This is a genomic window from Pseudomonas sp. P8_241 (genome assembly GCF_034008315.1).
In the GTDB taxonomy this organism is placed as follows: Bacteria; Pseudomonadota; Gammaproteobacteria; order Pseudomonadales; family Pseudomonadaceae; genus Aquipseudomonas.
This window is the reverse complement of sequence record NZ_CP125377.1, coordinates 4,381,180-4,496,048: the sequence shown is the minus strand read 5'-3', so window position 1 is coordinate 4,496,048 and position 114,869 is coordinate 4,381,180. Positions and strand designations below refer to the sequence as shown.

At 59.5% G+C, this 114,869-nt stretch carries 104 protein-coding genes and 1 pseudogene (2 of these 105 only partly in view); 42 read left to right on the top strand and 63 right to left on the bottom strand.

Annotation, left to right across the window (positions count from 1 at the left end):
- On the top strand, positions 1–159 hold the end of the coding sequence (locus QMK58_RS20230) for a 1-aminocyclopropane-1-carboxylate deaminase/D-cysteine desulfhydrase (protein WP_053159727.1). 768 nt of this gene lie to the left of the window's left edge; only the last 159 of its 927 coding nucleotides appear in the window; its start codon lies beyond the left edge, outside the window; its stop codon occupies positions 157–159.
- Between the two features lie 123 nt (positions 160–282).
- On the opposite strand, the gene QMK58_RS20225 is transcribed toward QMK58_RS20230, so the two are convergent.
- The 3 genes from QMK58_RS20225 to QMK58_RS20215 form a co-directional block, all read right to left on the bottom strand.
- Positions 283–843, bottom strand: coding sequence for a cytochrome b (locus tag QMK58_RS20225; protein ID WP_320395317.1), 561 nt, complete (start codon positions 841–843; stop codon positions 283–285).
- 268 nt (positions 844–1,111) lie between these two features.
- On the bottom strand, positions 1,112–1,939 hold the full coding sequence (gene phnX / locus QMK58_RS20220; RefSeq protein WP_053161502.1) for a phosphonoacetaldehyde hydrolase: 828 nt from the start codon (positions 1,937–1,939) through the stop codon (positions 1,112–1,114).
- Between the two features lie 151 nt (positions 1,940–2,090).
- Positions 2,091–3,200 (bottom strand): 2-aminoethylphosphonate--pyruvate transaminase, encoded by a 1,110-nt coding sequence (locus QMK58_RS20215; RefSeq protein ID WP_320395316.1) that lies wholly within the window; start codon positions 3,198–3,200, stop codon positions 2,091–2,093.
- Positions 3,201–3,309: 109 nt separating this feature from the next.
- On the opposite strand from QMK58_RS20215, the gene QMK58_RS20210 reads away from it, so the two are divergent.
- Positions 3,310–4,173 (top strand): LysR substrate-binding domain-containing protein, encoded by an 864-nt coding sequence (locus tag QMK58_RS20210; protein ID WP_053161500.1) that lies wholly within the window; start codon positions 3,310–3,312, stop codon positions 4,171–4,173.
- A 121-nt stretch (positions 4,174–4,294) separates the two neighbouring features.
- Here the strand turns inward: QMK58_RS20210 and QMK58_RS20205 are convergent, their stop codons facing one another.
- Positions 4,295–5,167, bottom strand: coding sequence for a LysR family transcriptional regulator (locus tag QMK58_RS20205; RefSeq protein WP_053161499.1), 873 nt, complete (start codon positions 5,165–5,167; stop codon positions 4,295–4,297).
- 268 nt (positions 5,168–5,435) lie between these two features.
- On the opposite strand from QMK58_RS20205, the gene QMK58_RS20200 reads away from it, so the two are divergent.
- A complete protein-coding gene (locus tag QMK58_RS20200; RefSeq protein WP_320395315.1) occupies positions 5,436–6,761 on the top strand; it encodes an MFS transporter in 1,326 nt (441 codons plus the stop codon).
- Between the two features lie 69 nt (positions 6,762–6,830).
- Complete coding sequence (locus tag QMK58_RS20195; protein ID WP_053161497.1) at positions 6,831–8,222, top strand: FAD-dependent oxidoreductase; 1,392 nt, start codon at positions 6,831–6,833, stop codon at positions 8,220–8,222.
- 2 nt (positions 8,223–8,224) lie between these two features.
- Here QMK58_RS20195 and QMK58_RS20190 read toward each other — a convergent pair whose 3' ends face one another.
- On the bottom strand, positions 8,225–9,586 hold the full coding sequence (locus tag QMK58_RS20190) for a type VI secretion system Vgr family protein (RefSeq protein WP_053161496.1): 1,362 nt from the start codon (positions 9,584–9,586) through the stop codon (positions 8,225–8,227).
- Positions 9,587–9,802: 216 nt separating this feature from the next.
- On the opposite strand from QMK58_RS20190, the gene QMK58_RS20185 reads away from it, so the two are divergent.
- A complete protein-coding gene (locus QMK58_RS20185; RefSeq protein WP_053161495.1) occupies positions 9,803–10,507 on the top strand; it encodes a YebC/PmpR family DNA-binding transcriptional regulator in 705 nt (234 codons plus the stop codon).
- Positions 10,508–10,649: 142 nt separating this feature from the next.
- Here QMK58_RS20185 and QMK58_RS20180 read toward each other — a convergent pair whose 3' ends face one another.
- The 4 genes from QMK58_RS20180 to QMK58_RS20165 form a co-directional block, all read right to left on the bottom strand.
- Positions 10,650–11,963 carry a leucine-rich repeat-containing protein kinase family protein gene (locus tag QMK58_RS20180; RefSeq protein WP_320395314.1) on the bottom strand — a complete coding sequence of 438 codons (1,314 nt, stop codon included), beginning with the start codon at positions 11,961–11,963 and terminating at the stop codon, positions 10,650–10,652.
- A gap of 80 nt (positions 11,964–12,043) precedes the next feature.
- Positions 12,044–13,168 carry a cell division protein ZapE gene (gene zapE / locus QMK58_RS20175; RefSeq protein WP_053161493.1) on the bottom strand — a complete coding sequence of 375 codons (1,125 nt, stop codon included), beginning with the start codon at positions 13,166–13,168 and terminating at the stop codon, positions 12,044–12,046.
- Between the two features lie 89 nt (positions 13,169–13,257).
- Positions 13,258–14,010 (bottom strand): anti-sigma factor, encoded by a 753-nt coding sequence (locus QMK58_RS20170; protein ID WP_320395313.1) that lies wholly within the window; start codon positions 14,008–14,010, stop codon positions 13,258–13,260.
- On the bottom strand, positions 14,007–14,513 hold the full coding sequence (locus QMK58_RS20165; RefSeq protein ID WP_053161491.1) for a sigma-70 family RNA polymerase sigma factor: 507 nt from the start codon (positions 14,511–14,513) through the stop codon (positions 14,007–14,009). Before QMK58_RS20165 ends, QMK58_RS20170 begins: the two co-directional genes overlap by 4 nt.
- A 158-nt stretch (positions 14,514–14,671) precedes the next feature.
- Here QMK58_RS20165 and QMK58_RS20160 point away from each other — a divergent pair, with 158 nt between their 5' ends.
- Complete coding sequence (locus QMK58_RS20160) at positions 14,672–15,766, top strand: catalase family peroxidase (protein ID WP_053161490.1); 1,095 nt, start codon at positions 14,672–14,674, stop codon at positions 15,764–15,766.
- Positions 15,763–16,308 carry a cytochrome b gene (locus tag QMK58_RS20155; protein WP_053161489.1) on the top strand — a complete coding sequence of 182 codons (546 nt, stop codon included), beginning with the start codon at positions 15,763–15,765 and terminating at the stop codon, positions 16,306–16,308. Before QMK58_RS20160 ends, QMK58_RS20155 begins: the two co-directional genes overlap by 4 nt.
- 100 nt (positions 16,309–16,408) lie before the next feature.
- Here the strand turns inward: QMK58_RS20155 and QMK58_RS20150 are convergent, their stop codons facing one another.
- Both QMK58_RS20150 and QMK58_RS20145 read right to left on the bottom strand, forming a co-directional pair.
- Positions 16,409–17,560, bottom strand: a complete 1,152-nt coding sequence (locus tag QMK58_RS20150) for a M14-type cytosolic carboxypeptidase (protein WP_053161488.1) — start codon at positions 17,558–17,560, stop codon at positions 16,409–16,411.
- A gap of 479 nt (positions 17,561–18,039) precedes the next feature.
- Entirely contained in the window at positions 18,040–18,381 is a 342-nt protein-coding gene (locus tag QMK58_RS20145) for a DUF6124 family protein (protein WP_053161487.1), read from the bottom strand.
- 130 nt (positions 18,382–18,511) lie between these two features.
- Between QMK58_RS20145 and QMK58_RS20140 the strand changes: the two genes are divergently transcribed.
- Positions 18,512–19,159 (top strand): LexA family protein, encoded by a 648-nt coding sequence (locus QMK58_RS20140; RefSeq protein WP_053161486.1) that lies wholly within the window; start codon positions 18,512–18,514, stop codon positions 19,157–19,159.
- 39 nt (positions 19,160–19,198) lie between these two features.
- Here the strand turns inward: QMK58_RS20140 and QMK58_RS20135 are convergent, their stop codons facing one another.
- From QMK58_RS20135 to QMK58_RS20120, 4 genes are all read right to left on the bottom strand, one after another.
- Positions 19,199–21,154, bottom strand: coding sequence for an acetyl/propionyl/methylcrotonyl-CoA carboxylase subunit alpha (locus QMK58_RS20135; RefSeq protein ID WP_053161485.1), 1,956 nt, complete (start codon positions 21,152–21,154; stop codon positions 19,199–19,201).
- Positions 21,154–21,966 carry a gamma-carboxygeranoyl-CoA hydratase gene (locus tag QMK58_RS20130; protein WP_053161484.1) on the bottom strand — a complete coding sequence of 271 codons (813 nt, stop codon included), beginning with the start codon at positions 21,964–21,966 and terminating at the stop codon, positions 21,154–21,156. Before QMK58_RS20130 ends, QMK58_RS20135 begins: the two co-directional genes overlap by 1 nt.
- Before the next feature lie 150 nt (positions 21,967–22,116).
- Positions 22,117–23,724 carry a carboxyl transferase domain-containing protein gene (locus QMK58_RS20125; RefSeq protein ID WP_320395312.1) on the bottom strand — a complete coding sequence of 536 codons (1,608 nt, stop codon included), beginning with the start codon at positions 23,722–23,724 and terminating at the stop codon, positions 22,117–22,119.
- 12 nt (positions 23,725–23,736) lie between these two features.
- Entirely contained in the window at positions 23,737–24,900 is a 1,164-nt protein-coding gene (locus QMK58_RS20120) for an isovaleryl-CoA dehydrogenase (protein ID WP_095059578.1), read from the bottom strand.
- A 207-nt stretch (positions 24,901–25,107) separates the two neighbouring features.
- On the opposite strand from QMK58_RS20120, the gene QMK58_RS20115 reads away from it, so the two are divergent.
- The gene (locus tag QMK58_RS20115) at positions 25,108–26,802 is read left to right on the top strand and encodes an AMP-binding protein (RefSeq protein WP_320395311.1); all 1,695 of its coding nucleotides are present in this window, start codon (positions 25,108–25,110) and stop codon (positions 26,800–26,802) included.
- A gap of 670 nt (positions 26,803–27,472) precedes the next feature.
- Here QMK58_RS20115 and QMK58_RS20110 read toward each other — a convergent pair.
- From QMK58_RS20110 to QMK58_RS20100, 3 genes are all read right to left on the bottom strand, one after another.
- Positions 27,473–28,372 (bottom strand): hydroxymethylglutaryl-CoA lyase, encoded by a 900-nt coding sequence (locus tag QMK58_RS20110; protein ID WP_320395310.1) that lies wholly within the window; start codon positions 28,370–28,372, stop codon positions 27,473–27,475.
- Between the two features lie 146 nt (positions 28,373–28,518).
- The gene (locus QMK58_RS20105) at positions 28,519–28,920 is read right to left on the bottom strand and encodes a MerR family transcriptional regulator (RefSeq protein WP_053161479.1); all 402 of its coding nucleotides are present in this window, start codon (positions 28,918–28,920) and stop codon (positions 28,519–28,521) included.
- A 149-nt stretch (positions 28,921–29,069) separates the two neighbouring features.
- A complete protein-coding gene (locus tag QMK58_RS20100; protein ID WP_053161478.1) occupies positions 29,070–30,005 on the bottom strand; it encodes a LysR family transcriptional regulator in 936 nt (311 codons plus the stop codon).
- A 164-nt stretch (positions 30,006–30,169) separates the two neighbouring features.
- On the opposite strand from QMK58_RS20100, the gene QMK58_RS20095 reads away from it, so the two are divergent.
- Positions 30,170–31,399, top strand: coding sequence for an acyl-CoA dehydrogenase (locus QMK58_RS20095; RefSeq protein WP_053161477.1), 1,230 nt, complete (start codon positions 30,170–30,172; stop codon positions 31,397–31,399).
- Between the two features lie 82 nt (positions 31,400–31,481).
- Here the strand turns inward: QMK58_RS20095 and QMK58_RS20090 are convergent, their stop codons facing one another.
- Positions 31,482–32,822 (bottom strand): substrate-binding domain-containing protein, encoded by a 1,341-nt coding sequence (locus QMK58_RS20090; protein ID WP_053161476.1) that lies wholly within the window; start codon positions 32,820–32,822, stop codon positions 31,482–31,484.
- A gap of 140 nt (positions 32,823–32,962) precedes the next feature.
- Positions 32,963–33,775, bottom strand: coding sequence for an exodeoxyribonuclease III (xthA, locus tag QMK58_RS20085; RefSeq protein ID WP_320395309.1), 813 nt, complete (start codon positions 33,773–33,775; stop codon positions 32,963–32,965).
- Between the two features lie 233 nt (positions 33,776–34,008).
- Between xthA and QMK58_RS20080 the strand changes: the two genes are divergently transcribed.
- The 7 genes from QMK58_RS20080 (at position 34,009) to QMK58_RS20050 (ending at position 45,220) form a co-directional block, all read left to right on the top strand.
- Positions 34,009–34,659, top strand: coding sequence for a GNAT family N-acetyltransferase (locus tag QMK58_RS20080; RefSeq protein ID WP_053161474.1), 651 nt, complete (start codon positions 34,009–34,011; stop codon positions 34,657–34,659).
- A 77-nt stretch (positions 34,660–34,736) separates the two neighbouring features.
- On the top strand, positions 34,737–36,464 hold the full coding sequence (locus QMK58_RS20075; RefSeq protein WP_053161473.1) for an autotransporter assembly complex protein TamA: 1,728 nt from the start codon (positions 34,737–34,739) through the stop codon (positions 36,462–36,464).
- On the top strand, positions 36,461–40,135 hold the full coding sequence (locus QMK58_RS20070) for a translocation/assembly module TamB domain-containing protein (protein ID WP_320395308.1): 3,675 nt from the start codon (positions 36,461–36,463) through the stop codon (positions 40,133–40,135). The genes QMK58_RS20075 and QMK58_RS20070 overlap by 4 nt, the downstream gene beginning before the upstream one ends.
- A gap of 207 nt (positions 40,136–40,342) precedes the next feature.
- Entirely contained in the window at positions 40,343–40,816 is a 474-nt protein-coding gene (locus QMK58_RS20065) for a MarR family winged helix-turn-helix transcriptional regulator (protein ID WP_053161471.1), read from the top strand.
- Positions 40,813–42,282: an efflux transporter outer membrane subunit gene (locus tag QMK58_RS20060; RefSeq protein ID WP_320395307.1), complete on the top strand. Its 1,470-nt coding sequence runs from the start codon at positions 40,813–40,815 to the stop codon at positions 42,280–42,282. The genes QMK58_RS20065 and QMK58_RS20060 overlap by 4 nt, the downstream gene beginning before the upstream one ends.
- Positions 42,283–42,297: 15 nt before the next feature.
- Positions 42,298–43,500, top strand: coding sequence for an efflux RND transporter periplasmic adaptor subunit (locus QMK58_RS20055; RefSeq protein ID WP_053161469.1), 1,203 nt, complete (start codon positions 42,298–42,300; stop codon positions 43,498–43,500).
- Between the two features lie 187 nt (positions 43,501–43,687).
- A complete protein-coding gene (locus QMK58_RS20050; protein ID WP_053161468.1) occupies positions 43,688–45,220 on the top strand; it encodes a DHA2 family efflux MFS transporter permease subunit in 1,533 nt (510 codons plus the stop codon).
- Between the two features lie 109 nt (positions 45,221–45,329).
- Here QMK58_RS20050 and QMK58_RS20045 read toward each other — a convergent pair whose 3' ends face one another.
- The gene (locus tag QMK58_RS20045; protein ID WP_053161467.1) at positions 45,330–46,082 is read right to left on the bottom strand and encodes a UDP-2,3-diacylglucosamine diphosphatase; all 753 of its coding nucleotides are present in this window, start codon (positions 46,080–46,082) and stop codon (positions 45,330–45,332) included.
- Positions 46,079–46,582 carry a peptidylprolyl isomerase gene (locus QMK58_RS20040; protein WP_053161466.1) on the bottom strand — a complete coding sequence of 168 codons (504 nt, stop codon included), beginning with the start codon at positions 46,580–46,582 and terminating at the stop codon, positions 46,079–46,081. The genes QMK58_RS20045 and QMK58_RS20040 overlap by 4 nt, the downstream gene beginning before the upstream one ends.
- A 267-nt stretch (positions 46,583–46,849) precedes the next feature.
- Between QMK58_RS20040 and QMK58_RS20035 the strand changes: the two genes are divergently transcribed.
- Positions 46,850–48,547 carry a glutamine--tRNA ligase/YqeY domain fusion protein gene (locus tag QMK58_RS20035; RefSeq protein WP_053161465.1) on the top strand — a complete coding sequence of 566 codons (1,698 nt, stop codon included), beginning with the start codon at positions 46,850–46,852 and terminating at the stop codon, positions 48,545–48,547.
- Positions 48,548–48,562: 15 nt separating this feature from the next.
- Positions 48,563–49,945, top strand: coding sequence for a cysteine--tRNA ligase (cysS, locus tag QMK58_RS20030; protein ID WP_320395306.1), 1,383 nt, complete (start codon positions 48,563–48,565; stop codon positions 49,943–49,945).
- Between the two features lie 199 nt (positions 49,946–50,144).
- Here the strand turns inward: cysS and QMK58_RS20025 are convergent, their stop codons facing one another.
- Positions 50,145–51,977: a sigma-54-dependent Fis family transcriptional regulator gene (locus QMK58_RS20025; protein WP_053161463.1), complete on the bottom strand. Its 1,833-nt coding sequence runs from the start codon at positions 51,975–51,977 to the stop codon at positions 50,145–50,147.
- Positions 51,978–52,312: 335 nt separating this feature from the next.
- On the opposite strand from QMK58_RS20025, the gene QMK58_RS20020 reads away from it, so the two are divergent.
- Genes QMK58_RS20020 through QMK58_RS19995 form a run of 6 tightly spaced genes read left to right on the top strand, consistent with a single transcriptional unit; the run spans position 52,313 to position 58,263 of the window.
- Positions 52,313–53,407 (top strand): ABC transporter ATP-binding protein, encoded by a 1,095-nt coding sequence (locus QMK58_RS20020; protein ID WP_053161462.1) that lies wholly within the window; start codon positions 52,313–52,315, stop codon positions 53,405–53,407.
- On the top strand, positions 53,407–54,519 hold the full coding sequence (locus QMK58_RS20015) for an ABC transporter ATP-binding protein (RefSeq protein ID WP_053161461.1): 1,113 nt from the start codon (positions 53,407–53,409) through the stop codon (positions 54,517–54,519). The genes QMK58_RS20020 and QMK58_RS20015 overlap by 1 nt, the downstream gene beginning before the upstream one ends.
- Positions 54,516–55,382 (top strand): sugar ABC transporter permease, encoded by an 867-nt coding sequence (locus tag QMK58_RS20010; protein ID WP_320395305.1) that lies wholly within the window; start codon positions 54,516–54,518, stop codon positions 55,380–55,382. The genes QMK58_RS20015 and QMK58_RS20010 overlap by 4 nt, the downstream gene beginning before the upstream one ends.
- Positions 55,383–55,389: 7 nt before the next feature.
- Positions 55,390–56,190, top strand: coding sequence for a carbohydrate ABC transporter permease (locus tag QMK58_RS20005; RefSeq protein WP_053161459.1), 801 nt, complete (start codon positions 55,390–55,392; stop codon positions 56,188–56,190).
- A 10-nt stretch (positions 56,191–56,200) separates the two neighbouring features.
- Entirely contained in the window at positions 56,201–56,473 is a 273-nt protein-coding gene (locus tag QMK58_RS20000) for a DUF2160 domain-containing protein (protein ID WP_320395304.1), read from the top strand.
- A gap of 47 nt (positions 56,474–56,520) precedes the next feature.
- On the top strand, positions 56,521–58,263 hold the full coding sequence (locus tag QMK58_RS19995; RefSeq protein ID WP_320395303.1) for an ABC transporter substrate-binding protein: 1,743 nt from the start codon (positions 56,521–56,523) through the stop codon (positions 58,261–58,263).
- Between the two features lie 265 nt (positions 58,264–58,528).
- On the opposite strand, the gene nuoN is transcribed toward QMK58_RS19995, so the two are convergent.
- From nuoN to QMK58_RS19875, 24 genes are all read right to left on the bottom strand, one after another.
- Positions 58,529–59,992: an NADH-quinone oxidoreductase subunit NuoN gene (gene nuoN / locus QMK58_RS19990; RefSeq protein ID WP_053161456.1), complete on the bottom strand. Its 1,464-nt coding sequence runs from the start codon at positions 59,990–59,992 to the stop codon at positions 58,529–58,531.
- Between the two features lie 7 nt (positions 59,993–59,999).
- The gene (gene nuoM, locus QMK58_RS19985; protein ID WP_053161455.1) at positions 60,000–61,532 is read right to left on the bottom strand and encodes an NADH-quinone oxidoreductase subunit M; all 1,533 of its coding nucleotides are present in this window, start codon (positions 61,530–61,532) and stop codon (positions 60,000–60,002) included.
- Positions 61,533–61,571: 39 nt separating this feature from the next.
- Positions 61,572–63,425, bottom strand: a complete 1,854-nt coding sequence (gene nuoL, locus QMK58_RS19980) for an NADH-quinone oxidoreductase subunit L (protein WP_053161454.1) — start codon at positions 63,423–63,425, stop codon at positions 61,572–61,574.
- Positions 63,422–63,730 carry an NADH-quinone oxidoreductase subunit NuoK gene (gene nuoK, locus QMK58_RS19975; protein ID WP_007946416.1) on the bottom strand — a complete coding sequence of 103 codons (309 nt, stop codon included), beginning with the start codon at positions 63,728–63,730 and terminating at the stop codon, positions 63,422–63,424. The genes nuoL and nuoK overlap by 4 nt, the downstream gene beginning before the upstream one ends.
- A 2-nt stretch (positions 63,731–63,732) precedes the next feature.
- Entirely contained in the window at positions 63,733–64,236 is a 504-nt protein-coding gene (nuoJ, locus tag QMK58_RS19970; RefSeq protein WP_053161453.1) for an NADH-quinone oxidoreductase subunit J, read from the bottom strand.
- 9 nt (positions 64,237–64,245) lie between these two features.
- Positions 64,246–64,791: an NADH-quinone oxidoreductase subunit NuoI gene (nuoI, locus tag QMK58_RS19965; RefSeq protein ID WP_177330210.1), complete on the bottom strand. Its 546-nt coding sequence runs from the start codon at positions 64,789–64,791 to the stop codon at positions 64,246–64,248.
- Between the two features lie 12 nt (positions 64,792–64,803).
- The gene (nuoH, locus tag QMK58_RS19960; protein WP_053161451.1) at positions 64,804–65,811 is read right to left on the bottom strand and encodes an NADH-quinone oxidoreductase subunit NuoH; all 1,008 of its coding nucleotides are present in this window, start codon (positions 65,809–65,811) and stop codon (positions 64,804–64,806) included.
- A complete protein-coding gene (gene nuoG / locus QMK58_RS19955; RefSeq protein ID WP_053161450.1) occupies positions 65,808–68,522 on the bottom strand; it encodes an NADH-quinone oxidoreductase subunit NuoG in 2,715 nt (904 codons plus the stop codon). Before nuoG ends, nuoH begins: the two co-directional genes overlap by 4 nt.
- A 137-nt stretch (positions 68,523–68,659) precedes the next feature.
- Complete coding sequence (gene nuoF / locus QMK58_RS19950) at positions 68,660–70,015, bottom strand: NADH-quinone oxidoreductase subunit NuoF (protein ID WP_053161449.1); 1,356 nt, start codon at positions 70,013–70,015, stop codon at positions 68,660–68,662.
- A complete protein-coding gene (nuoE, locus tag QMK58_RS19945) occupies positions 70,012–70,509 on the bottom strand; it encodes an NADH-quinone oxidoreductase subunit NuoE (protein WP_008020715.1) in 498 nt (165 codons plus the stop codon). Before nuoE ends, nuoF begins: the two co-directional genes overlap by 4 nt.
- 2 nt (positions 70,510–70,511) lie before the next feature.
- The gene (nuoC, locus tag QMK58_RS19940; protein WP_053161448.1) at positions 70,512–72,296 is read right to left on the bottom strand and encodes an NADH-quinone oxidoreductase subunit C/D; all 1,785 of its coding nucleotides are present in this window, start codon (positions 72,294–72,296) and stop codon (positions 70,512–70,514) included.
- 72 nt (positions 72,297–72,368) lie between these two features.
- Complete coding sequence (locus QMK58_RS19935; RefSeq protein ID WP_007946424.1) at positions 72,369–73,043, bottom strand: NuoB/complex I 20 kDa subunit family protein; 675 nt, start codon at positions 73,041–73,043, stop codon at positions 72,369–72,371.
- A 10-nt stretch (positions 73,044–73,053) separates the two neighbouring features.
- Positions 73,054–73,467 carry an NADH-quinone oxidoreductase subunit A gene (locus QMK58_RS19930; protein WP_003223812.1) on the bottom strand — a complete coding sequence of 138 codons (414 nt, stop codon included), beginning with the start codon at positions 73,465–73,467 and terminating at the stop codon, positions 73,054–73,056.
- 634 nt (positions 73,468–74,101) lie between these two features.
- A complete protein-coding gene (locus QMK58_RS19925; RefSeq protein WP_320395302.1) occupies positions 74,102–74,245 on the bottom strand; it encodes a hypothetical protein in 144 nt (47 codons plus the stop codon).
- A 189-nt stretch (positions 74,246–74,434) separates the two neighbouring features.
- Entirely contained in the window at positions 74,435–75,760 is a 1,326-nt protein-coding gene (aceA, locus tag QMK58_RS19920; protein WP_034146910.1) for an isocitrate lyase, read from the bottom strand.
- 472 nt (positions 75,761–76,232) lie between these two features.
- Positions 76,233–76,994, bottom strand: a complete 762-nt coding sequence (locus tag QMK58_RS19915) for a secretin N-terminal domain-containing protein (protein WP_053161447.1) — start codon at positions 76,992–76,994, stop codon at positions 76,233–76,235.
- 277 nt (positions 76,995–77,271) lie between these two features.
- On the bottom strand, positions 77,272–77,697 hold the full coding sequence (locus QMK58_RS19910) for a GNAT family N-acetyltransferase (protein WP_053161446.1): 426 nt from the start codon (positions 77,695–77,697) through the stop codon (positions 77,272–77,274).
- Positions 77,690–78,859, bottom strand: coding sequence for a cupin domain-containing protein (locus QMK58_RS19905; RefSeq protein ID WP_053161445.1), 1,170 nt, complete (start codon positions 78,857–78,859; stop codon positions 77,690–77,692). The genes QMK58_RS19910 and QMK58_RS19905 overlap by 8 nt, the downstream gene beginning before the upstream one ends.
- Positions 78,860–78,945: 86 nt before the next feature.
- A complete protein-coding gene (gene purB / locus QMK58_RS19900) occupies positions 78,946–80,316 on the bottom strand; it encodes an adenylosuccinate lyase (protein ID WP_007972090.1) in 1,371 nt (456 codons plus the stop codon).
- A 124-nt stretch (positions 80,317–80,440) separates the two neighbouring features.
- On the bottom strand, positions 80,441–81,064 hold the full coding sequence (gene hflD / locus QMK58_RS19895) for a high frequency lysogenization protein HflD (protein ID WP_053161444.1): 624 nt from the start codon (positions 81,062–81,064) through the stop codon (positions 80,441–80,443).
- Positions 81,061–82,194, bottom strand: coding sequence for a tRNA 2-thiouridine(34) synthase MnmA (gene mnmA, locus QMK58_RS19890; RefSeq protein ID WP_053161443.1), 1,134 nt, complete (start codon positions 82,192–82,194; stop codon positions 81,061–81,063). The genes hflD and mnmA overlap by 4 nt, the downstream gene beginning before the upstream one ends.
- Before the next feature lie 59 nt (positions 82,195–82,253).
- On the bottom strand, positions 82,254–82,700 hold the full coding sequence (locus tag QMK58_RS19885; RefSeq protein ID WP_053161442.1) for an NUDIX hydrolase: 447 nt from the start codon (positions 82,698–82,700) through the stop codon (positions 82,254–82,256).
- Between the two features lie 196 nt (positions 82,701–82,896).
- On the bottom strand, positions 82,897–85,122 hold the full coding sequence (locus QMK58_RS19880) for an NADP-dependent isocitrate dehydrogenase (RefSeq protein WP_053161441.1): 2,226 nt from the start codon (positions 85,120–85,122) through the stop codon (positions 82,897–82,899).
- 328 nt (positions 85,123–85,450) lie between these two features.
- Entirely contained in the window at positions 85,451–85,618 is a 168-nt protein-coding gene (locus QMK58_RS19875; protein WP_172681844.1) for a hypothetical protein, read from the bottom strand.
- On the opposite strand from QMK58_RS19875, the gene icd reads away from it, so the two are divergent.
- Entirely contained in the window at positions 85,617–86,873 is a 1,257-nt protein-coding gene (gene icd, locus QMK58_RS19870; RefSeq protein WP_053161440.1) for an NADP-dependent isocitrate dehydrogenase, read from the top strand. The two genes, QMK58_RS19875 and icd, sit on opposite strands and share 2 nt — an antisense overlap.
- An 80-nt stretch (positions 86,874–86,953) precedes the next feature.
- On the opposite strand, the gene cspD is transcribed toward icd, so the two are convergent.
- The gene (gene cspD, locus QMK58_RS19865; RefSeq protein ID WP_053161439.1) at positions 86,954–87,220 is read right to left on the bottom strand and encodes a cold shock domain-containing protein CspD; all 267 of its coding nucleotides are present in this window, start codon (positions 87,218–87,220) and stop codon (positions 86,954–86,956) included.
- A gap of 224 nt (positions 87,221–87,444) precedes the next feature.
- On the opposite strand from cspD, the gene clpS reads away from it, so the two are divergent.
- The gene (gene clpS / locus QMK58_RS19860; protein ID WP_020799529.1) at positions 87,445–87,828 is read left to right on the top strand and encodes an ATP-dependent Clp protease adapter ClpS; all 384 of its coding nucleotides are present in this window, start codon (positions 87,445–87,447) and stop codon (positions 87,826–87,828) included.
- 30 nt (positions 87,829–87,858) lie between these two features.
- A complete protein-coding gene (gene clpA, locus QMK58_RS19855) occupies positions 87,859–90,129 on the top strand; it encodes an ATP-dependent Clp protease ATP-binding subunit ClpA (RefSeq protein ID WP_053161438.1) in 2,271 nt (756 codons plus the stop codon).
- Between the two features lie 227 nt (positions 90,130–90,356).
- Here the strand turns inward: clpA and infA are convergent, their stop codons facing one another.
- From infA to trxB, 4 genes are all read right to left on the bottom strand, one after another.
- Positions 90,357–90,575 (bottom strand): translation initiation factor IF-1, encoded by a 219-nt coding sequence (gene infA / locus QMK58_RS19850; protein WP_002553999.1) that lies wholly within the window; start codon positions 90,573–90,575, stop codon positions 90,357–90,359.
- 111 nt (positions 90,576–90,686) lie between these two features.
- Positions 90,687–91,394, bottom strand: coding sequence for an arginyltransferase (locus tag QMK58_RS19845; RefSeq protein ID WP_053161437.1), 708 nt, complete (start codon positions 91,392–91,394; stop codon positions 90,687–90,689).
- Between the two features lie 57 nt (positions 91,395–91,451).
- Positions 91,452–92,132 carry a leucyl/phenylalanyl-tRNA--protein transferase gene (aat, locus tag QMK58_RS19840; protein ID WP_053161505.1) on the bottom strand — a complete coding sequence of 227 codons (681 nt, stop codon included), beginning with the start codon at positions 92,130–92,132 and terminating at the stop codon, positions 91,452–91,454.
- A gap of 62 nt (positions 92,133–92,194) precedes the next feature.
- Positions 92,195–93,154: a thioredoxin-disulfide reductase gene (gene trxB, locus QMK58_RS19835; protein WP_053161436.1), complete on the bottom strand. Its 960-nt coding sequence runs from the start codon at positions 93,152–93,154 to the stop codon at positions 92,195–92,197.
- Positions 93,155–93,458: 304 nt separating this feature from the next.
- Between trxB and QMK58_RS19830 the strand changes: the two genes are divergently transcribed.
- The 6 genes from QMK58_RS19830 to cysG all read left to right on the top strand — a co-directional run bounded on the left by QMK58_RS19830 (position 93,459) and on the right by cysG (position 101,097).
- On the top strand, positions 93,459–95,870 hold the full coding sequence (locus tag QMK58_RS19830; protein WP_053161435.1) for a DNA translocase FtsK: 2,412 nt from the start codon (positions 93,459–93,461) through the stop codon (positions 95,868–95,870).
- Between the two features lie 66 nt (positions 95,871–95,936).
- The gene (gene lolA / locus QMK58_RS19825; protein WP_053161433.1) at positions 95,937–96,560 is read left to right on the top strand and encodes an outer membrane lipoprotein chaperone LolA; all 624 of its coding nucleotides are present in this window, start codon (positions 95,937–95,939) and stop codon (positions 96,558–96,560) included.
- A 149-nt stretch (positions 96,561–96,709) separates the two neighbouring features.
- Entirely contained in the window at positions 96,710–98,032 is a 1,323-nt protein-coding gene (locus tag QMK58_RS19820; RefSeq protein ID WP_053161431.1) for a replication-associated recombination protein A, read from the top strand.
- The gene (gene crcB / locus QMK58_RS19815) at positions 98,032–98,406 is read left to right on the top strand and encodes a fluoride efflux transporter CrcB (protein WP_053161429.1); all 375 of its coding nucleotides are present in this window, start codon (positions 98,032–98,034) and stop codon (positions 98,404–98,406) included. Before QMK58_RS19820 ends, crcB begins: the two co-directional genes overlap by 1 nt.
- 15 nt (positions 98,407–98,421) lie before the next feature.
- Positions 98,422–99,702, top strand: coding sequence for a serine--tRNA ligase (serS, locus tag QMK58_RS19810; RefSeq protein ID WP_053161427.1), 1,281 nt, complete (start codon positions 98,422–98,424; stop codon positions 99,700–99,702).
- Positions 99,703–101,097: a siroheme synthase CysG gene (gene cysG / locus QMK58_RS19805; RefSeq protein WP_053161425.1), complete on the top strand. Its 1,395-nt coding sequence runs from the start codon at positions 99,703–99,705 to the stop codon at positions 101,095–101,097.
- 103 nt (positions 101,098–101,200) lie between these two features.
- On the opposite strand, the gene QMK58_RS19800 is transcribed toward cysG, so the two are convergent.
- The 9 genes from QMK58_RS19800 to QMK58_RS19760 all read right to left on the bottom strand — a co-directional run bounded on the left by QMK58_RS19800 (position 101,201) and on the right by QMK58_RS19760 (position 106,177).
- A complete protein-coding gene (locus tag QMK58_RS19800; protein ID WP_053161424.1) occupies positions 101,201–102,202 on the bottom strand; it encodes a glutathione S-transferase family protein in 1,002 nt (333 codons plus the stop codon).
- A gap of 91 nt (positions 102,203–102,293) precedes the next feature.
- Complete coding sequence (locus QMK58_RS19795) at positions 102,294–103,295, bottom strand: glycosyl transferase family protein (protein WP_053161422.1); 1,002 nt, start codon at positions 103,293–103,295, stop codon at positions 102,294–102,296.
- On the bottom strand, positions 103,292–103,627 hold the full coding sequence (locus tag QMK58_RS19790) for a TusE/DsrC/DsvC family sulfur relay protein (RefSeq protein ID WP_053161420.1): 336 nt from the start codon (positions 103,625–103,627) through the stop codon (positions 103,292–103,294). Before QMK58_RS19790 ends, QMK58_RS19795 begins: the two co-directional genes overlap by 4 nt.
- A complete protein-coding gene (gene tusB / locus QMK58_RS19785) occupies positions 103,624–103,917 on the bottom strand; it encodes a sulfurtransferase complex subunit TusB (RefSeq protein WP_053161418.1) in 294 nt (97 codons plus the stop codon). Before tusB ends, QMK58_RS19790 begins: the two co-directional genes overlap by 4 nt.
- A complete protein-coding gene (gene tusC, locus QMK58_RS19780) occupies positions 103,917–104,279 on the bottom strand; it encodes a sulfurtransferase complex subunit TusC (RefSeq protein WP_053161416.1) in 363 nt (120 codons plus the stop codon). Before tusC ends, tusB begins: the two co-directional genes overlap by 1 nt.
- A 1-nt stretch (position 104,280) precedes the next feature.
- On the bottom strand, positions 104,281–104,673 hold the full coding sequence (tusD, locus tag QMK58_RS19775) for a sulfurtransferase complex subunit TusD (RefSeq protein ID WP_053161504.1): 393 nt from the start codon (positions 104,671–104,673) through the stop codon (positions 104,281–104,283).
- A gap of 175 nt (positions 104,674–104,848) precedes the next feature.
- Positions 104,849–105,553 carry a YoaK family protein gene (locus QMK58_RS19770; RefSeq protein ID WP_053161414.1) on the bottom strand — a complete coding sequence of 235 codons (705 nt, stop codon included), beginning with the start codon at positions 105,551–105,553 and terminating at the stop codon, positions 104,849–104,851.
- Positions 105,554–105,578: 25 nt separating this feature from the next.
- A complete protein-coding gene (locus QMK58_RS19765) occupies positions 105,579–105,908 on the bottom strand; it encodes a DUF6388 family protein (protein WP_053161412.1) in 330 nt (109 codons plus the stop codon).
- A 20-nt stretch (positions 105,909–105,928) separates the two neighbouring features.
- Entirely contained in the window at positions 105,929–106,177 is a 249-nt protein-coding gene (locus QMK58_RS19760) for a hypothetical protein (protein ID WP_053161409.1), read from the bottom strand.
- Positions 106,178–106,324: 147 nt separating this feature from the next.
- Here QMK58_RS19760 and QMK58_RS19755 point away from each other — a divergent pair, with 147 nt between their 5' ends.
- Complete coding sequence (locus QMK58_RS19755) at positions 106,325–106,675, top strand: hypothetical protein (protein ID WP_053161407.1); 351 nt, start codon at positions 106,325–106,327, stop codon at positions 106,673–106,675.
- Positions 106,676–106,803: 128 nt separating this feature from the next.
- On the opposite strand, the gene QMK58_RS19750 is transcribed toward QMK58_RS19755, so the two are convergent.
- Positions 106,804–107,229 (bottom strand): GNAT family N-acetyltransferase, encoded by a 426-nt coding sequence (locus QMK58_RS19750; RefSeq protein ID WP_053161405.1) that lies wholly within the window; start codon positions 107,227–107,229, stop codon positions 106,804–106,806.
- Between the two features lie 146 nt (positions 107,230–107,375).
- Here QMK58_RS19750 and QMK58_RS19745 point away from each other — a divergent pair, with 146 nt between their 5' ends.
- A complete protein-coding gene (locus QMK58_RS19745) occupies positions 107,376–107,813 on the top strand; it encodes a hemerythrin domain-containing protein (RefSeq protein ID WP_053161403.1) in 438 nt (145 codons plus the stop codon).
- Between the two features lie 40 nt (positions 107,814–107,853).
- Here QMK58_RS19745 and QMK58_RS19740 read toward each other — a convergent pair whose 3' ends face one another.
- Entirely contained in the window at positions 107,854–108,366 is a 513-nt protein-coding gene (locus QMK58_RS19740; RefSeq protein ID WP_053161401.1) for a methylated-DNA--[protein]-cysteine S-methyltransferase, read from the bottom strand.
- A gap of 137 nt (positions 108,367–108,503) precedes the next feature.
- On the opposite strand from QMK58_RS19740, the gene ggt reads away from it, so the two are divergent.
- From ggt to QMK58_RS19710, 6 genes and pseudogenes are all read left to right on the top strand, one after another.
- Positions 108,504–110,231 (top strand): gamma-glutamyltransferase, encoded by a 1,728-nt coding sequence (gene ggt, locus QMK58_RS19735; RefSeq protein ID WP_053161399.1) that lies wholly within the window; start codon positions 108,504–108,506, stop codon positions 110,229–110,231.
- A gap of 68 nt (positions 110,232–110,299) precedes the next feature.
- Complete coding sequence (locus QMK58_RS19730; RefSeq protein ID WP_053161397.1) at positions 110,300–110,833, top strand: cysteine hydrolase family protein; 534 nt, start codon at positions 110,300–110,302, stop codon at positions 110,831–110,833.
- A 418-nt stretch (positions 110,834–111,251) separates the two neighbouring features.
- Positions 111,252–111,770, top strand: a complete 519-nt coding sequence (locus tag QMK58_RS19725; RefSeq protein WP_053161394.1) for an Hcp family type VI secretion system effector — start codon at positions 111,252–111,254, stop codon at positions 111,768–111,770.
- A gap of 86 nt (positions 111,771–111,856) precedes the next feature.
- Positions 111,857–113,139, top strand: a pseudogene (tssI, locus tag QMK58_RS19720) (type VI secretion system tip protein TssI/VgrG); the annotation flags it as partial.
- Between the two features lie 172 nt (positions 113,140–113,311).
- Positions 113,312–114,181 carry a DUF4123 domain-containing protein gene (locus tag QMK58_RS19715; protein WP_320395301.1) on the top strand — a complete coding sequence of 290 codons (870 nt, stop codon included), beginning with the start codon at positions 113,312–113,314 and terminating at the stop codon, positions 114,179–114,181.
- Positions 114,181–114,869 carry the beginning of a T6SS effector BTH_I2691 family protein gene (locus QMK58_RS19710; protein ID WP_320395300.1) on the top strand. It continues 2,818 nt past the right edge of the window, so 689 of the gene's 3,507 nt are visible here — the first part of the coding sequence; it begins with the start codon at positions 114,181–114,183; its stop codon lies off the right edge, out of view. The genes QMK58_RS19715 and QMK58_RS19710 overlap by 1 nt, the downstream gene beginning before the upstream one ends.

The following is a 114,869-nucleotide window of genomic DNA, read 5'->3' as shown; positions in this document are numbered from 1 at the left end:
CAGGCCAGCGGCATTCCACTGGAGCCGTTGTACACCGGCAAGGCATTGATGGCGTTGAAGCAGCGAGTCGAAACGGGAATGTTGGCTAGGGGCATGCGGCTGATTTTCGTCCACACTGGCGGCTTGCAGGGGCGTCGCGGGTTTGATTCACCGATCTGAAGGGCATCGCCAATCAGTGTGGGAGCGAGCCTGCTCGCGATGAGGTCAGGTCATTCAATACATCTGTTGAATGATAGGGCGCCATCGCGAGCAGGCTCGCTCCTACAGTGTTTACAGGTGGTCTCAGGTATCGCGGGTTTCCCGTTTTGGCATCATCCGCAACAACGTGTTATCGCCCACCACATAGTGGTGATAGAGCCCGGCGACAGCATGCAATCCGATCAGCCAGTAGCCGATGGTGCCACCGAGCACATGCCAGCCTTCCAGTTGTTTGGCGAACGCCTTGTCTTCGGCCATCAGCAACGGCAAGTCGAAACCGTAGAACATCACCTGATTGCCTTTGGCACTGGTGATCAGCCATCCGAGAATAGGCATGGCGATCATGAAAATGTACAGCGCCCAGTGCATCAACCTGGCCAACAGCGTTTGCCAGCGCGGTGAAGCGGGAAAGATTTGCGGCGCCGGGCCGAGGCTGCGCGCGAACAATCGCAGCCAGACCAGAACAAACACGGTCAGGCCGAGCATGAAATGTGATTCGACGATCAGCGTGCGGCCGCCGCTGCCCTTGGGGAAGATCCCGCGAAGCTCGATACAGGCGTAAACCAGCGCCAGCAGAACCAGCATCAACCAATGCAGCGCGATCGATACGGTGCTGTAGCGCGAGGCGGAGTTTTTCCACGGCATACGGTGTTCCTCACAGGTCCGGTTTAAAGCCACCGTTCTTGTTCGACGGTGTGCTTTAACTGTAAGCGTTTTTTACCGGATTTGCCTGAGGCTAATGGTCGCTGGCTGCTCTGATTCAGCTGATAGACAGGAAGAACGCACCGCCCCCGTAGGAGCGAGCCTGCTCGCGAAGGTCTCAAGTCCGTCGCGGTTACCCAGCGGGTACGCGTCATCGTTGACGACCATCGCGAGCAGGCTCGCTCCTACGGGGGGCGGTGTTTCGTTGTGATCAGCTCGACTGCGGCATCTCGCCATTGGCCAGGCGCTTGTTGATGTCAGCAATGACTTGCGGCAAATCGGTGATGGTGTCGATCATGTAGTGGGGGCGCGAACCTTCGAACATCGCGTGGATGCGCTTGCGTTCGCTGTCCAGTGTGTCGCTGTCGAGGGCGCGGTACCCTTCGTAATCCAGGCCCAGCGCGTTGCCCGAGCAGATCAGCGCCACGGTCCACATCCCGGCACGGCGCCCTTCAAGAATGCCTGGTACGGTGTCGTCGATCTTCACGCAAGCGGCGACATCGTCAATGCCCAGGGCGATGACGTTGGCCAGGGCCTGGGCTGGCCATGGGCGACCGTTCGGGACTTCGTCGGTGGCAACCACGTGATCGGCGACGTAGCCGTTGGTGGCAGCCAGTTCGACCACTTTGTCCATGACCTGTTTCGGATAGCCGGAGCAGGAGCCGATCTTGATCCCTTGCTGGCGCAGGTTGGCGATGGTCTCCAATGCCCCCGGAATCAGCGCCGAGTGTTCGGCGATTTTTTCGATCTGCAGCGGCATGAAGCGCTGGTAGATGGCGGTAACGTCATCGTCGGTCGGCGTGCGGCCGAACACGTTGCGATAACGCTCGGCAACCTGCGGTTGATCGCACAGGGTGCGGATGTGATCCCACTTGCCCATGCCCATTGGGCCACGCGCTTCTTCGATGGACACCTGAACGTCGAACTCGGCGAAGGCTTCGACGAAAATCTGTGTTGGCGCGAAGGAACCGAAGTCGACGACGGTGCCGGCCCAGTCGAGGATGGCGGCTTGCAGTCTGGTTGGGTTGGTGTAGTTCATGGTGATCTTAATCCTGTAATAACTGGCTATTGGAGAGCAGCTTTACTGTAGGAGCGAGCTCGCTCGCGATGGTCTTTCATTCAACATGTGAGTCGACTGACCGGGCCTCATCGCGAGCAAGCTCGCTCCTACAGGGGGAATGTGGTGTGGGTTAGATCTCTAACACTTCCATCTCGCGCAACACTTCAGCGATCGCGGCCACGGCTTCACGCATTTCGGCCGGTTGAACGTGACCGATGCAGCCAACGCGGAAGGTTTCGACCTGGGTCAGCTTGCCAGGGTAGAGGATGTAACCCTTGGCCTTGACCCGTTCGTAGAACTCCTTGAATGCGTAGCGCGGATCTTTCGGGGCGTGGAAGGTGGCGATGATCGGCGCCTGGATCGCGGCGGGCAGGAAGCTGCGCAGCCCCAGTTTGCCCATCTCTTCCATCAGAGCCTGGCAGTTGGCGGCGTAGCGCTCATGCCGGGCCGGCAAGCCGCCTTCTTCGTTGTATTGCAGCAGGGCTTCGTGTAGTGCGGCGACCACGTGGGTCGGCGGGGTGAAGCGCCATTGGCCGGTCTTGGCCATGTACGAATGTTGGTCGTGAAGGTCCATCGCCAGTGAGTGCGAATTGCCGGCAGCGCTGGCCAGGGATTCTTTGCGGGCGAAGACGAAGCCCATGCCCGGTACGCCTTCCAGGCATTTGCCTGACGCAGCGATCAGCGCATCGAACGGCACCTGCTGCGCGTCCACCGGCAGGGCGCCGAAGGAACTCATGGCGTCGATGATCAGGCGTTTTCCGTGTTGCGCAATGACCTGAGCGATCTCCGGCAGCGGATTGAGGATGCCGGTGCTGGTTTCGCAGTGAATCAGCGCCACGTGAGTGATGTCGGCATCGGCGCGCAGCAGACGGTCGACGTCGGCGGCGGTGGTCGGTTCGTCTTCAGCGGTTTCAAAGGTGCTGAAGGTGCGGCCGAGCACTTCGCAGATTTTTGCCAGGCGTTTGCCGTAGGCGCCGTTGATCAGCACCAACACCTTGCCGTCGCGAGGCACCAGCGTGCCGATTGCCGCTTCGACCGCGAAAGTGCCGCTGCCTTGCAAAGGCACGCAGTGGTGGGTGGCGGCGCCGTTGATGATCGCCAGCAGTTGCTCGCACAGGCTGGCGGTCAGTTGATTGAAGCGGTCATCCCATGAACCCCAGTCAACCATCATTGCCTGACGGGTGCGGGCCGACGTGGTCAACGGGCCGGGGGTGAGCAGGATGGGGGCGGCAATACTCATTCTCGTGTCCTCGCATTCGATGGGATGAAGCTACGGGGCTTAAATTGCAATTTGCCGACTTATCAATCAAATTGTTTGTTGTTATGCCAGCCATCAGTGAGGCTTATTCATGAATCTGTTCCAGCTCCGTGCCTTCGACGCGGTGGCCCGGGAGGGCAGCTTTACCCGGGCGGCCGAGCGGTTGTTTATCAGCCAGCCGGCGGTCACAGGCCACATCAAGGCGCTGGAGGAGCACTACCAGATCACTCTGTTGCGCCGTACCGCCAGGCGCGTGGAATTGACCGAGGAGGGCACCAAGCTTGCGGCGATCACCCGGGCGATGTTTGGTCTGGCCGAAGAAGCACAGGTCATGTTGGAGGCCAATCGGCAACTGTTGACCGGGCGCCTGGAGGTGGCGGCGGACGGTCCGCACATGGTCATGCCGATGCTCGCGAGCCTGCGGGCGCGTTATCCGGGGGTCACCGTCAACCTGCGCCTGGGCAACGCCCAGGAAACCCTGGCGGCGCTGCTGTCCGAACATGCCGACGTGGCAGTGCTGACCGAAGTCGAGCCGCGCAAGGGGCTGCACCTGCAGGCGTTGAGTGAATCGCGGATTTGCGCGCTGGTGCCGCACACGCATCCTTGGGCGCAGAAGACCAAAGGCGTGCAGCTCAAGGATCTGGATCAGGTGATCATGGTGCTGCGCGAACCGAGCTCGATTACCCGGCGCACCTTCGATGAGGCGTGCGCCCAGGCCAAGGTCAATCCACGGGTGTTGCTGGAACTGGACAGCCGCGAGGCGGTGACCGAGGCCGTGGCTGCTGAACTGGGGGTGGGCGTGGTCTCGTCGGTGGAGGTCAGCCATGACCCGCGAGTGGCGGCGGTGCCGATCATTGGCGAGGGGTTGGTGAACCGGCACATGATGGGGTGCATGGAGCGGCGCCGGGATTTGCGCTTGATTCAGGCGTTTTTCGGGTTGGCGCCGGGCGGGTAGACCGAGGCGCCTGAATCGCTAGCAGGCTAGCTCCCACAGGGAATTTGTGCCGACCACAGATTATGCAGGCAACACAGGCCCACTGTGGGAGCTAGCCTGCTAGCGATGGAGCCGGACCTGCCTACACCAGACTCTCGCGCACCATCTCCAGAAAAGTCGCCACCACCCGCCGTGAGCTCTGCTCGCGCAAGCACACCAGGGTTTCCGTCAGCCTGCGTTTGCAATCAACAATCGGCAAGGCACAAACCCGCGAATCCGCACCAAACTCGGCAGCCGAAACAACGCCAACGCCAATCCCCACCACCACGGCCTCACGTGCTGCCTCCCGTCCCTCGACCTGAATGGCCGGACGGATGCGAAAGCCGGCGCCGGCCATTTCCTCTTCCAGCGTCTGCCGGGTCACCGACCCGATCTCCCGCAACACCAGTGGCGTGTCATCAAGGTCGGCCAGGCAGATGGATTCCCGATCGGCCCACGGATGGTTGCGCGACACAAACGCCACCATCGGGTCATTGCGCAGCGGCAATGAAAGCAAGCGTTCATCGCTGACATCTCGACCCAGCAACGCCAGATCAGCCTGGTAGTTGAAAAGTCGAAACAACGACTCATCGGTGTTACCGGTTTCGATTTTCACACTGATGCCGGGGTAACGCTCGCAGAACCGGGCAATCTGCGGCAGCACATGCACCGGCGCGTCGACCGCGAGAATCAGGCTGCCCGTCTGCAAGGCCTGGGAGTCCTGCAGTAACTCCTGGGCCTCGGCTTCGATGACGAACAGTTTTTGCGTGACGCTCAGCAGGCGCTCGCCCAGATCCGTCAGGCGCACCGAGCGTTTGTTGCGGTGAAACAACAACACGCCATAGCGCTCTTCGAGTTTGCGCACCTGATCGGAAATCGCCGGTTGGGTCAGAAACAGTCGCTCGGCGGCCTTGGTGAAGCTTCCATGCACCGCCACGGCGTGGAAAGCTTTGAGCTGGGCGTGGGACACCGACATGGGAAACTCCAGTAACAAGCTGAGCTTATATTTGAAATACGATAAATCGATTTCACTTATTAATCAGTAATTGTTTTTATCCACCTCAGCCCCGCTGACTGGTCAGTCGAACAGCAGCGGGTGCCATGAGCCTGTGCGTGCAACAACAGGACTCATCTGACCGGTATCCGCCGTAGGGACAGGGCGATATCGCAGTGCTCAACAATAAAAAAACAGGCGTTTTCTTCCAATTCTGCCGGCACACTCACACCCTGAGGTCAGAACCACAATGAACAAGCACATCGGCACCATCAAGCGTTGGCGCGTGCAGATCTTCGCGATCACCTGGCTCGCCTACGCCGCTTTCTACTTCACCCGCAAAGCTTTCTCGGTCGCCAAGTTGGGCATTGGCGAAGACCCGATGTTCATGCTCGACAAGATGACCATGGCCAACCTTGATGCCATTTACCTGGCCGCTTACGCTGTGGGCCAGTTCGGTTGGGGCATCCTGGCCGACCGTTTCGGTCCACGGGTCGTGGTGCTGGGCGGCTTTCTGATTTCCGCCGGTGCAGCTCTGGTGATGGGCAGTTTCGCGACATTACCGATCTTCGCCACCTGCATGCTGATACAAGGCCTGGCGCAGTCCACCGGGTGGTCGGGGTTGTGCAAGAACCTTGGCAGTTTCTTCCCCTCGGAGCAGCGCGGGCGGGTGTTGGGGCTGTGGAGCTCCTGCTACGCCTTTGGTGGTCTGGTGGCCTCGCCGTTTGCCGGCTGGTGGGCGTACACGTACATCGGCAGCTGGCATGCGGCGTTCATTTCCAGTGCGGTGGTGGTTGGGCTGGTCGCCGTGCTGTTTTTCATTTTTCAACGCAACAAACCGCAAGACGTTGGCTTGCCGGCAGTGGAGCCGGAACCCGAGCTGACGGCTGAACAAGCCGACGCGCAAAGCAAAATCAGCATGTGGGAGCCATTGAAGGAAATCCTGCGCAATCGCACGGTGCTGGTCCTGGGCCTGGCGTATTTCATGCTGAAACCGGCGCGCTATGCGATTCTGCTGTGGGGGCCGGTGATCGTCTTCGAGCAGATGCCTTCGGTCGGCAAGGTGGGCGCGGCGATCATACCGACCGCGTTTGAACTGGCCGGGTTGCTCGGGCCGATCCTGATTGGACTGGCCTCGGACAAACTGTTCGGCGCCCGGCGCATGCCGGCCTGTGTCATCAGCCTGCTGGCGCTGACCGTGTCCCTGGCGTTCTTTATGGGGGCCCTGCATACCGGCAGCGTGCTACTAGTGGTAGCGCTGTTGTTCGTCATGGGCTTGACCCTCTACGGGCCGGATTCGATGATCAGCGGTGCGGCGGCCATTGACTTCGGTACCGCCAAGGCCGGCGCCACGGCGGCGGGTTTCGTCAACGGCTGCGGTTCGGTCGGGGCGATTCTCGGCGGATTGTTGCCAGGCTATTTCGATACCGTAACCGTCTTCATCGTCTTCGCCGGCTGCGCAATGTTCTCCGCCCTGGTGCTGATCCCCCACTGGAACAGCCGTCCCGGTGGCCAGGGCACCCACTACGCCTACGTGCCCAACCGGGCAATGGCCATCAAACCCCTGCGAACCTGAATCCTGTCCCGCGCGGCCTGCTGCACTGGCGGCGGGTCTGCGTGTGGACGTCTGACTGGAGATTGACCCATGAGACCCTTTTGGCTGGACCAGGCCTTGAAGGCCGATGCATCCCAAACCTGCCCGCCACTGCAAGGCGATAGCCGTGCCGATGTCTGCATTGTCGGGGGCGGATACACCGGGTTGTGGACCGCCATCATGCTCAAGGAGCAGAACCCCGAACTGGACGTGGTGCTGATCGAGGCGGACATCTGCGGCGCTGGCGCCAGTGGTCGCAATGGCGGCTGTGCGCTGTCGTGGTCGGCGAAATACTTCACCCTTGAAAGACTGTTCGGCGTCGAGGAGGCGGTGCGGCTGGTCAAGGAATCCGAGCGCAGCATCCATGCCATTGGAGCATTCTGTGAGCAGTATGCGGTGGATGCCGATTACCGCCTTGATGGCACGCTCTATACCGCCACAAACCGTGCACAAGTGGGTTCGACTGACGCGGTCATCGCGGCGCTGGAACGCCACGGCATCAACTCGTTCACCCAGCGGCCGGTGGCTGACGTGCAGCGCATGGCCGGTTCCAGCAAGCACCTGGAAGGCTGGTTTTCCCCGGCAGCGGCCAGTGTGCAGCCGGGCAAGCTGGTACGCGGGTTGCGCCGGGTCGCCCTGCAACTGGGCGTGAGGATTCACGAAAACACCGCGATGACCGGCCTGGAAGAAGGCAAGCCAGCGGGGATTCAAACGCCGAACGGCACGATTCGCGCCGACCGGGTGGTGCTGGCCATGAATGCCTGGATGGCCCGCGCTTTTGCGCAGTTCGAGCGCAGCGTGGCGATCGTTTCCAGCGACATGCTGATCACCGAACCACGGCCGGATCTGCTCAACGAGATCGGCTTGACCAGCGGCGTCACGGTGCTCGATTCGCGGATTTTCGTGCACTACTACCACAACACTCCGGACGGCCGGATCATGCTCGGCAAGGGCGGCAACACCTTCGCCTATGGCGGGCGCATGCTGCCGGTGTTCGACCAGCCATCTCCTTATGCCGGCCTGTTGCAAAGCAGTCTCGCGGATTTCTTTCCCAGGTTTGCCGACGTGAAGGTCGAGGCCACCTGGAACGGCCCGTCGGATCGCTCGGTGACCGGCTTGCCGTTCTTCGGGCAGATGAGCGCCAGTGGCAACGTGTTCTATGGTTTCGGTTACTCCGGCAGCGGTGTCGGACCCTGTCATATGGGCGGGCAGATTATTGCTTCGATGGTCATGGGCCTGGACAACGCCTGGACCCGTTCGCCGTTGGTGAACGGACCGCTTGGCTTTTTTCCGCCGGAGCCGATTCGCTACCTGGGGTCTTTGATGGTGCGCAATGCCATCCGCCGCAAGGAACGGGCCGAAGACCATGGACACCGCCCTCGTCACCTGGATGTACGCCTGGCGAAGTTCGCGGCGGCGGCAGGCAAGGCCGACAAGGGCTGATGTCAGCGTTCGAAGTCCGAACGATTGACCAGCCAGTCGAGTAGCAGGCGACTATCCCCGGCAGGCCTGGGGGGGCGAGCGGGGGGAGGCGGTTCGGGTGTGACCATGACCGCGCAGACCACTGGGCGATCCGGATCGCTGGCGAGAAAGTTGACCATCACATCGCTGCCGGCCAGTGGCAGCCGGCTCAGGTTGATGGGGTCCTGCGCGCAGTTCATCGCCACCGGCAGCCAAAGCCCTGCAGCGTCATTTGTATCCGTTTCCGGGCTGGGCCAGATGTCTACCCGGATTCGACCTTGTTCATCCCTGTCTGCCGGTTGTCCTGACGGGCCACTCACTCGACCTGGCTGATATCCCGGGATACTTGGCCTGGGTTGCTTGAGTGCCGGTCGGAACGGAGTTGACCAAGGGATGACGGTAAACCGGTTGCGGTAATTCGTGACCTTGTCTGGCGTGCCTTCGGCAAGGCTCGATGTTTGTTGCCCTTGATGCCGTACCTCGGTGACCAGCCATTGATCATTGAAACGGGTCAAGGGGTGGTCTGATACCTGCACGATCCGGGCACAACGCAATGCAATCAGATTACTGTGCCCGTGTATTTGCAGCTGTCGGCAACGCAGGCCCTCCAACTGTCGACGACTGAGTTGATCGCGATACTGTTGCTCGTGGGCAGGATTGCGCAGCGGTGTCGAGGAGGGGGGCAGGGGTGGCCAATCATGGCGCTGGAACAGCTCACTGATTGCCGGCCCCTGGTGCTCACCGTACGTGTTGCTTTGGAACCTTCCCGCAAGTGGTTCCTGGGGGAAGCTCAGGCAATCATCGGCCAGAACCAGAACATGCCCTTGGCGCTGATGCTCGAAGTGATAGTGGATGCCCTCTTCCTCGCAGAGCCGTTGCAGCAGGTCCAGGTCTGTTTCTTCGTATTGAATGCAAAACGGTCGCACCGGGTAATGGCCGGTCGTCAATTCGAAGCGGTAGCTGTCGGCAGGCAATTCATGTTGCTCCAGCACCCGGCGCAGGATCATGGGCGTATTCATGTGCTGGAAAATGCACCGCCGGCGATGCTCGCCCAGTCTTTCAAGGCTTGGCACCAGCACCAGCTTGTAGACGACCCGCAATGCACAACGATATTCGAAACCGGCGCTACGCAGGACGCCATGGATGCCCTGACCCAGGCCTAGCTCGAGGTAGGCCGGCTGGTGCAAAAAGTGTTCGAGCTTGATGGCCGGTGCCAGGCCGATTACATCGATGTCGAAACGGTAAGGTTGGTTGAGCCCTTCATGACCGCTGAACTGCACCACCTGAAAGTGCAAATCATCGTCGAGCAGGGTCAGGGTGAATGGACTTTGCGTGTCGTTGTGCATCGAACTCGCTGCTGTCGTGGAATACGGACGAAGAGGGTACGAAACCGCAGCCCTTTGTTGTCACCGCAAATTGACTTTTCAGAATCGCCCTACAAACGCTGGTGAAGATGTCGATGCAAGGCGGATTTTTTGGTCGATTGCCGACTTTAGGCCGTATAAACTTGCGCAAAGCGTCGGCCAATAGATGTCTCGGCGCCATCGACAAGAGAGTGAGTAATGGGCGCACAGTGGAAGGTTAAACACAAAGAAGCGGCAGCCAATGCCAAGGGCAAGATCTTCGGCAAACTGGTGAAAGAAATCACCATCGCTGCACGCAACGGTGCCGATACCACCACCAACGCACACCTGCGTCTGGTGGTCGAACAGGCCAAGAAAGCTTCAATGCCCAAAGAAACACTGGATCGCGCCATCAAGAAAGGCGCGGGCCTGTTGGGCGAAACCGTGCAATACCATCGTGTGACCTATGAAGGATTCGCGCCGCATCAGGTGCCGTTGATCGTTGAGTGTGTGACCGACAACATCAACCGCACCGTGGCTGAAATTCGCGTGGCGTTCCGCAAGGGTCAGCTGGGTGCTTCCGGCTCGGTGGCGTGGGACTTCAACCACGTTGGCATGATCGAAGCCTCGCCGGACACCCCGGACGCGGATCCTGAAATGGCCGCCATTGAAGCCGGCGCCCAGGATTTCGAACCGGGTGAAGACGGTGCGACCCTGTTCCTGACCGAACCTACGGACCTGGACGCGGTACAGAAAGCCCTGCCGGAGCAAGGTTTCACCGTGCTCTCGGCCAAGCTGGGCTACCAGCCGAAAAACCCGGTCAGCGGCCTGAGCGATGAGCAGATGGCCGAAGTCGAAGCCTTCCTGGAAGGCCTCGATAACCACGATGATGTGCAGGACATGTTTGTCGGGTTGGCGGGTTAAGTCTTTGTGTCAGTGACGGTTCTGTTGTCTGGCAGACCGTCATCGTCGGATCGCCGCCAGAGCAGGCTCGCTCCCACAGGTTTTGTGTCATCCACAAAAATCCCTGTAGGAGCGAGCCTGCTCGCGATTGACCGCGAAGCGGTCAGGTGGCATTCAACGCCTGGATAATTTCATTGAATCCAGGTCGAGTCAGCACTTGCGGCTGACAACAACGCTCTAGCAAGTCTTCCAGAGCCTCTCGCTGCTCATCGCTCAACCCTGAGTCGATCCGCTCCAGCAATTCCCCCAGCAACACCCCGAACGCCCGTACCTCGATCCGCTGCAACGCCCGACTCTCAAGGCTGTCATCCGTGGCATGGAATGACGCTGCGCCAAAGTCTCCCAGCAAACAGTCGCCCTGTTCATTGCACAAAATGTTGTGCCCGTAGAGATCGCCGTGGGTGATGCCATGCCGGTGCAGGTGTTCGGCCACCGAAGCGATGCCGCAGGCGATACGTAGCGCTACTGCCGCGTTGAGGCGCAGGTCGTCGGCATACACATCACGGCTGCAGGACGCCAGGCTTGGCAGTCCGGCGAGGTTGCGGTAATTCGGTGTGATCAGTTGCATGACCAGCCCGGCCGCGTCTTGTGGATGACCGACGATGCGGCCTTCGACGCGGATCAGGTTCGGGTGCAGGCCAGCGGTGATGCAGGCATTCATCTCGTGCAAGGGTGAGCCGTCGCTGGTCATCTCGCCTTTGTAGAGTTTCACCGCAACCGGCACCGCCGGCTGATGGGCCGGTTGCCAAACGGCTTGGTGGATGACCCCGGACGCGCCTTCGCCCAATTGTTGCTCCAGGCGCAACGTCGACCAGTCAATGCGCGCGGTGGCGTCGAGGGCGGCGGTATCGGCCTCGGTTTCCAGCGGATTGCCGGCGTAAGCCAGCCACGTCAGCCTCGGTAGCGTCAGCAGCCATTGTGGCAACTCGGTCAGCTGATTGGCGGCGATGCGGATCAGTTCCAGTTGATGGCAATTGCTTAATGTCGGCGGCAACGCTTGCAAACGGTTTCCGGCGAGCATGAGTTTTTGCAGATGTGGGCGCTCACCCAATTCAACGGGCAGCGTCTCGATGCAATTGTCGGTGAGGATCAGCCAGCGCAGCAGCGGCGGCAACGCAGCGCCGGGGACATGAGCAATGCGGTTGGCCTTGAAGCCGATCATCGTCAGTTCGGCGCATTGGCCGAGGCAGGCCGGCAAATCGGTGAAGCGGTTATCGGAGCAGAACAGTATGCGTAAACGGGTCAGCCGATGCAGGTCTTGCGGCAGTGCGCTCAAGGCATTGCCGCTGAGGTTGAGCACTTCGAGCGAGTCCGCCAGATCGAAGATTTCCCGGGGGAACTCGCTCAGGCCTTCGGCCAGATCCAGCCGCGTAATGCCCGACAGTTGGCCGGCGCGCAATTGTGCAAGGGTGTGCATGAACGGGTTCACTATTGATCAAGGAGCAGGCACTGGGCCCGGAAATGGGGGACATGATAGCGGTTATGGTGTGTTGCCTGTCAGTCCGGTTCCCTGACTTGCGCCAATTGTCCCAATCGACTGCGAGTGCGCGCCAGGTCAATGGCATCACCGCCCAGGCTTTCTCGCAACGAGTGCTGGCCAAGCAAAACCAGGTGCTTGTCCTGGTCGTACAACACGTCAATCAGGTTGATGAAACGCTGTTGCGCGGCCATCGTGCATTCAACCAGTGGCGGCAGGTCATCGATGATCCAGCTGTCGAAGTGACGGCACAGTTCCAGGTAATCCATCACCGCCGTGGGGCGGTCGCACAGGTCGGCAAAGGTGAAGCCGATGCGCCGTCCTTCGCAGAACCGTGCCTGGAACTGCCGGGTGCCGACGGCCAATGACACGGGCGGCGCGTCGCGCTGAGGCAGGTTCAGCGACAACCGTTGCGCGACGCTGGCCGGCCAGACGTAGTGGCCCTGGGTGAACAGCTGTTGCGCGTGGGTGCGGGCCTGGCTACGGTAGTCGTGGGGGCCACCGACTTCCATGACTTGCATGCGGGCGTTGATCAGATCGATCACCGGTTTGAAGCGCGCGTGATACAGCGGGTTGGGCAACAGGCCCTCGGGCGGGTAATTGGAGGTGACCAGCAGCAGGATGCCGCGCTGGAACAGGGCCTTGAACAGCCGCGTGATGAGCATGGCATCGCCGATGTCGTGCACATGGAACTCATCGAAACACAGCACCCGACAATCGCTAAGCAATTCATCAAGGGTGGTCGCCAGTGCGTCAGGCTGCTCGCGATGGGTGAACATGCCGTGGTGCAGCCTGGCGAAAAAATCATGAAAGTGCAGGCGTTGTTTTTTCGTGAGGGGGACGGCCTGGAAAAAACCCTCGAGCAACCAGCTCTTGCCGCGTCCCACGGCGCCATGCAGGTAAAGGCCGGGAAGGGGTTTGGTCGAGGAGCACGGCAACGCTGTGGCGTACCGCGCCATGCAGTCGATCACGCGCTGTTGGCTGTGGCTGAGGGTGTAACCCTGGGAATGTGCCTTGTGGCGAAAGAAGTCGTGGATGGCTTGACCGCTGGCAGCGCAACCTGCCGCCGAAGCCTTGCCGAAAAGACGGCGCAACAAGGACCAGCGTGGTGTGAGTCGCGAACGCTTGGGTGGTCGAACGGCCACGTGATATCACCTTCATTGACTGGCGAGCTCCCCCGAGCTGCAGCGGTGTAGTGTAACCAGAGCGGCTTTGCGCTGCGATATGCTGATCCCTAGAATTGCACGGTCTGCCTGAGCATCTGCGCAGCAGGCGTATCCACCGGGCTGACCATTGCGTAGTTGTAGCCACCTCCAGACCAATACTCGGCCTGCAACCCGTTATCGCGACGACTGCCCCTTGGCAGCAGGAAGTTTTTCGGCCCCGGTGGCCGGACGTAGAAACTGATTTTTTGCCCGCCATGATTCTCATAAATCACCATCGCCGCCGGTCCTTGCTCGGTGCTGAGCAAGCGCCCGCTCGCCGGTTTGAAACCCGCACCCGAAAGGTCAGGCAGGCGATTGGCTTGATTGAAATAACGGTCGAGCCACTCTTGCATGTTGCCACCCTCAGCGGCTTTGTAGTCCGCGGGCAGGATGCCTTGCTGGGCAATCAGGCGGTAGGCCTGAAGGGCATCGGTCATCGGTAGCGGGGCCGCGGCAAGCGTCATCTCGCGTGCCTGCCAGCCGCTGAGTCCGCCGACGCTGACGGCGATCAACAACACCGCCGCGCTGGCCAGGTGACGACGGGACTGGTGTTTCAGGCGTTGGCGAATCGCGACCGGATCCAGGTCCGGGTTGGCCGGTTGTTGCAAGGCACCACCCAACGCTGCGCGCAGTGCCTGGGCATCGTGCTGCCAGGCGCGGACCTGCGCGGCTGCTTGCGGGTTGCTGGCGAGAAAAGTTTCCACCAGGTGTCGGTCGCTGTCGCTGAGCTGATGGTCGACAAAAGCATGAAGGTCACGTTCGTCAGGGGGCATGCTGATCATTTGAGTCTCCGCAGGGAAGGGCGGTTGATTTCGCCATCGCTGAGCTGGCGCAGGGCCTGGCGAGCCCGGGACAGGCGGGACATCACGGTGCCGATGGGGACGTCAAGAATCTCGGCGACCTCTTTGTAGCTCAGGCCTTCGACCGACACCCACAACAGCAACGCACGTTGTTCGGTGGGTAATTGGTCGAAGGCGCTGAGGGTCGATTGGGCAATGACCGTGCGCTCCACCGACGGCTGCGTATCGTCGCGTCCGGTAAAAAATTCGAGCATGCGCGCATACCTTCGAGAGCGTCGGTGCGCGTCGAGAAACTGCCGATAGAGAATTGAAAACAGCCAGGCGCGCAAATCACCATCGACACGTTTATCTCCCCAACTCGACAGCGCACGCTCGAGGCTGGCCTGGACCAGGTCGTCGGCGCTGCTCGGGTTGCGCGTCAACGACACAGCAAATCGCCGCAGTCGGGGAATGATTTCTCGCAGTTTTTCGTCGATATCGTTCATGAAGTTCTGGCTAGTCACTACGCTCTGGACTAGGAAGACGCCCGATACGGGAGGTTATTCCACGCTTGGAAAAATAAACACCGCACGTGGGAATAAACCGGTGTGCGGTTCGTCTGCTTGATTCTTCTCACTTGCGGCCGATGGCCCTGGAGTTTTTCATGGTAGATCGATCATCACCGCCAACGGGGCCGGATCGGCCACCGCTGAGTGCCGCGAGCCTGACACTGCGACTGACGGGCATCGCGGTCGTCGTCGCGGCGCTGGCCGGGGCGTTTGCCTACGTCAATGGCACCTTGGACCCAGAGCGTCTGACGCCAAAAAAACTGATCAATGTGCTGGAAACCAACAACGGAGTGCACCCCGGTTTTCGTCGCAATCATTCCAAAGGCGTGTGCGTGATCGGCCACTTCGAGAGCAGCGGCGAAGCTCGGAGTTACTCCACCGCCCAGGTGTTCAATGAGGCACGGACGCCGGTGGTGGGGCGTTTTGCGTTGCCTGCGGGCAATCCTTACGCGCCGGACAACGCCGTGCCGATCCGCAGCCTGGCGCTGCGTTTCAACCAGGCCAACGGTCAGCAATGGCGTACCGGGATGAACAGCATGCCGGTCTTCCCGGTGGGCACGCCTGAGGCGTTTTATCAGTTTCAAAAAGCCCAGTCACCCGATCCGGCCACCGGTAAACCGGACCCTAAAGCGGTGCCGGCGTTCTTTGGCTCGCACCCCGAATCCGCGCCGTTCCTGGCGTGGGTCAAGACGGCCAAACCTTCGGCCAGTTACGTCACCGAAACCTATAACAGCGTCAACGCGTTTTACCTGGTCAACGCCACCGGACAGCGCCAGGCCGTGCGCTGGAGCATGGTGCCCGTCGCGCAGGATGCGCCGGGCGCGACCGCACCGGAGGGCGGCGATTTCCTGGAAAAAGACCTGGTGCAGCGCATCGCCGCAGGTCCGTTGCGTTGGCAGTTGAACATCACGCTTGCCGACCCAGGCGATCCTGTCGACGACGCCAGCAAGGCCTGGCCAACTGGGCGCAAGGTATTGAACGCGGGTACTTTGGTGCTTGAAAGCACCCAGGCGCAACTGAAGGGTGAGTGCCGTGACATCAACTACGACCCGCTGGTATTGCCTGCCGGTATCGAAGGTTCCGACGACCCATTGCTCGCCGCTCGTTCCGCCGGATACGCCAATTCCTACCTGCGTCGCACCAGCGAAGTCAGCCAATTGCCCGCCGCCAAACAGGAGGCCCAGCAATGAGCACTCAACCCAAACACTTCGCACCGTTGGCGCGCCTGCTGCACTGGCTGATGGCACTGATGATCATTGCCATGCTGTTTATCGGCGCGGGCATGGTTGCCTCGGTGTCCGAACGGCATGAATGGCTGATTCATCTGCACAAACCCTTGGGCATCGCCATTTTGCTACTGGTGATTGTGCGGCTGGTGGTGCGTTTCTCCACCACACAGCCACCGTTGCCCGTGGACCTGCCGGGTTGGCAGGTATTGGCGGCCAAGGGATCGCATGTGTTGCTGTATGCACTGATGCTGATTTTGCCAATTCTGGGTTGGGCGATGATCTCGGCTTCAGGTGAGCCTGTGATGCTCGGCACTTCGCTACAGTTACCGTCCATTGTTCCGGCGAATGCGCAGGTGTTCGCATTTTTGCGTAAGGCTCACGGGTATCTGGCGTATCTGCTGTTCTTGACGGTGTTGCTGCATCTTGCGGCGGCGTTGTTTCACGGCTGGGTGCGTCGCGATGATGTACTGGACAGCATGTTGCGGGGTAGGGATCGCGGGTAGTTGTCACGAAAAAAAGATCGCAGCCTGCGGCAATTCCTACGGATCGATGCGTTTTTCGTAGGAGTTGCCGCAGGCTGCGATCTTGTGACGCTCAGGGTAATCAGCGCAGGGAGTCGACCATCTGCGCCACAGTCGTCAACACATCCTTGCCCAATTGCTTCGAACGCTTGCCCGACCACCCGGTCAGTGGATTCGGCGCATCGTTGTTGTCCTTGAACGGCATTTCCAGGGTCAGCGACAGGCAGTCGTACTTCTGACCAACGCTGTTGCAGGCCAGGGTCATATTGGCTTGGCCCGGCTTGTCGAGGACGTAGCCATGAGTGGTCTGGAAGTCCTTGGTCAGGTGCTTCAGATGACTGCGAAAGTGTTCTTCGAGTTTGGCGATGCGTGGCGTGTAACCCGGGTTGCCTTCGCAACCGGCGGTGAACACGTAAGGGATTTCTTCGTCGCCATGGATGTCGAGAAACAGATCGACGCCGTACTGTTCCATCTGCTGCTGTACGAAAAAGACCTCCGGGCTGATTTCCTGGCTGGCGTTTTGCCAGGCGCGGTTCAGGTCCTGGCCCATGGCGTTGGTACGCAGGTGACCGTGGAAGGCACCGTCCGGGTTCATGTTCGGCACCAGATACAGGTCGGCGCTGGCCAGCAGTTTGTTCATTACCGGGTCATCGTGCTTTTCAAGGCGCTCAATCACCCCTTCCATGAACCACTCGGCCATGTGTTCGCCCGGATGCTGCTGGGCGATGATCCATACCTTACGCCGGCCTTCAGCACCGGTGCCTTTGCGCAGTAACTGGATATCACGCCCTTCGACGCTCTTGCCGGTCGCCAGCAGTTCGGTGCCGGCCTTGCTCAGCGCTTGCTCGATCAGCCAGTCGTGGCGGCCACGGCTGTAGGGCTCGAAGTAGGCAAACCAGGCGTGGGTAGCAGTGGCTTCGAGGCTGAAACGCAGGCAGTCGCCTTCGAAAATGGTGGGCACACGGAACCAGTTGACGTGGTCGTAGGAGGCTACGGCTTGATAACCATCCCAGGCTTTGTTGTATGAGGATTTGCTGGCGTTGCTCAGGCGAAACCAGTGTTCCTGGCCGACATGCAGGCCGCTGGCCTTGAAGTGAAACCACTGGAAATGCGGGCTGCGTGTATCAGGCTTGATGGCCAGCAACGCTTGCAATGGGTTGCTGATATCCAGCACTTCAATATTGCCGCTGTCGAAGTTGGCACTGATATCGAAAGAGGATTTAGCCACGGTCATAGTCGTTTCCTGAATATGATTTTATGGCGGCTACTTTACACGCAAGGCTGGGGTGAAACCGAGTGAAATTGCGGGGTGCAAGGGGGGCGTCCTCCTTGACGCGGACGCAGCTTAGAGGCTGTGCGATTGATTCTCAAGTGCTATTTCTATTTTAGTTTGGGTCAATAATGACTGGCTTCTCTTGCCAACAGATATTCTTTTGATATTATCCGCGCCATCGAATTGGCAGCACCCAAAAGACTTCATTAGCCTGAAGCCAAAGCCAGAAAAACTGGCAAAAAAAGACCCGGCAAAAAGCCGGGTCAAAAACCGTGATTAGCCTGATGAGGAGATAGTCCAGGAGACCGACCTAAGGTCACCTGGTCCATCACTGATCTCGCGACCAGTTGATGCAATAATAATCATTCTCGTTTGCAAGTCAAACTTTTTTATCTGCACGATTGGAAAATTCTTTCCCGTCCTTTTTTTACGTTTCAAATTCAGCCCTTCTGATGCCCTTCCAGCGATCGGTCAACCATCGCCTTGGCCATGTCGATCATGTGTACCGTCGAGAACGCCAGGTCCCGATTGGCTCCGAACAGGTGACTGGCCGACTCGAACGCTGTCGCCGCAGCGCACCGCAACAGGTCCGAGGCGTGAAGCAATGCCTCCTCACAGCTGACGCTGCGGTTCACATCAAAAAAACGCGGTTCGCTTACATCCTCTGACACAGCTGGTTTCAAGTAGTAGTCCAACGCACGCTGGGCCGCTGCCGAGCCTTGGGGCGAGGTGAGGGAGGTGTCTATCTGGATGTCGGGCAAGTCGTTGGCGTGTTCGTTCATGACGATGGCAAAGCTCCGTGATTGATTCAGATCCGAGAACTCATCCTAGTACGGTTTGTATTTGTGACGACAAATTAAATACTACAATGTGTGTTTTGATGGCTGGAGTCGTCCACGTATCGTGCCGCACATGGATAAATGGATTGAATTGGTCAAAGCCAAGATGAGTGAACTCAAAATCACTCAGGAAATACTCGCCGAACGTCTCGGGATGTCCCAGGGGGGCATAGGTCACTGGCTCAACAAGCGTCGCGAGCCGGGCATCGATGACATGAACCGGGTGTTGCACGCGCTCGGCCTGGGGTTTCTCGAAGTGGCCCTGGTCATCAGAGAGCCGCAGGCGTCACAGGGCGACGAACTTTCGCTGACGCAAAAGTACAACCCGTACTTCCGTTACCCGGTCAGTGACTGGCGCGAACCTGTGGAGGTACGTGATGGTGAGCGGACCGTGTATGGCAAAGAGCAGTTCGAACTGACTGACTACCACGCCCAGGGCGCAGCCTTCTGGTTGAAGGTGGCAGGTGATGCGATGACCGCTCCCAGTGGCGTCAGCATCCCGGAAGGCATGTTGATCCTGGTGGACCCGGATATCCATGCCGCTCCCGGCAAACTGGTGATTGCCCAGTGGCCCGACAGTAGCGAAGCGACCTTCCGCAAGCTGATCGAAGAGGGCGGGCAGCGTTACCTGGTCCCGCTCAATCCGACGTATCCGAAAGCCTTGTACTCAGAGGAATGCAGAATCCTCGGCGTAGTCGTTCAGGCAACGATCAAGTTCTAGTCAGATCGGTCCCGGTCAAGCGAAGGACCGATCTTCATTTCAGGCTTCTTCCAGTTCAACCAACGCACTGCCTTCGCTGACCATCTCGCCTTCCTGGCAATACAGTGCCTTGATCACACCGGCATGGGGTGCGCGAATACTGTGTTCCATCTTCATCGCTTCCAGCACCACCAATTGCGCCCCGGCTTCCACCGATTGGCCGGCCTCTACCAGCACGCGGACGATGCTGCCGTTCATGGGGGCGGTCAGGCCACCCTGATGGCTGTGACTGGCTTCGACGGCGCTGATCGGGTCGTAGGTCTCGATGCGGCGCAGTTCACCTTCCCATTGCAAATACACGCAGTCGCCACGGCGAATGGTTCGGTGCTGGCGACGTACCCCGTTATGTTCGGTCAGCAATTGCTCACCGTTGAGTTGTGCGGTCTCGGAGCAGACATTACCCAGGGTCAGCGCACGATCCTGGTCCTCGCAACTCAGGTGCAAGGTGATTTCACGAGGCAGACCGAACCGCAAACCATTGGCGTTCGACCAAGGTGAACTCGGGTCATCGGCGCGGTTCGCACTTGGCTGGCTTTGGGCAAAAGCCTGGGCGGCGGCTTGCCAGAATTCGTCGTCAAGTTGCGCAGGCGCGGGCAGCAGTTGTTCCTGGTAGCGCGTAATGAAACCGGTATCCAGTTCAGCGGCGGCAAACGCAGGATGCGCAACGATGCGGCGCAGGAAGTTGATGTTGGTCTTCAATCCGCCGATGGCGAACTCATCCAGCATGCTCAGCAGGCGCAAACGGGCTTGCTCGCGGTCCTCGCCCCAGGCAATCAGCTTGCCCAGCATCGGGTCGTAGAACGGCGAAATTTCGTCACCTTCTTCAACGCCGCTGTCCACCCGGCGACCCGCACCCGGCGCCGATTCGCGGTACAACGCCAGGCGACCGGTGGCCGGCAGAAAGTCATTGCCTGGATCCTCGGCATACAGCCGTACTTCAATCGCATGGCCGATCAATGGAACCTGATCCTGGGTCATCGGCAATGCTTCGCCACGGGCCACGCGAATCTGCCAGGCCACCAGGTCTAGACCGGTGATGGCTTCGGTGACCGGGTGTTCTACTTGCAGGCGTGTGTTCATCTCCATAAAGAAGAACTCGCCGCGCGCGTCCAGCAAGAACTCCACGGTACCGGCGCCGACATAACCGATGGCCTGCGCTGAACGCACGGCAGCTTCGCCCATGGCTCGACGTAGCTCTGGGCTCAAACCCGGCGCCGGGGCTTCTTCGACGACTTTCTGGTGGCGGCGCTGAATCGAGCAGTCACGCTCGTTGAGGTACAGGCAGTTGCCGTGCTGATCAGCGAACACCTGGATTTCCACGTGGCGCGGTTTGAGCAGGTACTTTTCCACCAGCATCCGTGAGTCGCCGAATGACGATTGCGCTTCGCGCTGGGCCGAGGCCAGGGCTTCGGCCAATTGGCTGACGTCTTCGACCACTTTCATGCCTTTGCCGCCGCCACCGGCCGTGGCCTTGAGCAGCACCGGGTAGCCAATGCGTTCGCAGGCATCGCGGAAGGTGTCGAGGTCCTGGGCTTCACCGTGATAGCCCGGCACCAATGGTACGCCGGCGGTTTCCATCAAGGCTTTGGCGGCGGACTTGCTGCCCATCGCATCGATGGCCGAAGCGGGTGGGCCGAGGAAAATCAGGCCGGCGTTTTCGATAGCGCGGGCGAACCCGGCGTTTTCCGACAAAAATCCGTAACCGGGGTGAATCGCCTGGGCGCCGCTGGCCTTGGCCGCTGCAATCAGTTTGTCGATTTGCAGATAACTGTCGGCCGCTTTGCTGCCACCGAGGTCGACGCGGATATCGGCTTCGCGACTATGACGGGCGTCTCGATCGGTGGCGCTGTGCACGGCGACAGTGGTCAGGCCCAGGGCCTTGGCGGTGCGCATCACCCGGCAAGCGATTTCGCCGCGGTTGGCCACCAACAGGGTAGTGAGAACAGGTGTGCTCATCAGCGGGGCTCCTTGGTGGATTCGGCTTGCCAGGTCGGCGGACGTTTTTGCAGGAAGGCACGCAGGCCTTCCTGGCCTTCGGGACTCACGCGGATGCGGGCGATGGCGTTTTCGGTGTAGCGGCGCAATGCCGGGGTCAATGAGCCGTCACCGACTTCGCGCAACAGGTCCTTGCTGGCGCGCATCGCGGCCGGACTGTTGAGCAGCAGGTTGTCGATCCACTGCCCGACTTTCTGTTCCAGTTCGGCACTTGCATAACTCTCCGACAACAAACCGATTTCCCGAGCCCGTTGCCCGCCGAAGCGCTCAGCGGTCAAGGCATAGCGTCGGGTCGCTCGCTCGCCGATGGCTTGCACCACGAACGGGCTGATCACCGCCGGCGCCAGGCCGATGCGCACTTCCGACAGGCAGAACTGCGCGTCATCGGTGCCGATGGCCATGTCGCAGCAACTGATCAGACCCAGCGCGCCACCAAAGGCTGCGCCTTGCACCACGGCCAGGGTCGGTACTTTCAGCTTGGCCAGGTTGTACATCAACTCCGCCAACTCTCGCGCGTCGTCGAGGTTGGTGGCGTAATCGAGTTCGGCCGATTGTTGCATCCAGGCCAGGTCGGCGCCGGCGCTGAAGTGCTTGCCGCGACCGCGCACGATCAGGAATCGCAGGCTGGCATCGCTCGCCACTTTGTCGAGGGCAAGGATCAGCTCGCGGATCATTTCGGCGTTGAAGGCGTTGTTCTTTTCTTCACGGCTGAGCCACAGCGTGGCAAAACCACGGGGGTCGTTCAGCAGTTCGAGGGTGTTGAAGTCGCTCATATTCGTCCGTCTCCACAACTTTGTCCTGTAGGAGCGAACATGCTCCGGGCGGCGTTCCGACGATAGTCCTGGAGACGCCGCTGGGTGTCAGGTTCGCAACGTTATCGTTGACGACCTTCGCGAGCGTGCTCGCTCCTACAGAGATCTAGATCACATCCGGAACACGCCGAAGCGGCTCGGTTCGATTGGCGCGTTCAACGACGCGGACAAGGCCAGGGCCAGTACGTCGCGGGTCTGGGCCGGGTCGATGACACCGTCGTCCCACAGGCGCGCGCTGGAATAGTAGGGGTGGCCCTGTTCTTCGTACTGATCGAGGATCGGTTGTTTGATCTCGGCCTCCTGCTCGGCGCTGAAACCCTGGCCGCTGCGTTCAGCCTGCTCACGCTTGACCTGTACCAGCACGCCGGCCGCCTGTTCGGCACCCATCACGCCGATGCGCGCATTCGGCCACATCCACAAGAAGCGCGGATCGTAGGCGCGGCCGCACATGCCGTAGTTACCGGCGCCGAAACTGCCGCCGATGATCACGGTGAACTTCGGCACCTTGGCGCAGGCCACAGCCGTCACCAGTTTTGCGCCGTGCTTGGCGATGCCGCCGGCTTCGTATTTCTGGCCGACCATGAAGCCGGTAATGTTTTGCAGGAACAGCAGCGGGATGCCGCGCTGGCACGCCAGTTCGATGAAGTGCGCGCCTTTCTGCGCCGCTTCAGCGAACAGGATGCCGTTGTTGGCGAGGATCGCGATCGGGTAACCGTGCAGGTAGGCAAAACCGCAGACCAGCGTGGTCCCGAACAAGGCTTTGAATTCGTCGAATACCGAACCGTCCACCAGCCGTGCAATCACTTCGCGGACGTCGAACGGTTGCTTGGCATCGGCCGGGACCACGCCGTACAACTCGTCGCTGCTGTAGAGCGGGGCGATTGGCGTGCGTTGCTGAACCTCACCTTGCTTGCGCCAGTTGAGGTTGGCGATGCTGCGGCGGGCCAGCGCGAGGGCGTGTTCATCGCTCTCGGCATAATGGTCGGCTACACCGGAAATCTTGCAGTGCACATCGGCCCCGCCAAGGTCTTCGGCACTGACCACTTCACCGGTTGCGGCTTTCACCAGCGGTGGACCGGCGAGGAAGATGGTCGCTTGTTCGCGGACCATGATCGCTTCGTCGGCCATTGCCGGCACATACGCACCACCGGCGGTGCAAGAACCCATGACCACGGCAATCTGCGGGATGCCCATGGCGCTCATGTTGGCCTGATTGAAGAAGATTCGGCCGAAGTGCTCACGGTCCGGGAACACTTCATCCTGACGCGGCAGGTTGGCGCCGCCGGAGTCCACCAGATAGATGCATGGCAGTCGATTCTGTTGCGCGATGGTCTGGGCGCGAAGGTGTTTCTTCACGGTCAGCGGGTAATAAGAGCCACCCTTAACTGTGGCGTCGTTGGCGACGATCATGCATTCGATGCCTTCCACACGACCGATACCGGCAATCACGCCAGCGGCGGGGACGTCTTCGCCATACACCTCGTACGCCGCCAGTTGGCTGATCTCCAGAAACGGCGAGCCCGGATCTAGCAGGCGGTTGATGCGCTCACGGGGCAGCAGTTTGCCCCGTGAGGTGTGGCGTTCCTGAGCCTTCGGGCCACCACCTTGTGCCACCTGGGCGAGCAGGGTGTGCAACGCGTCGACCTGCTTGAGCATCGCCGCGCTGTTGGTGGCGAACTCCGCTGAACGGGGGTTGAGCTGGGTATGCAAGGTAGCCATGGACAGCTCCGTTTAGCGGGTTTCGTTGAACAGTTCGCGACCGATCAGCATGCGACGGATCTCGCTGGTGCCGGCACCGATTTCGTACAGCTTGGCGTCACGCAACAGCCGGCCGGCCGGGAATTCGTTGATGTAGCCGTTGCCGCCGAGGATCTGGATCGCATCAAGGGCCATTTGCGTCGCGCGTTCGGCGCTGTAGAGGATCACGCCGGCAGCGTCCTTGCGCGTGGTTTCGCCGCGCTCGCAAGCCTGGGCCACGGCATACAGGTAGGCACGGCTGGCGTTGAGTTGGGTGTACATGTCGGCGACCTTGCCCTGGATCAGCTGGAATTCGCCGATGCTCTGGCCGAACTGCTTGCGGTCGTGAATGTACGGCACGATCAGGTCCATGCACGCCTGCATGATCCCGGTCGGTCCTCCGGACAGCACGACGCGTTCGTAGTCGAGGCCGCTCATCAGCACTTTCACACCACCGTTGAGCACGCCGAGGATGTTCTCTTCCGGCACTTCGACGTCATCAAAGAACAGCTCACAGGTGTTCGAACCGCGCATGCCGAGCTTGTCGAACTTGTTGCTGCGGCTGAAGCCTTTCCAGTCGCGCTCGACGATGAACGCGGTGATGCCGTGGGGGCCTTTTTCCAGGTCGGTCTTGGCGTAGATCACGTACGTGTTGGCGTCCGGACCGTTGGTGATCCAGGTCTTGCTGCCGTTGAGCACGTACTTGTCGCCACGCTTATCAGCGCGCAATTTCATCGACACCACGTCGGAACCGGCATTTGGCTCGCTCATGGCGAGGGCGCCGATGTGCTCGCCGCTGATCAGCTTGGGCAGGTATTTGGATTTCTGTTCGTGAGTGCCGTTGCGGTTGATCTGGTTGACGCACAGGTTGGAGTGGGCGCCGTAGGACAGCGCCACCGAGGCCGAACCACGGCTGATTTCTTCCATCGCTACGACATGGGCCAGGTAACCCAGACCGGCACCACCGTACTCTTCCGGTACGGTAATGCCGAGCAGGCCCATGTCGCCGAATTTGCGCCACAGGTCGGCGGGGAACAGGTTGTCGATGTCGATCTGAGCGGCGCGCGGGGCGATCTCCTTGGCGACGAAGGACTGAACCTGATCGCGCAACATGTCGATGGTTTCACCGAGGGCAAAATTCAGGGATGGGTAGCTCATGGGTCACCTTTTGGCGTTTTTGTAGGGTGGGGAGGGCAGTGATTCGGCTCTCACCTTTACGTTAACGTAAGCCTGTGACGAATGGCTGTCAATCACCCTTTACGTTAACGTCAACTTGAGCGAGAGTAGAGCCAGTTCAAGATAGAACGCGGACCCACCAGGTACAGGTCCGCCGGTAGCCCATTAATAAAGACAATAGGGGTCGTCATGGATCAACCCAGTGCAAATCAGCAACGCAGTTACACCCGCGGTTCCCAGGACAAAGCCTTGCTGGCGATGACCATCGGCCAGGCGTTTGATAACACTGTGGCAAAGTATTCGACCGCAGAAGCCTTGGTCGTGCGCCATCAACAGCTGCGCTATACCTGGCAACAACTGGCAGATGCGGCGGACCTGCATGCCAGGTCACTGCTGGCGCTGGGGCTGCAAACCGGGGACCGTCTCGGCATCTGGGCGCCCAATTGCGCGCAGTGGTGCATTACCCAGATTGCCACCGCAAAAATCGGCGTGATCCTGGTCAACATCAACCCGGCTTACCGCAGCTCCGAACTCGAATACGTATTGAAGCAGTCCGGTTGCCAATGGCTGGTCTGCGCCGGGGCGTTCAAGACGACCAATTATCACGCGATGCTGCAAGGTCTGGCGCCGGAGTTGGCAGAGCAATCCATCGGCCAATTGCAGTGTGAGCGACTACCGGATCTGCGCGGGGTGATCAGCCTGGATGCACAACCTCCGAGCGGTTTCCTGCCCTGGTCGCAACTTGCCGATCTCGCCTGCAGTGTGTCAGTCGACCAGTTGCGCGAGCGCCAGGACAGCCTGCATTTCGATCAACCCGTAAACATTCAGTACACCTCCGGCACCACCGGTTTCCCCAAGGGCGCGACCCTCAGTCACTACAACATTCTCAACAACGGTTACATGGTCGGCGAAAGTCTCGGGTTGACTGCCAATGATCGCCTGGTAATTCCAGTGCCGCTTTATCACTGTTTCGGCATGGTCATGGGCAACCTTGGCTGCATTACCCATGGCAGCACCATGATTTACCCGAACGACGCGTTTGATCCGTTGTTGACGTTGAGCACTGTCGCCGAAGAAAAAGCCACCGCGCTTTACGGTGTGCCAACCATGTTCATCGCCATGCTCGATCAACCGCAGCGCGCAGAATGCGACCTGTCGAGCCTGCGCACCGGGATCATGGCTGGAGCGACATGCCCGATCGAGGTGATGCGTCGGGTCATCAGCGAAATGCACATGAGCGAAGTGCAGATTGCCTACGGCATGACGGAAACCAGTCCGGTGTCATTGCAGACCGGCCCTTCAGACGAGCTGGAGCTGCGTGTGACTACCGTCGGTCGCACTCAGCCGCAGCTGGAAAGCAAGATCATCGATGAAGCGGGCAACCTCGTGCCCCGTGGCACCATCGGCGAGTTGTGCACCCGGGGCTACAGCGTGATGCTGGGTTACTGGAACAACCCCGAAGGCACGGCAGAGGCCATCGATCAGGCAGGCTGGATGCACACCGGTGACCTGGCGAGCATGAACGGCGAGGGTTACGTGTGTATTGCCGGGCGCAACAAGGACATGATCATCCGTGGCGGTGAGAACGTTTACCCCCGGGAGCTGGAAGAGTTTTTCTTCACGCATCCGGCTGTCGCAGACGTGCAGGTAATCGGTATTCCTTGCTCGCGTTATGGTGAAGAAATCGTTGCCTGGATCAAGTTTCATCCCGGCCACAGCGCTACCGAGCAAGAACTGCAAGCCTGGTGCAAGGAGCGCATTGCGCACTTCAAGACGCCGCGCTACTTCAAGTTCGTCGAGGAGTTTCCGATGACGGTGACCGGCAAGATCCAGAAATTCCGCATGCGTGAGATCAGTGTCGCGGAGCTCAAAGCGAAGCTGTAGGAGCTGGCGCAGGCTGCGATCTTTTGGAGGAACAGAAGATCCGGATCAAAAGATCGCAGCCTGCGCCAGCTCCTACAGAGAGATGAGTTGTTGCGAATATTTCATGAACGCCAGACAGCACAAAGGGGAGCCGAAGCTCCCCTTTAATTTGTCGTTGCGCGTGCTCTTTTTTTATTATTGAGGGTCGGTCTGTTTTTGTTTTTGGCAACCGTTGCCCTTTACCGCTGTTTTTGGCGATCCCCATTCGGGATCAAGAGCAAACGTATTTTTTTGAGCGCTGATCTGCTTTTTCGCTGAGCGATCCAACCAGTTCGGGAGCTACCTGAGGGTAGTTTTATTATTCTCTGCCCGGTTGCGGGTTACTTCGAAAAGCACCCTGAAAAGCACATCTTCTCCAAAAAAATCTGTTAGCTGCGTCTCTGCCTTGTTGTTTTTGTTATGTCAGAGTCGTTACGTCTTGTTTTTATTAGGGTTACTGCAAATTTTTTATTCTTGTTGTGCGATAGATATAGCAGGAGCCGTGCCAACTTTTTAAAACCCTTTAAAATCAATGATTTGCGATTTCTTAGGTTTTTGTCCCTCAGGGAATCCCCTAGTTTTTGTTTCCGTGTTACTCGCTTGCGCCCACATTTCAGAAACAGCGGTAACACCCGGACACATTCCCCCCCACTCAGTGCGTGCTACGTGCCTTGGCCACACGAGAACCGGTTGGCCGGCCCAAGACGTTGCAAATCTGCTGACCGGCCAGGATCAGGGCCTCCAGGTCGATTGCGCTCTGAATGCCGAGGCCGTTAAGCAGGTACACCACGTCCTCGGTGGCAACGTTACCGCTGGCGCCCTTGGCGTAAGGGCAGCCGCCGAGCCCGGCAATAGAGCTGTCGAACACCGCGATCCCTTCCAGCAGGCTGGCATAAATGTTGGCCACGGCCTGGCCATAGGTATCGTGGAAGTGTCCGGCCAGTTTTTCCCTCGGCACATCCGCCGAAACCACTTCGAACATTCGGCGGGTCGCGCCAGCAGTGCCCGTACCGATGGTGTCACCCAGCGAAACTTCATAGCAGCCCATGGCGTAGAGCTCGCGAGCGACAACCGCGACCTGTTCCGGCGCGACGTTACCCTCGTATGGGCAGCCGAGCACGCACGACACATAACCGCGCACACTCACGCCATGTTGTCTGGCGGCGTCCATGATCGGTACGAAACGCTCCAGGCTCTCGCTGATCGAACAGTTGATGTTGCGCTGGGAAAACGCTTCGGACGCCGCCGCGAACACGGCAATTTCCTTGACCCCGGCAGCGAGGGCATCTTCAAAGCCCCGCAGGTTGGGGGCGAGAGCGCCATAGATCACACCGGGTTTACGCTGGATCTGCGCGAAGACCTCGGCCGAACCGGCCATCTGCGGCACCCACTTGGGCGACACGAAGCTGCCGACTTCTATATAGCCGAGCCCGGCGGCGGTCAGTGCATCAACCAGTTGCACCTTGTCGGTAACACTGATGGGCTGGGCTTCGTTTTGCAGGCCGTCGCGAGGGCCGACTTCGACAATGCGTACGTGCGAGGGGAGGGACATGGGGATTCGACCTGTGCTGATTGTTCGGAGAACCCTGTAGGAGCGAGCCTGCTCGCGATGGTTTCCCAGCCACCGCGTTTATCCAGCAAACACGCGTTATCGTTAACGACCATCGCGAGCAGGCTCGCTCCTACAGGGGGCGGATTTTACTGAATGACTTCCTGGCTTTTGAGCGTCTGTTCCAACGCCTGCACGCAGCGCTCTTCCGCCGTATCCAGTTCCAGCTTCATCTGCTCGATGTCCAGCAACTGCTGTTCCAGCTGTTCCCGGCGCTCGCTGATTTTTCCCAGCATGCTGTGCAACTGCTTGGTGTTACCGCTGGACGGGTCGTAAAGCTCGATCAATTCGCGGCATTCGGCCAACGAGAAGCCGATGCGCTTGCCCCGCAGGATCAGTTTCAGGCTGACCTTGTCACGGGGCGAGTAGATGCGTTCCTGACCACGGCGCTCAGGACTGAGCAGGCCTTGCTCTTCATAAAAGCGAATGGCGCGAGTGGTGATGTCGAGCTCGCGGGCGAGGTCGGAAATGCTGTAGGTCTGACTGCTCATGGAAGCGCTCACTGAAGGTCATGGCGCTAAGCTAATGGCAGGTTGACGTTTACGTCAAGGGGCGAAAAGGATCGCAGCCTGCGGCAGCTCCTACAGGAAAATGCGTATCCGTGTAGGAGCTGCCGCAGGCTGCGATCTTTTGAATGGCTTTACACCATTTTAGCGTCGAACTTCTTCTCATGCGCCGTCACCTGCTGGCACAACTCGATCATCTGCTCGCGCATCCAGCGGTTGGCTGGATCCTGGTCGGTGCTTTCGTGCCAGTAGAGGTGGGTTTCCACCGGCGGCACATCGTTGACCGGCAGATTGAAGGCGTGCAAATCGTTACGACGGGCAAAACGTTCCGGCACGGTCATGACCATGTCTGTCTGCTGCATCACCTGGGAGGCCATCAAGTAATGCTGGGAGCGCAGGGCGATCTTGCGCTGGATGCCCATTTTGCCCAGCGCCAGGTCAACATAGCCGAGGCCGCTGCGACGGCTGGAAATATGGATGTGCGTCAGCCCCAGGTAGTCGTCGAGGGTAAGCTTTTCCTTGGCCGCCAGCGGGTGCCCCTTGCGCATGGCGCACACGTAGCGGTCTTCCATCAACTTGACGTGGCGCACTTGCGGGTCGGTATTGAGGGGGGCATCCACGGCGAAATCGAGGCGGCCGGCTGCCAGTTCCTTGGTCGTCTCGCGACGCTTGGACAGGAAGCTTTCGATGATCACCGTTGGTGCGAGGCGGCGCAGTCGCTGGAACAGCGGCGGCAGGATCACCGCTTCGGTAAGGTCGGTCATGCTGATGCGGTAGGTCTTGTTCGCCTGTTGCGGGTTGAATATGCGGCTTTCCTGCACGGAGATTCGAAGCAGCGAAAGGGCGTTTCGCACCGGGCCGATGATGTTCTGTGCCATCGGTGTAGGCACCATGCCCTGGGCTGTGCGCACGAACAGCGGGTCGTTGAAGGTCTCGCGCAGGCGGGCCAGAGCGTTCGAGACCGCTGGCTGGGTGATGCCCACGATCTGCCCGGCACGGGTCAGATTCGCTTCGGTGTAGATCGCGTCGAAGACGATGAAAAGGTTGAGGTCGACCTTGCTCAGATTCATTACGCGGCACTCTTATTGTGTGGGCGGGCTGCTCTTGTAGATCAGCCGATCATATATCGGTGATGAATGTTTATACACGCCGAGAATAGGCTAGGTAAATTATCAACGCTGTTCTAGCATCGATACATGACCTAAACAACCTCCCCCAAGAAGGTATCTCGCTCATGGATTTCGCTTATTCGCCCAAGGTTCAGGAACTGCGTGAGCGCGTGACAGCGTTCATGGACAACTACGTTTATCCCGCTGAAGCCGTGTTCGAGCGTCAGGTCGCTGAAGGCGATCGCTGGCAGCCGACCGCGATCATGGAAGAACTCAAACTCAAGGCCAAGGCTGAAGGCCTGTGGAATTTGTTTCTGCCTGAGTCCGAGCTCGGTGCTGGCCTGACCAACCTTGAATATGCGCCGTTGGCGGAAATCATGGGCCGCTCGCTGTTGGGGCCTGAGCCGTTCAACTGCTCGGCGCCGGACACCGGCAACATGGAAGTGCTGGTGCGTTATGCCAATGAAGAGCAGAAACAACGCTGGCTCGAACCCTTGCTGCGGGGCGAGATCCGCTCGGCCTTCGCCATGACCGAACCGGACGTTGCGTCCTCCGACGCCACCAACATGGCCGCCCGTGCCGTGCGCGATGGCGATGAGTGGGTGATCAACGGCAAGAAATGGTGGACCTCAGGTGCGTGCGACCCGCGCTGCAAAATCCTGATCTTCATGGGCCTGAGCAACCCGGATGCGCCGCGCCACGCCCAGCACTCGATGATTCTGGTGCCGGTGGATGCCCCCGGCGTGAAGATCGTGCGCCCGCTTCCAGTGTTCGGTTATGACGATGCACCTCACGGTCACGCCGAAGTGCACTTTGAAAATGTCCGGGTGCCGTACGAAAACGTCCTGTTGGGTGAAGGACGTGGTTTCGAAATCGCTCAAGGTCGCCTTGGCCCGGGCCGGATTCACCACTGCATGCGTTCGATCGGCATGGCCGAACGCGCACTGGAACTGATGTGCAAACGCTCGGTGAACCGCACAGCGTTCGGCAAGCCTCTGGCACGCCTGGGCGGTAACATCGACAAGATCGCCGACTCGCGGATGGAGATCGACATGGCGCGCCTGCTGACATTGAAAGCGGCGTACATGATGGACACCGTGGGCAACAAAGTGGCCAAGAGCGAAATCGCACAGATCAAGGTCGTGGCGCCGAACGTGGCCTTGCGGGTTATCGACCGGGCGATCCAGATGCATGGCGGGGCAGGGGTTTCCAACGATTTTCCGCTGGCCTACATGTATGCGATGCAGCGCACCCTGCGCCTGGCCGACGGCCCGGACGAAGTGCACCGTGCTGCCATCGGCAAATTTGAAATCGGCAAATATGTGCCCAAAGAGATGATGCGCAGCGGGCATTAAGAAAAGCTAAAAGATCGCAGCCTTCGGCAGCTCCTACAGGATACGCATGCAACTGTAGGAATTGCCGAAGGTTGCGATCTTTTCAATACACCCAAACCTCAACCCGCCGATTCTTGATCCGCCCCTCATCTTCGCTATTGGCAGCCACCGGCATTTCGGCGCCGAATCCACGAATCTCACGAAACACCACGCCGTCTTTCACCAGTTCCCGCCGTACCGCCATGGCCCGCAGTTTTGACAGCAGATCGGCACGTGCGGGGTCGCTCTTGGCATCGCCGAACCCTACCAGCGTCACTTGCCCAGCCGTTTTGCCGTGCTGCTTTATATAGTCGAGTACGCGCGACAGGTCTTGCCGGGCCTTGTTGTCCAGACTGGCGCTGCCTTCTTCGAAGCGAAAATTTACCGACAAACGCTGGGCATGGCGACTCAGAGCCTGATACCCCTCTGGCATCAACGCATTTGGCGTGACGGCCATGGCCTGGACGGTCTGGGCAACAAACCCGTTGGCGGCGACGATCGCTTGCCCCTGGCTGCTTTGGGCGTAGGCCACCAGTGCTTGGGCCCAGGGATTTTTCCCCGTCGGTGGCAGGTAAAAGAACAAGCGTCGGGACAGCGGGTAGTCTTCTGTGGCGATCAGGCTGTCGAGTGGCAGCATGGCTTGCGATTGACCGTCGACGATGGCCACGGCTTTGGCTTGGCGCACGTAGGGCAGGCCGATAAAACCGATGCCTTGCGGGTCAGCGCTGACAGAGTCGGACAGTTGTTCGCTGGATTCGAAGCGCTTGGCGGTGCTGCTCAGCGTTTTTCCACGGCTGTTGAGGACCAGATCCTTGAACGTGTCGTAGGTGCCGGACTGATCATCCCGTGCATACAGATGAATCATCCCACCGTGTCCGCCGACTTCTTCCCAGGTCTTGGCGTCGCCACTGAAGATACGCGCCAATTGCAGGGTGTCGAGTTGATTCAGCGGATTGTCCGGATGAAGGATGATCGCCAGGCCGTCGATGGCGATGACCTGTTCGGCCGTGGAGTTCTTCAGATCGCCCAGGGGTTCGAGGCTGGCCAGTTCGCTGTCCTTGATTGAGCGCGATGAGGTGGCGAGATCGGCCGTGCCGGTTTTCAGTGCGGTGAAGCCGGTGCTGGAACCGTGGGCCGCCACTTCCACGATGACTTGGCGGCCTTGTCCGGTTTCACCCACGACATGCAGTTCGTTGGTCGTGTCCGTGAGGTTGCGATGAATATTGCGCAGACCCTGCTCACGCATCATTCCCTCGACCAGCGCCGGACCCAGCGCCGCGCCGATGGTGTTGGAACCCTGAATGCGCAGCACCGGACCGTGTTCGGGGATCGGCAAATTGTCAGCCGAGACCACTGGCAACAGGCCAAGGCTGAGGGTCAACAGGAACAACACGCGCAGCATCATGCCGGCACCTTAATAGCCAAAGGAGGTGCCGGGAGATTAAGTCAGTGAGGTTGCTAAAAGATGACAGTCAAAAGATCGCAGCTTGTGGCCGCTCCTACAGGAATATCTCGGAGCTGCCACAGGCTGCGATCTTTTGCTTTTCAGCTCAATTCAAGCCAGATCGGTGCATGATCCGAAGGTTTTTCCATGCCGCGCAGTTCGTAGTCGACACCGGCCGCCTTGACCCGCGGTAACAGGCCGTGGGACGCGAGGATCACGTCGATACGCAGCCCGCGCTTGGGTTCGTCCTCAAAACCACGGCTGCGGTAGTCGAACCAGCTGAAGACATCTTCCACTTGCGGGTTCAAATGCCGGAAGCTGTCAGTCAGGCCCCAATTCTTCAGGCGCGCCATCCACTCGCGCTCTTCCGGCAGAAAGCTGCACTTGCCGGTTTTCAGCCAGCGCTTCATGTTGTCCGGGCCGATTCCGATGTCGCAGTCTTCCGGGGAGATATTCACGTCGCCCATGACCACCAGTGGTTGCTCGTTTTTGAACTGGCTCTCCAGCAATTGCTGCAAGTCGCTGTAAAAGCGTTGCTTGGCCGGAAATTTGGTCGGATGGTCGCGGCTTTCTCCCTGTGGGAAATAACCGTTCATGATCGTCACCGGCACGCCATTGGCGTCGGCGAAAGTGCCCCAGATGAAACGCCGTTGGGCGTCTTCTTCATCGGTGGCGAAACCTTTGTGCAGGGCCAGCGGCTCCTGGCGCGAGAGCAGAGCGACGCCGTAATGGCCTTTTTGCCCGTGGAAATACACGTGATAGCCCAGCGCCTGAACCTCGGCCAGCGGGAACTGTTCGTCGTGGACTTTGGTTTCCTGCAACCCGATCACGTCGGGCTGATGTTTTTCGATCAGCGCCGCCAACTGATGGGGACGGGCGCGCAGCCCGTTGATGTTGAAGGAGACGATCTTCATGGTCGGCAGTCCTGGCAAAAAGGGCGATGCTAGCTGACATGTAGGAATCGGGCCAGTGTTGGGGTGAGGGGATTGGACTATGTCTGTCAGCGATGTATTGGCAGCGAGCTTGCTCGCGTAGGCGATTTCATTGCCTACACTCAATCCCGATCCGCAAGGAACTGTGTGCGCCCAAATGAGCTCGTAACAACAAGAGCGCAGCCACCCGAGCTGTGCCGGGGAGAACGACCGTCATGCCCGAAACCTCTACCACCATTGCCGATATACATATGCTCGACAGCGGCTACGCCCGCGAAGCACGCTCCCTGTTGTATCAGGCCTACCGACACGAGCCGACGTTCGCCTATCTGTTCGAAGCCGAACGCCCCGGTTATGAACAGCGGGTTCGCGCGACTGTGCGCGAACTGGTCACGCAGCATTTTCTCCAGGATCTGCCGGCCATCGGCCTGTTGGTCAATGATCGCTTGATCGGCATCGCTCTGATTGCACCGCCGCAACGCCGCCTGGGTATCACTGAAAGTTGGGCCTGGCGTCTGCGCATGGTGCTCAGTACCGGTTTTCGATGCACGCGACGCTACCTTGAATATCACGATGATGTGGCGGCGTGCGTACCGAACGACTCGGTACACGTTCTGCCGTTGCTGGGCGTGCATCCACAATTTCAGGGCAAGCATTTCGGAGAGCAATTGTTACAAGCCGTGCACAACTGGTGCGCCGTGGATGAAAACTCGCAAGGCGTGATCCTCGACACCGGCAACCCTCGCTACCTGGAATTCTACAAGCGTCAGGGTTACGAGGAAATTGGCGAAGTGGCGATAGGGCCGATCCGCGAGCACGTGTTTTTTCACCCCAATCCGCAGGTGTTACATAGCGCAACGGCTTAGCACCGAACTTTCCGCGCAAAGCAGGCTCTATCACGCTCCCGTGTTCATCAATCATGCTCGTGATAGCATCCGCGCCTATGAAGTTTCCAGGAAGAATTACCAGTGGCGTGCTGATGCTGATTTCCAGCTGTACGGCACTGGCGCAAAGTGAATTGGATGTGCGGATCAAACCGTCCAACGATGAACTGAAGGCCAATATAGAGGGCTATATCGGCAGCCTCGGCGATCGTGACGAAGAAGCCTTGCAGCGCTTCAGTCGCGGCGCCGAGGAACAGGCGCGCAAGGCCGCCCAAGCCTTGGGCTACTACCAGCCGCACATTGACAGTAATGTGAAGGGCGGCGAGAAGCCGCGCCTGATACTGACCATCGACCCGGGCGAACCGGTGCATTTGCGCAACGTCACAATACGCATCGATGGTCCTGCGGCCTCCCTCAAAACCTTCCGCGTGCCCAAGAGCGAGGCGCTCAAACCGGGAGCGGTGCTCAATCACGGGCATTACGAAGATGCCAAGCGGCTGATCCAGAACCAGGCTTCGCGCTACGGCTTCTTCAGCGGCCATTTCACCCGTTCAAAATTATCGGTCGATCCGCGAGCCGGTGTGGCCGATATCGAGCTGATCTACGACAGCGGCCCGCGCTATGCCTTCGGCAAAGTCGGGTTCAAGGGCGACACGCCGTTCGACGAAGACCTGCTGCAACGCATGGTGCCGTTCAAGGCCGGCGAGCCGTACGACTCGGAAATGATCGCCGAGCTCAATCAGAACCTGCAATCGAGCGGCTACTTCGAAAGTGTGCGTGTGGACGCGGCGCCTGCGGCCTCCAAAGACAATGTCATCCCGGTGGACGTCGAACTGGATACCCGCAAACCCCGGACCATGGGCCTGGGGCTGGGTTATTCCACCGACGTCGGGCCGCGGGTCAAGGCTAACTGGACCCGGCACTGGGTCAATCCGCAAGGGCACAGTTATGGCTGGGAAACAGAAGTCTCGGCGCCACGGCAAAACGTCGGCCTGTTCTATGACATCCCGCTGGATCCGCCGCTGACCGACAAACTGCGGTTTGCCGGCGGCTATCAGAATGAAGAAATCGCCGGTACCGACACCCTCAGCAAGCTGCTGACGATCGGCCCTGAATGGCACAGCAAGTTGCCCAGCGGTTGGCAGCGCGTGGTGTCGCTCAAATGGCAGCGCGAAGAATACAAACTGGGCGACGATTCGGGGCTCAGTACCTTGCTGATGCCGGGTGTGAGCTATTCGTACCTTAAAAGCGACAACCGCATCGACCCGCACAATGGCTACCGCCTGCAGTTCGAATCGAAAGTGGCCAAGGAAGGACTGGGCTCCGATAACAACCTGCTCTACGGCACGGCGCTAGTCAAAGGGTTGACCACAGTGTTCGATAAACACCGATTCCTCGGGCGCGTCCAGATCGGCGGCAGCGCCACCAATGGCTACAAGTCCATACCACCTTCACTGCGCTTTTTCGCCGGTGGTGATCAGAGCGTGCGTGGTTACGACTATCAAAGCCTGTCGCCGGAAAACAATGAAGGCGACCGCATTGGTGGCCGTTACATGGTTGCCGCCAGTGCGGAATATCAATACTCCGTCGCCGAAAAGTGGCGGGTCGCGACGTTCGTCGACCAAGGCAACTCCTTTAATACGCTTGAATTGCCGAACCTCAAGACCGGGGTCGGTATCGGCGTGCGCTGGGTGTCACCGGTGGGGCCGATTCGCCTCGACCTGGCCCATGCACTGGACGACGATGGCGGTATTCGATTGCACTTTTCCATGGGGCCTGAGCTGTGAATCGTGGCTTGAAAGTAACGCTGTTGGCGATTCTTGCGCTGCTGACGCTGGTCATTTTGACCCTGGCCACGGTGCTGGGCACGGCGACGGGCAGCCGCTGGGCGTTGGGTTTCGTGCCGGGTTTGAGCCTGGACAACTTTCAGGGACGATTGGGCGGACAGTGGAGCGCCGACCGCGTGCTGTGGCAGCAGGACAGCAGCCGGGTTGAACTGAACAAGGTCATTTTCGCCTGGTCACCGCTGTGCCTGACACGCATGACGCTGTGCATCGAGCAGCTGAAGGTCGATCAGGTCAGCCTGCAATTTCCACCGAGTGCCGCAGACGACAGTAGCGGGCCGATCACGCTGCCGGATCTGAATTTGCCGGTATCGCTCGAACTGGGAGACATCCAGGTCGCCAGCCTGTTGTTCAATGGCACCGAGCAGCTCAAGGGCTTGCAACTGGCGGCGCATTGGACGGTCAACGGCTTGCAGATCGACTCAGTGAAATTGCAGCGCGATGAACTGAGCCTGAACCTGTCCGGTCTGTTGCAACCGACGGGCCACTGGCCGCTCAAAGCTGAAGGCAAACTGACCCTGCCTGCACCGGGCACCGAACCGTGGGCACTGTCACTCAAGGTTGATGGCGACTTGCTGAAAACCCTGAAGCTGAAAGCCGACAGCAGCGGTTACCTCAATGGGCAACTGACGGGTGAGCTGCAACCGCTGGTTGAAAACCTGCCGGCCAAGGTACGCATCACCGCTGATGGCTTCAAGCCCAGCGTCGACCTGCCCGACACCCTGCAACTCAATCAGCTGGAGCTGACCGGTGCCGGCGACCTGAAAAAAGGTTACGCGCTGCAAGGCAAGGCGAGTTTGCCCGCCGAGGAAGGCCCGGTCGCGCTGGTGCTGCAAGGCAAGGTCGACGCCAACGGCGCACAAATCGCCGCGCTGGACCTGACCGCCAACGACAAGCAAAGCCTCAAGCTCACGGGGCAACTGGACTGGAGCAAAGGCCTGAGCGCCGAAGCGAAGATCGACTGGCTGGACTTCCCGTGGCACCGGTTGTATCCGCTGATCGATGAACCGGAAGTGGCGTTGCGCCGCTTTAACGGTGAAGTCTCCTACACCGACGGCAAGTACCTTGGTCATTTTGACGCGGCGGCGGATGGCCCGGCGGGTGCCTTCACCCTGGCGAGCCCGTTTGCCGGAGACCTGACCAAGGTCTACCTGCAACAGATTCAACTCCAGGCCGGACAGGGCAAAGCCGAAGGCCATCTGAACCTGCAATTCGCCGATGGCATTGCCTGGGACGCCGCGCTGGACCTGTCGGCCATCAACCCGGCGTACTGGGTCGCGGAGCTTCCGGGCACGCTGGCGGGGCCGTTGCGCAGTAAAGGCGAGATGAAAAACGAGAAGCTCAGCCTTAACGCCGACCTGGACCTGAAGGGCAAATTGCGCGGCCAACCGGCAGTGATCGAGGCCAAGGCGGACGGGGCCGGTGAGCAATGGAACCTCAATGCACTGCAAATTCGCCTCGGTGACAACAGCATCACCGGCAAGGGCAGCCTGCAACAGAAACTCGCCGGACAGATCGACATCAAGCTGACGCGTTTGGCGCAACTCTGGCCCGAGCTTCGCGGCCAAATCAATGGCCGCGTAGATCTCGCCGGGAGCCTCAAGGCACCGCAAGGCAAGCTCGGGCTGCAGGGCACTCAATTGGTTTTTCAGGACAATCGCCTGCAAAGCCTGAACCTCGACGCCACCCTCGACAGTGCGCAACGGGCGAAAATCGACCTCAAGGGCAGCGGCATCCAGGCTGGGGACACTTCACTGGGGACGTTGACCGCCAGCGGTCAGGGCGACATCAAGAACCAGAAACTCGCCCTCGACCTGCAAGGGCCGAAGCTGAAGCTGGCCTTGGGACTCGACGGCGCGCTGGACAAAGGCAACTGGCGCGGACGCCTGGCCAGCGGTGATATTCAGGCCGGCGGGCAGGACTGGAAACTGCAAGGCCCGGCGAAACTCGAACGTCTGGCGGACGGTAAAATCAACTTTGGCGCCCATTGCTGGGCATCCGGCCAGGCCAGCCTGTGCGGTGAAGACTCGCGCCTGATGCCGGAGCCGAAGCTGCGTTATCACCTCAAGCAATTTCCTATCGAAAGCCTCGCGCAATGGCTGCCCAAGGATTTCACCTGGCAGGGTCGGCTCAATGCCGACCTGCAACTGGACCTGCCGGCCGGTGGCCCGAATGGCCTGATCAGCGTCGACGCCAGTGGCGGTACGTTGCGCATCAAGGAAAAAGACCAGTGGATCGATTTCCCGTACCAGACCCTGAAGCTCACCAGCAAGCTCACGCCTAAACGCATCGACACCGACCTCAATTTCGCCGGTGCCAAGCTCGGCGAACTGATGGTCCAGGCGCAGATCAATCCGTTGCCCAAGAACAAACCGGTGTCGGGCTCATTCCGCTTGAATGGGCTGGACCTGTCGGTGGCGCGGCCGTTTGTACCCATGGTCGAGAAACTGACGGGCCGTTTGAATGGCAGCGGTACGATCTCCGGTGGTCTGTTGGCGCCGCAGGTCAATGGCAGCCTGCAACTCAGCGACGGCGAAGTGTCCGGCCCCGAGTTGCCGATGGAGCTCAAAAACCTCAACCTGCAAGCGCTCATTGCCGGCGAAAACGTGCAACTGAACGGCGGTTGGAAAAGCGGTAAGAGCGGGCAGGGGACCTTGAACGGCAACATCGCCTGGGGGCAGGCGCTGGTGGTGGACCTGGCGCTCAAGGGCTCGCAGTTGCCGGTGACGGTGGAACCTTACGCCAAGCTGGAGGTGGCACCGGACCTGAAAGTTTCGATGAAGGGTGACGAGTTGGCCATCGCCGGCAAAGTGATGGTACCCAAGGGCGACATCACCATTCGCGAGTTGCCGCCTTCGACGGTCAAAGTCTCCGATGACACGGTGATCGTCGGTCAGCAGACCGAAGAGGGCAAGCCGCCGCTGGCGATGAAAATGGACATTGAAGTGGTGGTCGGCGAAGAGAAGCTGAGCTTCGCCGGGTTCGGCCTGACCGCCAATGTCCAAGGGCATGTCCACATCGGCGACAACATGGACACCCGTGGCGAACTGTGGCTCAACGACGGTCGTTATCGCGCCTACGGGCAGCGGCTTTCGGTACGTCGGGCGCGGCTGCTGTTCGCCGGGCCGATTGATCAGCCGTACCTGGACATCGAAGCGATACGCCAGACCGACGACGTGATCGCCGGCATTCGCCTGAGCGGCAGTGCCGAGCAACCGACCACGCAGATTTTCTCCGAACCGGCCATGAGCCAGGAGCAGGCGTTGTCCTACCTGGTGCTCGGCCGTCCGTTGAGCACTAACGGTGAAGACAACAACATGCTGGCGCAGGCGGCACTCGGGTTGGGCTTGATGGGCAGTGCCGGGGTGACCGGAGGACTAGCCAAGAATCTGGGGATCGAGGACTTTCAGCTCGATACCGAGGGGAGCGGCAATACCACCAGCGTGGTGGCCAGCGGCAACATTTCCGAGAAGCTCAGCCTGCGTTATGGCGTCGGGGTGTTTGAACCCGCCAACACCATTGCTCTGCGTTACAAACTGAGCAAAAAGGTTTATCTCGAAGCTGCCAGTGGCATTGCCAGCTCGCTGGACATTTTCTACAAGCGGGACTTCTAGCCGCCTTCACATCAAAATCGCAGCCTTCGGCAGCTCCTACGGGGTACACAAAACCCCGTAGGAGCTGCCGAAGACTGCGACTTTTTGCATTTCCTACTCCATTGGTCAACTATTTACCAAGCAGGCTAACTATTGCGTTGACATTAGCTGCCTAGGCAGTAACATCTGCTCATACATTCACTGCCTAGGCAGTTATTAGGTGAGCAAATGAATCACTTCTCTCCCGACGACTTCAAGAACTGCCATTTGGGCATGTTGCTCGGCCGAGCTGCCCTGTTGAAAGACCGGATCCTCGACAGTCACATGGAACCCCACGGCATCACCGCCGCGCAGTTCAAGGTGTTGATCATCATCGCCCAGTACGGCGTCGACTCACCGGGCGACCTGTGCCGTCATCTGTCCCTGGACAGCGGCTCGATGACCCGCATGCTCGATCGTCTGGAGCAGAAAAATTTCCTTGTCCGTCAACGCTCCGAGGCGGACCGCCGTCAGGTTCAGCTTGTCCTCACGAAGGAAGGGCTGAAGCTGGCCGACCGTCTGCCGCACATCGGCGCCGAAGCCATGAATCAACTGGCCGTCGCCATCACAGCCGAAGAACTGGAAGCGCTGGAGTCGATTCTGAAAAAAATTCTGGTAGCCGCCGGTGACTCGCTCACCCTGCAGCGGGTAGGCAACAAATGAGTAGTAAAACCTTGCGTACCGGACTGAGCCAGGTGTTGTTGGCCATGAGCCTGGCCGGTTGCGCCAGTTACAGTGGTCTGAAAACCGAAGGGGTGAGGCTCGACGCGAAAAATCTCCAGGCCGGGCAATCCCTCAGCGGCGTGACCTTGTCGCCCGCCGCATGGCCGAGAAGCGACTGGTGGAAAAGCCTGGGTGATCCGCAACTTGACGGCCTGATCCGCGAGGCCCTGCGCGACAGCCCTGATATGCAGATCGCCGAGGCCCGCGCCCATCAAGCCAGTGCCGCCGCGTATGCCGCCGATGCCGCACGGATGCCGACCCTGGATGCCAGCGCCGGTGTCAGCCGTTCGCGGTTCGCCAAGGATCAGGATCCACGAGGCCAGGGCGATGCCTATGCCACCGTGCGCAACATCTCCGCCGGCTTCAACTACACCTTCGACCTGTGGGGTGGTCAGCGTGACGCGTGGGAGGCTGCGTTGGGCGAGGCGCGCGCCGCCGAAGTCGACCAACAGGCCGCGCAATTGACCCTGGCAGCCGATGTCGCCCGTGCCTACAGCGATCTGGGCCAGGCACACATTGTTTATGACTTGTCCAACGAAGACCTCAAACGCACCCGGCAAATGCTCGATTTGAGCCAGCGCCGCCTGCGCGCCGGGATCGACAGCCAATACCAATATCAACAAACCGAAAGTCTGGAAGCCACTTCTCAGGCCAATCTGGTCGACGCCGAAAAACGCCTCAACAGCGCGAAGATCGCCTTGGCTGTGCTGCTCGGCAAAGGCCCGGATCGCGGTAATGAAATAGCCCGTCCAAACATTCTTCAGCCAGGTGCGGTAGCGCTACCTTCAGTGCTCCCGGCCGAGTTGCTCGGTCGCCGTCCGGACCTGGTGGCAGCACGTTGGCGAGTCGAGGCGGCGAGCAAAAGCATCGACGCCGGGAAAACGCAGTTCTATCCCAACCTGAACCTCAGCGCCGCCGCCGGTGCCGAATCGTTATTGGGCGATGCAATGTTCGGTTCGGCGAGTCGCTTTTTTAATGTCGCGCCGACGATTTCCGTGCCGATTTTCGATGGCGGACGCTTGCGCGCCGACCTCGATTCCCGGGATGCCGATTATGACCTCGCGGTCGCGCAGTACAACAAAAGCCTGGTGAGAGCGCTGGGCGATGTCAGCGACAGCATCAATCAGTTGCGTGATATCGGTCGGCAAATCGCGGCCCAGCAGCACGCCACCAACATCGCCCAGGACTCCTACAACACCGTGGTCCAGCGCTACGGTTCCGGCGTCGGCAATTATCTGGACGTGCTCAGCATCGAACAGCAATTGCTCCAGGCCCAGCGTCAGCTGGCGAGCCTGAATGCCGAGCAGATCGATCTGTCGATTCAACTGATGCAGGCCTTGGGCGGCGGCTTTACGCCCGACACCATTGCCTCTGCCAACACTTCGCCAGCCTCGCTGAGCCACTAATTCAAGGTATTTTTCATGGACATCGCCGATACAACTCAACCCCCGGAAAACACCCCGACCAATCCCGACTCGGGCAAGCGCAAGCTCATGTTGCTGGCGCTTGCCGTGGTTGTCGCGCTAGGCGGCGCGGGCGTCTGGGCTTATCACGAATTTTACGGGCGCTGGAGCGAAAGTACCGACGACGCCTATGTGAACGGCAATGTCGTAGAGATCACCCCGCTGGTCACCGGTACCGTGGTGAGCATCGGCGCTGACGATGGCGACCTGGTGCATGAAGGCCAGGTGCTTGTGAATTTCGACCCGAACGACGCTGAAGTCGGTTTGCAAAGTGCCCAGGCCAATCTGGCCCGCACGGTGCGTCAGGTTCGCGGTTTGTACAGCGATGTCGACGGCATGAAAGCCCAGGTCAACGCGCAGAAAGCCGAAGTGCAGAAGGCGCAGGACAACTTCAGTCGCCGGAAGAACCTGGCGGCTGGCGGGGCGATTTCCCAGGAAGAGCTGTCCCACGCCCGCGATGACCTGGCCTCGGCGCAAAACGCACTGACCAATGCCCAGCAGAAGCTCAAGACCAGCAGCGCTTTGGTCGACGATACCGTGGTGTCCTCGCACCCTGACGTGATGGCCGCCGCGGCGCAATTGCGTCAGGCCTACCTGAACAATGCCCGCAGCACCTTGATCGCACCGGTCACCGGTTACGTGGCCAAACGCAAGGTGCAGCTCGGTCAGCGCGTGCAGCCGGGGACGGCGCTGATGGCGGTGATTCCGCTGGATCAGCTATGGATCGACGCCAACTTCAAGGAAACTCAGCTGCGCGACATGCGCATCGGCCAGCCCGTGGACATCGAAACCGATCTGTACGGCAGCGAAGTGACATTCAGCGGCACCATTGACAGCCTCGGCGCCGGGACCGGCAGTGCGTTCGCCTTGCTGCCGGCGCAGAACGCTACCGGGAACTGGATCAAGATCGTCCAGCGTGTACCGGTGCGAATTCATGTGAATGCCGAGGAACTGGCCAAACATCCATTGCGTGTCGGTCTGTCGACCACGGTTGACGTGAACCTTCGCGATCAGAGCGGCCCGGTGCTGGCACAACAGCCGCCGCAAAAGGCGTCATTCAGTACCAGCATCTATGACCGTCAGTTGGTCGAGGCCGACGCAATGATCGCGCAACTGATCCACGACAACAGCGCCGCCGTCAGCAAGACCGCGCAACGCTGATTCGCCAATCCGCCATCAACCCGACCTCTGTAGGAGCGAGCCTGCTCGCGATATCGGACTGACATTCAACATCAAAGTCGACTGAACCGACGCAATCGTCGGAACGCCGCCCGGAGCAGGCTCGCTCCCACAGGATCAGCTGCACCGGCAATCGGGGCAGCGCCAGACCTGTTTCAAAGGATTCGCGATGAGCAATAACGCCTCTTTCACGCCGCCCAGCCTGGTGCTCGCCACCATTGGCCTGTCGCTGGCCACTTTCATGCAAGTGCTCGACACCACCATCGCCAACGTGGCTTTGCCGACGATTTCCGGCAACCTGGGCGTGAGTTCGGAGCAGGGCACCTGGGTCATTACTTCGTTCGCGGTGAGCAACGCCATCGCACTGCCGCTGACCGGTTGGCTGAGCCGGCGTTTCGGCGAGGTGAAGCTGTTTCTGTGGGCCACGGTGCTGTTTGTACTGGCCTCGTTCCTGTGTGGTATTTCCACTTCGATGCCGGAGCTGATCGGCTTTCGCGTGCTGCAGGGCCTGGTCGCCGGGCCGATGTATCCAATGACCCAAACCTTGCTGATTGCCGTGTATCCGCCGGCAAGGCGTGGCATGGCCCTGGCGTTGCTGGCGATGGTCACGGTGGTGGCGCCGATTGCCGGTCCGATTCTCGGGGGCTGGATCACCGACAGTTACAGCTGGCCATGGATTTTCTTCATCAACGTGCCGATCGGCGTTTTCGCGGTCCTGGTCGTGCGCTCGCAGCTCAAGGCGCGGCCGGTGGAGACCCGTTATCAGCCGATGGACTACGTCGGTTTGATCGCGCTGATCATCGGCGTCGGGGCGTTGCAGGTGATCCTCGACAAGGGTAACGACCTGGACTGGTTCGAATCGAACTTCATCCTCATCGGCGCGGCCATTTCGGTGATCGCCCTGGCGGTGTTCGTGATCTGGGAAATGACCGACCGCCATCCGGTGGTCAATTTGCGGTTGTTTGCCTATCGCAACTTTCGCATCGGCACGCTGGTGTTGGTCCTGGGTTACGCGGGGTTCTTCGGTATCAACCTGATTCTGCCGCAGTGGTTGCAAACACAGATGGGTTACACCGCGACCTGGGCCGGACTGGCCGTAGCGCCGATCGGGATTCTGCCGGTACTGCTTTCCCCATTCGTCGGCAAGTATGCGCACAAGTTCGACCTGCGCCTGCTGGCCGGGGTGGCGTTTCTGGCGATTGGCCTGAGCTGCTTCATGCGTGCCGAGTTCACCAATGAAGTGGACTACCAGCACATCGCCCTGGTGCAGTTGTTCATGGGCATTGGTGTGGCGTTGTTCTTCATGCCAACCCTGAGCATCCTGATGTCCGACTTGCCGCCGCACCAGATCGCGGATGGCGCCGGCCTGGCGACTTTCCTGCGAACTTTGGGCGGCAGCTTCGCGGCGTCGTTGACCACGTGGATCTGGATTCGTCGGGCCGACCAGCATCATGCTTACATGAGTGAAAGCATCAGCACCTATGAGCCGGCGACCCGCGAAGCCCTTAATTTACTGGGTGGGGCCGGCAATCAGGCCTATGCGCAACTCGACCATGTGCTGACCAGCCAGGCGTACATGCTCTCCACCGTGGATTACTTCACGTTACTCGGGTGGGGCTTCATGGGCTTGATTCTGATTGTGTGGCTGGCCAAGCCGCCGTTTACCGCCAAGGCCGGGCCTGCGGCTTCCGCGGCACATTGAGCCGAACGCGATCAGGCGATTGCGATGTGTCAGATGCCATTGATGCAGCTGACACAGCGCAATCGCCAGCAAGCCGGCTCCTACAGGGGGGCGTTTGGCTTTAGTGGCTTTAGTTTGTCGGTGCGGTGAGTTGCGGCGGTGGAGTGAAATCAAACGGCGCCAACGCAAATCCGCTCTCATCCACCTGCAACGCCCAACCTTGCTTGTCCCAATCTCCCAGCACAATGCGCCGTGCCGCCTCTTCGCCCAGTTGCAACTTGTGAATGGCGGGGCGGTGGGTGTGGCCGTGGATCAGGGTTTTCACGCCGTATTGCTGCATGATCCGCGGAATCTCTTCGGGCGTGACATCGACGATGTCATTGGCCTTCATCCGTACTTGTGCACGGCTTTCACTGCGCAGCTTGCGGCCCAGTTTATGGCGGGTGCTCAAAGGCAAGTGCCGCAGGATGAACAGCGTGATCGGGTTACGCAGGTAACGCCGTAGCTTCATATAGCCGATGTCGCGGGTGCAAAGGCTGTCACCGTGCATCAACAGCACAGGTTCGCCGTTGAACTGCACGACACTCGGGTCCTTCAGCAGGGTGCAGCCGGCCGCTTTGCAGAATGCCTTGCCGAGCATGAAGTCACGATTGCCGTGCATCAGAAAAATGGCCGTACCGCTGTCGCTCAAATCGCGCAGGGCCAGGCAGATGGAACGCTGGAAAGGGGTCATGGCGTCGTCGCCAATCCACGCCTCGAAAAAGTCGCCCAGAATGTACAGCGCACTCGCCGAGCGGGCGCGTCCGGCGAGCAAATCCAGAAACGCCCGGGTTATGTCCGGGCGCTCCTCTTCCAGATGTAAATCTGAAATCAGCAATATCACTCAATGATCTCGGCTTTCTCGATGATCACGTCGTCTGCTGGTACGTCCTGGTGGCCGGACTTGGAGGTGGTGGCCACGCCTTTGATCTTGTCGACAACGTCCTGGCCTGCAGTCACTTTGCCGAATACCGCGTAGCCCCAGCCCTGCACGTTCTTGCCGCTGTGGTTGAGGAAGCTGTTGTCGGCCACGTTGATGAAGAACTGCGCGGAAGCCGAGTGCGGCTCCATGGTGCGGGCCATCGCAACGGTGTACTTGTCGTTGGAAAGACCGTTGTCAGCTTCGTTCTGGATGCTTGGGCGCTTGTCTTTCTTTTCTTTCATGCCTGGCTCGAAGCCGCCGCCCTGGACCATGAAGTTACCGATGACACGGTGGAAAACGGTGTTTTCGTAGTGACCGGCTTTAACGTACTCGACGAAGTTGGCCACGGTGATCGGGGCTTTGTCGGCGTTCAGTTCGAGGACGATGTCGCCGAAGTTGGTAGTCAGTTTGACTTGGGTCATGATCAGCACTCTTTTAAGGAGAAGCATACTTAAGGAATTCGTGGTGTTGGAACCTCACGTCCCGCCACCGGTTCAGCCTGTCTCGGCCAAGGTGCGCAGTTTAGCGTGACAGGCGCGAATTTCGAGGCTGTTTTTTCATTTACAGCCTATTAAATGCGACGGTTTACAGAGCGCGCTCTGTCAGGTACTTGACGGCATCGGCTATGATAGCGGCTTTGTTTTGTCCGGCCTTCATTACGGCCACGCACTTGTACGTTCAAGGATCCTATGAGCAAGCCCACTGTCGACCCTACCTCGAATGCCAAGACCGGCCCTGCCGTGCCGGTCAACTTCCTGCGGCCGATCATCCAGGCAGACCTGGACTCGGGCAAGCACACGCAGATCGTCACCCGTTTCCCGCCTGAACCCAACGGCTACCTGCACATCGGCCACGCCAAGTCGATCTGCGTGAACTTCGGCCTGGCCCAGGAGTTCGGCGGCGTCACGCACCTGCGTTTCGACGACACCAACCCGGCCAAGGAAGACCAGGAATACATCGACGCGATCGAAAGCGACGTCAAATGGCTGGGCTTCGAATGGTCCGGCGAAGTGCGCTACGCCTCGCAGTATTTCGACCAGTTGCACGACTGGGCGGTTGAGCTGATCAAGTCCGGCAATGCCTACGTCGACGACCTGACCCCGGAACAAGCCAAGGAGTACCGTGGCAGCCTGACCGAGCCAGGCAAGAACAGCCCGTTCCGCGACCGCAGCGTCGAAGAGAACCTGGACCTGTTCGCCCGCATGAAGGCCGGCGAGTTCAAGGACGGCGCACGCGTACTGCGGGCCAAGATCGACATGGCTTCGCCGAACATGAACCTGCGCGACCCGATCATGTATCGCATTCGCCATGCTCATCACCACCAGACCGGCGACAAGTGGTGCATCTACCCGAACTACGACTTCACCCACGGTCAGTCGGACGCCATCGAAGGGATCACCCATTCGATCTGCACCCTGGAGTTCGAAAGCCACCGCCCGCTGTACGAGTGGTTCCTCGAGCACTTGCCAGTGCCGGCCAATCCGCGCCAGTACGAGTTCAGCCGCCTGAACCTGAACTACACCATCACCAGCAAGCGCAAGCTCAAGCAGCTGGTCGATGAGAAGCACGTGCATGGTTGGGACGACCCGCGCATGTCCACACTGTCGGGCTTCCGTCGCCGTGGCTACACGCCGAAATCGATCCGCAATTTCTGCGAAATGATCGGCACCAACCGTTCCGACGGCGTGGTCGACTTCGGCATGCTCGAATTCAGCATCCGTGACGACCTCGACCACAGCGCCCCGCGCGCCATGTGCGTGCTGCGTCCGCTGAAAGTCGTGATCACCAACTACCCGCAAGGCCAGGTCGAGAACCTCGAACTGCCGTGCCACCCGAAAGAAGACATGGGCGTGCGCGTCCTGCCGTTCGCCCGGGAAATCTACATCGACCGTGAAGACTTCATGGAAGAGCCGCCGAAGGGCTACAAGCGCCTGGAGCCGGCCGGTGAAGTGCGTCTGCGTGGCAGCTACGTGATCCGTGCCGACGAAGCGATCAAAGACGCCGATGGCAACATCGTCGAACTGCGCTGTTCGTACGATCCGGACACCCTGGGCAAGAACCCTGAAGGCCGCAAGGTCAAAGGCGTGGTGCACTGGGTGCCGGCTGCGGCCAGCGTCGAGTGCGAAGTGCGTCTGTACGACCGTCTGTTCCGTTCGGCCAACCCAGAGAAAGCCGAAGACAGCGCCAGTTTCCTGGACAACATCAACCCTGATTCACTGCAGGTACTCACCGGTTGTCGTGCCGAGCCTTCGCTGGGCAATGCACAGCCGGAAGACCGTTTCCAGTTCGAGCGCGAAGGTTACTTCGTCGCGGATATCAAGGACTCGAAACCAGGTCAGCCGGTATTCAACCGTACCGTGACCCTGCGTGATTCGTGGGGCCAGTGATTCAAGGAAGTTAACGTGCTAACCATTTACAACACGCTCACCAAGAGCAAAGAAGTTTTCAAGCCTTTGGATGGCAACAACGTGCGCATGTATGTCTGCGGGATGACCGTGTACGACTACTGCCACCTGGGCCACGGCCGCAGCATGGTTGCGTTTGACCTGGTGACACGCTGGTTGCGCTTCAGCGGTTACGACCTGACTTATGTGCGCAACATCACCGACATTGACGACAAGATCATCAACCGGGCCAACGAGAACGGCGAATCGTTCGAAGCGTTGACCGAGCGCATGATCGCGGCGATGCACGAAGACGAAGCGCGCCTGAACATCAAGAAGCCGGACATGGAACCGCGTGCCACGGATCACATCCCTGGCATGCACGCGATGATCCAGACCTTGATCGACAAGGGTTACGCCTACGCCCCGGGCAATGGCGACGTGTACTACCGCGTCGGCAAGTTCATGGGCTACGGCAAACTGTCGCGCAAGAAGATCGAAGACCTGCGCATCGGTGCGCGCATCGAAGTCGACGAGTCCAAGCAGGATCCGCTGGACTTCGTGCTGTGGAAAGCCGCCAAGCCGGGCGAGCCGAGCTGGGAATCGCCGTGGGGCGCCGGGCGTCCAGGCTGGCACATCGAATGCTCGGTGATGTCGACCTGCTGCCTCGGTGAGACTTTCGACATTCATGGCGGCGGCAGCGATCTTGAGTTCCCGCACCACGAAAACGAAATCGCCCAGAGCGAAGCGGCCACCGGCAAGACCTACGCCAACGCGTGGATGCATTGCGGCATGATTCGCATCAATGGCGAGAAGATGTCCAAGTCCTTGAACAACTTCTTCACCATTCGCGACGTGCTCGACAAGTACCACCCGGAGGTCGTGCGTTACCTGCTGGTGTCGAGCCACTACCGCAGCGCCATCAACTACTCGGAAGACAACCTCAAGGACGCCAAGGGCGCTCTGGAGCGTTTCTACCATGCGTTGAAAGGCTTGCCTACAGTCGCGCCTGCTGGTGGCGAAGCGTTCGTCGAGCGTTTCACTACAGTGATGAACGACGACTTCGGTACGCCGGAAGCCTGCGCGGTGCTGTTCGAGATGGTCCGAGAGATCAACCGTCTGCGCGAGAGCGATCTCAATGCCGCGGCCGGTCTGGCAGCCCGTTTGAAAGAACTGGCCAGCGTGCTGGGTGTGTTGCAGCTTGAAGCCGATGATTTCCTGCAAGCCGGTGCCGAAGGGCGCGTCGATGCAGCCGAAGTTGAGGCATTGATCGCTGCGCGTCTGGCGGCACGTGCCGGTAAAGACTGGGCCGAATCCGACCGCATCCGCGACCAGCTCACCGCCATGGACGTGGTGCTGGAAGACGGCAAGGGCGGCACGACCTGGCGTCTGGCTGACTGATTGCTGTAGTCGTTACAAACAAAACCCGCCTTGTGCGGGTTTTTGTTTTTAGGGGCTGCTCGCTAATTCTGCTCTGACAGGGCGTGCCCCATCGCTGGCAAGCCAGCTCCTACAAGGTCGCGCCGTTCGCCAAATTTACGTACACCTCTGGCACTGTAGGAGCTGGCTTGCCAGCGATAGGGCCCGTCCGGGCAACCCATCATTCCGTCTGACGCAATCGCTTGTAAAGGGTGTTACGGCTCACCCCAAGCCGCCTGGCCAAGTACGAAATATTCCCCCCAGCCGCCTGCAACTGCCGATTCAAATCCTCGACGTCATTCAAGTCCACGGCAATCGGTTCCGCCGTCTCCACCGGCTCCATCTCCAGATCAACAAAGAAATCATCCGGCAAATGCTCCGGCCGGACAGGCTGCTCTTCGGCCATGGCCAGTGCCACCTGCATCACGCTGCTGACCTGGCGCAAATTGCCCGGCCACGGGTGACGGCTGAACAGTTCCAGCACCTCGCGGCTCAGACCGGCCCACTGGCTCGGTTCGCGGTGCTGTTCCCACAGGCGCTTGAACAGCGCCTCTTTATCACTGCGTTCCCTCAAGGGCGGCAGCTCCAGGGTCAGTCCGCCAATGCGGTAGTACAAATCCTCGCGGAAGCGCCCCAACTGCACCTGTTCGCGTAACGAACGGTTTGTCGCAGAGATGATGCGGATGTCCACTGGGAACAGCTCACTACTGCCCACCGGTTGCACGCAACGCTCCTGCAATACCCGCAGCAAACGTGCCTGGGTTGGCAGCGGCATATCGCCGATTTCGTCGAGAAACAGTGTGCCTTTGTCAGCCTTTCGGATCAGGCCGATGCTGCCTTTCTGATTTGCACCGGTGAACGCGCCTTTCTCGTAGCCGAACAGTTCTGATTCAACCAGTTCAGCGGGGATCGCCGCACAGTTCACTGCAATGAACGCCTGTTTGCTCCGAGAGCTGGCCTGATGCAAGGCCTTGACGAAAACTTCCTTGCCGACGCCGGTCTCGCCGTGGATCAGCAACGGAATGTCTTTTTCCAGCAAGCGTTCGGCCTGGCGCACGGCTTTTTCCACGCGACTGTCGCCGTAATGCAGAGTGTTGAGGCTGATCGGTGCCGGGTTTGCCACCGCAGGTTCGGTGAAGACTCTTGGTTGAATCGGCACCTGCTTTGGTCTTTTCAACAGGCACTGGAAGCGATTGCGTCCGCAAGCCTGAAGCGAGAAGGGCAGGCCTTCGGGTTGATTCAACAGCTCCAGCAGTGAAACCTTGAACAGGCTTTCGACGCTGACCCGAGACAACCGAACGCCGAGCAAATTATCGGCGCGGCGATTGGCGGACAACACCTGTCCACTGTCATCGATAATCAACAACCCGGCCCACTGGCTGTCGAGGTTGTTCAGCCCGGTGTTGAACGTCAACTGAAAATGCTGGCCGTGGAACAGGTTGAGGATCAGCCGGTTTTCCACGGTCTGGCTCATCATCTTGACCATGCCCAAGGTATGAGAGGGTGGCAGATAGCTGTCGCTGGACACATCCAGCACGGCGATGACCTTGCGCTCGGCATCGAAAATCGGCGCGGCGGAACCGGTCATGAAACGGTTGGCCTTGAGGAAGTGTTCGTCATGCTCGATGTGCACCGCTTGTTCGCAGGCCAGCGCGGTGCCGATGGCATTGGTGCCGCTGCACCGTTCCATCCAGCTGGCACCGGCGCTGAATCCTCGGGTCAGTTTCGGTTCGATAAAGCGCTGGGTGCCCCAGGACGTCAGCACCTGGCCTTGATTGTCGGCGAGCATGATCAGGCAGTTGGAGTTGCTGAGAATGTTCTCGTAGTACGGCAGCACTTCCTGATGGGTGGTCTGCACCAGCGAATGCTGGCTCTCCAGCAATTGTGCAATGTCCGAGGCCGGTAGCTGATCGAATGCCGGTGGGGTTTGATGACTGAGGCCGAACGCGCGGCAGCGTGACCAGGAGTCCTGGATGATGACGTCGTGGGACAGCGGCGAAGCGGGGGCGGCCATGGCAGTCGATCTCTGGGCAAGCTTTTATTGTTGTTATGGGTTTTGCACATCACGTTGAATCTCACACGTGACGGTTCCGACGCGCCACGCCTTTGTAGGAGCCGGCTCCTACAGGTGGCCGTGAACAGTCCATAGAGTGTTGTTCACTATTGTTCACTGTCAATGGATCAACTGTTCAATTGTTCATTTCCAGTTGTTCATTTGTGTTCAGCAACGAACGCAGGCTTCCCTCGATTTCAAGGATTTCCAAACTGAATCAATAGCTTGAGATTTTTGGCACAAATGTCGCTTTAGTGCTCTGGTCGCTTGACTCAAAAAAATAAAAAGGCCGAGCCATGTCACTCACCCTGGAGCACGTCAGCCGCACCGTCGAGGGCCAGACCTGGATCGACGATGCCAACCTGAGTTTCGAACCCGGTTCCTTCAATGTTTTGCTCGGCCGCACGCTGTCCGGCAAAACCAGTCTCATGCGCCTGATGGCCGGTCTGGACAAGCCCGACAGCGGCCGCATCCTGATGAATGGCGTCGATGTCACCCAACGGCCCGTGCGGTTGCGCAATGTATCGATGGTGTATCAGCAGTTCATCAACTACCCGACCATGACGGTGTTCGAGAACATCGCCTCGCCATTGCGGCAGGCCGGGATTTCCAACGAACAGATCCTGAGTAAAGTGCTGGAAACCGCGAAAATGCTGCGCATCGAGAAGTTTCTCCAGCGCCATCCTCTCGAACTTTCCGGTGGTCAACAGCAACGCACGGCCATGGCTCGGGCACTGGTCAAGGATGCCGAGCTGATCCTGTTCGATGAACCGCTGGTCAACCTTGACTATAAATTGCGCGAAGAACTGCGCCAGGAAATGCGTGAGCTGTTCAAGGCGCGCCACACCATTGCCATTTACGCCACCACCGAACCCAACGAAGCCCTGGCCCTGGGCGGCACCACGACCATTCTTCATGAAGGTCGTGTGATCCAGAGCGGGCAGTCGTCCGAGGTCTATCACCAGCCACAGACAGTGCTGGCGGCCGAGTTGTTTTCCGAGCCGCCGATCAACCTGATGCCGGGTCGCATTGCCGGCAACGAAGTGAGTTTCGCCAACTTCGTGCACTTTCCGCTGAACGTCGATCTGCGCCCGGTGGGCGAGGGCGAGTTCCGTTTCGGCGTGCGGCCCAGCCATATCTCGCTGGTGCCGAGCAATGACGACGATCTCGAACTGGCGGTGACGGTTGAAGTCGCGGAGATCAGCGGCTCGGAAACCTTTCTGCACGTGCGCAACGAGCATTTCCTGCTGGTGCTGCACCTGCCCGGCGTTCATGAATACGACGTCGATGCGCCGATCCGCATCTACATCCCCACCCACAAACTGTTTGTGTTCGATGCGCAGGGACGGCTGGTCCAGGCGCCCGGCCGGCGTATCGCGAGGGTTGCCTGATGGCCGAAATCCGTTTGCAGAACCTCGCACACAGTTACAGTAAATCCCCGGCGGGACCGGAGGATTACGCAATCCGCGAGATGGACCACATCTGGGAGCAGGGCGGCGCCTATGCATTGCTCGGCCCTTCTGGCTGTGGCAAATCGACCTTGCTCAACATCATTTCCGGTCTGCTCAGTCCATCCCAGGGTCATGTACTGTTCGATGGCAAAGCGGTCAACAACCTGACCCCGGAAAAACGCAACATCGCTCAGGTTTTCCAGTTTCCGGTGGTCTACGACACCATGACGGTGTTCGATAACCTGGCCTTTCCGCTGCGCAATCAGGGCATGGCCGAGGCGAAAGTTCACAGCAAGGTGCAGGAAATTGCCGAAGTCCTGGACCTTCAGAACCTGCTGAGTAAAAAAGCCCGCAACCTCACCGCCGACGAAAAGCAAAAAGTCTCCATGGGCCGCGGACTGGTGCGCGATGACGTGTCGGCGATTCTCTTTGACGAGCCGCTGACGGTGATTGATCCGCACCTGAAGTGGAAGCTGCGACGCAAGCTCAAGCAGATTCATGAGCAGTTCAACATCACCATGGTCTATGTCACCCACGATCAACTGGAGGCGTCGACCTTCGCCGACAAGATTGCGGTGATGTACGGCGGGCAGATCGTGCAATTTGGCACCCCACGGGAATTGTTCGAGCGGCCGAGCCATACCTTCGTCGGCTACTTCATTGGCAGCCCGGGCATGAACCTGATCGAGGTGCAGCCACAACCGGGTGGTGTCGGTTTCGCGTCGACCCATCTGCCGTTGTCCGAGGTCATGCAGCAGCGCATTGCTGAATCGGAGTGGAAAACCCTGAAGGTCGGCATTCGTCCGGAGTTCATCCATGTGTGGGACGAAGCCTTTGATGACGCGTTGCGGGCAAATGTCGTACACGTGGAAGACCTCGGCACCTACAAGATCATGACCCTGAACCTTGATGGGGCTCCGCTGAAAGTGCGTCTGGCCGAAGACAAACCGGTGCCCCAAGGCACGGCGTACATCAGTTTTCCGGCGCAGTGGCTGATGGTCTACGCCGACGAGTTCCTGCTGGAGGCGCAAGCCACGGAGGTGCAGCGATGAACAAGGTGCAGAACAACAAGGCCTGGTGGCTGGTGCTGCCGGTGTTTCTGCTGGTGGCGTTCAGTGCCGTGATCCCGATGATGACGGTAGTCAACTACTCGGTGCAGGACATCTTCGACCAGTCCAGCCGCTACTTCGTCGGCGCCGACTGGTACAGACAAGTGCTGCTCGACCCGCGCCTGCACGACTCTCTGCTGCGCCAGTTCATCTATTCGGCCTGCGTGCTGCTGATCGAAATCCCCTTGGGCATCGCGATTGCCCTGACCATGCCGACCAAGGGCCGCTGGTCGTCGGTGGTGTTGATCATTCTGGCGATTCCCTTGCTGATCCCGTGGAACGTGGTCGGCACCATCTGGCAGATTTTCGGCCGCGCCGACATCGGTTTGCTCGGCTCTACCCTCAATGCCATTGGCATCAGCTACAACTATGCAGCCAATACCGTGGACGCCTGGGTCACGGTGCTGGTGATGGACGTCTGGCACTGGACCTCGCTGGTGGCGCTGTTGTGCTTCTCCGGTCTGCGGGCGATTCCGGACGTGTACTACCAGGCGGCGCGGATTGACCGGGCGTCGGCCTGGGCGGTGTTCCGCCACATCCAGTTACCCAAGCTCAAGAGTGTGCTGCTGATCGCGGTGATGCTGCGTTTCATGGACAGTTTCATGATCTACACCGAGCCTTTCGTGCTCACCGGTGGCGGGCCGGGCAACGCGACTACCTTCCTCAGCCAGACCTTGACGCAAATGGCGATCGGGCAGTTCGACCTGGGGCCGGCCGCTGCGTTTTCGCTGGTGTACTTCTTGATCATTCTGTTGGTGTCCTGGCTGTTCTACACCGCCATGACTCACTCCGACGCCAACCGCTGAGGCCATCATGAGCAAGCGAAAGCTGATTCCTTTGCTGATCTACATCCTGTTCCTGCTGGTGCCGATCTATTGGCTGTTGAACATGTCCTTCAAGAGCAACAACGAAATCCTCGGCGGCCTGACGCTGTTTCCCCAGGATTTCACCTTCCACAACTACAAGGTGATCTTCACCGATCCGGCCTGGTATACCGGTTACCTCAACTCGCTGTACTACGTGAGCCTGAACACGGTGATTTCCCTGAGTGTGGCGCTGCCGGCGGCCTATGCGTTTTCGCGTTACCGCTTCCTCGGCGACAAGCACTTGTTCTTCTGGTTGCTGACCAACCGCATGGCGCCGCCAGCGGTGTTCCTGCTGCCATTCTTCCAGCTGTACTCGTCGATCGGGCTGTTCGACACGCACATCGCCGTGGCCTTGGCCCATTGCCTGTTCAACGTGCCGTTGGCGGTGTGGATTCTTGAAGGCTTCATGTCTGGGGTGCCCAAGGAAATTGACGAAACCGCCTACATCGATGGCTACAGTTTTCCCAAGTTCTTCGTGAAGATTTTCATCCCGCTGATCGGCTCCGGCATCGGCGTCACTGCATTTTTCTGCTTCATGTTTTCCTGGGTCGAACTGCTGCTGGCGCGCACGTTGACGTCGGTGAACGCCAAACCCATTGCAGCGGTGATGACCCGTACGGTCTCGGCCTCCGGCATCGACTGGGGCGTGCTCGCAGCAGCGGGGGTGTTGACCATCCTGCCGGGCATGTTGGTGATCTGGTTTGTGCGCAACCACGTGGCCAAGGGCTTTGCCCTGGGCCGGGTATGAGGAGTTGATGATGGAATGGATGAGCTGGACGGTCCCGACGGCAGTGTTCTTCAGCGTCATTGCCTTGATCCTGGTGGGCATGACCGCTTGGGAATTGCGTTCGCCGAGTGTGCTTCGACGTGGTTTGTTGCCGATTGCCACCACCCGTGGCGATCGGTTGTTTATCGGTCTTCTCGGCAGCGCCTACCTGCATTTGCTGGTAATCGGCGTCACCGACTGGAGCATCTGGGTCGCCTTTGCGTTGTCCCTGGTGTGGCTGTTGGCTGTGATGCGTTGGGGCTAGTCGAATCGCTCGGCAATGTTGCTCCGAAACTTAAACAGGAGGTCTCTATGTTCGACAAAAACAACAAGCTGCGACATAGCATTTCATTGGCAGCCATGCTGGCACTCAGCGGTTTGAGCGCATCGGCCTGGGCCGACGCCTATGAAGACGCAGCGAAGAAATGGATTGGCAGTGAGTTCAAGCCATCCACCCTGACGGTGGATCAGCAACTTGAAGAGTTGAAATGGTTCATCAAGGCCGCAGAGCCGTTTCGAGGGATGAGCATCAAAGTGGTGTCGGAAACCATCGCCACTCACGAGTATGAATCCAAGGTGCTGGCCAAGGCCTTCAGCGAGATCACCGGGATCAAATTGACCCACGACCTGTTGCAGGAAGGCGACGTGGTGGAAAAGCTGCAAACCCAGATGCAGTCGGACAAGAACATCTATGACGGCTGGGTCAACGACTCGGACCTGATCGGCACGCACTTTCGCTACGGCAAGACCGAATCGATCACCGACCTGATGGCCAACGAGGGCAAGAACTTCACCTCGCCGACCCTCGACATCAAGGACTTCATCGGCATCTCCTTCACCACTGCACCAGACGGCAAGATTTATCAATTGCCCGACCAGCAGTTTGCCAACCTGTACTGGTTCCGCGCCGACTGGTTCGAACGTGCGGACCTAAAAGCCAGGTTCAAGGAAAAGTACGGCTACGAATTGGGCGTGCCGGTGAACTGGTCGGCCTATGAAGACATCGCCCAGTTCTTCAGCGAAGACGTCAAGGAAATCGACGGCAAACGCGTGTACGGGCACATGGACTACGGCAAGAAAGACCCGTCGCTCGGCTGGCGGTTCACCGATGCCTGGTTCTCCATGGCCGGTGGCGGCGACAAGGGCATCCCCAATGGTCTGCCGGTGGACGAGTGGGGCATCCGTGTCGAGGACTGCCATCCGGTGGGATCCAGTGTGACTCGCGGCGGCGACACCAACGGCCCGGCGGCGGTCTTCGCCACCACCAAGTACGTCGATTGGCTGAAGAAGTATGCGCCACCGGAAGCGGCGGGCATGACCTTCTCGGAATCCGGTCCGGTGCCATCCCAAGGCAACATCGCCCAGCAGATCTTCTGGTACACCGCATTCACCGCCGACATGACCAAACCGGGTCTGGCGGTGATGAATGCCGACGGCACGCCGAAATGGCGCATGGCACCGTCGCCGCGCGGACCTTACTGGGAGGAGGGCATGAAGCTGGGCTATCAGGATGTGGGTTCCTGGACCTTCATGAAATCCACGCCCGAGAAGCAAAAACTCGCGGCCTGGCTGTACGCGCAATTCGTGACCTCGAAAACCGTGTCGCTGAAGAAGACCATCGTCGGTCTGACGCCGATCCGCGAATCGGACATCAACTCCCAAGCGATGACCGATCTGGCGCCGAAACTCGGTGGCCTGGTCGAGTTCTACCGCAGCCCGGCCCGTGTGCAATGGACCCCGACCGGGACCAACGTGCCGGATTATCCTCGCCTCGCGCAATTGTGGTGGAGCCACATCGCGGAAGCGGCCAGCGGCGAGAAAACCCCGCAACAGGCACTTGATGGCCTGGCCAAGGATCAGGACGCGATCATGACCCGTCTGGAACGCTCCAAGGCACAAGCCACCTGCGCCCCGAAAATGAACCCGGAGCGCGATGCGCAATATTGGTTCGACCAGCCGGGCGCACCGAAGCCGAAACTGGAAAACGAAAAGCCTAAGGGCGAAACCGTGAGCTATGCCGAACTGCTGAAATCGTGGGAGGCGGCGCGTAAATAAGGTCGAGCTGTAGGATGCGAACGGCACCGTAAGGTGCCGTTTGCATTTTTGCCTGATGGACCGTGTCTTTCGAACAAGCCCGCACATAAAAAAGGCGAGGGGTAGAGGATCAAAAGATCACAGCCTTCGGCAGTTCCTACAGGGCGCACGCCATCCCAATGTAGGAGCTGCCGAAGGCTGCGATCTTTGGACGTTGAATCCCACAAAAACAAAAACGGCACCCGAAGGTGCCGTTTTTGTTTACTGCCGAATGTCGCTTAAGCGATCAACCCGCCAGACCCGATTGCTGAACCAGGCTCAGCAGCGGTTGTGGATAGACGCCGAGGAAGAACGCGACCAGGGCGATAGCCAGCAGCATCACGCCGCCTGCTTTTTGTTCCCAGTGCAGTTGCGCATCGTGGCGACGCAGGTTCGGTTCGATCAGGAACAGGGTGACCATGACGCGCAGGTAGTAGAACACGCCGATGGCGCTGCCCAGTACCAGGGAACCGACCAGCCACCATTGATGGGATTCGACACCGGTGGCGATGATGTAGAACTTGCCGATGAAGCCCGCGGTCAGCGGGATACCGGCCAGGGACAGCATCATCACGGTCAGCACGGCGGTCAGGTACGGACGGCGCCAAAACAGGCCGCGGTATTCGTACAGGGCGTCCGCGTCACGACCGTTGTACGGCGAGGACATCAGGGTGATCACGCCGAAGGCGCCGAGGCTGGTGATCACGTAGGTGACCAGGTACACGCCGATGGCTTCCACGGCCAGACCCTTGCTCGCCACGAGGGCGATCAGCAGGTAACCGAAGTGAGCGATGGACGAGTAACCCAGCAGACGCTTGAGGTTGCTCTGGGTCAGCGCCAGCAGGTTACCGAACAGGATCGACGCGATGGCGATGATGGTCAGCACGTCGCTCAGCACGCCGCTGCTTGCCGCTGGGGAGATCTGGAACAGACGCACCATTACAGCGAACACGGCCACTTTGGACGCAGTTGCCAGGAACGCTGCGACCGGCGCCGGAGCACCTTCGTACACGTCCGGCGTCCAGAGGTGGAACGGCACCAGCGACAGCTTGAACGCCAGACCGATCAGCATCATGCCAAGGCCCAGTTGTGCCAGCGAGCTAGGCAGGCCGGTAGCCGCCAGCGCCTGACCGATGCCGACGAAGCTCAGGGAGCCAGAGTCTGCGTACAGCAGCGCCATACCGAACAACAGGAACGCGGAACCGGCAGCCGACAGCACCATGTACTTGATACCGGCTTCCAGCGAACGCTTGTTGAAGAAGGCGTAAGCCACCAGACCGTAGACCGGCACCGACAGCAGTTCCAGACCGATGAACAACCCGGCCAGGTGCTGCGCGCTGACCAGCACCAGGCCACCGGCGGCGGCCATCAGGATCAGCAGGTACAGTTCTTCACGGTTGCCCGGGTAACCCGAACCACCATCGCCGAGGTAGGCGTGGGCGAGGGTCACACAGGCGAGGGTGGCGACCAGGATCAGCGCCATGTACAGGCAAGCGAAGGTGTCGATTTGCAGCAATGGCGTCACGGCCAGGGGCGCGACTTTCAAGGCAGGCAGGATCGACAACAGTGCCAGGTTCAGACCCGCCACGGAAATCAGGAAGGTCTGCGAGTGGTTGCGGCGCCAGGCGATCGCCAGCATCACCACGATGATCGTGGCGCTGGTGATCAACAACGGCGCAAGCGCGATAAAGTGTTGAGTCGTGAATTCCATAGCGCTCTTACCGGGCCGAAGCGAGTTGAGTGAAGGCGGTGCCGAGCCACTGCTGCACGCCATGCATCGTCGCGGCAGAGGTATCGAGGAACGGTTGTGGGTACACGCCGATGTAGATCAGCAATGCAGCCAGTCCGACCACCATGATCAGTTCGCGACCGTCCATGCCATGCAGCACCGCGTCCGATTTGGACGGGCCGAAGTACGCACGGTGAATCATGATCAGCGAGTAGACCGAACCGAACACCAGGCCGGACGTCGCGATGATGGTGACCAACGGCGCAGCAGGGAACGTGCCGATCAGGATCAGGAACTCACCGACGAAGTTACCGGTACCCGGCAAGCCCAGCGACGCGGCGGCGAAGAACAGGCTCAGGGCCGGCAGGTAAGCGATCTTCGACCACAGGCCACCCATTTCACGCATGTCGCGGGTGTGGGTGCGTTCGTACAGCTGGCCACTCAGGATAAAGAGTGCGGCTGCCGACAGACCGTGCGCCAGCATCTGCATCACTGCACCTTGCAGTGCCAGTTGGCTGCCGGAGTAAATGCCGATCAGTACGAAGCCCATGTGGGAAACGGACGAGAAGGCAATCAGACGCTTGATGTCGGTTTGCGCGAACGCCAGGAACGCACCGTAGAAGATCCCGATCAGACCCAGGGTCATGGCGATCGGCGCGAACTCTGCCGAGGCATTCGGGAACAGCGGCAGGGCGAAACGCAGCAGGCCGTAGGCCGCGGTCTTCAGCAAGATACCGGCGAGGTCGACGGAACCTGCGGTCGGCGCCTGGGCGTGAGCGTCAGGCAACCAGGAGTGGAACGGTACGACCGGCAGCTTGACTGCGAAGGCAATGAAGAAGCCGAGCATCAGGATGTACTCGGTGGTCATCGACATCTTGGTTTTCAACAGGTCGGCGTAGTTGAACGTAATCACGCCGGTTTCGTTGAAGTTGACCAGTACCAGACCCAGGATCGCCACCAGCATGATCAGGCCGGAAGCCTGAGTGAAGATGAAGAACTTGGTTGCCGCGTAGATCCGGGTTTTCTTGCCGTCCGAAGAACTGTGACCCCAGAGCGCGATGAGGAAGTACATCGGCACCAGCATCATTTCCCAGAAGAAGAAGAACATGAACAGGTCGAGGGCGAGGAACACGCCGACGACACCGCCCAGGATCCACATCAGGTTCAGGTGGAAGAAGCCAACGTGACGTTGAATTTCTTTCCACGAGCAGAGTACCGAGAGCACACCCAGCAGACCGGTCAGCAGGATCATCAGCAGCGACAGGCCGTCGAGGGCCAGGTGCACGCTGATGCCGAAACGCTGGATCCAGACATGCTTGAACTCAAGCACCCAGGTCGGATCGGCGCCAGGCGCCGGAGCAAATGAATAGTCGCCCTGGGACCACAGCCAGAGGCCGAGTGCGAGTTCCAGGGACATGGTCAACAGCGCAATCCAGCGTGGGAGGGTAGAGCCGAAGCGCTCACCCATCCAGCACAGCAGGCCGCCGATGAAGGGAATCAGGATTAGCCAAGGCAGAATCATGACGGGTTCGTTTCCTTTCGCAAATTCGCAAGGTTCATGTCAGACCGCTACCAGCACGACAGCGCCAATGACCAGCACGGCACCCGCAGCCATCGAGGCGGCATACCAACGCAGTTGACCGGTCTCGGTACGGCTCAGGGCGGTGTGACCGCCTTTGGCCATGCGCGGGATCAGACCGATGGTCTGGTCGAGCGGGTCTTTGCGCAGGATGTGGCTGATCGCCAGGTAAGGCTTGACGAACAGTTTGTCGTAGATCCAGTCGAAGCCCCAGGCAGCGAACCACCAGGCCGAGAGGAAACGGCCGATGCCGCTGTTGGCGATGGCGGTGACGAAGCGACGCTTGCCGAGGAACAGCAGCGCAGCCAGCAGGATACCGGCCAGGGCGATGGCGCCCGAAGCGATTTCCAGGCTGTGCTTGGCTTCGCCGCCGGCATGACCGACGCTTTGTGGCAGCACACCGTGCAGCGGTGGAACGATCATCGCGCCGATGAAGGTCGACAATACGATCAGCACCGACAGCGGCAGCCAGTGGGCAATGCCGTGACCGGCGTGGGCTTCGGTCTTCGCTTCACCGTGGAACGCGATGAAGATCAGGCGGAAGGTGTACAGCGAGGTCATGAACGCGCCGACCAGACCTGCGTAGAGCAGACCGTTGTTGCCGCTGGCGAACGCTTCCCAGAGGATTTCGTCCTTGGAGTAGAAGCCTGCGGTGACCAGAGGCAGGGCCGCCAGGGCCGCGCCGCCGACGATGAAGCTGGCGTAGGCCAGTGGCAGTTTCTTCCACAGACCGCCCATCTTGAAGATGTTCTGCTCGTGGTGGCAGGCAACGATCACCGCACCGGAAGCAAGGAACAGCAGGGCCTTGAAGAAGGCGTGGGTCATCAGGTGAAAGATCGCGCCGTCCCAGGCACCAACGCCCAGGGCCAGGAACATGTAGCCGATCTGGCTCATGGTCGAGTAGGCGAGGATACGCTTGATGTCGGTCTGAACCAGGGCTGCGAAGCCCGCCAGAACCAGGGTCACGCCGCCAACGATGCCCACCAGGTGCAGGATTTCCGGCGCCAGGGTGAACAGGCCGTGGGTACGGGCGATCAGGTAGACACCGGCGGTCACCATGGTTGCCGCGTGGATCAGTGCCGAAACCGGGGTAGGACCTGCCATCGCGTCCGCCAGCCAGGTTTGCAGCGGCAGTTGCGCGGATTTACCGACAGCACCACCGAGCAGCATCAGGGTGGCCATGACCATCCAGAAGTCGCCGGCCTGGAATTTCTGCGGTGCCAGCACCAGCAGTTCCTGGACGTTCAGCGTGCCCAGTTGGGCAAACAGAATGAACAGGCCGATGGCCATGAACACGTCACCGATACGGGTCACGATGAAGGCCTTGAGTGCGGCGTTACCGTTGTTGCGGTTGCTGTAGTAGAAACCGATCAACAGGTACGAGCACAGGCCCACGCCTTCCCAGCCGAAGTACAGGAACAACAGGTTATCGCCCAGCACCAGGAACAGCATGCTGGCGATAAACAGGTTGGTGTACGCGAAGAAGCGCGAGTAACCGTCTTCACCGCGCATGTACCAGGACGCGAACAGGTGGATCAGGAAGCCGACGCCGACAACCACGCCGAGCATGGTCACGGACAGGCCGTCCAGATACAGCGCGAAGTTCGGCGTGAAGCCTTCCACCGCCATCCACTGCCACAACACCTGGGTGTAGTGACCGCCTTCTGGCGGGGCGACGTTGAATTGCCAGATCACGTAGGCGGTAACGATCGCCGACAGACCGATGGAACCCACGCCGATCAGTGCGGCCAGGTTTTCCGAGATGCGTCCACGGGAGAACGACAGCAGCAGGAAACCAATGAGAGGGAATACGAAAGTCAGAAAGAGTAGGTTCATCCGCGCATCTCACTGGCAGCGTCGATATCGAGCGTGTGGAAGCGGCGATACAGTTGCAGCAGGATCGCCAGGCCAATACTGGCCTCGGCGGCTGCCAGGCTGATCACCAGGATGAACATGATCTGTCCATCCGGCTGCGCCCAGCGGCTACCGGCAACGATGAACGCGAGTGCAGAGGCGTTCATCATCACTTCAAGACTCATCAACACAAACAAAATGTTGCGGCGGACCATCAGGCCGACCAGACCGAGGCAGAACAGGATGCCGGCGACCGCCAGACCATGCTCCATAGGGATAGCAGGCATCGTCATTGCTCCTTGGCTTCGTTGCGGCCCAAGTGGAACGCCGTGACGGCTGCAGCGAGCAGCAGCATCGAGGCGAGTTCGACCACCAGCAGGTAAGGACCGAACAGGCTGATGCCCACGGCCTTGGCGTCTACGGTGGTGTGGCCGATGGCTTCACCGGTCTGGTGGGAGAACAGCACATACAGCAGTTCTACCAGCAGCAGCGCGGCGAGCAGGACGGGCCCGCCCCAGATGCCGGGCTTGAGCCAGACGCGCTCTTGCTGAACCGAGGCCGGGCCAAGGTTCAGCATCATCACCACGAACACGAACAGCACCATGATGGCGCCAGCGTAGGCGATCACTTCCAGGACACCGGCAAACGGTGCGCCGAGGGCAAAGAACGTCATGGCCACGGCGATCAGCGAAATGATCAGGTAGAGCAGGGCGTGCACAGGGTTGGTGTTGGTGATCACGCGAAGCGTGGACACCACAGCGATACCCGATGCGAAATAGAAAGCGAATTCCATCTTTCTTCCTTAAGGCAGCAAGCTCTTCACGTTGATCGGTTCGGCTTCATTTTGCGCGGAGCCTTTGGGCTTCCCGGCAATCGCCATACCTGCAACACGATAGAAGTTGTAATCAGGGTTTTTGCCGGGGCCGGAGATCAGCAGATCTTCTTTCTCGTAAACCAGGTCCTGACGTTTGAACTCGGCCATTTCGAAATCCGGCGTGAGCTGGATCGCGGTGGTCGGGCAGGCTTCCTCGCAGAGGCCGCAAAAGATGCAGCGCGAGAAGTTGATGCGGAAGAAGTCCGGGTACCAGCGACCGTCTTCGGTTTCAGCTTTCTGCAGCGAGATGCAACCGACCGGGCACGCCACGGCGCACAGGTTGCACGCTACACAACGCTCTTCACCGTCAGGGTCGCGGGTCAGGACGATACGCCCACGGTAGCGCGGCGGCAGGTAGACCGCCTCTTCCGGGTACTGCAGCGTGTCGCGCTTGCGGAAGGCGTGGCCGAAAATCATCACCAGGCTGCGAAGCTGGGTGTAGAAGCCATGCACGATGTCAAATATGTACTTCATGATTCTCTATCCTCACTGAGCCGCGACGGCGGGCGTGTTGAGCAACACGATCGCAGCGGTCACCAGCATGTTGACGAGGGTCAGCGGCAAGCAGAACTTCCAGCTGAAATCCATCACTTGGTCATACCGTGGGCGCGGAATCGAGGCGCGCAACAGAATGAAGATCATGATGAAGAACGCGGTTTTCAGTGCGAACCAGATGAACGGGATCTGCGGCAGGATGCCGAACGGACCGTGCCAGCCACCGAAGAACAAGGTCACCAGCAGCGCCGAAATCAGCACGATACCGATGTACTCGCCGACGAAGAACATGCCCCATTTCATGCCGGCGTATTCAATGTGGTAACCGTCGGCCAGTTCCTGTTCCGCTTCCGGCTGGTCGAACGGGTGACGGTGAGTCACGGCGACGCCAGCGATGAAGAAGGTCAGGAAACCGAAGATCTGCGGAATGATGAACCACAGGTTCTGCGCTTGGTATTCAACGATGTCGCGCATGTTGAACGAGCCGACCTGGATCACGATGCCCATCAGCGACAGGCCCATGAACACTTCGTACGACACGGTTTGTGCCGAGGCCCGCAAGCTGCCCAGCAGGGCAAACTTGTTGTTGCTCGACCAACCGGCGAACAGCACCGCGTAGACCGACAGGCCAGCCATGGCGAAGAAGAACAGGATGCCGATGTTGATGTCCGCCACGCCCCAGGTCGGGGTGATCGGGATGATCGCGAAGGCAATCAGCAGGGCGCTCATGGCGACTACCGGTGCCAGGGTGAAGATCATCTTGTCGGCGAATGGAGGCGTCCAGTCTTCCTTGAAGAACATCTTGATCATGTCGGCGGCGATCTGGAACGCGCCGAACGGACCCACGCGGTTCGGACCGTAACGGTCCTGCCAGAGGGCGAGCAGACGACGCTCGACCCAGCTGAGCAGGGCACCGCACACCACCACGGCGAGCAGAATCACCACGGCCTTGAGGACCGCGATGATCACGTCGATCACTTCAGGAGTGAACCAGGTCATTGAGCTGCCTCCTGCAGACCGTCAACGGATTTGCCAAAGATCGCTGGCGGAATGCCGGCGATGCCCGCAGGCAGTGCGACCAGACCGGCGCCCAGCTCTTCGTTGATGCGCAGCGGCAGACGCAGGGTCTGGCCGGCCACGTTCAGGCTCAGCATGGCACCGTCGTTGACGCCCAGACGGTCGGCTTCGGACTTGGCCAGTGCAACATAAGCCGCCGGAATGCGTTCCTGAACCGGAGCGGCTTTGGAAGAGTTCTCTTCGCTGCCGAACAGGTGGAAGAACGGCACAACCTGCCAGGTACCTGGAGCAGGGTTGAACGCGCGCGGAACACTGGCGAACCAGTTCAGCGAATCACCAGCGCTTTCGATCAGGCGGGTGCCCGGGTCGCCAGCGCGGATGTGACCACCGACTTCGTCCTGGAACTTGTTCCAGGCTTGCGGCGAGTTCCAGCCCGGAGACCAGGCGAATGGCACTTGCTGACGCGGTTCGGCCGAGCCCGAGTAACCTTCCATCGAGAAGGCAAACGCGGTGTCCTTGTCCTGCGGGGTACGCGGTTCGTGCACGCTGATGTCGGCGCGCATGGCGGTACGACCGGAGTAACGCAGCGGTTCGCGGGCCAGTTTCATGCCCTTGATGCGGAACGCGGCGGACGGTGCGGCATCGACGATGCGATTGAGGATCGACGTGCTCGAAGCAACGGCGGCGGTGGCGTGGTCCAGCTGGGTCCAGTCAATCGGCTGGTTCAGCAGGGTGGCGCGCAGGGCATGCAGCCAGCGCCAGCCTTCGTGAACCAGGATGCTGGCATCCATGTACTTCGGATCGAAAACCTGGAAGAAGCGCTGGGCGCGGCCTTCCTGGCTGACCAGCGTACCGTCGCCCTCGGCGAAGCTGGCGGCCGGCAGAACCAGGTGCGCGCGGTCGCTGGTGGCAGTCTTCTGATGGTCGGCAACGATCACCACTTTCGCGGCGGTCAGGGCGGCATCAACCTTGGTTTTGTCGGTACGGGTGTACAGATCGTTTTCCAGCACGACGATGGCGTCCGCTTTACCGTCGATCACGGCTTGCAGCGCGGCGTCGACCGATTCACCACCGAGCATGGCCAGGCCGAGGCTGTTGGCCTCCGGCACGATCAGGCTGATGGAACCGTTCTTCTCGCGCAGCTTCAACGCTTTGGCGATGTTCGCGGCGGCTTCGATCAGGGCTTTGGAGCCCAGGGAAGTGCCGGCGATGATCAGTGGGCGCTTGGCCGCGAGCAGGGCGTCGGCGATGCGCTTGGCCAGTTCGAGGGCTTCGGCGTCCAGGCCTTCAACGGCCGGTGCGCTGGCGTCGAGGGCGTGAGCCACGGCGAAACCGATGCGGGCCAGGTCGTCTGGAGCGGCGTGAACGCACTCTTCGGCGATGTCGTCGAGTTTGGTTTCAGCCAGGCTGGCGATGAACAGCGGGTTCAGCGCGTGCTGACCGATGTTCTTCACCGCGGCGTCGAGCCAAGGCTGAACGCGCATGGCGTCGGCCATGTCTTCAGCTTTGCCTTTGACCGATTGACGCAGGGACAGGGCCATGCGCGCAGCAGTTTGAGTCAGGTCTTCACCGAGGACGAACACGGCGTCGTGGTCTTCGATGTCACGCATGTTCGGTACCGGCAGCGGGCTGTCTTTGAGCACCTGCAGGACCAGACGGATGCGTTCCAGTTCGGACGCTTCGATACCCGAGTAGAAGTGCTCGGCACCGACCAGCTCGCGCAACGCGTAGTTGCTTTCGAGGCTGGCGCGAGGCGAACCGATACCGACGATGTTGCGACCGCGCAGCAGGTCGGCAGCTTTATCCAGCGCTTCGTCGAGGCTCAGCTTGGCGCCGTTGGCCAGCAATGGCTGACGCGGGCGGTCTTCGCGGTTGACGTAGCCATAGCCGAAACGGCCACGGTCGCACAGGAAGTACTGGTTCACCGAACCGTTGAAACGGTTTTCGATGCGACGCAGTTCGCCGTAACGTTCGCCCGGGGAGATGTTGCAACCGCTGGAGCAGCCATGGCAGATGCTCGGCGAGAACTGCATGTCCCACTTGCGGTTGTAGCGCTCGGAGTGAGTCTTGTCGGTGAACACACCGGTCGGGCAGACCTCGGTGAGGTTGCCGGAGAACTCGCTTTCCAGGGTGCCGTCTTCAACGCGACCGAAGTACACGTTGTCGTGGGCGCCGAATACACCGAGGTCGGTGCCGCCAGCGTAGTCTTTATAGAAGCGCACGCAGCGGTAGCAAGCGATGCAGCGGTTCATTTCGTGGGAAATGAACGGGCCCAGTTGCTGGTTCTGGTGGGTACGCTTGGTGAAGCGGTAACGGCGCTCGTTGTGGCCGGTCATTACCGTCATGTCTTGCAGGTGGCAGTGACCGCCTTCTTCACAGACCGGGCAGTCGTGAGGGTGGTTGGTCATCAACCATTCAACAACACTGGCGCGAAAGGCCTTGGATTCTTCATCTTCGATGGAGATCCAGGTGCCGTCGGTGGCAGGCGTCATGCAGGACATCACGATACGACCACGGGTGTCGTTCTCGTCGGTGTACTGCTTGACCGCGCACTGGCGGCAAGCGCCAACGCTGCCTAGGGCAGGGTGCCAGCAGAAATAAGGAATATCGAGGCCTAGCGACAGACATGCCTGTAACAGGTTGTCTGCCCCATCGACTTCGAGCTCTTTGCCGTCTACGTGGATAGTGGCCATGGTTCAAAGTTCTTCGTTGGCCCGGTGTCAGCGGGCGTGGCTAATGGAATCTTGTTATCCGCGTGAATCAACACAGCCGTTAAAGGCGTCATCACACGAAAAGCGAAGGGCACGGACCCTTCGCCTTTTTTAAGCGTTTACGCGCCGACTACGATCGGCCTTGCCAGAGGCGGGACGGCGGCGCTGACAGGCGCGATACCGGCTTCGAACTCAGGACGGAAGTATTTGATTGCGCTGCCCAACGGCTCCACGGCGCCCGGTGCGTGAGCACAGAAGGTTTTGCCTGGGCCGAGGAAACCGACCAGACCCAGCAGGGTCTCGATGTCGCCGGGCTGGCCTTCACCGTTCTCGATGGCCATCAGGAGCTTGACGCTCCATGGCAAGCCATCGCGGCACGGGGTGCAGAAACCACAGGATTCGCGGGCGAAGAACTGCTCCATGTTGCGCAGCAGGGACACCATGTTGACGCTGTCGTCCACCGCCATGGCCAGGCCGGTACCCATACGGGTGCCTACTTTGGCGATGCCGCCGGCGTACATTTGTGCGTCCAGGTGTTCCGGCAACAGGAAACCGGTACCGGCGCCGCCAGGCTGCCAGCACTTGAGCGTGTAACCGTCGCGCATGCCGCCGGCGTAGTCTTCGAACAGCTCGCGACCGGTGACGCCGAACGGCAGTTCCCACAGGCCCGGGTTCTTGACCTTGCCGGAAAAGCCCATGAGCTTGGTGCCCATGTCTTCGCTGCCTTCACGAGCCAACGATTTGTACCAGTCCACGCCGTCGGCAATGATCGCCGGCACGTTGCACAGGGTTTCAACGTTGTTCACGCAAGTCGGCTTGCCCCACACGCCTACGGCGGCAGGGAAGGGCGGCTTGGAGCGCGGGTTGGCGCGGCGGCCTTCGAGGGAGTTGATCAGTGCGGTTTCTTCACCGCAGATGTAACGCCCGGCACCGGTGTGGACGAACAGCTCGAAATCGAAGCCGCTGCCCAGAATGTTCTTGCCCAGCAGGCCCGCCGCCTTGGCTTCTTCCACGGCACGGTTCAGGTGCTTGGCGGCGGTGGTGTATTCGCCACGCAGGAAGATGTAGCCACGGTAGGTTTTCAGCGCGCGAGCACTGATCAGCATGCCTTCGATCAGCAGATGGGGCAGTTGCTCCATCAGCATGCGGTCTTTCCAGGTGTTCGGCTCCATTTCATCCGCGTTGCACAGCAGGTAGCGGATGTTGATGGATTCGTCCTTGGGCATCAGGCCCCACTTAACGCCAGTGGGGAAGCCTGCACCGCCACGGCCCTTGAGGCCTGCGTCTTTCACGGTCTGGACGATGTCGTCCTGAGCCATGTCGGCGAAAGCCTTGCGTGCAGCGGCATAACCGTTCTTGGCCTGGTACTCGTCGAGCCACACGGCTTCGCCGTCGTCACGCAGACGCCAGGTCAGCGGATGAGTCTCGGCCGAACGCTTGATGCGGTTGGCCGGACCGAAAGAAGTCAGGGTCATACGTAGCCCTCGAGCAATTTGGCAACGCCTGCTGGCTGCACATCACCGAACGTGTCGTCGTCGATCATCAACGCCGGCGCCTTGTCGCAGTTGCCGAGGCAGCAGACCGGCAGCAGGGTGAAACGACCGTCGGCGGTGGTTTGACCCAGGCCGATGCCGAGCTTGCTCTGGATTTCGCTGACCACGGACTCGTGGCCGCCGATGTAGCAGACCATGCTGTCGCAGACGCGAATGATGTGACGGCCCACTGGCTGACGGAAGATCTGGCTGTAGAACGTCGCCACGCCTTCAACGTCGCTCGCCGGGATGCCGAGGATCTCGCCGATGGCGTACAGAGCGCCGTCCGGCACCCAGCCACGTTCCTTCTGGACGATCTTCAGGGCTTCGATCGACGCCGCGCGCGGGTCTTCGTAGTGATGCAACTCGTGCTCGATGGCCGAGCGCTCGGTTTCACTCAAGGTGAAACGGTCTGTCTGGATAAGCGTGCTGTTCATGCTTAGCGGTCCACGTCGGCCATAACGAAATCGATACTACCCAGGTACGCAATCAAATCCGCGACCATGCTGCCTTTGATCACCGAAGGGATCTGCTGCAAGTGCGGGAAGCTTGGGGTACGAATCCGGGTGCGGTAGCTCATGGTGCCGCCATCGCTCGTCAGGTAATAACTGTTGATGCCCTTGGTCGCTTCGATCATCTGGAAGGATTCGTTGGCCGGCATGACCGGGCCCCACGAAACTTGCAGGAAGTGCGTGATCAAGGTTTCGATGTGCTGCAGGGTGCGCTCTTTCGGCGGCGGCGTGGTCAGCGGGTGATCCGCCTTGTACGGGCCTTCCGGCATGTTGCGCATGCACTGGTCGATGATCTTGATGCTCTGGCGCATTTCTTCGACGCGCACGATGCAACGGTCATAGGCATCGCCATTGGCGGCCAGCGGCACTTCGAATTCGAAGTTCTCGTAGCCCGAGTACGGACGCGCTTTACGCAGGTCGAAATCGCAACCGGTCGAACGCAGGCCGGCACCGGTGACGCCCCATTCCAGGGCCTCTTTGGTGTTGTAGGCGGCGACGCCGATGGTCCGGCCACGCAGGATGCTGTTGTCCAGTGCGGCTTTCTGGTATTCGTCCAGACGCTTTGGCATCCACTCGACGAAGTCTTTAACCAGTTTTTCCCAGCCACGAGGCAGGTCGTGGGCGACACCACCGATGCGGTACCAGGCCGGGTGCAGACGGAAACCGGTAATGGCTTCGATCACCGTGTACGCCTTCTGGCGGTCGGTGAAGGTGAAGAACACCGGGGTCATGGCGCCGACGTCCTGGATGTAGGTCCCCAGGAACAACAGGTGGCTGGTGATCCGGAAGAATTCGGCCATCATGATGCGGATGACGTCGACCTTCTCCGGCACCTTGATGCCGGCCAGCTTCTCGACCGAGAGCACGTACGGCAGGTTGTTCATCACGCCGCCGAGGTAGTCGATACGGTCGGTGTACGGGATGAAGCTGTGCCAGGACTGACGCTCGGCCATCTTCTCGGCACCACGGTGGTGGTAACCGATGTCCGGAACGCAATCGACGATCTCTTCACCGTCCAGCTGCAGGATGATGCGGAATGCACCGTGCGCCGAAGGGTGGTTCGGGCCGAGGTTGAGGAACATGTAGTCCTCGTTCGGGCCGGAACGCTTCATGCCCCAGTCTTCAGGCTTGAAGCGCGCGGCTTCTTCCTCGAGCTGTTGCTTGGCCAGCGTCAGGCTGAACGGATCGAACTCGGTGGCACGGGCCGGGAAGTCCTTGCGCAGCGGGTGACCTTCCCAGGTCGGCGGCATCATGATGCGCGTCAGGTGCGGGTGGCCTTTGAAGTCGATGCCGTACATGTCCCAGACTTCGCGCTCGTACCAGTTGGCGTTCGGCCAGATGCTGGTGACGGTCGGCAGACTGAGATCGCTTTCGGACAGCGCGACCTTGATCATGACGTCGCTGTTACGCTCGATCGACATCAAGTGGTAGAACACGGAGAAGTCGGCGCCGCTTGGCAGCCCTTGACGCTTGGTGCGCAGACGCTCGTCCACGCCGTGCAGGTCATAGAGCATGACGTACGGCTTGGGCAGGTTGCGCAGGAAGGTCAGGACTTCGACGAGTTTGGCACGGGCAACCCAAAGCACCGGCATGCCGGTGCGGGTAGGCTGGGCGGTGAACGCCTCCGGGCCAAAACGGTTGTTCAGTTCGACGACCACATCCTGGTCGTCTGCCTTGTAAGGCGGGATGTACAGAGCACTGCCTGTAGTCATGGTTATTTATCGCTTTCGGTCAACGTAAAGAATGAAGCCAGTTTCTCGTTCTATTAAAGAAGCAGATCTGGATCAGACTTCGTCGGGGCTGCGCAGGTTGGTGACTGCGATACGCTGTTCGCGGCGCTTTTCCTTTTCGGAAGGCATCTCGGCGCGATAAACGCCTTGATCGCCAACGACCCAGGAAAGTGGACGACGCTCCTGGCCAATCGACTCCTGCAACAGCATCAAGCCTTGCAGAAAAGCTTCAGGGCGGGGTGGGCAGCCAGGCACGTAGACGTCCACGGGCAGGAACTTGTCCACCCCTTGAACGACCGAGTAGATGTCGTACATGCCACCGGAGTTGGCGCACGAACCCATGGAGATGACCCATTTAGGCTCGAGCATTTGCTCGTAGAGACGCTGAATGATCGGCGCCATCTTGATGAAGCAGGTACCGGCGATAACCATGAAATCCGCCTGACGCGGCGATGCCCGGATAACCTCGGCGCCAAAGCGCGCGATGTCGTGGGGCGCCGTGAAGGCGGTGGTCATTTCCACGTAGCAGCACGAAAGACCGAAGTTATACGGCCACAGGGAGTTCTTGCGTCCCCAGTTGATCGTGCCGTTAAGCACGTCTTCGAGCTTGCCCATGAAAATGTTTTTGTGGACTTGATCTTCTAACGGATCGGAAACGGTTTCCCGTTCGCCAATCGGATACTGCTCGTTAGGAGCATCGGGGTCGATCCTGGTGAGATTGTATTGCATTGCCAAAGCCTCATTGTTTCAGCTTCGCTTGCCGCTTGCGCCGAGCTTCCGGAGCCCAGTCAAGGGCGCCCACTCGGAATAGGTAGACAAGGCCTGCCAACAGAATTGCTATGAAAACGAGAGCTTCGACGAATCCGGTCCAGCCGCTTTCGCGGACGGACACAGACCATGCAAAGAGAAAGAGGGCTTCGATATCGAAGATCACGAAGAGCATCGCGACCAGATAGAATTTGGCTGAGAGCCGCAAGCGGGCGCCACCTGTAGGTAGCATGCCGGACTCGAACGGTTCGTTTTTGCTGCGGCCCCAGGCTTTTGACCCAAGGAGGCTGGAGACGCCCAGCATGAAGGCGCAGAGGCCGACGACGCCTAGAAGGAAAATGGCAAAGCCCCAGTTGTGGGCCATGAGTCCTGTCGCTTCGGGCATGCTGGTAATCCTTAACAGAGAGCAAAGGTCTCTGAGCTTGAAAAAGTAACAACGCAGTGACGATATGTCGCAGCAATCAATCCCGCTGATTTTATGGCTAAACACCCAGCAAGTAAAATTCCTATGGCGAAATTTATTATAGGAATAAGGACATAGCGCACTGGAAACCCCCCACAGGCCTTGCACCTTGGGCATTAGCCGGCATTTCGTGAATTATGTTTTGTTGGGAATGTAACGAACATAGTTTGCGCTAAATGATAATCAATAGTGTTTGTGTCGGTTTTTAAACTGCTTGTCGTTCGGGCGCTCGGAAAGTTGTCTTATATGAGCGTTACTGCAAGTAGAGACGGTGAGCGTTTTAGCGGATTTTTCTGACAGCCGCAGCGCTCTGGAAAAATGATTTCGAGCGGGCAGTGATCGTGATTGTGACGCATAACCTGTAGGAGCTGGCTTGCCAGCGAAGGCGTCCGTTGATTCAGTGCATGGCTTTCGGGCCTCTTCGCTGGCAAGCCTGCTCCTACAAGGGACGGTGAAATCGCAGGCAAAAAAACGCCCCGAACCAGTCGGGGCGTCAGATGTGCGGCGCTGCGGTTTCTAGTCGGTCCGCAGCTGCCGTTTACTCAAGCGAAGCAGATCAGTGGAACTGTTCCTCTTCGGTCGAACCGGTCAGTGCGGTTACCGAGGACGAGCCACCCTGGATCACGGTGGTCATGTCGTCGAAGTAGCCGGTCCCACCACCGTCCCCTGTAGGAGCGAGCCTGCTCGCGATGGTGGTCAACGATGACGCTGGGGGGGCGGATACCCTGCGGCGTCCTCAGGGTCATCGCGAGCAGGCTCGCTCCGACAGGGTTTTGCAGTGTTTTTGGAATCGCAGGCAAAAAAACGCCCCGAACCAGTCGGGGCGTCAGATGTGCGGCGTTGCGGTTTCTACTCGGTCCGCAGCGGCCGTTTACTCAAGCGAAGCAGATCAGTGGAACTGTTCTTCTTCAGTCGAACCGGTCAGTGCGGTTACCGAGGACGAGCCACCCTGGATCACGGTGGTCATGTCGTCGAAGTAGCCGGTGCCCACTTCCTGCTGGTGCGCCACGAAGGTGTAACCCTTGGAAGCGTCAGCGAATTCCTGCTCTTGCAGCTTCACGTAGGCAGTCATGTCGTTGCGGGCGTAGTCGTGCGCCAGGTTGAACATGCTGTGCCACATGTTGTGAATGCCGGCCAGGGTGATGAACTGGTGCTTGTAACCCATGGCTGACAGTTCGCGCTGGAACTTGGCGATGGTCGCGTCGTCCAGGTTTTTCTTCCAGTTGAAGGAAGGCGAGCAGTTGTACGACAGCAGTTGGTCCGGGTATTCCTTCTTGATCGCTTCAGCGAAGCGACGAGCCTCGTCCAGGTCTGGCTTGGCAGTTTCGCACCAGATCAGGTCGGCGTACGGAGCGTAAGCCAGGCCGCGGGCGATTGCCTGGTCCAGGCCAGCGCGTACTTTGTAGAAGCCTTCCTGGGTACGTTCGCCGGTCACGAATGGCTGGTCGTACGGGTCGCAGTCCGAAGTCAGCAGGTCAGCAGCGTTGGCGTCGGTACGGGCCAGGATGATGGTCGGAGTACCGGCAACGTCAGCTGCCAGACGGGCAGCGGTCAGCTTCTGTACGGCTTCCTGGGTAGGAACCAGTACCTTGCCGCCCATGTGGCCGCATTTTTTCACGGAGGCCAGTTGGTCTTCGAAGTGAACGCCAGCGGCGCCTGCTTCGATCATGCTCTTCATCAGCTCGTAAGCGTTCAGTACGCCGCCGAAACCGGCTTCAGCGTCAGCAACGATTGGCGCGAAGTAGTCGATGTAGCCGTCGTCGCCCGGGTTCTTGCCGGCTTTCCACTGGATCTGGTCGGCACGACGGAACGAGTTGTTGATGCGCTTGACCACGGTTGGAACCGAGTCCACCGGGTACAGCGACTGGTCCGGGTACATCGATTCGGCGGAGTTGTTGTCCGCAGCCACTTGCCAGCCCGACAGGTAGATGGCCTGGATACCGGCTTTGACTTGTTGTACAGCCTGGCCGCCGGTCAGGGCGCCCATGCAGTTGACGAAATCTTTCTCAGGGCGGAAGGCAGGCTTGGCACCCTGGGTGACCAGGTTCCACAGCTTCTCGGCGCCCATTTTTGCAAAGGTGTGCTCAGGTTGAACCGAGCCACGCAGACGGACGACGTCAGCAGCGGAGTAAGTGCGTGTCACGCCTTTCCAGCGCGGGTTTTCAGCCCAGTCTTTTTCGAGGGCTGCAATTTGCTGTTCGCGTGTCAGTGCCATGGAGATAAACCTCGTCGCGTCTTTTATGAAAAGTTGTAGTGCGGTGGAAAATTCCTGCGCTCGCTGACCAGAAGCTTGGGGGTCAGGTCGGGTCCGGCGGGGAGGGCGACGGGATGAACGATGGGCTCGAGGGGAAGTGAGCAGGTAAAGGCTGACTGCGGGCGCATTCGGGCGTCGTGGGCCTTGGTACGAACATCAGTGTGGTGCCGGGTTACCTATTACGCTTCCGTCCCTCGGGACAACTTCGTTCCAGTCGACAACCTCGTCAAACACACCTTGTAGGCGGTACAGACACGAAGCGGTTCGCGGGGTAGTTGCGAACATCGCCTCGAAGGCCCTTGCCAGGGCCTCTGATTAGCGGGAGCGAGGCCATCATGCCTTCGCTTTTTTGCCTCGTCAAACGTTTTGTAGTGCTTTTTTTCAAGCACTACATCTTTGGTCTAATACGACTCCTCAGTCAGTTTTTGGTGCTTTAGTCCAGGGTGTCGACTTTTACCCGCAAGGTCATGTCGTCGCGGCTTTGGGTCGCGTAGCTGCGGCTCATGCCCTGTTTGTCGGCTTGTGTCTGGCCATTTACCCCGGCCAGCAGGATCCACTCACCAAGGCGACCGGTGACGGTTGTGTCGGTGCTTTGCACGTTCACTACATCGGGGCGTTCCTGGCTCATGCGGTCACGGTTGGTGCTGATGGACAGGTGGACGATATCGCCGGTGACGTTTGCGGTGACGTAGAAACCTTGTGTGACGTTGCGGTATTCGGTCTGACTGCGCAGGTCGCCGTAGGAGTCGGTCTGCGAACTGGTCAGCGGCACGCTTTGGCCGACCTGGATCAGTGCGGGTGTGCCTTCACTGGCCTGCACTTGCTGGGTGCCACCGTCACGACTGTCGGTGCTGTAACTGATGATGCGGGTCTGGCTTGGCTTGGTGCCGTTCACTGAGTAACCCTGATCACCCTGAGCGTTGCTGTCGCTGGTGTCGACCGTGATCAGCAGGCGCTTGGGTGCGGTATCGAGTTGCGAAATAAGGGCTTTAAGTTCGTCGATCTTGCGTTGATCGGCATTGACGATGAGTTGATTGCCGTAAGCGCTGACTTGGCCGTCCTTGCCGATGAAATCCTGCGCCACCGGCAGCAGATTTGCACTGGTCTGGTAGTTCAGGGGCACGATTTCGGTGGCTGCCATGACCGAAAAACTGCAGGTCACCAGTAGGGTGGTGAGCAGGGTGCGTAGGGACATATCCGTTATCTCCGACTTTGTGGTGTGTGTAGGAGCGAGCTTGCTCGCGATGGGCGTGAACGATATCGCGCGTTGTCTGGAAAGAATGCGGCGCCCTCAAGTTCATCGCGAGCAAGCTCACTCCTACAGGTGTTGATAGTGCCAGTTTGTCGGCCTTGGATGGGGCAAGTTGAATGGTAGACAGCAAAACGCCCCGGCATCCGAAGATGGCGGGGCGTTTTGTGATGTTTGCATGCAGCTTTTGTGGCGAGGGAGCAAGCTCCCTCGCCACAAGGTCTTAAGCAGAATGGCGAACCATGTCTACGTGCGGAATCCCTGCTTCCAGGAACTCTTCGCTGACCATATGAAAGCCCAGGCGCTCATAGAACGCCGTAGCCTGCACCTGGGCGCTCAGCATCTGCTGCTTCAGTCCACGCTCTTCGGCTTCACCGATGACCGCTTGCATCAGTGCATCGCCGACCTTCAAGCCGCGCCAGTCCTTGAGCACCGATACCCGGCCGACATGACCGTCGGGCAGCAGGCGGGCGGTGCCAATCGGAAAGTCGCCTTCGTAGGCGAGAAAATGCACTGCATCAATGTCATCAGCGTCCCATTCCAATTCTGGCGGAACGGATTGCTCGGCAACGAACACCGTCTCACGAATGCGCCGGATCTCGGTGTTGTCCTTCTGCCAGTTTGCGACACGTACGTGAATCTTATTCATCGGCGAACCCCAGGCTTCCCTGCTTGACCAGTTCACACAGCAGGCCGCGGCCGTCTTCGTCGCTCAGCCATGCACCCAGGTTGTCGACGTGCAGCGCGTCGGCGGCGCAGATCATCTTCAGCAGTTCGCGCAGTTTGCCCGGCAGATAACGGCTCTGGCCGCTGGCGAACAGCAGCAGGTCGTCATCGACTTCAGACCAGGCCAGGCGTGCGCTCGGATTGCGGATCAGTACCGCGCCTTCTTCCAGTGCGCTCAGGACGTCGTCTTCTGCGATGTCTTCCGGGCCAACTACCAGCTCAGGGTAACGCGGCTCGGTCATGAATTGGCCGAACCAGGTCAGCAGCAGGCGCTCGTCGCTCATGTGCTCGGCCAGCAGGCTTTTCAAGCGGTCGAGTGCGTCATGCTGGATCTGGTGTGGATCGGTCGCAGGCTGCGCGTCGGCGTCCGTGTAGCGCTCTTCGTCCGGCAGAAACTGGCTGAGGAAGTCGGTGAAGTGGGTCAACACTTCAGCAGCGCTTGGAGCGCGGAAACCGACCGAGTAGGTCAGGCAGTCGTCGACGGCCACGCCGCAGTGAGCCAGGCGTGGTGGCAGGTACAGCATGTCGCCCGGTTCCAGAACCCACTCATCGGTGGCTTCGAATTCAGCGAGGATTCGCAGGTCCGCGTGTTGCAGCAGCGGGCTTTCGGAGTCGCACATCTGGCCGATCTTCCAGTTGCGCTTGCCATGGCCTTGCAACAGGAACACGTCGTAGTTGTCAAAGTGTGGACCGACACTGCCACCTGGGGCGGCGAAACTGATCATGACGTCGTCGATGCGCCAGCTTGGCAGAAAGCGGAAATTTTCCAGCAGCTCGCTGACTTCCGGTACGAACTGGTCAACGGCTTGAACCAGCAGGGTCCAGTCACGTTCCGGCAGCTTGCTGAATTCATCTTCGGCAAATGGGCCGCGACGCAATTCCCATGGGCGCTCGCCATTTTCGATGATCAGTCGCGATTCGACTTCTTCTTCCAGTGCCAGGCCGGCCAGTTCGTCGGCGTCGATCGGGCTCTCGAAATCAGGAATCGCCTGGCGGATCAGCAGGGGTTTTTTCTGCCAGTAGTCGCGCAGGAACTCGCGTGCCGTGATACCGCCCAGAAGTTGCAGAGGAATGTCAGGATTCATGTGTAACCTATTGAAAAAAAGCACTTTCCATACGGGAATAAAAACGCCCGGCGCGGCCGGGCGTCTTAAAGGGGTCTAGCGGTCGATCAGATGCGTTTGGCTTGCTCTACAGCGTTACCGATGTAGTTCGCCGGGGTGAGCAATTTCAGCTCAGCCTTGGCGGCGGCCGGCATGTCCAGGCCGTCGATGAAAGTTTGCAACGCTTCGGGGCTGATGCCCTTGCCGCGGGTCAGTTCTTTCAGCTTTTCGTACGGGTTTTCGATGTTGTAGCGACGCATCACGGTCTGGATCGGCTCGGCCAATACTTCCCAGCAAGCGTCCAGGTCAGCGGCAATCTTTTGCTCGTTGAGCTCCAGTTTGCTGATGCCTTTGAGGCTGGCTTCGTACGCGATCACGCTGTGGGCAAAGCCGACGCCGAGGTTGCGCAGCACGGTGGAGTCGGTCAGGTCGCGCTGCCAGCGGGAGATTGGCAGTTTGCTCGCCAGGTGCTGGAACAGTGCGTTGGCGATACCCAGGTTGCCTTCGGAGTTTTCGAAGTCGATCGGGTTGACCTTGTGTGGCATGGTCGACGAGCCGATTTCGCCAGCGATGGTGCGCTGCTTGAAATAACCCAGGGAGATGTAGCCCCAGATGTCGCGGTCGAAGTCGATCAGGATGGTGTTGAAGCGTGCAATCGCGTCGAACAGCTCGGCAATGTAGTCGTGCGGTTCGATCTGCGTGGTGTACGGGTTGAAGCCCAGGCCCAGCTCGTCTTCGATGAAGGCGCGGGCGTTGGCTTCCCAGTCGATCTCGGGGTAGGCCGACAGGTGCGCGTTGTAGTTGCCGACAGCGCCGTTGATCTTGCCCAGCAGCGGCACGGCAGCGACTTGAGCGATCTGGCGCTCCAGACGGTAAACCACGTTCGCCAGTTCTTTGCCCAGGGTGGTCGGCGAGGCCGGTTGACCGTGGGTGCGCGACAGCATTGGCACGTCGGCGAAGCGGATGGCCAGTTCGCGGATGGCGTTGGCGGTCTGGCGCATCAGCGGCAGCATCACATCATCGCGGCCTTCGCGCAGCATCAGGGCGTGGGACAGGTTGTTGATGTCCTCGCTGGTGCAGGCAAAGTGGATGAACTCGCTGACCTTGGCCAGTTCCGGCAGCTTGGCCGCTTGCTCTTTGAGCAGGTATTCGATGGCTTTGACGTCGTGGTTGGTGGTGCGCTCGATCTCCTTGACACGCTCGGCGTGCTCCAGAGAGAAGTTTTCCGCCAGGGTATTGAGCACAGCGTTGGCTTCGGCGGAGAACGCCGGCACTTCGCTGATGGCAGGGTGAGCGGCCAGGCGCTGGAGCCAGCGCACTTCAACCAGAACGCGGGCACGGATCAGGCCGTACTCGCTGAAAATTGGGCGCAGGGCCTGGGTTTTGCCGGCGTAGCGGCCGTCAACAGGGGAAACCGCAGTGAGCGAAGAAAGCTGCATGGGGTGTTCTCGGACAGTCGGGCAACGAAATGGGGCGCGTATCATACATGAAAAAATCCGCCGGTCCGTCGCCAACTGACCGGCGTATTACGCGTATTGCTTGGTTCGGGTCTTTCGATGCGAGTTATTCGTTACGCATCAACGGGTAAAGCTCTTTGAGCAATTTGCGGCGACTGATCACCAGCTGCCAGCGATGCCCCCCCAATTGCCGCCAAAGGCGGGCAGAACGAATGCCGGCGAGCAGCAGGGCGCGAATTTTCGAGGCGTTGCTCGGTTGTTGCAGATTGCGCATGTCGCCGTGGACCTGGATGCGTTGGCGCAGGGTGCTCAAGGTGTCCTGATACAGCGCGCCGCACGCGGCGATCACGTTTTCGTGGGCCGGGCCGAAATGTTCGACCTGGGACTGAATCTGCGGCAGGCGTTTGCCGATCACTTCGAGCATGTCGTCGCGCTTGGCCAGCTGACGCTCAAGACCGAGCATCGCCAAGGCATAGCGCAGTGGTTCGCGCTGCAGGGCGCTCGGGTCGCGTTCGAGAGCGCCGATCAGGGCGCGATAGCCTTCGCGCAGGTTGATGTCGTCGCCACCATAGACTTCCAGCGTGTCCTTGGGGTCGCGAATCAGCAGGCTGCCGAGCATGCAGGTCAGGCCCGCCTCGTTGGTCTGGCCGGTCTTGGCGATCCTGTCCACCAGCACGGCGGCGAGAAACACGCCGCCCAATGCTGTCAATTGCTCCTGAATGGGGTTCATATGGCCTGGCCCTTGCTCGTCCACGGCTCTGCAACTTCGATCACGCCGCCACCGAGGCAGATTTCACCGTCGTAGAACACCACGGACTGGCCTGGTGTGACCGCGCGTTGTGGATCATCAAAAACCGCGCGATATCCGCTGGCGGTTTTTTCCAGGGTGCACGGCTGGTCACTCTGGCGATAACGAACCTTGGCGGTCAGCTTGCGCGGCTGGCTCAGGTCGATCGGGTTGACCCAGTAGATGTCTGAGGCGAGCAGGGCGCGAGAGAACAGCCATGGGTGATCATTGCCCTGGCCAACGATCAGTTCGTTGTGTTCCAGGTCCTTGATCAGCACGTACCACGGCTCGTCGCTGGCGTCTTTCAAGCCGCCAATGCCCAGGCCCTGTCGCTGGCCGATGGTGTGGTACATCAAGCCGTGGTGACGACCGATGATTTCGCCTTCGGTGGTCTTGATTTCGCCCGGTTGCGCTGGCAGGTACTGCTTGAGGAAGTCGCTGAAGCGGCGTTCACCGATAAAGCAGATTCCGGTGGAATCCTTTTTCTTGGCGGTCGCCAGCTCGTATTTCTCGGCAATCGCACGAACCTGCGGTTTTTCCAGCTCACCGACCGGGAACAGGGTCTTGGCGATCTGCTCTCCGCCCACGGCGTGCAGGAAGTAGCTCTGGTCCTTGTTCGGGTCCAGGCCCTTGAGCAGTTCGGTACGGCCGTCGATGTCGCGGCGACGCACGTAGTGGCCGGTGGCGATCAGGTCGGCGCCAAGCACCATGGCGTAGTCGAGGAACGCCTTGAACTTGATCTCGCGGTTGCACAGGATGTCCGGGTTCGGCGTGCGTCCGGCCTTGTATTCGGCCAGGAAGTGCTCGAATACGTTGTCCCAGTACTCGGCGGCGAAATTGGCGGTGTGCAGCTTGATGCCAATCTTGTCGCACACGGCCTGGGCGTCCGCCAGGTCGTCCATGGCGGTGCAGTATTCCGTTCCATCGTCTTCTTCCCAGTTCTTCATGAACAGGCCTTCCACCTCATAACCCTGCTCGATCAGCAGGAGGGCAGAAACGGAAGAGTCCACGCCGCCGGACATGCCGACAATGACGCGCTTCTTTTGTGTGTCAGAAGGGGCTGGATCACGCATAGGGATTTAATGAGTGTCTTGAAAAAGGACGCGATTCTATCAGGCTGGAGCCTGCATGGCTAAAGAGAAGGGCGGATCAATTCGAGGCCAAAGTGTGGGCCTGCCAGATAGTCGTCGATGCAACGGATGATCAGCTCGCTGCGCCAGGTGTCGCGCTGCTCGATTAATTCCTCACGGGTCAACCACTTGGCCCCGACGATGCCGTCGTCCAGTTGGTAATCGGGGTGGTGTTTCAGTGGTTTGGCAATGAAGCAGACCCGCTGGTAGGTCACGCCGTTGCTCGGGGCGGTGTAGAGGTAAATACCTACGACGCCGGTTGCTTCGACATCCCAGCCGGTTTCTTCGAGGGTTTCGCGCACAGCGGCCTCGGTGAGGGTTTCGTTCGGGTCCAGGTGGCCAGCGGGCTGGTTGAGTACCACTCGCCCGTGCTTAAGCTCCTCGACCATCAGGAAGCGGCCGTTGTCTTCGACGATGGTGGCGACGGTGATGTGGGGTTTCCAGTCCATGAGATGTCCTCAATTCTGATGTTGAAATACAAACCTGTAGGAGCCGGCTTGCTGGCGATAGCGGCGTATCAGTCAACGAAGATATGAATGATAAACCGCTATCGCCAGCAAGCCGGCTCCTGCAAGGGGGGGGCGTAGATCCCCACAAACACAAACCCCGGCACGGGGCCGGGGTTTGTGATGTTCCCTTACAACCTTACACCAGCGCAGCAACTGCCGCGTTGAAGGTCGCGCTCGGGCGCATGGCCTTGCTGATCAGCTCGGCGTCGGCGTGGTAGTAACCGCCGATGTCGACTGGCTTGCCCTGAACGGCGTTGAGTTCGGCAACGATAGTCGCCTCGTTCTCGGTCAGGGTTTTGGCCAGGGTCGCGAACTGCGCTTGCAGTGCCGCGTCTTCGGTCTGGGCAGCCAGGGCTTGAGCCCAGTACAGCGCCAGGTAGAAGTGGCTGCCGCGGTTGTCGATGTTGCCGACTTTGCGCGATGGCGACTTGTTGTTGTCCAGGAACTGGCCAGTGGCCTGATCCAGGGTCTTGGCCAGAACCAGCGCCTTGGGGTTGTTGTAGTTCACGCCCAGGTGCTCGAGTGAGGCGGCCAGGGCCAGGAACTCACCCAGGGAATCCCAGCGCAGGAAGTTTTCTTCCAGCAGCTGCTGAACGTGCTTCGGTGCCGAACCGCCAGCGCCGGTTTCGAACAGGCCACCGCCGTTCATCAGCGGCACGATCGACAGCATCTTGGCGCTGGTGCCCAGTTCCATGATCGGGAACAGGTCAGTCAGGTAGTCGCGCAAAACGTTGCCGGTCACCGAGATGGTGTCCTTGCCGTCGCGGGTGCGTTGCAGGGTGAATTTCATTGCGTCGACCGGCGCCATGATCTGGATGTCCAGACCGGCAGTGTCGTGATCCTTCAGGTAAGCCTGAACTTTCTCGATCACTACGCCGTCGTGGGCGCGCATCGGGTCCAGCCAGAAAATCGCTGGAGTGCTGCTTGCGCGAGCACGGTTGACGGCCAGCTTGACCCAGTCCTGGATCGGCGCGTCTTTGGTCTGGCACATGCGGAAGATGTCGCCGGCTTCAACCGACTGTTCCATCAGCAGGTTGCCCTTGCTGTCGGTGACGCGAACAACGCCGTCAGCCTTGATCTGGAAAGTCTTGTCGTGGGAACCGTACTCTTCGGCTTTCTTCGCCATCAGGCCAACGTTCGGCACGCTGCCCATGGTGGTCGGATCGAACGCGCCGTTGGCTTTGCAATCTTCGATCACGGCCTGGTAGATGGTGGCGTAGCAGCGATCCGGGATCACAGCCTTGGTGTCGTGCAGCTGGCCGTCGGTGCCCCACATCTTGCCGGAGTCACGGATCATGGCTGGCATCGAGGCGTCGACGATGACGTCGCTCGGCACGTGCAGGTTGGTGATGCCTTTGTCGGAGTTGACCATCGCCAGCGATGGACGAACAGCGTAGACCGCTTGAATGTCAGCTTCGATCTGCGCTTGCTGCTCGGCCGGAAGGGCCTTGATGCGAGCGTACAGGTCGCCGATGCCGTTGTTCAGGTTGAAGCCGATCTGTGCCAGCACGTCAGCGTGCTTGGTCAGTGCGTCTTTATAGAACTCGGCAACGATCTGGCCGAACATGATCGGGTCGGAGACCTTCATCATGGTGGCTTTCAGGTGAACCGACAGCAGCACGCCTTGTGCCTTGGCGTCTTCGATTTCGGCCGCGATGAAGCTGCGCAGGGCGTTTTTGCTCAGTACCGCGCAATCGAGGATCTCACCGGCTTGTACGGTGGTTTTTGCTTTCAGGACGGTGGTGGTGCCGTCTTGAGCGATCAGCTCGATTTTCACAGCGTCAGCGGCTTCGATCAGGGCAGCTTTTTCGCTGCCGTAGAAATCACCGGTGCTCATGTGCGCGATGTGGGACTTGGAGTCCTTGGCCCAGGCGCCCATTTTGTGCGGGTGCTTGCGAGCGTAGTTTTTGACCGACAGCGGAGCGCGGCGATCGGAGTTGCCTTCGCGCAGAACCGGGTTCACGGCGCTGCCCTTGATTTTGTCGTAGCGGGCCTTGGCTTCTTTGTCGGCGTCGCTGGTGACGGTTTCAGGGTAGTCCGGCAGTGCGAAGCCTTGAGCTTGCAGCTCTTTGATCGCGGCTTGCAGTTGCGGAACCGAGGCGCTGATGTTTGGCAATTTGATGATGTTGGCTTCAGGCGTAACGGCCAGAGCGCCCAGTTCGGCGAGGTGGTCGGCTACGGCTTTGTCACCCAGTTGCTCGGGGAAGCTGGCCAGGATGCGCCCTGCAAGAGAGATATCGCGGGTTTCCACGGCGATATCAGCCGAGGCGGTGAAAGCCTCTACGATAGGCAACAGTGAATAGGTGGCGAGGGCAGGAGCTTCGTCGGTGAAGGTATAGATGATCTTCGAGCGGGTGGGCATATTCGGATTAACTCTCTCTTCTTTGCTAAAGCGTGCGCAGAAACTCGAGGTGCGCCGGGTAAGCGCGTTCGTTCAAAGTCATCCATGAGCCGAATATCGAGATTTCGTTGCTGTGATGTTGGGTGCATCAGTAGGGCGTCAAGTAGCCGGACTGCGATAACAGACCGGCTCATCTGGCTGAAACACTCGTCATAGAGCTGTTCAGTCCATCGTGACCCTTTAGTCAGCGGCGGCATTATACATAGGTTGCTGGCAATCTGCCGATGGTTCATACACGACAAATATCGTCCATTGGTCTAAAGGTCGCAGGGGCGAACCAGGCGCAATGTCACTCGTCGTGCTCGCTTTTGGCATTTTTCCCTTTGCTTTCAGGCTTGTAGCGCGCCAGTTGTGCGGGTTGGCAGCAGATGGGCGGAACATAGGGTTTGCGCGCCGATTTAACTGGGTTACGCTCGAACCAAGCCAGATGTTCAATCCAATCAATGGAGTTCAGCATGGGTTACAAGAAGATTCAGGTTCCAGCCGTCGGCGACAAAATCACCGTCAATGCAGACCATTCTCTCAATGTTCCTAATAACCCGATCATCCCCTTCATCGAAGGCGACGGCATTGGTGTCGACATCAGCCCGGTCATGATCAAGGTTGTCGATGCTGCTGTTAAGAAGGCTTACGGTGGCGAGCGCAAGATTTCCTGGATGGAAGTGTACGCCGGGGAGAAAGCGACTCAGGTTTACGATCAGGACACCTGGCTGCCTCAGGAAACCCTGGACGCAGTCAAGGATTACGTGGTTTCCATCAAGGGCCCGCTGACCACCCCGGTCGGTGGCGGTATTCGATCCCTTAACGTGGCCCTGCGCCAGCAACTCGACCTGTACGTTTGCCTGCGCCCGGTTCGCTGGTTCGAAGGCGTGCCAAGCCCGGTGAAGAAGCCAGGTGACGTCGACATGACGATCTTTCGCGAGAACTCCGAAGATATCTACGCCGGTATCGAGTGGAAAGCCGGTTCGCCGGAAGCGACCAAGGTCATCAAGTTCCTCAAAGAGGAAATGGGGGTCACCAAGATCCGTTTCGACGAAAACTGCGGCATCGGCGTCAAGCCGGTTTCGCTGCAAGGCACCAAGCGTCTGGCGCGCAAGGCCCTGCAATATGTGGTCGACAATGATCGCGACTCGCTGACTATCGTGCACAAAGGCAACATCATGAAGTTCACCGAAGGTGCCTTCAAGGAGTGGGCCTACGAAGTGGCGGCTGAAGAGTTCGGTGCGACCCTGCTCGACGGTGGTCCGTGGATGCAATTCAAGAACCCGAAAACCGGCAAGAACGTCATCGTCAAGGATGCCATCGCCGACGCCATGCTCCAGCAGATCCTGCTGCGCCCGGCCGAGTACGATGTGATCGCGACCCTGAACCTGAACGGCGACTACCTTTCTGACGCCCTGGCGGCGGAAGTGGGCGGTATCGGTATCGCGCCGGGGGCCAACCTGTCCGACACCGTGGCGATGTTCGAGGCCACCCACGGTACTGCGCCGAAGTACGCCGGCAAGGACCAGGTCAATCCGGGGTCGCTGATCCTGTCCGCTGAAATGATGCTGCGTCACATGGGCTGGACCGAAGCAGCCGACCTGATCATCAAGGGCACCAACGGCGCAATTTCCGCCAGGACCGTGACCTATGACTTCGAACGTCTGATGGAAGGCGCGAAGCTGGTTTCCTCTTCCGGCTTCGGCGATGCGTTGATCTCGCACATGTAAGCAAGCAACAGGCGCACAAAAACCGCCCGATTCAGTTGATGGATTCGGGCGGTTTTTTTTGACTGGATGACGGTGCGGTCTTAGGCCGTCACGGTCTGTTGCTCGGCAGGTGTCGTGATTGTCGAAGCCTCTACAGGGTTGCCGATGTTGACGGCATGCAAGCCTTTTGGCCCCTGGATGATTTCGAAGGTGACAACCTGGCCGGCTTTCAGTGTTCTATAACCATCCATTTGAATGGCTGAATAGTGGGCAAACAGGTCTTCTGTCTTGCCGTCCTCGTTAATGAAACCGTAACCCTTGGCGTTGTTGAACCATTTGACCTTGCCGCTGACCTTGACGCCTGACATACCCAACTCCCTCTGCAACAGACTCCATCACTGGAGTATCATCCAGTTTATCCGCAGTCACTTCTTAGAAAAAAGTTGACTCCGCGGACCTTTTTTACCCACTGTGGGCTCTATTGGTTGTAACACCGTTTTGCCGATAGTCAAGGTGACCAGGCAGTCGGAGTTGAAATCGTCCAGGGCCGCCCCCACCACTGTATTTGCACAACTGACGAACCTTTCTTTCCATGCATGCAATCAGCCAGATTCGACTAACATTCAATCAGGATCGCCCGACTCTCCAGAAAGATCGCCCGGAGGAACACGACGACGATTCCGCAGGCATTGCTGTTCAGGAGGCCAAGCCTGCACTCCAGGCGCCGCCCATGTACAAGGTGGTTTTGTTTAATGATGACTACACACCGATGGATTTCGTCGTCGAAGTGCTCGAGGTGTTTTTTAACCTGAATCGCGAGCTGGCGACCAAGGTCATGCTGGCCGTCCATACCGAAGGACGGGCAGTATGTGGAGTGTTTACCCGCGACATCGCCGAGACCAAGGCCATGCAGGTCAACCAGTACGCCAGGGAAAGCCAGCATCCGCTACTCTGTGAAATCGAGAAGGACGGTTAATCGCCGACCACTTGGGTATGAGGTGAAGCTATGTTAAACCGCGAGCTCGAAGTCACCCTCAATCTTGCCTTCAAGGAAGCCCGTTCGAAGCGTCATGAGTTCATGACCGTCGAGCACCTCCTGCTGGCCCTATTGGATAATGAGGCTGCCGCCACCGTTTTACGTGCGTGCGGCGCAAACCTCGACAAACTCAAGCATGACCTGCAGGAGTTCATCGACTCCACCACGCCATTGATCCCCGTACACGACGAGGATCGTGAAACCCAGCCAACCCTGGGCTTCCAGCGTGTACTGCAACGTGCTGTGTTTCACGTACAGAGCTCGGGCAAGCGTGAAGTGACTGGCGCCAATGTGCTGGTCGCAATCTTCAGTGAGCAAGAGAGTCAGGCGGTGTTCCTGCTGAAACAGCAGAGCGTTGCGCGCATTGATGTCGTCAACTACATCGCCCACGGTATTTCCAAAGTGCCGGGGCATGGCGATCACTCTGAAGGTGAACAAGATATGCAGGACGACGAGGGCGGTGAGTCTTCTTCTTCAGGCAATCCTCTGGATGCTTATGCCAGCAACTTGAACGAACTTGCGCGCCAGGGTCGTATTGATCCGCTGGTGGGGCGTGAGCTGGAAGTCGAGCGCGTCGCGCAGATCCTGGCGCGTCGCCGCAAAAACAACCCGCTGCTGGTGGGCGAGGCGGGCGTGGGTAAAACCGCGATTGCCGAAGGTCTGGCCAAACGCATTGTCGATAACCAGGTGCCGGATTTGCTGGCCAACAGCGTGGTGTATTCCCTCGATCTGGGGGCGTTACTGGCCGGTACCAAATATCGTGGCGATTTCGAGAAGCGCTTCAAGGCATTGCTCAATGAGCTGAAAAAACGCCCACAGGCGATTCTCTTTATCGACGAGATTCACACCATTATTGGTGCGGGCGCTGCATCCGGCGGCGTCATGGACGCTTCGAACCTGCTCAAGCCGTTGCTCTCGTCGGGTGATATTCGCTGCATTGGTTCTACCACCTTTCAGGAGTTTCGCGGGATCTTCGAGAAGGACCGTGCCTTGGCCCGGCGCTTCCAGAAGGTCGATGTGTCGGAGCCTTCGGTGGAGGACACCATTGGCATTCTGCGAGGCCTGAAAGGGCGTTTCGAGAGTCATCACAACATCGAATACAGTGATGAAGCCCTGCGCGCAGCGGCCGAACTGGCGTCGCGTTACATCAATGATCGTCATATGCCCGACAAGGCCATTGATGTCATCGATGAGGCGGGTGCCTATCAGCGTCTGCAGCCGGTGGAAAAGCGCGTTAAACGCATTGAAGTGCCTCAGGTCGAGGATATCGTTGCGAAGATCGCTCGAATTCCGCCAAAACACGTCACCAGCTCCGATAAAGAGCTGTTGCGTAACCTTGAGCGTGACTTGAAGTTGACCGTGTTTGGTCAGGACGCCGCGATCGACTCCTTGGCGACCGCGATCAAGCTGTCCCGTGCCGGTCTCAAGTCACCTGACAAGCCCGTCGGTTCGTTCCTGTTCGCCGGGCCTACCGGTGTCGGTAAAACCGAAGCGGCGCGTCAACTGGCCAAGGCGTTGGGTGTCGAGCTGGTTCGTTTTGACATGTCCGAGTACATGGAGCGGCACACCGTTTCGCGTTTGATCGGCGCGCCTCCTGGCTATGTCGGGTTCGATCAGGGCGGTCTACTGACCGAGGCCATCACCAAGCAACCTCATTGCGTGCTGCTGCTCGATGAAATCGAGAAGGCGCATCCGGAAGTCTTCAACCTGCTGTTGCAGGTCATGGATCACGGTACGCTGACCGACAACAACGGGCGCAAGGCGGATTTCCGTAACGTGATCGTCATCATGACGACCAACGCCGGTGCCGAGACCGCAGCTCGTGCTTCGATTGGTTTCACCTATCAGGATCACTCCTCCGATGCTATGGAAGTGATCAAGAAGAGCTTCACGCCGGAATTCCGCAACCGTCTGGACACCATTATCCAGTTTGGTCGCCTCAGTCATGAGGTTATCAAGAGCGTGGTGGACAAGTTCCTTACCGAGCTCCAGGCGCAACTGGAAGACAAGCGTGTGCTGCTGGAAGTCACCGATGCCGCTCGCGGCTGGCTGGCGGCTGGCGGTTACGACTCGGCGATGGGGGCTCGACCTATGGCTCGCCTGATCCAGGACAAGATCAAGCGTCCGCTGGCCGAAGAGATTCTCTTTGGCGAACTCGCCGAACATGGCGGTGTGGTGCACATCGACATCAAGGACGGCGAACTGACGTTCGAGTTCGAGACGACAGCCGAGATGGCCTGACGTTTAGAGGAAAAACAAAAGGCGCCGAGAGGCGCCTTTTTGTTGTCTGCCGCTCCCCCTGTAGGAGCGAGCTTGCTCGCGAAGAACATCAGAACAACTCGGGCATCCAGGCAGTCCGCGTCATCGTTAACCACCATCGCGAGCATGCTCGCGCCTACAGGATTGTCGTGTAAACAATCTGCAAACAAAAACGCCCGGCATAAGCCGGGCGTTTTGTATTGACTTGATTAGCGAGCGCGGTAAGTGATGCGCCCTTTGCTCAAGTCATAGGGCGTCAGCTCGACGCGCACTTTGTCGCCGGTAAGAATACGGATGTAGTTCTTGCGCATCTTGCCGGAGATGTGCGCGGTTACGACGTGCCCATTTTCCAACTCCACACGAAACATGGTGTTGGGCAGGGTGTCGACGACAGTGCCTTCCATTTCGAAGCTGTCTTCTTTCGACATGCAGTAAAGCCCTCGGTGTCCAATGAATGGCCCGGTGCAACTGCGCCAGGCAAAAGCGGCGTGCATTGTGCCCGAAAAATGGGGTTTAAGCCAAGGGGTTTAGGGGCTGCCCTAATTTAGAACCACCCAACGCTGATTAATCAGCAGTTCGATGGGTCGATATTGCGTCTTGTAATTCATTTTTTTGCAGTTTTTGATCCAGTAACCGAGATAAACCGCTTCCAGTCCCAGTCGATGGGCCTCGGCGATTTGCCAGAGGATCGCGTAGCGTCCCAGGCTGCGGCGTTCTTCCGCGGGTTCGTAGAAGGTGTAGACCGCGGACATTCCGTTCGGCAGCAAATCGGTGACGGCGATGGCCAGCAACCGGCCGTCGAGGCGGAATTCGTAGAACCGGGAAAACGGCAGGTCGCGCACCAGGAATGTCGAAAACTGGTCGCGACTTGGCGGGTACATGTCGCCATCGGCGTGACGCTGTTCGATGTAGCGCTGGTAGAGGTCGAAGTATTCTTCGCTGAATCCTGGCTTGGCCGGCCGTACCTGCAAATCGGCGTTGCGCTTGAAGATGCGTTTCTGTTGCCGATTGGGTGTGAATTGCGCCACGGGAATGCGTGCCGGCACGCACGCGTTGCAATTCTGGCAATGCGGCCGATAGAGGTGATCGCCGCTGCGACGGAAACCCATCTCCGACAGATCTGCATAGACATGCACATCCATGGGCTGGCTAGGGTCGAGGAACAAGGTAGTGGCCTGCTCCTCGGGCAGATAACTGCAAGAGTGCGGCTGAGTGGCATAGAACTTCAAACGCGCCAACTCGGTCATGATCAACCCTCGGGATAATGCTTTTGAATAAGTGTAAGCCACCTGCGCAAAAGACGCTCAGCAAACCCAGTTGGCATGGTTGGGTTGGTCAAGGTGCCTGGCCAGAAAATCGGCAAACTCTCGGCGGGGTATCGCCCGGGCGCCCAGGCTATGCAGATGATCGGTCGGCATCTGGCAATCGATCAACACAAAACCCGAGTCTTTCAGATGTCGGACCAGTGTGGCAAAGCCGAATTTCGAGGCGTTATCGGCGCGGCTGAACATGGACTCGCCGAAAAACAATTGGCCCATCGCAAGCCCGTACAGTCCGCCGACGAGTTCATCGCCATCCCAGACTTCCACCGAATGCGCGTGCCCGCGCCGGTGCAGTTCGATGTAGGCGTCTTGCATGGCCTCAGTGATCCAGGTGCCATCCGCGTAATCCCGGGGCGCAGCGCAAGCGCGAATGACGGCAGCAAAATCTTCGTCAAAGGTCACTTGATAACGTTGTTGGCGCAATAGCTTGCTGAGGCTGCGCGAAACGTGCAATTCGTCGGGAAATAGAACGGTGCGCGGATCCGGCGACCACCAGAGAATCGGCTGGCCTTCGGAAAACCAAGGGAAGCAGCCGTGGCGATAAGCCGAGATCAACCGATCGGCAGACAGATCGCCACCGGCAGCCAGCAGCCCGTTGGGGTCGCGCATGGCTTTTTCCAGCGGTGGGAAGTGCAAGGTGTTGCGTTGTAACCAAGTCAGCATGGCGTCCGGGCTTGCAGAAGGGGAGGGCAGTGGCGGGTGTTGGCCCGCCATTAAGTTTGCCTTCAAACGGTTGGAATGTCGTCGAGGTATTTTTCAGCGTCCAGTGCCGCCATGCAACCCGCCCCGGCCGAGGTGACGGCTTGGCGGTAGACATGGTCAGCCACATCGCCGGCGGCAAATACCCCGGCGATGGCCGTGGCGGTGGCGTCGCCTTCGCTGCCGCCCTTGACCAGCAGATAGCCGTCACGCATTTCCAGTTGCCCAGTGAACAGATCGGTGTTGGGTTTATGGCCGATGGCGATAAACACCCCGGCCAGCGGCAGTTCCTGGGTTTCACCTGTGTGGCTGTCCCGCAGACGCGCGCCGGTGACGCCACTGGCATCGCCGAGTACTTCGTCAAGATTCTGGTTCCAGTGCAGGCGGACATTGCCGTTGGTGGCTTTTTCGAAGAGTTTGTCCTGGAGGATTTTCTCCGAACGCAGCTTGTCGCGGCGGTGAATCAAATGCACTTCCTTGGCGATGTTCGACAGGTACAGGGCTTCTTCTACGGCCGTGTTGCCACCGCCTACCACCGCGACCACCTGATTGCGATAAAAGAAGCCATCACAGGTTGCGCAGGCCGATACGCCCTTGCCGGCAAATGCTTCTTCGGACGGCAAGCCCAGGTATTGCGCCGAAGCACCGGTAGCAATGATCAAGGCGTCGCAGGTGTAAGTACCGCCATCGCCGATCAATTCGAACGGCCGCTGTTGCAACTTGGCGGTATGGATGTGGTCGTAAACGATCTCTGTGGCAAAGCGCTCGGCGTGTTTTTGCATGCGTTCCATCAGGGCCGGGCCGGTGAGTCCTTCGACATCACCTGGCCAGTTGTCGACCTCGACGGTGGTGGTGAGCTGGCCACCTGCCTGTATCCCGGTGATGACAACGGGTTTGAGGTTGGCGCGGGCGGCATATACGGCTGCGCTGTAACCGGCGGGGCCGGAACCCAGGATAATCAGGCGGTGATGCTGTGCTTCGATCATAAAAACACCTCATAAGCCTTTGTCACAAAAGAGAATGCATGCTCAAATTGAAGGGCATGTCATAGGCTGTTGACTATGCTACACCCAAGGGTCTCAAGCATGGCGTCGTGCGTACAAACCCGTACAATGCCCAGCGTGCTGGATATATTCAGTGCGTACCGTGTTTATAAAAACCGCAGCGTAGTGTTAAAAGTAGTCCCGGTTGCGCGCGTTAACTTTTTTACCTGCCTGGATTGGGCAGTTTTTTGGCCGTTTATAGTCATTCAACAGATGGACGCGCCCTTGGCGCAGGAAAAGAAGCGTTTTGAAGAAATCCACCGCAGCACCTAAACCAGCCGTCGTTCCGCTCTGGCGCCAGCACTTGCACTACCGACTCAAGGAAGGTGCGCTGATCGCCATCGGCGCCCTGTGCCTGTTCCTGATGATGGCCTTGCTGACCTACGGCAAGGACGATCCGGGCTGGAGCCATAACAGCAAGATCGACGATGTTCAGAACTTCGGTGGTCCCGCGGGCTCCTACAGCGCCGACATTCTGTTCATGGTGCTCGGTTACTTCGCTTACATCTTCCCGCTGTTGCTGGCGATCAAGGCCTATCAGATCTTCCGCCAGCGCCACGAACCGTGGCAGTGGAGCGGCTGGCTGTTCTCGTGGCGTCTGATCGGGCTGGTCTTCCTTGTCCTGTCTGGTGCCGCTCTGGCCCATATCCACTTCCATGCCGCCACCGGTCTGCCGGCCGGTGCGGGCGGTGCGCTGGGTGAAAGCCTCGGCGACCTGGCCAGGAATGCGTTGAATATCCAGGGCAGCACCTTGCTGTTCATTGCTCTGTTCCTGTTCGGCCTGACCGTGTTCACCGATCTGTCGTGGTTCAAGGTGATGGACGTCACCGGCAAGATCACCCTTGACCTGTTCGAGCTGTTCCAGAGCGCGGCCAATCGCTGGTGGGCTGCCCGTACCGAACGCAAGCAACTGGTCGCGCAATTGCGTGAAGTCGACGAGCGCGTGGATGAAGTGGTCGCCCCGAGCGTCACCGACAAACGCGAGCAGGCCAAGGTCAAGGAACGCCTGATCGAGCGCGAGCAGGCCCTGAGCAAGCACATGTCCGAGCGCGAGAAGCAGGTGCCACCGGTCATTGCGCCAGCGCCGCCAAAGCCCGCAGCGCCGAGCAAGCGGGTCGAAAAAGAGAAGCAGGCGCCATTGTTCGTCGACAGTGCCGTGGAAGGCACCTTGCCACCGATCTCGATTCTCGATCCCGCGGAAAAGAAACAACTCAACTATTCGCCTGAATCCCTGGCCGCGGTCGGTCACCTGCTGGAAATCAAGCTCAAGGAATTCGGTGTCGAAGTTACCGTGGATTCGATTCACCCGGGTCCGGTGATCACCCGTTACGAGATCCAGCCGGCGGCCGGGGTCAAGGTCAGCCGTATTTCCAACCTGGCCAAAGACCTTGCGCGCTCCCTGGCCGTCACCAGCGTGCGTGTAGTGGAAGTGATTCCGGGCAAGACCACGGTCGGTATCGAGATTCCCAACGAAGACCGGCAGATCGTGCGTTTCTCCGAAGTTCTGTCGACCCCCGAGTACGACAACTTCAAATCCCCGGTCACCCTGGCCCTGGGTCATGACATCGGCGGCAAGCCAGTCATCACCGATCTTGCGAAAATGCCGCACTTGCTGGTGGCCGGTACCACCGGTTCCGGTAAGTCGGTGGGTGTGAACGCGATGATCCTGTCGATTCTGTTCAAGTCCGGCCCGGAAGACGCCAAGCTGATCATGATTGACCCGAAAATGCTTGAGCTGTCGATCTACGAAGGCATTCCGCACTTGTTGTGCCCGGTGGTCACCGACATGAAGGACGCCGCCAACGCCCTGCGTTGGAGCGTTGCCGAAATGGAACGCCGCTACAAGCTGATGGCCAAGATGGGGGTGCGAAACCTGTCGGGCTTCAACGCCAAGGTCAAGGAAGCCCAGGACGCCGGCGAGCCGTTGAGCGATCCGCTGTACAAGCGCGAAAGCATCCACGACGAAGCGCCTTTGTTGCAAAAGCTGCCGACCATCGTAGTCGTGGTCGACGAATTCGCCGACATGATGATGATCGTCGGCAAGAAGGTTGAAGAACTGATTGCCCGTATCGCCCAGAAGGCCCGTGCGGCCGGTATCCACTTGATCCTCGCGACCCAGCGTCCGTCGGTTGACGTGATCACCGGTCTGATCAAGGCCAACATTCCGACCCGCATGGCGTTCCAGGTGTCGAGCAAGATCGACTCGCGGACCATCATCGACCAGGGTGGCGCCGAGCAACTGCTGGGTCACGGTGACATGTTGTACATGCCGCCGGGCACCAGCCTGCCGATTCGTGTCCACGGTGCTTTCGTTTCCGACGATGAAGTTCACCGCGTGGTAGAAGCCTGGAAACTGCGGGGCGCGCCGGAATACAACGACGACATCCTCAACGGCGTTGAAGAGGCGGGCAGCGGCTTTGAAGGCAGCAGCGGTGGCGGCGACGGCGATGATCCAGAGGCTGACGCGCTATATGACGAAGCCGTGCAGTTCGTGCTGGAAAGCCGTAGAGCCTCCATTTCCGCGGTTCAGCGCAAGCTGAAAATCGGTTACAACCGCGCCGCGCGCATGATCGAAGCCATGGAAATGGCCGGGGTCGTGACGTCCATGAACACCAATGGTTCGCGTGAAGTCCTGGCCCCGGGCCCGGTACGCGACTGATCCGGTTTTGAAAGGGGTGGCGTCCCTGGCGCCGCCCGCACTCCCACGAATGTTATGAGGACTCCCATGCGTCTGATCCGCATGCTGTTGCTGCCGGTACTGGCTTTGACCACACTCTCGGCCCACGCTGATGACAAGGATGTGGCACGCCTGACTCAATTACTGGAAAAATCCCAGACCCTGACGGCACGTTTCTCTCAACTGACCCTTGATGGCACCGGCACCCAGTTGCAGGAAACCGCTGGCGAGATGTCGTTGCAGCGTCCAGGCCTGTTCTATTGGCACACCAATGCGCCGGCGGAACAGACCATGGTCTCCGACGGCAAGAAGGTCACCCTGTGGGACCCGGATCTTGAGCAGGCGACCATCAAGAACCTCGATCAGCGCCTGACCCAGACCCCGGCTCTGCTGCTGTCCGGTGACGTGTCCAAGATCAGCCAGAGCTTCGACATCAGCGCCAAGGAAGCCGGCGGCGTGATCGACTTCACTTTGAAGCCGAAAACCAAGGACACCCTGTTCGACAGCCTGCGCTTGTCGTTCCGCAACGGCCTGGTCAACGACATGCAACTGATCGACAGCGTCGGCCAGCGTACTAATATTTTGTTCACCGGGGTCAAGGCCAACGAGCCGATCCCGGCGTCGAAATTCAAGTTTGACATCCCCAAGGGTGCCGACGTGATCCAAGAGTAAGACGCAAATCCCTGTAGGAGCGAGCCTGCTCGCGATGGACGTTAACGATAACGCTGGCAGCCTGACACTCAGCGTTGTCCTTGAGTTCATCGCGAGCAAGCTCGCTCCTACAGTGGAGACGGTGTTTAATTGAGGTTTCAGAGATAGTCATGGACCTGTTTCGCAGCGCCCCCATCGCCCAGCCCTTGGCCGCCCGTCTGCGCGCTGCCAACCTGGACGAGTACGTCGGTCAGGAGCACGTGCTCGCTCGCGGCAAGCCTTTGCGCGAAGCGCTGGAGCAGGGTGCCCTGCACTCGATGATTTTCTGGGGGCCGCCGGGCGTGGGCAAAACCACGTTGGCGCGATTGCTCGCGGAAGTCTCGGATGCACACTTCGAAACCGTTTCTGCGGTACTGGCCGGGGTCAAGGAGATCCGTCAGGCAGTGGAAATCGCCAAGCAGCAGGCCGGGCAATACGGCAAGCGAACTATCCTGTTCGTTGATGAAGTGCATCGTTTCAACAAGTCGCAGCAGGACGCCTTTCTGCCCTATGTGGAAGACGGCACGCTGATTTTCATCGGTGCAACCACCGAAAACCCCTCGTTCGAACTCAACAACGCCTTGCTGTCCCGAGCCCGTGTGTACGTGCTCAAAAGCCTCGACGAAGCGGCTCTGCGCAAGCTGGTGCAGCGTGCGCTGACCGAAGAGCGCGGCCTGGGTAAACGTAACCTGACCCTCAGCGATGAAGGCTTCCAGATGTTGTTGTCGGCCGCCGATGGCGATGGCCGGCGTTTGCTCAACCTGCTGGAAAACGCCTCGGATCTTGCCGAAGACAACAGCGAGATGGGTGTCGACCTTCTGCAAAGCCTGCTGGGTGATACCCGTCGGCGTTTCGACAAGGGTGGCGAAGCGTTTTATGACCAGATTTCGGCGCTGCATAAATCGGTGCGCGGCTCCAATCCCGATGGCGCGTTGTACTGGTTCGCGCGGATGATCGACGGCGGTTGCGATCCGCTGTACCTCGCCCGGCGCGTAGTGCGCATGGCCAGCGAAGACATCGGCAATGCCGACCCTCGTGCGCTGAGCCTGTGCCTGGCCGCGTGGGAAGTGCAGGAGCGCCTCGGCAGTCCCGAAGGCGAGCTGGCGGTGGCTCAGGCCATTACGTATCTGGCGTGCGCGCCGAAAAGCAACGCGGTGTACATGGGTTTCAAGACCGCCCTGCGCGCCGCCGCCGAACACGGTTCGCTGGAAGTGCCGCTGCACCTGCGCAACGCCCCGACCAAGCTGATGAAGCAATTGGGTTACGGCGACGAATACCGTTACGCCCACGACGAGCCGGATGCCTACGCCGCCGGGGAAGACTATTTTCCGGAGGAACTGGACCCGATCCCGTTCTATCAGCCGGTGCCGCGAGGCCTGGAATTGAAAATCGGCGAGAAGCTCAATCACCTGGCGAAACTCGACCGATTAAGCCCACGGCAGCGGAGAAAATAGTGGTCCCCTTGATCATCGCGGTGTCCATTGGCGGAGTGGCCGGAACATTGTTGCGCTTTGCCACGGGTAACTGGATCAACGCTAATTGGCCGCGGCACTTCTATACGGCGACGCTCGCCGTTAATATCGTGGGCTGTTTGCTGATCGGCGTTCTATACGGTCTGTTTTTGATACGCCCGGAGGTGCCCATCGAGGTGCGCGCCGGGCTGATCGTCGGCTTCCTCGGAGGGCTGACGACTTTTTCATCCTTTTCACTGGATACGGTGCGCCTGCTGGAAAGCGGGCAGGTGCCGCTGGCCCTGGGCTATGCTGCCATCAGCGTATTCGGCGGGCTGCTCGCCACCTGGGCCGGCCTGTCCTTGACCAAACTTTAATAACGAGAGACCGACATGCTCGATTCCAAACTGTTACGTAGCAACCTTCAGGACGTAGCGGACCGCCTGGCATCCCGTGGCTATACCCTGGATGTTGCGCGCATCGAAGCGCTGGAAGAACAGCGCAAGACCGTCCAGACCCGCACCGAAGCACTGCAGGCTGAACGTAATGCGCGCTCCAAATCCATCGGTCAGGCCAAGCAGCGCGGTGAAGACATCGCGCCGCTGATGGCGGACGTCGAGCGCATGGCGGGCGAATTGAGCGCCGGTAAAGTCGAACTGGACGCGATTCAGACCGACCTGGACGCGATCCTGCTGGGTATCCCCAACCTGCCGCACGAATCCGTACCGGTCGGAGCAGACGAGGACGGCAACGTCGAAGTGCGCCGCTGGGGCACGCCGACGGCGTTCGACTTCCCGGTTCAGGACCACGTGGCCCTGGGTGAGAAGTTTGGCTGGCTGGATTTCGAAACCGCCGCCAGGCTGTCCGGCGCCCGTTTCGCCTTGCTGCGCGGGCCGATTGCACGCTTGCATCGCGCCCTGGCGCAATTCATGATCAACCTGCACGTCACCGAGCACGGCTATGAAGAGGCGTACACGCCTTATCTGGTCCAGGCACCGGCGCTGCAAGGCACCGGTCAACTGCCGAAATTCGAAGAGGACCTGTTCAAGATTGCACGCGAAGGCGAAGCCGATCTGTACCTGATCCCGACGGCCGAAGTGTCATTGACCAACATCGTTGCCGGCGAAATCGTCGACGCCAAGCAACTGCCGATCAAATTTGTTGCCCACACGCCGTGCTTTCGCAGTGAAGCCGGCGCGTCGGGCCGTGACACTCGCGGCATGATTCGCCAGCACCAGTTCGACAAGGTTGAAATGGTGCAGATCGTCGAGCCGTCGACGTCGATGCAAGCGCTGGAAGGCCTGACCGCCAACGCCGAGAAAGTCCTGCAACTGCTGGAGTTGCCTTACCGCACCCTGGCGCTGTGCACTGGCGACATGGGCTTCAGCGCGGTCAAGACCTACGACCTGGAAGTGTGGATTCCGAGCCAGGACAAGTACCGCGAAATCTCGTCGTGCTCCAACTGCGGCGACTTTCAGGCCCGCCGCATGCAGGCGCGTTTCCGCAATCCGGAAACCGGCAAGCCTGAGCTGGTGCATACCCTGAACGGTTCCGGCCTGGCCGTTGGCCGTACCCTGGTGGCGGTGCTGGAGAACTATCAGCAGGCCGACGGTTCGATCCGTGTGCCTGAGGTCCTCAAGCCGTACATGGGTGGCCTTGAGGTCATCGGCTAAATGAACTATCTGCCGCTGTTTCACAACCTTCGCGGCAGTCGTGTGTTGGTCGTCGGTGGGGGGGAAATTGCCTTGCGCAAATCCCGCCTGCTGGCCGATGCCGGTGCGCTGCTGCGGGTGGTTGCACCTGAAATCGAACCACAACTGCGTGAACTGGTTACCGGCAGCGGTGGCGAGTGCCTGTTGCGTGGCTACGCTGAAGCGGACCTGGATGGTTGCGGGCTGATCATTGCCGCCACCGATGACGAAGCCCTGAACGCACAAGTCTCTGTCGATGCCCATCGGCGTTGCGTGCCGGTCAATGTGGTGGACGCGCCAGCCCTGTGCAGCGTGATCTTCCCGGCCATCGTCGACCGTTCGCCGCTGATCATTGCGGTGTCCAGTGGCGGCGATGCGCCGGTGCTGGCACGTTTGATTCGCGCCAAGATCGAAACCTGGATTCCGTCCACTTACGGCCAGTTGGCCGGTCTGGCGGCGGGTTTCCGCAATCAGGTGAAAAAGCTGTTTCCGGATGTGCAGCAGCGCCGTGCGTTCTGGGAAGATGTTTTCCAGGGACCGATTGCCGACCGCCAACTGGCCGGTCAGGGCGCTGAGGCCGAGCGTTTGCTCCAGGCGAAAATCGAAGGCGAAGCCCCAGTGGCAACCGGTGAGGTTTACCTCGTCGGTGCCGGTCCGGGCGATCCCGATCTGCTGACGTTCCGTGCCTTGCGCCTGATGCAACAAGCCGACGTGGTGCTATACGATCGTCTGGTGGCACCGGCGATTCTGGAGTTGTGCCGTCGCGATGCCGAGCGGGTTTACGTCGGCAAGCGCCGCGCCGATCATGCGGTGCCGCAGGATCAGATCAACCAGCAATTGGTTGACCTGGCCAAGCAAGGCAAGCGTGTGGTGCGGTTGAAGGGCGGTGATCCGTTCATCTTCGGCCGTGGCGGTGAAGAAATCGAAGAGCTGGCGGCCCATGGCATCCCGTTCCAGGTGGTGCCGGGTATCACCGCGGCCAGCGGTTGCGCGGCGTATGCCGGGATTCCGCTGACCCACCGCGACTACGCGCAGTCGGTTCGCTTTGTCACCGGTCACTTGAAGGACGGTTCCACCGATTTGCCGTGGGCCGACCTGGTCGCGCCCGCGCAAACCCTGGTGTTCTACATGGGGCTGGTGGGCCTGCCGAGCATCTGCGAGCAGTTGATCAAGCATGGTCGCGCTGCCGATACCCCGGCGGCGTTGATCCAGCAAGGCACCACGGTCAATCAACGGGTGTTCACCGGTACATTGGCCAACCTGCCTCAACTGGTGGCGGAGCATGAAGTGCATGCGCCAACGCTGGTGATCGTCGGGGAAGTGGTGCAACTGCGCGAGAAACTGGCGTGGTTTGAAGGGGCTCAGGGGCAACTCTGAGTTCTTTGTTGTTTGTTGAAACAGATCGCAGCCTTCGGCAGCTCCTACAGGTGTCAGATCCTGTAGTAGCTGCCGAAGGCTGCGATCTTTTGATCTGAAGCTTTTAACCTCGCTTCCAAACCCCTTTCCCACTCAACCGCTCCCGATCATGGGCGGCGGTGAAATCCTGCGCAGGACCTTTCGGCACGACCCCGGTCGGGTTGATGGTCTTGTGGCTACCGTAGTAGTGATTCTTGATGTGGGTAAAATCCACCGTCTCGGCAACCCCTGGCCACTGGTAAATTTCCCGCAACCAGTTCGACAGGTTCGGATAGTCCGCAATCCGCCGCAGGTTGCACTTGAAGTGCCCGTAGTACACCGCATCGAAGCGAATCAGCGTGGTGAACAGTCGGACGTCCGCTTCGGTCAGGTATTCGCCCGCCAGATAGCGGTTGGCGCTCAGTAACTGTTCCAGATGATCCAGCTCGGCAAACACGTCATCAAAGGCTTCTTCATACGCCTGCTGCGACGTGGCAAAGCCTGCGCGGTACACGCCGTTGTTCACGGTCGGGTAGATCCGATCGTTCAGGGCATCGATCTCACTGCGCAGCGGCGCCGGATAGAAATCCAGGTCATTGCCGGCCAGGTCATCGAAGGCGCTGTTGAACATACGGATGATTTCCGATGATTCATTATTGACGATGCGCTGCAGTTTTTTGTCCCACAGTACCGGCACGGTCACGCGGCCAGTGTAGTCCGCGGTATCGGCGGTGTAGCGCTGGTGCATGAAGTCAAAGTGATCGAGTTTGTCGCCGGTCGAGCCCAGCGTCTGGTCGAAGGTCCAACCGTTTTCCAGCATCAGCCAGCTGACTATCGAGACGTCGATCAGGCTTTCGAGGCCCTTGAGCTTGCGCAAGATCAGTGTGCGATGCGCCCACGGACAGGCGAGGGAAACATAGAGGTGGTAGCGACCTGGCTCGGCCGCAAAGCCACCGACGCCGCTCGGGCCGGGTTGGCCGTCAACGGTAACCCAGTTGCGGCGTTGCGCCTGTTCGCGATTAAACGCGCCGTCCTTGCTGCTCTCGTACCATTTGTCCTGCCAGCGGCCATCGACTAGTAAACCCATGTTCAAGACTCCCGAAACCATTGATCGTTGGAGTCGAGTCTATGCCCATGGGTTCGAACAAAAAGCGCAAAGATCGGGCGTGAATGATCGGTTAAATCGATTTGTCCCGTGCAGCCCAGTATTGCTCGGCGGTTTCGAACGCCTGTTCGCGGGTTTGTCCGAGGCCGCGCAGAGCCAGGGCCATGGTGGAAATCAGGGCCATTTGCGGATAACTGTCGACCACATCGCCACGCCACACGGCTTTCAAATACTCAGGGTCGAGCGAGGCGGGTTTGACGTGACGCTGCGCGGAGAGCTGAGGCCATTCCTCGTCCCAACTCTCGCCAGCAGTCGTGCCATAGAGGTGGCTATTTGCGTCGGGGTTGATCTCGATTTCGCCGCCATCTCCCTTGACCACGATGGCAGTGTCGCCCAGCAAGCCGCTGGCATCGCGATGCACGGCCTGATAACCGGGATGGAAAATGCTTTGCAGGCCGCAACGTGCGCCCAGCGGATTGAGAATTCGCGCCAGCGAGTGAATCGGCGAACGCAGGCCCAGGGTGTTGCGCAGGTCGATCATCCGTTGCAGCTGTGGCGCCCAGTCCATCAGCGGCATGAAGGCCAGGCCGCCGTTGTCCAGCGCATTGCCAACCTGTTGCCAGTTGCGGCACAGCGGGATATTCAGCTCGCCGAGCAGTTGTTCGCTGTACAGCCGACCGGCCGTGTGCGCGCCGCCGCCATGCATGAAGATCCGTACGCCATTTTGCGCCAGGCACTTGGCGGCCAACAGATACCACGGCAGATGACGCTTCTTGCCGGCATAGGTCGGCCAGTCCAGGTCCACCGCCAACGCTGGCGGATTCAAACGCTCGCGCAAGGCTTCGGTGAAACCGGCCATTTCCTCTGCGCTTTCTTCCTTGTGCCGCAGCAACATCAGGAACGCGCCGAGCTGGGTGTCCTCGACCTTTTCATCGAGCACCATGCCCATGGCCTCGCGAGCCTCGACCCGGGTCAGGTCGCGGGCGCCGCGTTTGCCTTTGCCGAGAATGCGCACGAATTGGGCGAACGGATGTTCGGCGGGCGTTTCGAGGGTCAGTGCTGGATAGTTGGTCATAGGCAATTCGTCGGTTTGGGCAGGCCCGCCAGTTTCGCGGCGAGTTTGGCGGGGGTGCCTTTGAACAGTCGGTTCAGGTGCAGGCTGTTGCCTTTTTCCGGGCCGAGCTTCAATGCGGTGTATTTGATCAGCGGGCGAGTGGCCGGCGACAACTGGAACTCGGCGTAGAAACTGCGCAGCAGTTCGAGGATTTCCCAGTGTTGCGCTGTCAGCTCGATGTCTTCGGCGGCGGCCAGGGCGCTGGCCACGTCGGCCGACCAGTCGCTCAGATCGACCAGAAAACCGTCCTTGTCCAGCTCGATGGCGCGGGCGCCGACCGTCAATGCATTCATAGCCAGCTGTTGACCTTGTCGTGGTGAATCGACAGTTCGACGAAGGCCGGGTAATCGATAGCCTCGACCCAAGCCGGCACGCTGATGGCGCGGGCTTGGGCATCTTCGGCCAGGACGTAGAGTTTCAAGCCGCGAGCGGCCAATGTATTGAAAGGTTCAGTGCCTGGCTGCAAGGCATAGGTGGCGTCGCCGGACAGCAGCAACGCATCGTTGGCGCCGATCACGCGCAGGCAACTGGTCAGGCGTTCGTCGCCGAACGGGGAATGAGACAACACATGCAAAGTCGACATCAGAGGGTGATCACCTGGTCGTAGCGGTCAATAAGGGCGGTGATTTCGTGGGCGGCCAACACTTGCGCCTCCTCCAGTGACAGGCCGTTCGGGTCCAGACCGCGTTGAGCTACGCTGTCGGCGCAGGCAAACAGTTCTTCGACGCCAAACATTGGCAAGGCTTGAAGGTTGGCACTCAGGTCCTTCTGTTGCAGGGCTTTGGCGTTCTGGTTTGCGGCGAGCTGGAACACGCCATCGTCGAGAAACAGCAAGCCAATCGGCAGATCGAAAGCGCCGCCGGCCAGTACGATGTCCAGCGTTTCTCGCGCGCCAGGCCCGGACCACGGCGCCTGGCGACTGATTATCAGCAGCGATGTGGCCATGTTAAGCGCCTCCGAAACAGATCAGACGGTCGGCATCCTGCACCGCGTCATGTAACTGACCGAGGCCGGACAGTTCCCATGGCGCGCTAACCGCAACAGCCTCGCGTTGATAGCGTTTGGCCTCTTCCTTGTTCAACACCCCGCGACGCAGGGCTGCAGCGATGCAGACCACACCATCGAGTTGATGATCGCTGACAAAGGTACGCCATTGCTTGGGCACGTCCACCTCGTCCTGGGGCGTTACCACACTGCCGGACGCGTTGTTGACGCCATCCTGATAGAAAAACAGCCGGACAATTTCATGCCCGCCGGCCAGCGCCGCCTGGGCGAACAGCAGGGCGCGGCGCGAGGAGGGCGCATGGGCGGCGGAAAACACGGCGATGGCGAACTTCATGGCGGACTCGATCAGCAAAACTGCGGCCATGATAAAGCTTTCTGGTCGGGGCGGCGAAGGGCGTTTTCCGATCCAATCGTAGGAGCTGCCGAAGGCTGCGATCTTTTTACAATGCTTATTTAGAAACCAGATCAAAAGATCGCAGCCTTCGGCAGCTCCTACAAAGACCGATGCATTAGCGTGGCATATACCCCAATTGCCAGCGTCGCGGGATCCTCAACGACAGCACCCCGAGCGCAGCGGCCAGCAGGCCGCTGGCAAACAGTGCCTTGAGCCCCAAATGATGCTCCAGCACAGCGCCGATTACCGCGCCGGCAAACATGCCGGTCCATGGGATCAGTTGCACGCGCCAGCCATCACGGCGCTCACCGAGCATCCAGCGACCCAGCCCGCGACCGAATCGCGACAGGGCGCCAGTGACGTACGTCAGGCCGACCGGCAGGCCATTCACCTGCTCTACCGCGGCGTTGAGCATGCCCATTGCGATGATCGCCGCCAGCAGGGCCGGCAGTTGCTCGTCATAGGGCCAGGCTGCGGCGGCGCACAGCAGAGTGGAGATGCACAACAGCAACGGCAGCGCCCGGCGCCCGCCGAGCCGACTGACGATAATGCCCAGCGCATTGCCGAGGATGAAGGTGGCGACGAGGATCACCAGGCGCAGGGTCAAGCCCAGGTCACCGGCGCTGATGGCAACGGCCATGCGGGTGGTATTGCCGCTCATGAATGAAACGAAGTCGCCGCTGGCCATGAAGCCGATGGCATCGGTCATGCCCGCCAATACCGAGAGCATGGCCACCAGGCTCAGGCCGATGCGACCGCGCCATTTTTGCGTGTGCAGGTGCCCGGGGCTGGCGTGGGTCTTGGTGGCGGATGGCAGCATGGGCGATGGCGTCCTTGAGCAGTGGTTAGGGTGTTATCCCATACAAGTCGCAATACTCCAACCAGTCCATCCCGGCCATCTCCGCCACTTCCCGATGCACTTCAAGGCGTTGAGCTTCGTAGTCCTGCGGCGTGGCGGCCGTCAGTTGCAAGGTCAGCTCCCAGGCGAACAATCCCAGCCGCTCGGCTTCTTCCTCAAAGGCTTCATGCAAGCGCTCCTCTCGATACTGCGCCTGGGTCTCGCCCTTGGCCTGCGCCAGCAGCGGGTTTAGATTATCGAGTTGATGGCGCAACTCGGGGCGTTCGTCGAGGAACTTCTTCAGTGCGTGCTCATGTTGCTGTTCGGATGCCGCCATGGTCGCTCCTTGAGATCGGATTACGAAGACTGTTTCTTGTTGGCCTTGGCTGCTGCCGCCAGGCATTCGAGGGCGAATTGTTCGGTGTAGGTCATCTGGATCGGCGTGGTTTCGCCCTTGACGGTTCTTTCGCCGTCAAGGATGTAGCGAATGCGCTTGTCGGTGACGCCGATGCGTTTGGCAATCCAGGAAGGCGTCTGGCCGATCTGACTGATCAGCTTGTCGGCATATTCGGTGGTCGGTTTGTAAAATTCGGCATTGGGTGTCATGGGGTTTCCAGTCAGGGAGCGATACAGCGATAAAGGCGCGACAGGGTGCGCGAATCGTTGCGCGATGTCGCGTTATAAATGCAGTAAAGCAGAACGAAACGCCCTGCCACGGTGATACAGTCCGCTTTTTCCTGATGAGTGAATGCAATGCGAATTCTGATGGTGGCGCTGGCCGCTACCTTGTTGGCGGGATGCGCGAGCTCGGCGATGAACGATGCTCGCACCAAGGCCCCGTACAAGACCCTGAACTCGAACAAGCCGGCAAAAGACGTCGCCCAGTGTGTGCAGTTTTCCTGGCAGGACGAAGCGGTGTTCGGTGTCGATGCGGCGGCGTACCTGGATCCTGGCGAGAAGGGCAGCACCACTGTTTACACGCGTTCGGCGCAGTCGTTTGTCGATGTGACCACCGATGCCTCGGGCACCGTGCTGAGCTACTACGCCCAGCAGGATGACTTTGTGGCCAAGCGCCGGTTGGCGGCGTTGGCGACCTGCCTGTAAGTTGACGTATACCCCTGTAGGAGCGAGCCTGCTCGCGATGAATTCGAATACGTCGCGGGATATCAGATTCAGCGCGCTATCGTTGACGACCATCGCGAGCAGGCTCGCTCCTACAGGGAGTGTTGACGTCAGTAAATCAGGCGCTTCTGGAAGAAGAAGTGCTTGTGCCCAGGCGGGTAGTCGGCGATGTGGCCGATCTCGCTGTAGCCGCACTTCTTGTAGAATTCCGGCGCCTGGAACTCGAAGGTTTCCAGCCACAGGCCGACGCATTCCTTTTCGCGCGCCAGGTCTTCTGCCATCTGCATCAGCTTCGTGCCCATGCCCTGTCCCCGAGCCTGTTCCGGCACCGCCAGCAAATCAATAAACAGCCATTGATAGAACAATCGGGCGTAAACGCCACCGACGATGTCGTCGTTGTCGTCGCGTATCAGCAATGCGATATGTTCCGGTGGAGGGCTTGCCGACTGCGAGCCGTTGTAGGCACGTAACGGCACGAGGATCGCCTCGCGTTCCTCCGGGGTGGGGTTTTGCTTGCGTTCGATTCGCAGGTTCATGGCTATATCCTTATGGCGGTGAAACCTCAGCCTATCGTGGTCACCACCAATGTTCCATCACCCTGACGACGGTGGAACCCTCGCCAGCGCGCAGATGTCATTGATTAAGACGCGTCATTCCAGAGCGCGGCCGATGAGGACACTCCGTGAATATTTTCGAAGCCTTGCGTGAAAGCCACGAACGCCAACGGACCTATGCCAAGGCGCTGATCCATACCAGCGGCGACACCCCTGAGCGGGTCGAGGCATACAAGCAGCTCAAGGCTGAACTCCAGGCCCATGAAACCGCGGAAGAGCGGCATTTCTATATCCCGCTGATGGAATTCGACAACGGCGTCGACCTCAGCCGGCATGCGATTGCCGAACATCATGAAATGGACGAAATGATGGAGGAGCTGGATGAGACCGAGATGTCCAGCCCGGCCTGGCTGGCGACGGCGAAGAAACTCTCGGAGAAGGTTCATCATCACCTCAAGGAGGAAGAGCAGAAGTTCTTCCAGATGGCCGGCAAGTTGCTCGACGACAAACAAAAAGAGTCATTGGCAGGGCAGTACGAGAAGGAATACAAGGCGCAGCTGGCTTAAGCCATACCCGTAGGAGCAGCCTGCGGCAGCTCCTACACGATTAAAAGCCGGGGAGGCGGGGTGTTCCGGTCCAGTGTCCGCCTTCCAGCGTCAGCAATAACTCCTTCGCCTCCAGCCCGCCGGCAAACCCGGTCAATTTTCCCGACGCGCCAATCACTCGATGACAAGGCGCGACAATCGATATCGGGTTCTTGCCATTCGCCGCGCCCACTGCCCGGACCGCCGTCGGATTGCCGATTTGTTCAGCGATCTGGCTGTAGCTGCGGGTCTCGCCGAACGGAATGGTCAGCAACGCCGCCCAGACCTTCTTCTGAAACACCGTCCCGACAAAATCCAGATCCAGCTCGAAGCGATTGCGGCTGCCGGAAAAATATTCGCGTAACTGCCGAGCGGTTTTCAGCAAGACCGGATTGTCCGGCGCTTCACTCATCGGCCCGAGCCTTACCCGGCCGGGTTTGTCATTTTCCCAGAGGATGGCTGCCAGTCGTAAACCTTTCGCGACCAGCTTCAATTCGCCGACCGGGGAGGCGAATGTCATGTAGGTATAGGTCATGCCGAGGTCCGCGCGAAATTGCTGAACAAGCGTTAAGGATACTGCCTCGACGGGGAGGCGCAATACGTATTCCCGACCATACTTGGCTACTGCTTTTGACGAGTTTTCCTACTTACATAAGAAGAAGAGACTGACTCATGAAGTACGAACCTTTTGCCAAAACGCTGATTGCGACCTCGTTAGCGCTCAGCTGCCTGACTGCCCACGCTGCCTCTGTGGCCCCGGCTACCGGGGAAAACGGCATGGTGGTCACCGCGCAGCACCTGGCCAGCCATGTCGGTGTGGATGTGCTCAAGAACGGTGGCAACGCCGTCGATGCCGCCGTCGCGGTGGGCTATGCGCTGGCGGTGGTGTACCCGGCGGCGGGCAACCTCGGCGGCGGTGGTTTCATGACCATTCAGTTGGCGGACGGGCGCAAGACCTTCCTCGACTTCCGCGAAAAAGCCCCGCTGGCCGCGACCGCCAACATGTACCTCGACAAGGATGGCAACGTCGTTCCTGACCTGAGTACGCGAGGGCACCTGGCCGTCGGCGTACCGGGTACGGTATCCGGTATGGAGCTGGCGTTGTCGAAGTACGGCACCAAGCCGCGCAAGGAAATCATCGCCCCGGCCATCAAGCTCGCTGAAGACGGTTTCGTCCTGGAACAGGGCGACGTCGATCTGCTGGACTACGCCACCGACGTGTTCAAGAAAGACATCAAGGACTCCGGCGCGATTTTCCTCAGCAACGGCGAACCGATGAAGGTCGGACAGAAACTGGTGCAAAAGGACCTGAGCAAAACCCTGCGGGAAATATCCGAGAAGGGTAGCGACGGTTTCTATAAAGGTTGGGTGGCCGACGCCATTGTCACGTCCAGCCAGGCCAACAAGGGCATCATCACCCAGGCCGACCTCGACAAGTACAAGACCCGCGAACTGGCCCCCATCGAGTGCGACTACCGGGGTTACCACGTGGTCTCGGCACCGCCACCGAGCTCCGGTGGTGTGGTGATCTGCCAGATCATGAACATCCTCGAAGGTTATCCGATGAAGGATCTGGGCTATCACTCGGCTCAGGGCATGCATTACCAGATCGAAGCGATGCGCCACGCGTATGTAGACCGCAACAGTTACCTGGGCGACCCGGATTTCGTTAAAAACCCGATTGCCCACCTGCTGGACAAGAACTACGCAACCAAACTGCGCGAAGCGATCAACCCACAAAAAGCAGCGGTCTCCAGCGAGTTGAAACCGGGCGTGGCGCCCCATGAAGGCAGCAACACCACCCATTACTCCATCGTCGATAAATGGGGTAACGCGGTGTCGGTGACCTACACCCTTAACGACTGGTTCGGTGCCGGTGTCATGGCGAGCAAGACCGGGGTCATCCTCAACGATGAAATGGACGACTTTACCTCGAAAATCGGCGTGCCGAACATGTACGGTCTGGTGCAGGGCGAGGCCAACGCCATCGCGCCCGGCAAGGCGCCGCTGTCGTCCATGAGCCCGACCATCGTCACCAAGGACGGCAAGGTGGTGATGGTGGTCGGTACGCCGGGCGGTAGCCGCATCATTACGGCAACCTTGCTGACCATGCTCAACGTGATCGACTACGGCATGAACATTCAGGAAGCGGTCGACGCGCCGCGTTTCCACCAGCAGTGGCTGCCGGAAGAGACCAATCTGGAAGCCTTCACCACCAGCCCCGACACGGTGAAAATCCTCGAAAGCTGGGGTCACAAGTTCGCCGGTCCCCAGGATGCCAACCACCTGGCCGCGATCCTCGTGGGTGCGCCATCTCTGGGTGGCAAGCCGGTGGGCAACAACCGTTTCTACGGGGCCAACGATCCGCGGCGTAACACGGGCTTGTCGCTGGGTTATTGAGGGTTGTTTTTCAAAGGGGGCGAGCCTATGTTCGTCCCCTGATCCATCGACATTTCAAGGAAGGAATCATGACCACTGCATTGTTAATCATCGACGTCCAGCAAGCGCTATGCTCAGGCGAATATGAATGCTTCGAGATCGGGCGGGTCATCAATACGATCAACGCACTCAGCGCCAGGGCCCGCGATGCCGGGGTTGCGGTGGTGCTCATTCAACACGAGGAAACGGGCAGTCCTCTGGCCCATGACGCCCCTGGCTGGCAGCTGGCCGAAGGGCTGCAAACCGCCTCCACGGATCATCGCGTACGCAAGACCACCGGGGATTCGTTCTACCAGACCAACCTGCAAAAGCTGTTGCCGGCACAGGACTTCGAACGCCTGATCATGTGCGGCCTGCAAACCGATTATTGCGTCAATGCCACCGTGCGTCAGGCGCTGAAACTGGGCTACGACGTGGTGCTCGCCGCCGACGCGCATTCCACCGTCGACAACGGCAATCTCACAGCCGAAGACATCATCGCCGAGCACAACAAGGATCTGGCGCACCTGACAGGTTCCGTGGCGCGGATTGACGTGCAGGCGGCGAAAGATATCCAGCTCTGAAAACACCTCATCTTCACTGTGGAAGCGAGGCTGCTCGGATAGCGGTAATCAGTTGAAAGGTTCGGTGGATGTTCCGTCCCTGTGGTAACTGATTACCCCTCAGGGAAGTGAAGGCTTATAGCCAGTGTGCGCAAAAAGTTGCGCACTCATTTCCTTGAAAAGCCCCCCGTGATCTGCTCCAGGCCCCGTCGTTAAAGGGCTGCAGTCAAGTGCGCAAGAAGTTGCGCAGCACTGCGCAACTTCTTGCGCACTTTGGACGCGGTTTTTAGGCAAAAAATCATATCCTGTTACATGTGCTGATCTAACATGTTGTTATTTAAAGATATTTTTTAAATGGCACGAACCTTGTTGATCTCTCCTCCAGGCTTGGCTGGCAATTCGGCCTTCAAGTCCTGATTTTTCAACAAGGAGAGCATCAATGGCTACACCCGCCTACATGTCCATCAAGGGCACCAAACAAGGTCTGATCACCGCCGGTGCCTTCACCGCGGATTCGGTGGGCAATACCTACCAGGAGGGTCATGAAGACCAGGTCATGGTTCAGGGATTCCAACACGAAATGATCATCCCGCGCGACCCGCAATCTGGTCAGCCAACCGGCCAGCGCGTGCATAAACCCGTGGTCATCACCAAGGTTTTTGACAAGGCTTCGCCCCTGTTGCTGGAAGCCTTGAGTTCCGGTGAGCGACTGACGGAGATTGAAATCAAGTGGTACCGCACTTCAGCCGCCGGTACTCAGGAGCACTACTACACCACCAAACTGGTAGACGCGATCATCGTCGAAATCAAGGACTACATGCACAACTGCCAGGACCCCTCAACCTCACATTTCACTCATTTGCAGGACGTGCACTTCTCCTATCGCCAGATCACCTGGACCCATGTGGTGAGCGGCACCACAGGTTTCGATGACTGGCGTACGCCGGCCGCCAGCTAAGACTGACCGCATGGACAGTCTTGGACTGTCCATGCGCTTGCCCGCTCTTACGCGCGTTTCTTTACTCCGATCCTGAGGACAAGCCTATGTTCGCGCCGGCCAATACCGCGCATTTCGAACTGCTGATCCCTTCTGTGCGCAACGATTTCAAGGTCCTGGCGTTTGACGGTGTCGAAAGCATCAGCACCTTGTATGCGATCCGGGTGGAGTTGGTCAGCGAGTACCCGGATCTGGACCTGGAGAGCCCGCTCAGCCAGCCGGCCTTTCTCCGGTTTGGTCACAACGGCGAAGGCCTTCATGGGCGTATCGAAGAGGTGTCGGTCGGTGCGTCCGGCAAGCGCCTGACGCGCTACCATTTGACCCTGGTGCCGGCGCTGCACTACTTGCAGAGCGGATTTTCCAGCACCAGAGCGTGCCGCAGATCATTGCCGAGGTCCTCAAGGGGCACGGTATTCTCGGCGATGCCGTGACCTTCAACGTCAGCACCAGTCCCGTGCGTGAATACTGCACGCAATACGGGCAAAGCGACTTCGACTTCATCCAGCGGCTGTGCAGCGAAGACGGGATTGCCTGGCACCATCAACACAGCCCGGAAGGGCATCACCTGGTCTTCAGCGACGATCAGACCTGGTTCCCCAAACTCGGCGAAACGCCTTGTCAGCCAGGTTCTGGCCTGGTCGCCGAGCATCCGGTGGTCAGCCAGTTCTCCCTGCGCTTGAGCACCCGAACCAGCACGGCCACGCGCCGCGGCTATGACTTGAAACGCCCCAGCCGCTTGCTGGAAAGCCAGTTCACCGCCGGGTTTACCCCGGCACTCGAAGACTACCGTTACCCGGCGCTGATCGAGAATGAAAAACTCGGCCGACAACTGGCCCGTCAGGCGCTGGAGCGGCACCGTGTCGACTACCAACTGGCCGAAGGCCAAAGCGACCAGCCGAGCCTGCGCAGCGGTCATTTCTTTGGCCTGAGCGAACACCCGCGGCAAGCCTACAACGACTTGTGGTTGCTGCTCAGTGTCCATCACCGGGGCAAACAACCCCAGGTGCTTGAAGAGTCGGTCAGCAGCGACGTCCAGCCTGAAGACGGCTTTACCCAGGGCTATCGCAACAGCTTTGGCGCAATTCCCTGGGACGTGTTTTATCGTCCGCCGCTGCTCGCGCGCGCCTCGCAGCTGGTCAGCCAGACCGCCCGGGTCACCGGTCCTGCGGGGGAGGAGATCTTTTGCGATGAACATGGGCGGGTCAAGGTCGAGTTCCATTGGGACCGCGCCGAGCGCAACAGTGACAAGAGCAGCTGCTGGCTGCGGGTGTCATCCGCGTGGGCGGGTGAACAATTTGGCGCGGTGACTATCCCGCGCATCGGCATACAGAGATTCAAGTCGGCGGTGCGCCGCTTGCGGGCGTCGCTGCGGCTCCACTGCTGCCAGGCATGTTGGAGGAGCTATCTGCGTCACCTCTTTTGGTCCTGGCTCAGCGGCGAGCATTGCAGAGCGCTACCCCACGTTGCGAAATCTGTCAGCAGGCAGAGGAGGAAAGTGCGACATGAGTATTGATTCCCCGGCCAACTACTTGCTGATCGATGGTGTATTGCGTGCCAATGCACTGACGAGCCTGTATCAACTCGATGAGTCGGTTGAAGTTGAACCCTTGTACCTGGGCACGCGATGGGCTGCGCTGAATGATCTTGGCCCCATACTGGTCTCGATTCGCGGTTCATCAGGCTTCGTTAACGAGACATGCCGAAGCGCTACCGGTCAACCTGATGCGAGCCTGCTGTACAGCCTGGCGCCGATGAGTGTCGTAGCGGCTCATTTGCGGCGCTTCATAGCTCCGCCAGATGTGTTGGGCGGCAATGGTTTGCTGCGTTTTGCCGACCCGCTGGTGGCGCGCCATTGGTTGGGCAGCTATCAAGGCGCGCAGCTGGATACTGTGCTTGGCCCTATAGATGCCTGGCACGTTCCTGAACATCCGCATTCCTGGGAGCCTGTTGTATCCCTCGAGTGGCGAAGCATTTTTCGTGCGGCGCCGTCGCCCGAGTGGGTTGATTCATGCGCTCAATTGGGAGAAACCCAATTGGGCGCACTGGATCAGGCGGCACGCTGGCGGTTCATGGAGAAACTGCATCAAAGCCTCGAACAGAGCCTTCCTCAGCACCTCGCTCGAATAGACATAAGCCAGCTGACTCGATGGTTCCATGACCGTCTGAATGAGGCTCAGGCCTGGGGGCTTGGCACCCAGCGCAGCCTCGCGATCTGGGTTGAATACAGCCTGCGCTGGGGCGAGGGTTTTACATTGCGTGCCGATGGACCCTATCAGCAATGGCTGGTCCGTACCCCCGATGCCCCCAGGCTCGCTCCAGAGTTACGTATCCAGCAAATGGACAGCGACTTCGAATTGAACAAGGAACTGTGATGAACCAGCCCACCGCGGAATACTTGCTGAGGCAGGCCAGGCGTAACCAGATGTTCAGCAATGCGCCCATGGGCATGGGCCAGTGCCCCTTGAAACATGCCGAGGTAGCCATTTTTCCGGTGCGTTATGCGCTGGACGAATCACCATCAGCCAAGGGCAGCCACCAAGGGCCGCATGCCTTGCCCGCCGGCTGGTCCAGGCCACCGCCTGCACTGCAGACCCGCAGCTATACCCTGCGGCAATTGCGCGATGGCTGGCTCTACGTCTGGAACAGCGTCGACCAGACGTTCCATGAATATCAGATACACGGCGAACACTTCACGCGGCACCCGTGGACGGACGCCCAGCTGCATCAGGACGTGCGCCACAACCCGGGCGAAACCCATCCCTACCTGCTGTACCCGCGACGTAGCCAGTTGCGGCTCGCCTATTCGCCGGTGCAATGGACGTGGCGCCTGTGCGAGTTGATGCGCAACAGTGCGACTGCACACAGCCGATGGATGCGAAGCCTGGATCTGCCGGGTTTTTGCCGCACTGGCGAGGTCGCCCATGGCGGCCTGATCACCGAGCTGGGCAATAGCGTGGCCGATATCCTGGTCTACGGCGCAACGCCTCCCGGCTTTACCAGTACGCTATTGCCGACCACCGCGACGGAGCCCGGCGCGCCCTTCAAGGCCGCGTTCGAAGA

Coding starts and splice junctions, on each gene's coding strand:
- nuoN (WP_053161456.1), bottom strand. CDS start 59,992: ATGGAATTCACGACTCAACACTTTATCGCGCTTGCGCCGTTGTTGATC.
- QMK58_RS20210 (WP_053161500.1), top strand. CDS start 3,310: ATGAATCTGTTCCAGCTCCGTGCCTTCGACGCGGTGGCCCGGGAGGGC.
- QMK58_RS19730 (WP_053161397.1), top strand. CDS start 110,300: ATGACCACTGCATTGTTAATCATCGACGTCCAGCAAGCGCTATGCTCA.
- aceA (WP_034146910.1), bottom strand. CDS start 75,760: ATGGCACTGACACGCGAACAGCAAATTGCAGCCCTCGAAAAAGACTGG.
- nuoH (WP_053161451.1), bottom strand. CDS start 65,811: ATGACCTGGTTCACTCCTGAAGTGATCGACGTGATCATCGCGGTCCTC.
- mnmA (WP_053161443.1), bottom strand. CDS start 82,194: ATGCGTGATCCAGCCCCTTCTGACACACAAAAGAAGCGCGTCATTGTC.
- QMK58_RS19995 (WP_320395303.1), top strand. CDS start 56,521: ATGTTCGACAAAAACAACAAGCTGCGACATAGCATTTCATTGGCAGCC.
- ggt (WP_053161399.1), top strand. CDS start 108,504: ATGAAGTACGAACCTTTTGCCAAAACGCTGATTGCGACCTCGTTAGCG.
- nuoI (WP_177330210.1), bottom strand. CDS start 64,791: ATGAAGTACATATTTGACATCGTGCATGGCTTCTACACCCAGCTTCGC.
- QMK58_RS20015 (WP_053161461.1), top strand. CDS start 53,407: ATGGCCGAAATCCGTTTGCAGAACCTCGCACACAGTTACAGTAAATCC.
- QMK58_RS20055 (WP_053161469.1), top strand. CDS start 42,298: ATGGACATCGCCGATACAACTCAACCCCCGGAAAACACCCCGACCAAT.
- purB (WP_007972090.1), bottom strand. CDS start 80,316: ATGCAGCTTTCTTCGCTCACTGCGGTTTCCCCTGTTGACGGCCGCTAC.
- QMK58_RS19910 (WP_053161446.1), bottom strand. CDS start 77,697: ATGAATAAGATTCACGTACGTGTCGCAAACTGGCAGAAGGACAACACC.
- QMK58_RS19715 (WP_320395301.1), top strand. CDS start 113,312: ATGAGTATTGATTCCCCGGCCAACTACTTGCTGATCGATGGTGTATTG.
- QMK58_RS19800 (WP_053161424.1), bottom strand. CDS start 102,202: ATGGGTTTACTAGTCGATGGCCGCTGGCAGGACAAATGGTACGAGAGC.
- tusD (WP_053161504.1), bottom strand. CDS start 104,673: ATGAAGTTCGCCATCGCCGTGTTTTCCGCCGCCCATGCGCCCTCCTCG.
- QMK58_RS20095 (WP_053161477.1), top strand. CDS start 30,170: ATGGATTTCGCTTATTCGCCCAAGGTTCAGGAACTGCGTGAGCGCGTG.
- QMK58_RS20135 (WP_053161485.1), bottom strand. CDS start 21,154: ATGAGCACACCTGTTCTCACTACCCTGTTGGTGGCCAACCGCGGCGAA.
- nuoG (WP_053161450.1), bottom strand. CDS start 68,522: ATGGCCACTATCCACGTAGACGGCAAAGAGCTCGAAGTCGATGGGGCA.
- QMK58_RS19845 (WP_053161437.1), bottom strand. CDS start 91,394: ATGACCGAGTTGGCGCGTTTGAAGTTCTATGCCACTCAGCCGCACTCT.
- QMK58_RS20115 (WP_320395311.1), top strand. CDS start 25,108: ATGGATCAACCCAGTGCAAATCAGCAACGCAGTTACACCCGCGGTTCC.
- QMK58_RS20200 (WP_320395315.1), top strand. CDS start 5,436: ATGAACAAGCACATCGGCACCATCAAGCGTTGGCGCGTGCAGATCTTC.
- QMK58_RS19930 (WP_003223812.1), bottom strand. CDS start 73,467: ATGCCCGAAGCGACAGGACTCATGGCCCACAACTGGGGCTTTGCCATT.
- clpS (WP_020799529.1), top strand. CDS start 87,445: ATGCATGCAATCAGCCAGATTCGACTAACATTCAATCAGGATCGCCCG.
- QMK58_RS19915 (WP_053161447.1), bottom strand. CDS start 76,994: ATGTCCCTACGCACCCTGCTCACCACCCTACTGGTGACCTGCAGTTTT.
- xthA (WP_320395309.1), bottom strand. CDS start 33,775: ATGAAGATCGTCTCCTTCAACATCAACGGGCTGCGCGCCCGTCCCCAT.
- cspD (WP_053161439.1), bottom strand. CDS start 87,220: ATGTCAGGCGTCAAGGTCAGCGGCAAGGTCAAATGGTTCAACAACGCC.
- QMK58_RS19880 (WP_053161441.1), bottom strand. CDS start 85,122: ATGCCCACCCGCTCGAAGATCATCTATACCTTCACCGACGAAGCTCCT.
- QMK58_RS19935 (WP_007946424.1), bottom strand. CDS start 73,043: ATGCAATACAATCTCACCAGGATCGACCCCGATGCTCCTAACGAGCAG.
- QMK58_RS19905 (WP_053161445.1), bottom strand. CDS start 78,859: ATGAATCCTGACATTCCTCTGCAACTTCTGGGCGGTATCACGGCACGC.
- clpA (WP_053161438.1), top strand. CDS start 87,859: ATGTTAAACCGCGAGCTCGAAGTCACCCTCAATCTTGCCTTCAAGGAA.
- QMK58_RS20170 (WP_320395313.1), bottom strand. CDS start 14,010: ATGATCAGCATGCCCCCTGACGAACGTGACCTTCATGCTTTTGTCGAC.
- nuoM (WP_053161455.1), bottom strand. CDS start 61,532: ATGATTCTGCCTTGGCTAATCCTGATTCCCTTCATCGGCGGCCTGCTG.
- QMK58_RS20000 (WP_320395304.1), top strand. CDS start 56,201: ATGGAATGGATGAGCTGGACGGTCCCGACGGCAGTGTTCTTCAGCGTC.
- QMK58_RS19765 (WP_053161412.1), bottom strand. CDS start 105,908: ATGGCGGCATCCGAACAGCAACATGAGCACGCACTGAAGAAGTTCCTC.
- QMK58_RS19750 (WP_053161405.1), bottom strand. CDS start 107,229: ATGAACCTGCGAATCGAACGCAAGCAAAACCCCACCCCGGAGGAACGC.
- icd (WP_053161440.1), top strand. CDS start 85,617: ATGGGTTACAAGAAGATTCAGGTTCCAGCCGTCGGCGACAAAATCACC.
- nuoL (WP_053161454.1), bottom strand. CDS start 63,425: ATGAACCTACTCTTTCTGACTTTCGTATTCCCTCTCATTGGTTTCCTG.
- nuoK (WP_007946416.1), bottom strand. CDS start 63,730: ATGCCTGCTATCCCTATGGAGCATGGTCTGGCGGTCGCCGGCATCCTG.
- hflD (WP_053161444.1), bottom strand. CDS start 81,064: ATGAACCCCATTCAGGAGCAATTGACAGCATTGGGCGGCGTGTTTCTC.
- QMK58_RS20180 (WP_320395314.1), bottom strand. CDS start 11,963: ATGCACACCCTTGCACAATTGCGCGCCGGCCAACTGTCGGGCATTACG.
- QMK58_RS20105 (WP_053161479.1), bottom strand. CDS start 28,920: ATGAGCAGTCAGACCTACAGCATTTCCGACCTCGCCCGCGAGCTCGAC.
- QMK58_RS20160 (WP_053161490.1), top strand. CDS start 14,672: ATGGTAGATCGATCATCACCGCCAACGGGGCCGGATCGGCCACCGCTG.
- QMK58_RS20020 (WP_053161462.1), top strand. CDS start 52,313: ATGTCACTCACCCTGGAGCACGTCAGCCGCACCGTCGAGGGCCAGACC.
- QMK58_RS19770 (WP_053161414.1), bottom strand. CDS start 105,553: ATGCTGCCATCCGCCACCAAGACCCACGCCAGCCCCGGGCACCTGCAC.
- cysG (WP_053161425.1), top strand. CDS start 99,703: ATGAACTATCTGCCGCTGTTTCACAACCTTCGCGGCAGTCGTGTGTTG.
- QMK58_RS19740 (WP_053161401.1), bottom strand. CDS start 108,366: ATGACCTATACCTACATGACATTCGCCTCCCCGGTCGGCGAATTGAAG.
- QMK58_RS19820 (WP_053161431.1), top strand. CDS start 96,710: ATGGACCTGTTTCGCAGCGCCCCCATCGCCCAGCCCTTGGCCGCCCGT.
- QMK58_RS20120 (WP_095059578.1), bottom strand. CDS start 24,900: ATGAGCTACCCATCCCTGAATTTTGCCCTCGGTGAAACCATCGACATG.
- tusB (WP_053161418.1), bottom strand. CDS start 103,917: ATGTCGACTTTGCATGTGTTGTCTCATTCCCCGTTCGGCGACGAACGC.
- QMK58_RS20205 (WP_053161499.1), bottom strand. CDS start 5,167: ATGTCGGTGTCCCACGCCCAGCTCAAAGCTTTCCACGCCGTGGCGGTG.
- infA (WP_002553999.1), bottom strand. CDS start 90,575: ATGTCGAAAGAAGACAGCTTCGAAATGGAAGGCACTGTCGTCGACACC.
- QMK58_RS20215 (WP_320395316.1), bottom strand. CDS start 3,200: ATGAGTATTGCCGCCCCCATCCTGCTCACCCCCGGCCCGTTGACCACG.
- QMK58_RS20100 (WP_053161478.1), bottom strand. CDS start 30,005: ATGAATCTGAGCAAGGTCGACCTCAACCTTTTCATCGTCTTCGACGCG.
- aat (WP_053161505.1), bottom strand. CDS start 92,132: ATGCTGACTTGGTTACAACGCAACACCTTGCACTTCCCACCGCTGGAA.
- QMK58_RS20190 (WP_053161496.1), bottom strand. CDS start 9,586: ATGCACAACGACACGCAAAGTCCATTCACCCTGACCCTGCTCGACGAT.
- QMK58_RS20140 (WP_053161486.1), top strand. CDS start 18,512: ATGGATAAATGGATTGAATTGGTCAAAGCCAAGATGAGTGAACTCAAA.
- QMK58_RS19790 (WP_053161420.1), bottom strand. CDS start 103,627: ATGAATGCATTGACGGTCGGCGCCCGCGCCATCGAGCTGGACAAGGAC.
- QMK58_RS20080 (WP_053161474.1), top strand. CDS start 34,009: ATGCCCGAAACCTCTACCACCATTGCCGATATACATATGCTCGACAGC.
- QMK58_RS20040 (WP_053161466.1), bottom strand. CDS start 46,582: ATGACCCAAGTCAAACTGACTACCAACTTCGGCGACATCGTCCTCGAA.
- QMK58_RS19875 (WP_172681844.1), bottom strand. CDS start 85,618: ATGCTGAACTCCATTGATTGGATTGAACATCTGGCTTGGTTCGAGCGT.
- QMK58_RS19760 (WP_053161409.1), bottom strand. CDS start 106,177: ATGACACCCAATGCCGAATTTTACAAACCGACCACCGAATATGCCGAC.
- QMK58_RS19795 (WP_053161422.1), bottom strand. CDS start 103,295: ATGACCAACTATCCAGCACTGACCCTCGAAACGCCCGCCGAACATCCG.
- QMK58_RS20195 (WP_053161497.1), top strand. CDS start 6,831: ATGAGACCCTTTTGGCTGGACCAGGCCTTGAAGGCCGATGCATCCCAA.
- tusC (WP_053161416.1), bottom strand. CDS start 104,279: ATGGCCACATCGCTGCTGATAATCAGTCGCCAGGCGCCGTGGTCCGGG.
- QMK58_RS20130 (WP_053161484.1), bottom strand. CDS start 21,966: ATGAGCGACTTCAACACCCTCGAACTGCTGAACGACCCCCGTGGTTTT.
- QMK58_RS20025 (WP_053161463.1), bottom strand. CDS start 51,977: ATGGCCGCCCCCGCTTCGCCGCTGTCCCACGACGTCATCATCCAGGAC.
- nuoF (WP_053161449.1), bottom strand. CDS start 70,015: ATGACCCTGACTTCTTTCGGTCCGGCCAACCGCATCAAGCGTTCGGCC.
- QMK58_RS20155 (WP_053161489.1), top strand. CDS start 15,763: ATGAGCACTCAACCCAAACACTTCGCACCGTTGGCGCGCCTGCTGCAC.
- QMK58_RS20090 (WP_053161476.1), bottom strand. CDS start 32,822: ATGATGCTGCGCGTGTTGTTCCTGTTGACCCTCAGCCTTGGCCTGTTG.
- QMK58_RS20035 (WP_053161465.1), top strand. CDS start 46,850: ATGAGCAAGCCCACTGTCGACCCTACCTCGAATGCCAAGACCGGCCCT.
- nuoE (WP_008020715.1), bottom strand. CDS start 70,509: ATGAACAGCACGCTTATCCAGACAGACCGTTTCACCTTGAGTGAAACC.
- QMK58_RS20050 (WP_053161468.1), top strand. CDS start 43,688: ATGAGCAATAACGCCTCTTTCACGCCGCCCAGCCTGGTGCTCGCCACC.
- QMK58_RS19885 (WP_053161442.1), bottom strand. CDS start 82,700: ATGGACTGGAAACCCCACATCACCGTCGCCACCATCGTCGAAGACAAC.
- QMK58_RS19755 (WP_053161407.1), top strand. CDS start 106,325: ATGCGAATTCTGATGGTGGCGCTGGCCGCTACCTTGTTGGCGGGATGC.
- QMK58_RS20005 (WP_053161459.1), top strand. CDS start 55,390: ATGAGCAAGCGAAAGCTGATTCCTTTGCTGATCTACATCCTGTTCCTG.
- QMK58_RS20110 (WP_320395310.1), bottom strand. CDS start 28,372: ATGTCCCTCCCCTCGCACGTACGCATTGTCGAAGTCGGCCCTCGCGAC.
- QMK58_RS20125 (WP_320395312.1), bottom strand. CDS start 23,724: ATGGCTACCTTGCATACCCAGCTCAACCCCCGTTCAGCGGAGTTCGCC.
- nuoJ (WP_053161453.1), bottom strand. CDS start 64,236: ATGGAATTCGCTTTCTATTTCGCATCGGGTATCGCTGTGGTGTCCACG.
- phnX (WP_053161502.1), bottom strand. CDS start 1,939: ATGAACTACACCAACCCAACCAGACTGCAAGCCGCCATCCTCGACTGG.
- QMK58_RS20010 (WP_320395305.1), top strand. CDS start 54,516: ATGAACAAGGTGCAGAACAACAAGGCCTGGTGGCTGGTGCTGCCGGTG.
- QMK58_RS20075 (WP_053161473.1), top strand. CDS start 34,737: ATGAAGTTTCCAGGAAGAATTACCAGTGGCGTGCTGATGCTGATTTCC.
- QMK58_RS20165 (WP_053161491.1), bottom strand. CDS start 14,513: ATGAACGATATCGACGAAAAACTGCGAGAAATCATTCCCCGACTGCGG.
- QMK58_RS20060 (WP_320395307.1), top strand. CDS start 40,813: ATGAGTAGTAAAACCTTGCGTACCGGACTGAGCCAGGTGTTGTTGGCC.
- nuoC (WP_053161448.1), bottom strand. CDS start 72,296: ATGACTACAGGCAGTGCTCTGTACATCCCGCCTTACAAGGCAGACGAC.
- QMK58_RS20150 (WP_053161488.1), bottom strand. CDS start 17,560: ATGACCGTGGCTAAATCCTCTTTCGATATCAGTGCCAACTTCGACAGC.
- QMK58_RS20145 (WP_053161487.1), bottom strand. CDS start 18,381: ATGAACGAACACGCCAACGACTTGCCCGACATCCAGATAGACACCTCC.
- serS (WP_053161427.1), top strand. CDS start 98,422: ATGCTCGATTCCAAACTGTTACGTAGCAACCTTCAGGACGTAGCGGAC.
- trxB (WP_053161436.1), bottom strand. CDS start 93,154: ATGATCGAAGCACAGCATCACCGCCTGATTATCCTGGGTTCCGGCCCC.
- QMK58_RS19725 (WP_053161394.1), top strand. CDS start 111,252: ATGGCTACACCCGCCTACATGTCCATCAAGGGCACCAAACAAGGTCTG.
- QMK58_RS20065 (WP_053161471.1), top strand. CDS start 40,343: ATGAATCACTTCTCTCCCGACGACTTCAAGAACTGCCATTTGGGCATG.
- QMK58_RS20225 (WP_320395317.1), bottom strand. CDS start 843: ATGCCGTGGAAAAACTCCGCCTCGCGCTACAGCACCGTATCGATCGCG.
- QMK58_RS20185 (WP_053161495.1), top strand. CDS start 9,803: ATGGGCGCACAGTGGAAGGTTAAACACAAAGAAGCGGCAGCCAATGCC.
- lolA (WP_053161433.1), top strand. CDS start 95,937: ATGCGTCTGATCCGCATGCTGTTGCTGCCGGTACTGGCTTTGACCACA.